General features: G+C 57.8%; 95 protein-coding genes and 8 tRNA genes (2 of these 103 cut by a window edge). 21 read left to right on the top strand and 82 right to left on the bottom strand.

Features of this window, described 5'->3' with window-relative positions:
• From C1Y41_RS11665 to C1Y41_RS11585, 17 genes are all read right to left on the bottom strand, one after another.
• Nucleotides 1-47: transfer RNA gene (locus C1Y41_RS11665), tRNA-Arg, on the bottom strand; it reaches 30 nt to the left of the window's first position.
• Between the two features lie 56 nt (nt 48-103).
• Nucleotides 104-180 (bottom strand) — tRNA-Arg (locus tag C1Y41_RS11660).
• A 56-nt stretch (nt 181-236) separates the two neighbouring features.
• Nucleotides 237-313, bottom strand: a tRNA-Arg gene (locus C1Y41_RS11655).
• A gap of 96 nt (nt 314-409) precedes the next feature.
• Nucleotides 410-486: transfer RNA gene (locus C1Y41_RS11650), tRNA-Arg, on the bottom strand.
• 8 nt (nt 487-494) lie between these two features.
• Nucleotides 495-587, bottom strand: a tRNA-Ser gene (locus C1Y41_RS11645).
• Nucleotides 588-879: 292 nt separating this feature from the next.
• Nucleotides 880-1,065 carry a carbon storage regulator CsrA gene (csrA, locus tag C1Y41_RS11640; RefSeq protein WP_039379826.1) on the bottom strand — a complete coding sequence of 62 codons (186 nt, stop codon included), beginning with the start codon at nt 1,063-1,065 and terminating at the stop codon, nt 880-882.
• Nucleotides 1,066-1,311: 246 nt separating this feature from the next.
• Complete coding sequence (alaS, locus tag C1Y41_RS11635; protein ID WP_104085503.1) at nt 1,312-3,939, bottom strand: alanine--tRNA ligase; 2,628 nt, start codon at nt 3,937-3,939, stop codon at nt 1,312-1,314.
• A gap of 135 nt (nt 3,940-4,074) precedes the next feature.
• On the bottom strand, nt 4,075-4,590 hold the full coding sequence (locus tag C1Y41_RS11630) for a regulatory protein RecX (protein ID WP_223811772.1): 516 nt from the start codon (nt 4,588-4,590) through the stop codon (nt 4,075-4,077).
• A 111-nt stretch (nt 4,591-4,701) separates the two neighbouring features.
• Entirely contained in the window at nt 4,702-5,772 is a 1,071-nt protein-coding gene (gene recA / locus C1Y41_RS11625) for a recombinase RecA (RefSeq protein WP_039379830.1), read from the bottom strand.
• Between the two features lie 93 nt (nt 5,773-5,865).
• Entirely contained in the window at nt 5,866-6,357 is a 492-nt protein-coding gene (gene pncC / locus C1Y41_RS11620) for a nicotinamide-nucleotide amidase (protein WP_039379832.1), read from the bottom strand.
• Between the two features lie 352 nt (nt 6,358-6,709).
• The gene (locus C1Y41_RS11615) at nt 6,710-7,045 is read right to left on the bottom strand and encodes a zinc ribbon domain-containing protein YjdM (protein WP_039379834.1); all 336 of its coding nucleotides are present in this window, start codon (nt 7,043-7,045) and stop codon (nt 6,710-6,712) included.
• 84 nt (nt 7,046-7,129) lie between these two features.
• Nucleotides 7,130-8,212 (bottom strand): lytic murein transglycosylase B, encoded by a 1,083-nt coding sequence (mltB, locus tag C1Y41_RS11610; RefSeq protein ID WP_039379836.1) that lies wholly within the window; start codon nt 8,210-8,212, stop codon nt 7,130-7,132.
• Between the two features lie 128 nt (nt 8,213-8,340).
• The gene (locus C1Y41_RS11605) at nt 8,341-9,426 is read right to left on the bottom strand and encodes an alcohol dehydrogenase catalytic domain-containing protein (protein ID WP_039379838.1); all 1,086 of its coding nucleotides are present in this window, start codon (nt 9,424-9,426) and stop codon (nt 8,341-8,343) included.
• 66 nt (nt 9,427-9,492) lie between these two features.
• The gene (locus tag C1Y41_RS11600; protein ID WP_039385622.1) at nt 9,493-10,461 is read right to left on the bottom strand and encodes an ABC transporter permease; all 969 of its coding nucleotides are present in this window, start codon (nt 10,459-10,461) and stop codon (nt 9,493-9,495) included.
• A 17-nt stretch (nt 10,462-10,478) separates the two neighbouring features.
• Nucleotides 10,479-11,963: a sugar ABC transporter ATP-binding protein gene (locus C1Y41_RS11595; protein ID WP_104085502.1), complete on the bottom strand. Its 1,485-nt coding sequence runs from the start codon at nt 11,961-11,963 to the stop codon at nt 10,479-10,481.
• 21 nt (nt 11,964-11,984) lie between these two features.
• A complete protein-coding gene (locus C1Y41_RS11590; RefSeq protein WP_369826801.1) occupies nt 11,985-12,851 on the bottom strand; it encodes an ABC transporter substrate-binding protein in 867 nt (288 codons plus the stop codon).
• A gap of 357 nt (nt 12,852-13,208) precedes the next feature.
• Nucleotides 13,209-14,198: a LacI family DNA-binding transcriptional regulator gene (locus tag C1Y41_RS11585; protein ID WP_039385624.1), complete on the bottom strand. Its 990-nt coding sequence runs from the start codon at nt 14,196-14,198 to the stop codon at nt 13,209-13,211.
• A gap of 331 nt (nt 14,199-14,529) precedes the next feature.
• Here C1Y41_RS11585 and mutS point away from each other — a divergent pair, with 331 nt between their 5' ends.
• Entirely contained in the window at nt 14,530-17,085 is a 2,556-nt protein-coding gene (mutS, locus tag C1Y41_RS11580; RefSeq protein ID WP_104085501.1) for a DNA mismatch repair protein MutS, read from the top strand.
• A 57-nt stretch (nt 17,086-17,142) separates the two neighbouring features.
• Here the strand turns inward: mutS and rpoS are convergent, their stop codons facing one another.
• The 16 genes from rpoS to cysJ form a co-directional block, all read right to left on the bottom strand.
• Nucleotides 17,143-18,135 carry an RNA polymerase sigma factor RpoS gene (gene rpoS / locus C1Y41_RS11575; protein ID WP_039330767.1) on the bottom strand — a complete coding sequence of 331 codons (993 nt, stop codon included), beginning with the start codon at nt 18,133-18,135 and terminating at the stop codon, nt 17,143-17,145.
• A 51-nt stretch (nt 18,136-18,186) separates the two neighbouring features.
• Nucleotides 18,187-19,326, bottom strand: coding sequence for a murein hydrolase activator NlpD (gene nlpD / locus C1Y41_RS11570; RefSeq protein WP_039379844.1), 1,140 nt, complete (start codon nt 19,324-19,326; stop codon nt 18,187-18,189).
• Nucleotides 19,327-19,492: 166 nt separating this feature from the next.
• A complete protein-coding gene (locus C1Y41_RS11565; RefSeq protein ID WP_104085500.1) occupies nt 19,493-20,119 on the bottom strand; it encodes a protein-L-isoaspartate(D-aspartate) O-methyltransferase in 627 nt (208 codons plus the stop codon).
• The gene (gene surE / locus C1Y41_RS11560; protein WP_039385625.1) at nt 20,116-20,874 is read right to left on the bottom strand and encodes a 5'/3'-nucleotidase SurE; all 759 of its coding nucleotides are present in this window, start codon (nt 20,872-20,874) and stop codon (nt 20,116-20,118) included. Before surE ends, C1Y41_RS11565 begins: the two co-directional genes overlap by 4 nt.
• A gap of 222 nt (nt 20,875-21,096) precedes the next feature.
• Nucleotides 21,097-22,140, bottom strand: coding sequence for a tRNA pseudouridine(13) synthase TruD (truD, locus tag C1Y41_RS11555; RefSeq protein ID WP_071668537.1), 1,044 nt, complete (start codon nt 22,138-22,140; stop codon nt 21,097-21,099).
• Nucleotides 22,137-22,616: a 2-C-methyl-D-erythritol 2,4-cyclodiphosphate synthase gene (gene ispF, locus C1Y41_RS11550; RefSeq protein ID WP_039379851.1), complete on the bottom strand. Its 480-nt coding sequence runs from the start codon at nt 22,614-22,616 to the stop codon at nt 22,137-22,139. Before ispF ends, truD begins: the two co-directional genes overlap by 4 nt.
• Nucleotides 22,616-23,332 (bottom strand): 2-C-methyl-D-erythritol 4-phosphate cytidylyltransferase, encoded by a 717-nt coding sequence (gene ispD, locus C1Y41_RS11545; RefSeq protein ID WP_104085514.1) that lies wholly within the window; start codon nt 23,330-23,332, stop codon nt 22,616-22,618. The genes ispF and ispD overlap by 1 nt, the downstream gene beginning before the upstream one ends.
• Nucleotides 23,333-23,336: 4 nt before the next feature.
• Nucleotides 23,337-23,654, bottom strand: coding sequence for a cell division protein FtsB (ftsB, locus tag C1Y41_RS11540; protein WP_039379853.1), 318 nt, complete (start codon nt 23,652-23,654; stop codon nt 23,337-23,339).
• A gap of 169 nt (nt 23,655-23,823) precedes the next feature.
• A complete protein-coding gene (locus C1Y41_RS11535) occupies nt 23,824-24,144 on the bottom strand; it encodes a DUF3561 family protein (RefSeq protein WP_039379856.1) in 321 nt (106 codons plus the stop codon).
• Between the two features lie 58 nt (nt 24,145-24,202).
• Nucleotides 24,203-24,808: an adenylyl-sulfate kinase gene (cysC, locus tag C1Y41_RS11530; RefSeq protein ID WP_104085499.1), complete on the bottom strand. Its 606-nt coding sequence runs from the start codon at nt 24,806-24,808 to the stop codon at nt 24,203-24,205.
• Nucleotides 24,808-26,235, bottom strand: a complete 1,428-nt coding sequence (gene cysN / locus C1Y41_RS11525) for a sulfate adenylyltransferase subunit CysN (protein ID WP_104085498.1) — start codon at nt 26,233-26,235, stop codon at nt 24,808-24,810. The genes cysC and cysN overlap by 1 nt, the downstream gene beginning before the upstream one ends.
• 10 nt (nt 26,236-26,245) lie before the next feature.
• Nucleotides 26,246-27,154 (bottom strand): sulfate adenylyltransferase subunit CysD, encoded by a 909-nt coding sequence (gene cysD / locus C1Y41_RS11520; protein WP_039379862.1) that lies wholly within the window; start codon nt 27,152-27,154, stop codon nt 26,246-26,248.
• A 9-nt stretch (nt 27,155-27,163) separates the two neighbouring features.
• A complete protein-coding gene (cysG, locus tag C1Y41_RS11515) occupies nt 27,164-28,579 on the bottom strand; it encodes a siroheme synthase CysG (RefSeq protein ID WP_071668539.1) in 1,416 nt (471 codons plus the stop codon).
• Nucleotides 28,580-28,847: 268 nt separating this feature from the next.
• Nucleotides 28,848-29,582, bottom strand: coding sequence for a phosphoadenylyl-sulfate reductase (locus tag C1Y41_RS11510; protein ID WP_039379866.1), 735 nt, complete (start codon nt 29,580-29,582; stop codon nt 28,848-28,850).
• A complete protein-coding gene (cysI, locus tag C1Y41_RS11505) occupies nt 29,579-31,303 on the bottom strand; it encodes an assimilatory sulfite reductase (NADPH) hemoprotein subunit (RefSeq protein ID WP_039379868.1) in 1,725 nt (574 codons plus the stop codon). Before cysI ends, C1Y41_RS11510 begins: the two co-directional genes overlap by 4 nt.
• Nucleotides 31,303-33,108: an NADPH-dependent assimilatory sulfite reductase flavoprotein subunit gene (gene cysJ, locus C1Y41_RS11500; RefSeq protein WP_104085497.1), complete on the bottom strand. Its 1,806-nt coding sequence runs from the start codon at nt 33,106-33,108 to the stop codon at nt 31,303-31,305. The genes cysI and cysJ overlap by 1 nt, the downstream gene beginning before the upstream one ends.
• Nucleotides 33,109-33,401: 293 nt before the next feature.
• Between cysJ and queD the strand changes: the two genes are divergently transcribed.
• Nucleotides 33,402-33,764 carry a 6-carboxytetrahydropterin synthase QueD gene (gene queD, locus C1Y41_RS11495; RefSeq protein ID WP_104085513.1) on the top strand — a complete coding sequence of 121 codons (363 nt, stop codon included), beginning with the start codon at nt 33,402-33,404 and terminating at the stop codon, nt 33,762-33,764.
• A 249-nt stretch (nt 33,765-34,013) separates the two neighbouring features.
• The gene (locus tag C1Y41_RS11490; RefSeq protein WP_039379874.1) at nt 34,014-34,613 is read left to right on the top strand and encodes an inorganic diphosphatase; all 600 of its coding nucleotides are present in this window, start codon (nt 34,014-34,016) and stop codon (nt 34,611-34,613) included.
• 216 nt (nt 34,614-34,829) lie between these two features.
• Here C1Y41_RS11490 and queE read toward each other — a convergent pair whose 3' ends face one another.
• From queE to rlmD, 6 genes are all read right to left on the bottom strand, one after another.
• Nucleotides 34,830-35,501 carry a 7-carboxy-7-deazaguanine synthase QueE gene (gene queE / locus C1Y41_RS11485; protein ID WP_039379876.1) on the bottom strand — a complete coding sequence of 224 codons (672 nt, stop codon included), beginning with the start codon at nt 35,499-35,501 and terminating at the stop codon, nt 34,830-34,832.
• Nucleotides 35,502-35,649: 148 nt separating this feature from the next.
• Nucleotides 35,650-36,948 carry a phosphopyruvate hydratase gene (eno, locus tag C1Y41_RS11480; RefSeq protein WP_065648317.1) on the bottom strand — a complete coding sequence of 433 codons (1,299 nt, stop codon included), beginning with the start codon at nt 36,946-36,948 and terminating at the stop codon, nt 35,650-35,652.
• 76 nt (nt 36,949-37,024) lie between these two features.
• Nucleotides 37,025-38,662: a glutamine hydrolyzing CTP synthase gene (pyrG, locus tag C1Y41_RS11475; RefSeq protein ID WP_071668542.1), complete on the bottom strand. Its 1,638-nt coding sequence runs from the start codon at nt 38,660-38,662 to the stop codon at nt 37,025-37,027.
• Between the two features lie 251 nt (nt 38,663-38,913).
• Nucleotides 38,914-39,705: a nucleoside triphosphate pyrophosphohydrolase gene (gene mazG, locus C1Y41_RS11470; protein WP_104085496.1), complete on the bottom strand. Its 792-nt coding sequence runs from the start codon at nt 39,703-39,705 to the stop codon at nt 38,914-38,916.
• An 81-nt stretch (nt 39,706-39,786) separates the two neighbouring features.
• On the bottom strand, nt 39,787-42,021 hold the full coding sequence (gene relA, locus C1Y41_RS11465) for a GTP diphosphokinase (protein ID WP_039379884.1): 2,235 nt from the start codon (nt 42,019-42,021) through the stop codon (nt 39,787-39,789).
• Nucleotides 42,022-42,053: 32 nt separating this feature from the next.
• The gene (gene rlmD, locus C1Y41_RS11460) at nt 42,054-43,370 is read right to left on the bottom strand and encodes a 23S rRNA (uracil(1939)-C(5))-methyltransferase RlmD (RefSeq protein WP_039379887.1); all 1,317 of its coding nucleotides are present in this window, start codon (nt 43,368-43,370) and stop codon (nt 42,054-42,056) included.
• An 82-nt stretch (nt 43,371-43,452) separates the two neighbouring features.
• On the opposite strand from rlmD, the gene barA reads away from it, so the two are divergent.
• Complete coding sequence (gene barA, locus C1Y41_RS11455) at nt 43,453-46,182, top strand: two-component sensor histidine kinase BarA (protein ID WP_039379889.1); 2,730 nt, start codon at nt 43,453-43,455, stop codon at nt 46,180-46,182.
• A 78-nt stretch (nt 46,183-46,260) separates the two neighbouring features.
• Here the strand turns inward: barA and C1Y41_RS11450 are convergent, their stop codons facing one another.
• The 6 genes from C1Y41_RS11450 to C1Y41_RS11425 all read right to left on the bottom strand — a co-directional run bounded on the left by C1Y41_RS11450 (nt 46,261) and on the right by C1Y41_RS11425 (nt 53,254).
• A complete protein-coding gene (locus C1Y41_RS11450; RefSeq protein WP_104085495.1) occupies nt 46,261-47,400 on the bottom strand; it encodes a glycerate kinase in 1,140 nt (379 codons plus the stop codon).
• 90 nt (nt 47,401-47,490) lie between these two features.
• Nucleotides 47,491-48,375, bottom strand: coding sequence for a 2-hydroxy-3-oxopropionate reductase (gene garR, locus C1Y41_RS11445; protein ID WP_071668545.1), 885 nt, complete (start codon nt 48,373-48,375; stop codon nt 47,491-47,493).
• Nucleotides 48,376-48,393: 18 nt separating this feature from the next.
• Nucleotides 48,394-49,161: a 2-dehydro-3-deoxyglucarate aldolase gene (gene garL, locus C1Y41_RS11440; RefSeq protein WP_039379896.1), complete on the bottom strand. Its 768-nt coding sequence runs from the start codon at nt 49,159-49,161 to the stop codon at nt 48,394-48,396.
• 52 nt (nt 49,162-49,213) lie between these two features.
• Complete coding sequence (gene gudD / locus C1Y41_RS11435) at nt 49,214-50,545, bottom strand: glucarate dehydratase (protein WP_039379898.1); 1,332 nt, start codon at nt 50,543-50,545, stop codon at nt 49,214-49,216.
• Between the two features lie 10 nt (nt 50,546-50,555).
• Nucleotides 50,556-51,902 (bottom strand): enolase C-terminal domain-like protein, encoded by a 1,347-nt coding sequence (locus tag C1Y41_RS11430; RefSeq protein ID WP_104085494.1) that lies wholly within the window; start codon nt 51,900-51,902, stop codon nt 50,556-50,558.
• Nucleotides 51,899-53,254, bottom strand: coding sequence for an MFS transporter (locus tag C1Y41_RS11425; protein ID WP_104085493.1), 1,356 nt, complete (start codon nt 53,252-53,254; stop codon nt 51,899-51,901). Before C1Y41_RS11425 ends, C1Y41_RS11430 begins: the two co-directional genes overlap by 4 nt.
• Before the next feature lie 508 nt (nt 53,255-53,762).
• Here C1Y41_RS11425 and garD point away from each other — a divergent pair.
• Nucleotides 53,763-55,322: a galactarate dehydratase gene (gene garD / locus C1Y41_RS11420; RefSeq protein WP_039379905.1), complete on the top strand. Its 1,560-nt coding sequence runs from the start codon at nt 53,763-53,765 to the stop codon at nt 55,320-55,322.
• Between the two features lie 51 nt (nt 55,323-55,373).
• On the opposite strand, the gene C1Y41_RS11415 is transcribed toward garD, so the two are convergent.
• The 4 genes from C1Y41_RS11415 to syd all read right to left on the bottom strand — a co-directional run bounded on the left by C1Y41_RS11415 (nt 55,374) and on the right by syd (nt 58,074).
• Nucleotides 55,374-55,820: a flavodoxin gene (locus C1Y41_RS11415; RefSeq protein WP_071668546.1), complete on the bottom strand. Its 447-nt coding sequence runs from the start codon at nt 55,818-55,820 to the stop codon at nt 55,374-55,376.
• Nucleotides 55,821-55,832: 12 nt separating this feature from the next.
• Nucleotides 55,833-56,612 carry a tRNA pseudouridine(65) synthase TruC gene (gene truC, locus C1Y41_RS11410; RefSeq protein ID WP_039379909.1) on the bottom strand — a complete coding sequence of 260 codons (780 nt, stop codon included), beginning with the start codon at nt 56,610-56,612 and terminating at the stop codon, nt 55,833-55,835.
• The gene (locus tag C1Y41_RS11405) at nt 56,612-56,938 is read right to left on the bottom strand and encodes a YqcC family protein (protein WP_104085492.1); all 327 of its coding nucleotides are present in this window, start codon (nt 56,936-56,938) and stop codon (nt 56,612-56,614) included. The genes truC and C1Y41_RS11405 overlap by 1 nt, the downstream gene beginning before the upstream one ends.
• A gap of 578 nt (nt 56,939-57,516) precedes the next feature.
• Nucleotides 57,517-58,074, bottom strand: a complete 558-nt coding sequence (gene syd / locus C1Y41_RS11400) for a SecY-interacting protein (protein ID WP_104085491.1) — start codon at nt 58,072-58,074, stop codon at nt 57,517-57,519.
• A 61-nt stretch (nt 58,075-58,135) separates the two neighbouring features.
• Between syd and queF the strand changes: the two genes are divergently transcribed.
• The 3 genes from queF (at nt 58,136) to xni (ending at nt 61,330) form a co-directional block, all read left to right on the top strand.
• Entirely contained in the window at nt 58,136-58,981 is an 846-nt protein-coding gene (queF, locus tag C1Y41_RS11395) for an NADPH-dependent 7-cyano-7-deazaguanine reductase QueF (RefSeq protein WP_039379915.1), read from the top strand.
• Between the two features lie 186 nt (nt 58,982-59,167).
• The gene (gene ppnN / locus C1Y41_RS11390) at nt 59,168-60,529 is read left to right on the top strand and encodes a nucleotide 5'-monophosphate nucleosidase PpnN (RefSeq protein WP_039379917.1); all 1,362 of its coding nucleotides are present in this window, start codon (nt 59,168-59,170) and stop codon (nt 60,527-60,529) included.
• Nucleotides 60,530-60,571: 42 nt separating this feature from the next.
• Nucleotides 60,572-61,330 carry a flap endonuclease Xni gene (gene xni, locus C1Y41_RS11385; RefSeq protein ID WP_104085490.1) on the top strand — a complete coding sequence of 253 codons (759 nt, stop codon included), beginning with the start codon at nt 60,572-60,574 and terminating at the stop codon, nt 61,328-61,330.
• Between the two features lie 100 nt (nt 61,331-61,430).
• On the opposite strand, the gene rlmM is transcribed toward xni, so the two are convergent.
• From rlmM to C1Y41_RS11365, 4 genes are all read right to left on the bottom strand, one after another.
• The gene (gene rlmM / locus C1Y41_RS11380) at nt 61,431-62,531 is read right to left on the bottom strand and encodes a 23S rRNA (cytidine(2498)-2'-O)-methyltransferase RlmM (RefSeq protein WP_039379921.1); all 1,101 of its coding nucleotides are present in this window, start codon (nt 62,529-62,531) and stop codon (nt 61,431-61,433) included.
• Complete coding sequence (locus C1Y41_RS11375) at nt 62,524-62,919, bottom strand: DUF423 domain-containing protein (protein ID WP_039379923.1); 396 nt, start codon at nt 62,917-62,919, stop codon at nt 62,524-62,526. Before C1Y41_RS11375 ends, rlmM begins: the two co-directional genes overlap by 8 nt.
• Nucleotides 62,920-62,969: 50 nt before the next feature.
• Nucleotides 62,970-63,887 (bottom strand): transcriptional regulator GcvA, encoded by a 918-nt coding sequence (locus C1Y41_RS11370; protein ID WP_039379926.1) that lies wholly within the window; start codon nt 63,885-63,887, stop codon nt 62,970-62,972.
• A 335-nt stretch (nt 63,888-64,222) separates the two neighbouring features.
• Nucleotides 64,223-64,447, bottom strand: coding sequence for a YgdI/YgdR family lipoprotein (locus C1Y41_RS11365; RefSeq protein WP_039379928.1), 225 nt, complete (start codon nt 64,445-64,447; stop codon nt 64,223-64,225).
• Between the two features lie 206 nt (nt 64,448-64,653).
• Between C1Y41_RS11365 and csdA the strand changes: the two genes are divergently transcribed.
• Both csdA and csdE read left to right on the top strand, forming a co-directional pair.
• Nucleotides 64,654-65,859: a cysteine desulfurase CsdA gene (gene csdA / locus C1Y41_RS11360; RefSeq protein ID WP_104085489.1), complete on the top strand. Its 1,206-nt coding sequence runs from the start codon at nt 64,654-64,656 to the stop codon at nt 65,857-65,859.
• Nucleotides 65,860-65,863: 4 nt separating this feature from the next.
• Nucleotides 65,864-66,307 (top strand): cysteine desulfurase sulfur acceptor subunit CsdE, encoded by a 444-nt coding sequence (gene csdE, locus C1Y41_RS11355; RefSeq protein WP_039379933.1) that lies wholly within the window; start codon nt 65,864-65,866, stop codon nt 66,305-66,307.
• Here the strand turns inward: csdE and tcdA are convergent.
• The gene (gene tcdA / locus C1Y41_RS11350) at nt 66,295-67,101 is read right to left on the bottom strand and encodes a tRNA cyclic N6-threonylcarbamoyladenosine(37) synthase TcdA (protein ID WP_039379935.1); all 807 of its coding nucleotides are present in this window, start codon (nt 67,099-67,101) and stop codon (nt 66,295-66,297) included. The genes csdE and tcdA overlap by 13 nt on opposite strands.
• Before the next feature lie 83 nt (nt 67,102-67,184).
• Complete coding sequence (gene mltA / locus C1Y41_RS11345) at nt 67,185-68,333, bottom strand: murein transglycosylase A (RefSeq protein ID WP_071668551.1); 1,149 nt, start codon at nt 68,331-68,333, stop codon at nt 67,185-67,187.
• A 205-nt stretch (nt 68,334-68,538) separates the two neighbouring features.
• Between mltA and C1Y41_RS11340 the strand changes: the two genes are divergently transcribed.
• The 3 genes from C1Y41_RS11340 to C1Y41_RS11330 all read left to right on the top strand — a co-directional run bounded on the left by C1Y41_RS11340 (nt 68,539) and on the right by C1Y41_RS11330 (nt 68,871).
• Nucleotides 68,539-68,615, top strand: a tRNA-Met gene (locus tag C1Y41_RS11340).
• Between the two features lie 51 nt (nt 68,616-68,666).
• Nucleotides 68,667-68,743 (top strand) — tRNA-Met (locus C1Y41_RS11335).
• A 51-nt stretch (nt 68,744-68,794) separates the two neighbouring features.
• Nucleotides 68,795-68,871, top strand: a tRNA-Met gene (locus tag C1Y41_RS11330).
• An 89-nt stretch (nt 68,872-68,960) separates the two neighbouring features.
• On the opposite strand, the gene amiC is transcribed toward C1Y41_RS11330, so the two are convergent.
• Nucleotides 68,961-70,196 (bottom strand): N-acetylmuramoyl-L-alanine amidase AmiC, encoded by a 1,236-nt coding sequence (amiC, locus tag C1Y41_RS11325; RefSeq protein WP_039379939.1) that lies wholly within the window; start codon nt 70,194-70,196, stop codon nt 68,961-68,963.
• 232 nt (nt 70,197-70,428) lie between these two features.
• Between amiC and argA the strand changes: the two genes are divergently transcribed.
• A complete protein-coding gene (gene argA / locus C1Y41_RS11320) occupies nt 70,429-71,757 on the top strand; it encodes an amino-acid N-acetyltransferase (protein WP_039379941.1) in 1,329 nt (442 codons plus the stop codon).
• A 99-nt stretch (nt 71,758-71,856) separates the two neighbouring features.
• Here argA and recD read toward each other — a convergent pair whose 3' ends face one another.
• From recD to rppH, 12 genes are all read right to left on the bottom strand, one after another.
• Nucleotides 71,857-73,704, bottom strand: a complete 1,848-nt coding sequence (gene recD, locus C1Y41_RS11315) for an exodeoxyribonuclease V subunit alpha (RefSeq protein WP_039379943.1) — start codon at nt 73,702-73,704, stop codon at nt 71,857-71,859.
• A complete protein-coding gene (recB, locus tag C1Y41_RS11310) occupies nt 73,701-77,243 on the bottom strand; it encodes an exodeoxyribonuclease V subunit beta (protein WP_104085488.1) in 3,543 nt (1,180 codons plus the stop codon). Before recB ends, recD begins: the two co-directional genes overlap by 4 nt.
• Nucleotides 77,240-80,134 (bottom strand): pitrilysin, encoded by a 2,895-nt coding sequence (gene ptrA / locus C1Y41_RS11305; RefSeq protein ID WP_104085487.1) that lies wholly within the window; start codon nt 80,132-80,134, stop codon nt 77,240-77,242. Before ptrA ends, recB begins: the two co-directional genes overlap by 4 nt.
• A 90-nt stretch (nt 80,135-80,224) precedes the next feature.
• Complete coding sequence (gene recC, locus C1Y41_RS11300) at nt 80,225-83,605, bottom strand: exodeoxyribonuclease V subunit gamma (RefSeq protein WP_104085486.1); 3,381 nt, start codon at nt 83,603-83,605, stop codon at nt 80,225-80,227.
• 36 nt (nt 83,606-83,641) lie between these two features.
• On the bottom strand, nt 83,642-83,938 hold the full coding sequence (locus tag C1Y41_RS11295) for a prepilin-type N-terminal cleavage/methylation domain-containing protein (RefSeq protein ID WP_104085485.1): 297 nt from the start codon (nt 83,936-83,938) through the stop codon (nt 83,642-83,644).
• A gap of 22 nt (nt 83,939-83,960) precedes the next feature.
• Nucleotides 83,961-84,389 carry a DUF2509 family protein gene (locus tag C1Y41_RS11290; RefSeq protein WP_104085484.1) on the bottom strand — a complete coding sequence of 143 codons (429 nt, stop codon included), beginning with the start codon at nt 84,387-84,389 and terminating at the stop codon, nt 83,961-83,963.
• Nucleotides 84,386-84,925, bottom strand: coding sequence for a prepilin peptidase-dependent protein (locus tag C1Y41_RS11285; RefSeq protein ID WP_039379955.1), 540 nt, complete (start codon nt 84,923-84,925; stop codon nt 84,386-84,388). Before C1Y41_RS11285 ends, C1Y41_RS11290 begins: the two co-directional genes overlap by 4 nt.
• A complete protein-coding gene (locus C1Y41_RS11280; protein WP_039379959.1) occupies nt 84,916-85,386 on the bottom strand; it encodes a prepilin-type N-terminal cleavage/methylation domain-containing protein in 471 nt (156 codons plus the stop codon). Before C1Y41_RS11280 ends, C1Y41_RS11285 begins: the two co-directional genes overlap by 10 nt.
• 190 nt (nt 85,387-85,576) lie before the next feature.
• Nucleotides 85,577-86,371 carry a thymidylate synthase gene (thyA, locus tag C1Y41_RS11275; RefSeq protein ID WP_039379962.1) on the bottom strand — a complete coding sequence of 265 codons (795 nt, stop codon included), beginning with the start codon at nt 86,369-86,371 and terminating at the stop codon, nt 85,577-85,579.
• The gene (gene lgt / locus C1Y41_RS11270; protein WP_039379964.1) at nt 86,368-87,249 is read right to left on the bottom strand and encodes a prolipoprotein diacylglyceryl transferase; all 882 of its coding nucleotides are present in this window, start codon (nt 87,247-87,249) and stop codon (nt 86,368-86,370) included. The genes thyA and lgt overlap by 4 nt, the downstream gene beginning before the upstream one ends.
• Before the next feature lie 112 nt (nt 87,250-87,361).
• Entirely contained in the window at nt 87,362-89,608 is a 2,247-nt protein-coding gene (gene ptsP / locus C1Y41_RS11265) for a phosphoenolpyruvate--protein phosphotransferase (protein WP_104085483.1), read from the bottom strand.
• A gap of 12 nt (nt 89,609-89,620) precedes the next feature.
• A complete protein-coding gene (gene rppH, locus C1Y41_RS11260) occupies nt 89,621-90,151 on the bottom strand; it encodes an RNA pyrophosphohydrolase (protein ID WP_039379969.1) in 531 nt (176 codons plus the stop codon).
• Between the two features lie 685 nt (nt 90,152-90,836).
• On the opposite strand from rppH, the gene mutH reads away from it, so the two are divergent.
• The 3 genes from mutH (at nt 90,837) to C1Y41_RS11245 (ending at nt 93,152) form a co-directional block, all read left to right on the top strand.
• Nucleotides 90,837-91,523, top strand: coding sequence for a DNA mismatch repair endonuclease MutH (gene mutH, locus C1Y41_RS11255; RefSeq protein WP_039379971.1), 687 nt, complete (start codon nt 90,837-90,839; stop codon nt 91,521-91,523).
• 226 nt (nt 91,524-91,749) lie between these two features.
• Nucleotides 91,750-91,968, top strand: coding sequence for a YgdI/YgdR family lipoprotein (locus tag C1Y41_RS11250; RefSeq protein WP_039379973.1), 219 nt, complete (start codon nt 91,750-91,752; stop codon nt 91,966-91,968).
• A gap of 143 nt (nt 91,969-92,111) precedes the next feature.
• Nucleotides 92,112-93,152 (top strand): NADP(H)-dependent aldo-keto reductase, encoded by a 1,041-nt coding sequence (locus tag C1Y41_RS11245; RefSeq protein WP_039379975.1) that lies wholly within the window; start codon nt 92,112-92,114, stop codon nt 93,150-93,152.
• A 311-nt stretch (nt 93,153-93,463) separates the two neighbouring features.
• On the opposite strand, the gene lplT is transcribed toward C1Y41_RS11245, so the two are convergent.
• From lplT to C1Y41_RS11220, 4 genes are all read right to left on the bottom strand, one after another.
• Nucleotides 93,464-94,663, bottom strand: a complete 1,200-nt coding sequence (gene lplT / locus C1Y41_RS11235) for a lysophospholipid transporter LplT (RefSeq protein ID WP_104085481.1) — start codon at nt 94,661-94,663, stop codon at nt 93,464-93,466.
• A complete protein-coding gene (gene aas / locus C1Y41_RS11230; RefSeq protein WP_104085480.1) occupies nt 94,660-96,810 on the bottom strand; it encodes a bifunctional acyl-ACP--phospholipid O-acyltransferase/long-chain-fatty-acid--ACP ligase in 2,151 nt (716 codons plus the stop codon). The genes lplT and aas overlap by 4 nt, the downstream gene beginning before the upstream one ends.
• Nucleotides 96,811-97,156: 346 nt before the next feature.
• On the bottom strand, nt 97,157-98,887 hold the full coding sequence (locus C1Y41_RS11225; protein ID WP_071668559.1) for a penicillin-binding transpeptidase domain-containing protein: 1,731 nt from the start codon (nt 98,885-98,887) through the stop codon (nt 97,157-97,159).
• A gap of 274 nt (nt 98,888-99,161) precedes the next feature.
• Nucleotides 99,162-101,435 carry a molybdopterin guanine dinucleotide-containing S/N-oxide reductase gene (locus C1Y41_RS11220; protein ID WP_039379984.1) on the bottom strand — a complete coding sequence of 758 codons (2,274 nt, stop codon included), beginning with the start codon at nt 101,433-101,435 and terminating at the stop codon, nt 99,162-99,164.
• A gap of 194 nt (nt 101,436-101,629) precedes the next feature.
• Between C1Y41_RS11220 and galR the strand changes: the two genes are divergently transcribed.
• Nucleotides 101,630-102,631 carry an HTH-type transcriptional regulator GalR gene (galR, locus tag C1Y41_RS11215; protein ID WP_039379986.1) on the top strand — a complete coding sequence of 334 codons (1,002 nt, stop codon included), beginning with the start codon at nt 101,630-101,632 and terminating at the stop codon, nt 102,629-102,631.
• Between the two features lie 626 nt (nt 102,632-103,257).
• On the opposite strand, the gene C1Y41_RS11205 is transcribed toward galR, so the two are convergent.
• Nucleotides 103,258-103,710 carry a GNAT family N-acetyltransferase gene (locus C1Y41_RS11205; protein ID WP_175540455.1) on the bottom strand — a complete coding sequence of 151 codons (453 nt, stop codon included), beginning with the start codon at nt 103,708-103,710 and terminating at the stop codon, nt 103,258-103,260.
• Entirely contained in the window at nt 103,710-104,963 is a 1,254-nt protein-coding gene (gene lysA, locus C1Y41_RS11200; RefSeq protein WP_104085478.1) for a diaminopimelate decarboxylase, read from the bottom strand. Before lysA ends, C1Y41_RS11205 begins: the two co-directional genes overlap by 1 nt.
• A 109-nt stretch (nt 104,964-105,072) precedes the next feature.
• Between lysA and C1Y41_RS11195 the strand changes: the two genes are divergently transcribed.
• Nucleotides 105,073-106,014 carry a LysR family transcriptional regulator gene (locus C1Y41_RS11195; protein ID WP_094112156.1) on the top strand — a complete coding sequence of 314 codons (942 nt, stop codon included), beginning with the start codon at nt 105,073-105,075 and terminating at the stop codon, nt 106,012-106,014.
• Here C1Y41_RS11195 and C1Y41_RS11190 read toward each other — a convergent pair.
• A complete protein-coding gene (locus tag C1Y41_RS11190; RefSeq protein ID WP_071668563.1) occupies nt 105,990-107,153 on the bottom strand; it encodes an MFS transporter in 1,164 nt (387 codons plus the stop codon). The genes C1Y41_RS11195 and C1Y41_RS11190 overlap by 25 nt on opposite strands.
• Nucleotides 107,154-107,444: 291 nt before the next feature.
• Here C1Y41_RS11190 and C1Y41_RS11185 point away from each other — a divergent pair, with 291 nt between their 5' ends.
• Nucleotides 107,445-108,071 (top strand): hypothetical protein, encoded by a 627-nt coding sequence (locus tag C1Y41_RS11185; protein ID WP_104085477.1) that lies wholly within the window; start codon nt 107,445-107,447, stop codon nt 108,069-108,071.
• A 51-nt stretch (nt 108,072-108,122) separates the two neighbouring features.
• Here the strand turns inward: C1Y41_RS11185 and lysS are convergent, their stop codons facing one another.
• From lysS to xerD, 5 genes are all read right to left on the bottom strand, one after another.
• Nucleotides 108,123-109,643, bottom strand: a complete 1,521-nt coding sequence (gene lysS / locus C1Y41_RS11180) for a lysine--tRNA ligase (protein ID WP_104085476.1) — start codon at nt 109,641-109,643, stop codon at nt 108,123-108,125.
• A 9-nt stretch (nt 109,644-109,652) separates the two neighbouring features.
• Nucleotides 109,653-110,751 (bottom strand): peptide chain release factor 2 gene (gene prfB / locus C1Y41_RS11175; RefSeq protein WP_104085475.1). Its coding sequence is split into 2 segments (ribosomal slippage): nt 109,653-110,675 and nt 110,677-110,751, totalling 1,098 coding nucleotides; the frame shifts between segments, so codons are not numbered across the junction.
• 94 nt (nt 110,752-110,845) lie between these two features.
• Entirely contained in the window at nt 110,846-112,570 is a 1,725-nt protein-coding gene (gene recJ / locus C1Y41_RS11170) for a single-stranded-DNA-specific exonuclease RecJ (protein WP_104085474.1), read from the bottom strand.
• Between the two features lie 9 nt (nt 112,571-112,579).
• Nucleotides 112,580-113,293: a bifunctional protein-disulfide isomerase/oxidoreductase DsbC gene (dsbC, locus tag C1Y41_RS11165; protein WP_071668566.1), complete on the bottom strand. Its 714-nt coding sequence runs from the start codon at nt 113,291-113,293 to the stop codon at nt 112,580-112,582.
• Nucleotides 113,294-113,315: 22 nt separating this feature from the next.
• The gene (xerD, locus tag C1Y41_RS11160; protein WP_104085473.1) at nt 113,316-114,242 is read right to left on the bottom strand and encodes a site-specific tyrosine recombinase XerD; all 927 of its coding nucleotides are present in this window, start codon (nt 114,240-114,242) and stop codon (nt 113,316-113,318) included.
• A 68-nt stretch (nt 114,243-114,310) separates the two neighbouring features.
• Here xerD and fldB point away from each other — a divergent pair, with 68 nt between their 5' ends.
• Nucleotides 114,311-114,829 carry a flavodoxin FldB gene (gene fldB / locus C1Y41_RS11155; protein WP_071668567.1) on the top strand — a complete coding sequence of 173 codons (519 nt, stop codon included), beginning with the start codon at nt 114,311-114,313 and terminating at the stop codon, nt 114,827-114,829.
• Here the strand turns inward: fldB and C1Y41_RS11150 are convergent.
• Together C1Y41_RS11150 and sdhE are read right to left on the bottom strand one after the other, a co-directional pair.
• Nucleotides 114,826-115,242 (bottom strand): protein YgfX, encoded by a 417-nt coding sequence (locus C1Y41_RS11150; RefSeq protein ID WP_104085472.1) that lies wholly within the window; start codon nt 115,240-115,242, stop codon nt 114,826-114,828. The two genes, fldB and C1Y41_RS11150, sit on opposite strands and share 4 nt — an antisense overlap.
• On the bottom strand, nt 115,217-115,343 hold the 3' portion of the coding sequence (gene sdhE / locus C1Y41_RS11145) for an FAD assembly factor SdhE (protein ID WP_039380010.1). The gene runs 140 nt beyond the window's last position; the window shows 127 of its 267 coding nt (coding positions 141-267); its start codon lies beyond the right edge, outside the window; the stop codon is at nt 115,217-115,219. Before sdhE ends, C1Y41_RS11150 begins: the two co-directional genes overlap by 26 nt.

Raw genomic sequence — 115,343 nt, 5'->3', positions numbered from 1 at the left:
CCGCTCGGTTCGTAGCCGAGTACTCTATCCAGCTGAGCTATGGATGCACTGAAGCGTAGCCTGCAAAGAAGCGACGTTGATAACACTGAAAGGGGGTGAAGAATGGTGCATCCAGGAGGATTCGAACCTCCGACCGCTCGGTTCGTAGCCGAGTACTCTATCCAGCTGAGCTATGGATGCATTGAGGTATTTCTTACGATGGACTAACTGCAACAAGCCTGAAATGATACAAAGAATGGTGCATCCAGGAGGATTCGAACCTCCGACCGCTCGGTTCGTAGCCGAGTACTCTATCCAGCTGAGCTATGGATGCATTGAGGTAATTCTTGTATTACGCAGGGTGCTAACAACTCACCATGAAAGGAACTGCTCGTTCACTCTTTAACTTTATCCGCTACCATCTAAAAGATGGTGCATCCAGGAGGATTCGAACCTCCGACCGCTCGGTTCGTAGCCGAGTACTCTATCCAGCTGAGCTATGGATGCATCGGAAATGGCGGTGAGGCGGGGATTCGAACCCCGGATGCAGCTTTTGACCGCATACTCCCTTAGCAGGGGAGCGCCTTCAGCCTCTCGGCCACCTCACCTTACGCGTTCTTCCGAACCGTGCTTCTGAACTTGTTTCTGCTCATCGGCACTGCGTGGCGCACATATTACTTTCCCGGACTTATAAGTCAAACAATTTCTCCCGACTTTTTTCACTCACGCGTTCGATTGCACAAATGACGCACAATTCGGCTGATTTAACGGCGAAAAGGGTGATTTATCAACAGCAAAAGCCAGAGCAGTAATGAAAAAAGCGAGGAAGCTAAAACAGAAATAAACGGATGGAGGGAGCAGAAAGGTAGCGTCTCGCCCATGAGCGAGACGCTGAAAACGTTAGTAACCCGTGGTTTGTGTTTTTTCAGCCTGAATACGCTGATAAATCTCTTCACGATGTACCGATACTTCTTTTGGCGCATTAACGCCAATGCGGACCTGGTTACCTTTAACGCCCAGCACCGTTACAGTCACCTCATCGCCAATCATGAGGGTTTCACCAACTCGACGAGTTAGAATAAGCATTCTTTGCTCCTTGAAAGATTAAAAGAGTCGGGCCTGTTCGGGCTCCCGGCCATATCCATCATATACCGCTGAACAATACCTATGACAAATACACCATTGTGATTTGTCACACCAATACATTCTGCTGATAATCAGTTTAGCCGAAATACACTACATCGACCGGACTTTGTCATTACCTGGTGTCCATTGCACTAAAAAGCGCCGGAACAGACGTTCCTGGCGCTATACAACGCTTAATTTTAATTGTTACAGCCGGCTGCTTACCCACTCCTGTACGCCTGCCAGCGCGCCTGCCAGCGCCTGCGGATTGGTACCGCCCGCCTGCGCCATGTCAGGACGTCCACCGCCTTTTCCGCCCACCTGAACGGCCAGCGCGCTAATCAGCTCACCTGCTTTCACGCGGTCGGTCAGATCTTTAGTTACGCCTGCAATCAGCGAAACCTTACCTTCTGCTACCGTTGCCAGTACGATCACGGCAGACCCAAGCTGGTTTTTAAGGTCATCCATAATCGTACGCAGCATTTTCGGTTCAGTGTTACTCAGCTCACTTACCAGCAGTTTAGCGCCCCTGATTTCAATGGCGCTGCTGCTCAGCGATGCGCTCTCCTGGGCTGCCTGCTGATCGCGTAGCTGCTGCAGCTCTTTCTCCAGCGCGCGTACGTTATCCACCAGACCGCGCACCTTCTCACTGAGGTTGCTACTGTTGGCCTTCACCACCTGAGCAATGTCAGTCAGCTGATCGCTCTGTGCATGCAGCTGAGCAATTGCCGCTTCACCGGTCAGCGCTTCGATACGACGAATACCGGCAGCCGTGCCCGACTCAGACTGAATGCGGAACAAGCCGATATCACCCGTGCGCGCAGCGTGCGTACCGCCACACAGCTCCACTGAATATTCGCCCATGCTGACCACGCGCACCCGCTGATCGTACTTCTCGCCAAACAGCGCCATCGCCCCACGCGCTTTAGCCTCTTCCAGATCCATGATATCGGTCTGAATCAGCAGGTTGCGGCGGATCTGTGCATTGACGATATCTTCAACTTCACGGATCTGCTGCGGCTTCATCGCTTCAGAATGCGAGAAGTCAAAACGCAGATATTTATCGTTATTCAGCGAGCCTTTCTGCCCGACGTGATCGCCCAGCACTTCACGCAGTGCTTCATGCATCAGGTGCGTTGCTGAGTGATTCAGGCGAATACGTGCCCGACGCGCTTCGTTTACCTGCGCCTGCAGCGCATCACCGATACGCAGCTGACCATGAGTGAGCTTACCGATATGTCCCAGTGCTTTGCCATACTTTTGCGTATCCTGCACGCTAAATTCAGCATTCTGCCCTGTGAGTACGCCAGTGTCCCCCACCTGCCCGCCTGATTCACCGTAGAACGGCGTAGCCTTCAGGATCACGACGGCATCCTGTCCAGCGGTGATCTGTTCTACTGACTGACCATCAACAAACAGCGCTTCAATCGTGGCGTTCAGCGCCAGCTCTTCATAACCTTTAAATTCGGTTACGGCATCAACGCGAATAACGCTATTGTAGTCCGCGCCAAAGCCGCTGGCTTCGCGCGCGCGCTGGCGCTGCTGCTCCATAGCGGCTTCAAATCCCGCCTCATCAATCTTCAGATTGCGCTCGCGACAAACGTCAGCGGTCAAATCCGCCGGGAAGCCAAAGGTGTCATAAAGACGGAAGACGGTTTCACCATCCAGCGTGTCGCCGCTCACTTTTGCCAGCTCATCATCCAGCAGCGCCAGACCACGCTCCAGCGTTTTAGCAAACTGCTCCTCTTCCGCTTTCAGCGCATTTTCTACCAGTTTCTGCTGACGCTTCAGATCTTCACCCGCAGCGCCCATAACCTCAATCAGCGGTGCCACCAGCTTATAGAAGAATGCTTCTTTCGCGCCCAGCATGTTGCCGTGGCGGACCGCACGACGAATGATGCGACGCAGCACATAGCCACGGTTCTCATTCGATGGCATGACGCCATCGGCAATCAGGAAGGCGCAGGAGCGGATATGATCTGCGATAACGCGCAGCGATTTGTTATTGAGGTCGCTTGCGCCAGTGACCTGAGCAACAGATTTGATCAGCTGCGCAAAGAGATCGATCTCATAGTTGGAGTTCACATGCTGCAGGACTGCCGCGATACGCTCCAGCCCCATACCGGTATCCACCGACGGCTTAGGCAGCGGTTGCATGGTGCCGTCAGCCTGACGGTTGAACTGCATAAACACGATATTCCAGATCTCAATATAGCGATCGCCATCCTCTTCCGGGCTGCCCGGCGGGCCTCCCCAGATATGGTCGCCATGATCGTAGAAAATTTCAGTACAGGGACCGCACGGACCGGTGTCGCCCATCTGCCAGAAGTTATCAGATGCGTATGCGCTGCCCTTGTTGTCGCCAATACGAATAATGCGTTCGCGCGGCACACCGATCTGGTCAGCCCAGATATCAAAGGCTTCATCATCGGTTTCGTAAACGGTTACCCATAAACGCTCTTTTGGCAGGCTGAACCACTGCTCACCCGTCAGCAGTTCCCAGGCATAAGCAATCGCCTCCTGCTTGAAATAGTCGCCGAAACTGAAGTTGCCCAGCATTTCAAAGAAGGTGTGATGGCGTGCGGTATAACCCACATTTTCCAGATCGTTATGCTTGCCGCCTGCGCGCACGCAGCGCTGCGAGGTAGTCGCACGCGTGTAATCACGCTTGTCCTGGCCAAGGAAAACGTCTTTGAACTGCACCATGCCGGCGTTGGTAAACAGCAGCGTTGGATCGTTATTCGGTACGAGGGAGCTGCTGGCTACAACCTGATGTCCCTTGCTATGAAAAAAGTCGAGAAACGCTTGACGGATCTCAGCAGTGCTCTTGCTCATAAAATTCCTGGAATCACGCTAACGAACGTTCCCTTTCGCTGACAAACCCTGTCTATCCGGTCCGTCGCTGACTGAGGAACAAAAAGTGGGAATAAGATAAAATTTCTGCAATAGGAAGTAAAATCACATTGCCTTTCAGTCGTCACTATTTCTGAAAACCGCCTGAATATCTTCCATCATAAAGCCTTTTGTCATCAGAAAACGCTGTACTTTGCTTTTTTCTGCCCAGGTTTGCGGCAGCGGCTCGCCAAACTTACGTCTGGCAAGCTCTGCAGCACACGCTGTCCAGTCTACGTCACTTTCTGCCAGCGCCTGATTGATCTCGTCACGTCCGATGCCTTTTTGCTGCAGCTCCATCCTGACGCGCTGCGGACCATATCCTTTGCGCGCCCGGCTCTGGATAAAACGCTCAGTAAATCGATTATCGTTCAGCCAGCCATTTTCCTGACACCAGTCGAGCACTTTTTCCAGCAGCTCATCCGGAATCGGGATATTTTCCTGCTGCTGCAGATAGGCCGCACGCTGGCCGGAGAGCTGCAGTTTGCGCTTCAGCTCGCTGCGGCTGTGATCGCGCTGTGAAAGCAGGCGCATAGCGCGGTCAAGTAAACGGGAGAAGTCAGGCACCGGTGCCTGTGATGATGTTGATGACATACACATTAGCCTTACTGTTGGTAACGGACAGGGTAAAGCATGGGGGGCAGAGAGCGGAAGGCGTGCAGAGGAGTAAAAAAGAAAACGGGAGCATTGCTGCTCCCGCTGATATTAAAAGTCTTCGTTAGTTTCGCCTGCTTTTTCAAGCTCAGCGTCAGAAGGCTCTTTAGTATTTGCCTCTGCTGTCGCACCTGTCAGCAGCGCCTCACGCAGTTTGCTGTCAATCTCGTTCGCAATTGCCGGGTTCTCTTTCAGGAAGTTGGTCGCGTTTGCTTTACCCTGACCAATCTTATCGCCGTTGTAGCTGTACCACGCACCGGCTTTTTCCACCAGCTTGTGTTTCACGCCCAGGTCTACCAGCTCACCAAAGGTGTTGATCCCTTCGCCATACATGATCTGGAATTCTGCCTGCTTAAACGGTGCAGCGATTTTGTTCTTCACCACTTTCACGCGCGTTTCGCTACCTACCACTTCGTCGCCCTCTTTGATCGCACCGATACGGCGGATATCAAGACGAACGGAGGCGTAGAACTTCAGCGCGTTACCACCGGTGGTGGTTTCCGGGTTACCAAACATCACACCAATTTTCATACGGATCTGGTTGATGAAGATCAGCAGCGTATTGGACTGTTTCAGGTTACCTGCCAGCTTACGCATCGCCTGGCTCATCATTCGTGCCGCCAGACCCATGTGCGAGTCACCGATCTCACCTTCGATTTCCGCTTTAGGCGTCAGCGCCGCAACGGAGTCAACGATGATGACATCAACGGCACCTGAACGTGCCAGCGCGTCGCAGATTTCCAGCGCCTGCTCACCGGTATCCGGCTGTGAACAGAGCAGATTATCGATATCCACGCCCAGCTTTTTCGCATAGACCGGATCCAGCGCATGCTCAGCATCGATAAAGGCGCAGGTTTTACCTTTACGCTGTGCAGCCGCAATAACCTGCAGCGTCAGCGTGGTTTTACCAGAAGCTTCCGGTCCGTAGATCTCTACGATACGGCCCATCGGCAGACCACCCGCACCCAGTGCGATGTCCAGCGACAGGGAGCCGGTAGAAATAGTTTCTACATCCATCGAGCGGTCTTCACCCAGACGCATGATGGAGCCTTTACCAAATTGTTTTTCAATCTGGCCCAGTGCGGCAGCTAAAGCCTTCTGTTTGTTCTCGTCGATCGCCATTTACACTCCTAATCATGCCGGGTGAGCAAACACTGGCTGTGTCCGCTCGTTCTGTTGCCAATAATTATACTGTATAATCATACAGTATCAAGCCTAATTTATCAGAAATTGATCAAGCAGCGTCTGCAGCGCCCACGCCACCGACTGACGCCGCACCGCCTCGCGATCGCCTGCAAAAACACAGCGTTGCGCAAAGATACCTTCCGGTCCGGCAAGGGCAAACCAGACGGTGCCCACGGGTTTATCTGCGCTGCCGCCGCCCGGTCCTGCAATGCCGCTTACAGCGATCCCATAAGGTGCCTGCGCCGCCTGACACGCGCCTGCCACCATCTCACGTACCGTCTCTTCACTCACTGCGCCATAGCGCGCAAGCGTGCTCGCCTGCACGCCTGCCATCTGCTGCTTGGCACTATTACTATAGGTGACAAATCCGCGCTCAAACCAGGCAGAGCTGCCGCTGATATCTGTGAAAACTTTGGCAATCCAGCCGCCGGTACAGGATTCAGCCGTCGTCACGCTGGCGTGGCGCGCTATGAGCTTTTCGCCAATCTGACGGCTTAACTGCTGCAGCTGTTCATCATTCATCGCTTTCTCCTTTTGCGGCGCAACGTTAGCAGTAAATGGAGCGGCAGACGGCGCTTTTCAACCAGCAGCAGTGAAATTTGCGCCCCTGCTTCCGCTGCCTCCGGTCCGGTTTCATGCCATCCTGACCGGATGCGGGGAAGCGCACAGCAGCGTGCCGTTGCCGCGTGCCGGATCGGCCGGAGTCAGTACCGCTTAATCAAGCATAGTCGCGATCTGTGCCAGGCAGGCGCTGACGTTCAGCAGTGAGTGAGACCGGAGGTGTTCAGTACAGAGGGTGGCGCAGCAGGAACCGAAAGCGGGAGGCGTAAATACCTTCAGGGTAAAAAACAGGACGGCCTGCGCCGTCCGGCCATCAGCTCTTTTTCACAAACTCAGATTTGAGTTTCATCGGGCCAAAGCCCTCGATTTTGCAGTCAATATTGTGATCACCTTCAACCAGACGAATACTTTTGACCCTGGTACCAATTTTCAGCACCGAAGAGCTGCCCTTTACCTTTAAATCTTTGACCACGGTGACGCTGTCGCCATCTGCCAGCGTATTGCCATTGGCATCGCGTACCAGCAGCGTATCGCTCGCTTCTGCCGCGCTGGCAGACCAGATATGGCCGCACGACGGGCAGTTAAGGTTGTCGCCATCCTGCCAGGTATAATCAGCCTGACACAGCGGACAGGCGGGTAAATGCTCCATAAGTGCTCCTGATAATCTGCATGCGGTGAAATGGCACCGCAAAGAGGGTGCCATATTATATCCTCACACTTTATAAGGACAGCATTAAAGCAGATTGCCCTGCCGCGCTTTGGCGACCTCCTCTCCCAGCTGCCATACGGCCATCGCGTAATGGGTGCTGTGGTTATAACGCGTAATCACATAGAAGTTAGGCAGGCCGTACCAGTACTGATAGCTGGTGCCCAGATCGAGTCGCAGCAGGCTGGCTTCGCTGTTGCCATTCAGTGAGCCCTGCGGGGTCAGACCGCTCGCCGCCAGCGTGGCAATCGGATAACGCGTTTTGAAGCCATTCTCCAGCGCGGGTGCCTGTCCGCTCGCCGGTACGGCGACTGTCTCACCGCTGCGCCAGCCGTGCGCTTTGAAATAGTTTGCGACACTGCCAATCGCATCAACCGGATCCCAGAGATTGGTATGACCATCTCCGTTGAAATCCACCGCGTACTCTTTATAGGATGAGGGCATAAACTGGCCATAGCCCATTGCCCCGGCAAAGGATCCGCGCAGATCCAGCGGATCGTCCTGTTCGGTGCGCGCCATCAGCAGAAACGTTTCCAGCTCGCTGCTGAAGTAGGCGGCGCGGCGCGGATAGTTAAACGAGAGCGTCGCCAGCGCATCCAGCAGACGGGTTTTGCCCATCACCCGGCCCCAGCGCGTCTCAACGCCGATAATGCCGACGATAATTTCCGGCGGTACGCCATAAACCTGCTGCGCCCGCTGCAGAGCATCTTCATACTGATTCCAGAACGCTACGCCATTCTGTACGTTATCGGGCGTGATAAATTTTTTCCGGTAGCGCAGCCAGGCGCCGTTTGGCCCCGCTGGCGGCGTATAGCTCGGTGCCTGCTGATCCATCAGGCGCAGTACGTAATCAAGCCTCTTTGCCTGGCCGATAACCGCATGCAGCTGATCGCGATCAAAACCATGTTTCGCTACCATCCGATCGATAAATTGTTCTGCTGCCGGGTTGCCGGCAAAGTCACCAAACATCGGCTGAACCGCATGCGACGAATCCAGCAGGAAGCCGCCTTTAGGTGCCGGCACAACATCGCCTTGCTGATGAGGCGCAGGCTTGCTGCTGCAGGCAGCAAGCAGGAAAAACAACGGAATGAGGGCAACCTTAATACGCATTAGATATCCATAAGCGAGCAAAAAACCTGAACGCATATGGTAGTCGTTCAGCGCATTAACGGACAGAGTAATGTCGTAACTTTACGCGGTGTGTGCGCCCCTCAGGACGAGGTGGCGCACGTAACGGTTCAGGGTACCAGCAGCACTTTGATCGATTCGCGACCTGATGCCATCGCAAACCCCTGCTCCCACTCCGCCAGCGGAAAACTGTGCGTAACAATGCCTTCTGCGGTGAACCATTTTTTCTCAAAAAAGCTGATGACCGTTTCATAGCAGTGCGGGCCAAGATGTGAGCCGCGCACATCCAGCTCTTTGCGGTCGCCAATGATCGACCAGTCTACCGTTGCAGGCTTACCAAACACGCTGAACTCGACATAGCGGCCCATGCGCCGGATCATCTGCAGTCCCTGATTAACTGCCAGCGGGTTGCCGGTCGCCTCTATATAGATGTCGCAGCCGTAGCCGTCAGTGAGTTTGCGCACCTCCGCATCCACATCCTGCTCCAGCGGGTTGAAAACCAGATCGGCCCCCAGCTTTTTCGCCAGCGCCAGACGTTCCGGAATGGTATCCAGTACAATAAACAGCTTGGGGTTTTTGAGGCGGATAGCCTGAATCATGCCGGTGCCGAGCGGGCCAGCCCCAGCCAGAACCACCACATCATTGAATTCAATCGCCGCGCGGTTCACCGCGTGGACCGCACAGGCGAAGGGCTCAATCAGCGCGCACTCTTCGTGCGTCAGCGTATCAGGAATTTTATGCACCCGGCTGTTGGCTTTGAACAGCATATATTCGGTCATACCGCCATCAGAGTCCTGCGTCTGAAAGCCGTAGATGTCGTGCTTTTCGCACATCCAGTATTTGCCATCTTTGCAGAAGCGGCACTGATTACAGGGAATAATCTGTTCAGCGATGACGCGGTCGCCAGGCGACACGCCAAAATGCTCCAGCGCGCCCTCGCCATATCCGACGACCGTGCCATAAAACTCATGCCCCACCACTACTGGCGTTTTAACCCAGGCTTTTTCCGGATTGCCATCTCCCCAGTACATTGGCGCCCCGTGCCAGCAGTGGACGTCAGACGCGCAGATACCACATGCCCCCACTTTTACCAGCAGCTCGCGTGCTTTTGGCTCAGGCAGCGGTAAGGTTTCCAGGCGATAATCGCGCGGGCCATAGTTCACCAGGCTTTTGATCTGTTGCGGCAGAATATTCATAGCGTATCCTTTTCGATAAATGTTAACGTCAACATTGAATGACAGAGAGATAGCCCGCAGGCTATCTTAACGGTGTGCTTTACGCTTAACGGAACTCAGCCAGATCGCGCCCAGAATGATCCCGCCTTTAATCACAATCTGCACATAGGGTGAAACCCCCATCAGATTCAGGCCATTATTGAGAATGCCGAGCATCATCGCGCCCACCAGCGTCCCAAGAATGGCACCTTTACCGCCAGCTATTGCCGCCCCGCCCAGCACGACAGCAGCGATCGCATCCAGCTCAAATCCGTTACCGGCGTTGGGCTGTCCGCTCATCAGACGCGAACTGAGCACAATACCGGCCACCGCCGCCGTGAGTCCGCTGATGATATATACCCAGAGCTTGGTGCGTGAGACACGGATACCGCTCAGGCGCGCGGCCTCTTCATTGCCGCCCAGAGCGTAGACGTGACGACCAAACGGCTTCTGATGCAGCAGGATCCACGCCAGCAAATAGACCACCAGCATGATTAAAATGGGCACCTGAATACCCAGCAGGCTGGCACGGCCAAACATCATGAAGCTTTCCGGCAGGCCGGAGATGGGATATCCCCCGGTATACATCAGCGCCAGTCCCCGTGCGATCCCCATGCTGGCGAGCGTAACGATGATGGGCGGCATCCGCAGCCAGGCGATACAGCCGCCGTTCAGGGCGCCAAAGCCCATACCGATCAGCAATCCAGCCAGCACCGCCAGCGGCATCGGAATTCCCGCCACCATCAGACCGGCGGCCACTGTGCCGGAGAGCGCCATCACCGATCCCACCGACAGGTCGATCCCGCCAGTTAAGATGGCACAGGTCATTCCCACGGCAATAATGGCGTTGATAGAGACCTGACGCGCCACGTTGCTGAGGTTGTTCGCGGTCAGAAAGCTATCGTTGAGAAAAATCATCACAATAAACAGCAGCACAAAACCGACAAACGGCAGGAAGGCGGGATGGTGCAGACAGCGGTCAAGCCGGCCGCGCCTGCGCGACGTTTGTGACAGCATGGAATTAGAGAGAATACTCATGATGCGTTCCCCGTAGCGTGTAGCATGATGGTTTCAGCGTTGATTGCCGTATCGTGAAGCTCCTGCGCAATATGTCCGTTGCGAAACACCAGCACCCGGTGGCAGAGGCCAATAATCTCCGGCAGCTCAGAAGAGATGACGATGATGGCGATGCCCTTACGGGTCAGCTGCTGCATCAGCTGATAAATTTCCATTTTTGCGCCTACATCGATACCGCGTGTGGGTTCGTCAAAGATCAGCACTTTGCAGTCATTATTCAGCCAGCGCGCAATGACCACCTTTTGCTGATTGCCGCCGCTAAGCGTATTCACCTCCTGCTCCGCTGACGGCGTTTTCACGCCAACCCTGCGGATAAGATCGCTGACCACTTCACGCTCGCGCACATGGTGCAGAAATCCGCCGTGGGTGATCTGCCGGTTCAGCGTGATGTTATGCGCCACGCTAAACGGCAGTACCAGCCCTTCGGTTTTGCGGTTTTCCGGCAGCAGTCCGATCCCCTGCTCTAAGGCATCGGCGGGCGTACGCAGCCGCAGCGGCTCGCCATTCAGGCGTACCTCTTTTTGCCAGCACGCCTGTGCACCCAGCATCGCGCAGGCGGTTTCGGTGCGGCCCGATCCCACCAGCCCGGCAAAGCCGAGAATTTCTCCGGGCCAGAGCTGAAAAGCGTCTGCGGGCCCCTGGCGCTGGCGCTGCAGATTGACGTCCAGCAGCGGTAGCGTTGCCGCCGGCAGCGGCAGTTTATCGGGGAAATGCTGTTCCACCTGACGGCCCACCATCATTTTTACCAGCTGCTCGCTGCTGCAGTCGCTCACCGGGAGGGTGCCAACATAGCCTCCGTCGCGCAGTACCGTGATGGTGTCGCATACCGCAAAGATCTCCTCCAGATGATGCGAGATGAACAGCATGCCCACCCCCTGCTGTCGCAGGTCGCGCATCACCCGGAACAGATGCTCAGCTTCACCCGGCGTCAGCGTTGCCGTAGGTTCATCAAGGATCAGGATCCGCGCATCCAGCGCCAGCGCTTTGGCAATCTCAACAAACTGCTGCTGCGCCACGCTGAGGTGCGTTACCGCAATGTCCGGATCGAGTTCAACCCCCAGCCGCGCCAGCAGCGCCAGCGTACGACTGCGCATCGTCTGGCGATCCAGCCATCCCCAGCGGGTACGCTGTTCGCGATTCAGAAAAATATTCTCGACGGCATTAAGACCCGGTATCAGCGAGAACTCCTGAAAGACAATTCCCACGCCAGCTGTTATCGCCTGACGATAGCCAGCAAACTGCTGCGGCCGATCGTCGATAGCGATTTCGCCGCTGTCAGGCTGATAAATACCGCTCAGGATCTTCATCAGCGTGGATTTACCCGCCCCGTTTTCACCGAGCAGCGCATGGATTTCACCGGCGTGCAGCGTCAGGTTGATGTTGTTTAACGCGCGTACGCCCGGAAATGATTTACTGATTCCGCTGAGTTGCAGTAACGGCATGGCAGCGCCTCCCCGGAGTGATTACCAGCTAAAGCCGCTGGCGTTCTCTTTCGTGATCAGTTTTACGTCAAGCGGTACTGCAGCCGGCACCTGACTTCCCCAGTGCTTCGCCATCGCCACGCCCAGCCCCAGCCGTACCATGTCACGCGGGAACTGCGCAGAAGTTGCAATAAACGGCGATCCCGCTTTCTCAATCTCTTTCACCGCTTCCGGCTGACCATCGACGCTGACCAGTTTCACATCTGCGCCGTTCGCCTGAATCGCCGCCAGAGCCCCGAGCGCACCGGTATCGTTGACGCTAAAAATGCCGGCCAGATCCGGCGCTGCCTGCAGCATATTTTCGGTAACGCTTAGCGCAGTATCACGCTCCTGTTTGCCGTTCTGACGGTTAACGATTTTGATGCCGGGATATTTCTTCATTGCATCTTCAAACCCTTTAACGCGTTCGATGATCGGCACCACCGGAATACCATCAAGAATGGCGACCTTACCTTTACCGCCCAGCGCTTTCGCCAGAAACTCTCCGGCCTGCAGGCCGGCATCATAATTTTTGGAGCCAACAAAAGAGTCGATTGGGCCTTTAGCCTGAGCGTCAATCGCCACTACCACTACGCCCGCTTTTTTTGCCTCGTTTACCGCGTTTTCCACCCCGTTGGTGTCCGCCGGATTAATCAGCAGGATGTCGACTTTTTTCTGCAGCATATCTTCAATGTCGTTGATCTGCTTTGAGACATCGTGACGGGCATCTGCCTCAATCACCGTAGCCCCCATGCTGCCGGCTGCAGCCTTGAGCGCTTCCTGCATGGTGACAAAATAGGGGTTATTCATCTCCTGGAAGGACATGCCGATAGTCAGCGGCTTTGCTATCGCCAGTGCAGATGCCAGCATTAAAGGGGTCGTTACACAGAGCGCCAGCAGGGTGTTCAGTTTGCCTTTCATAATTTTCTCCGGGTCTTTTCAGTTAACTGCTTATCGTCGTTACGAAATAAAGCCGGTACAGGAACACTGCGCAACCACACCTGAAATGTTGACGTTAACATAAAGATAAAAACGTTCTGTATGCCAGGAATACGCTATCTGAGGATTGTTAAATTCATCGCCACAGACATGAGATCAAAATTTAAACACCTGAAATGACAACGTCAACATTCTCAGATGGACAAGTTTAAGATCCTTGCGGCATGTCACATCTTATTAACATCGCTTTCAGTGTTGTTACAGAAAAAACCCGGCAGGCGTCTGAAACTAAAGGTTTTTCAGGAAGCCATTAAGCATCACGCGGGTTTCGTAGGGACGGCCCTCAATAGCAGAGATGATATTTTCTGACACCACCCGCGCCCACTGGCCGGTATCATGAGCGACATAAGGAATAACCTGATTAAAATCTTCGGCGCAGGGTACTTCATCAACAGAGATAAAGCCGGTGTCGTGCATTCCCCACTTGTTGGCCAGATTAATAGCCGCCAGCGTAATCATGCCGTTTAATCCGACAATTGCATCGTAGCGTTCATGGGTGGTAGAGAACCATGACTGAATCATCGCCTTAGCATGTTCGTAGCGGTAGTCGGTATAAAGCGTGTGCAGAGTAACGCGCTCGTCAATCCCGCTTCGGATCCCGTCAATACGCTGCCGGGTAATGTGAGAGTGTTCGCTGCCGCCAATGACCAGCACATTGCGAAACGCTTTTTTCATTATCGCTTCTGCAACCAGCTCACCGGCACGGCTGTTGTTGATATAGACCGCCGGCAGCAACGTATCAAACTGACGATCCAGCTGGATAAGCTGGCTTGAGGAGTGGCGCACCACGTCGATATGGCTTTTATCGTAGCGGTCAGAATCCTCCACTACCGACAAAATAATCCCGGCCGCTTTATAGCTGACCAGCGTCTGCAGCGCGCGCGCCTCAATCTGCCGGTTGCCGTTCGTGGTAAAGAACATGACCGAATAGCCTTTGGCATCTGACAGGCGGCACACCTCTTTGATGATATGGGAATAAACAATATTAAAGGTATCGTCGGTAACCACGCCGATAATAGGGCTCTGGCTGGCTTTGATATTGCGGGCAAACGCGTTAGGCACATAGTTAAGCGTGCGTGCTGCGGCCAGGATCCGCTCGCGCGTTTCGGGTTTAACCTTATCAGGGGCAGTAAACACGCGTGAAACGGTAATATTGGTTACGCCGGCAATCTGCGCAATATCTTTAATGGTGGCCGCTTTGGTACTTTTTCGGGTCATAACATTCGCTATTGGCAGTGTCAGCAGGAGTAACGCGATGGTATCAGCTTTCGTGAAATGTTGACGATGACATTTTGCGCCCTCAGCGCAGAAACAGTACCGGCTCATTCTGCAATTCTGAAGCCTGCCCGAAGAAACAGCCCTGCGCGCCGGTTTTCCTGCTATACAGACTCCGTTATCATAATCAGCACGTACTCGTGAACACATTCAGGTTACTGCCCGCCCTTCAGTCAGCCTCTGGCAACCACGCTGAGCCCTAAGAGGGGCAGATAAAAGAGAATCAGAATCATGTATCGCGCTGCTTATGTTTAAACATGGACACCCTAATACTATGAGTACATTAGAGAATATCAGCGCTCACACGCCAATGATGCAGCAGTATCTGCGCCTGAAAGCCGATCACCCTGACATCCTGCTGTTCTACCGCATGGGCGATTTCTACGAGCTGTTCTTTGATGATGCAAAGCGCGCCTCGCAGCTGCTGGAGATCTCCCTGACCAAACGGGGTGCTTCAGCCGGTGAGCCCATTCCGATGGCCGGTGTGCCCTATCACGCCGTAGAGGGCTATCTGGCAAAGCTGGTTCAGCTGGGTGAGTCAGTGGCGATTTGCGAACAGATCGGCGATCCGGCGCTGAGCAAAGGCCCGGTTGAACGCAAGGTGGTACGGATTGTCACCCCTGGCACTATCAGCGATGAAGCGCTGCTGCAGGAGCGCCAGGATAACCTGCTGGCCGCTATCTTCCAGAGCCAGCGCGGCTTTGGCTACGCCACGCTGGATATCAGCTCCGGGCGTTTCCGCCTGAGCGAACCGGGCGACGCTGAAGCGATGGCAGCAGAACTCCAGCGCACGAATCCTGCGGAGCTGCTCTACCCTGAAGACCTGCAGGCGATGTCGCTCATTGACCAGCGCCGCGGGCTGCGGCGGCGTCCGCTGTGGGAATTTGAGATCGACACCGCGCGCCAGCAGCTGAATCTGCAGTTCGGCACGCGCGACCTGCGCGGATTTGGCGTGGAGCAGGCACATCTGGGGCTGCGCGCTGCGGGCTGTCTGCTGCAGTATGCCAAAGATACTCAGCGTACCACGCTGCCGCACATTCGTTCCCTGAGCATGGAGCGCCAGCAGGATAGCGTGATCATGGATGCGGCCACGCGCCGTAATCTTGAAATCACCCAGAATCTGGCCGGCGGGATCGATAACACGCTGGCAGCGGTCCTGGATAAAACCGTCACGCCGATGGGCAGCCGTATGCTGAAGCGCTGGCTGCATATGCCGCTGCGTGACCTTACGACAATTGTCCGGCGTCAGGATGCGATTGCAGAATTGCAGTCGCTGAGCGACGCGCTGCAGCCGGTCCTGCGTCAGGTAGGCGATCTGGAGCGCATACTGGCACGCCTGGCGCTGCGCACCGCGCGCCCGCGCGATCTGGCGCGCATGCGGCATGCGTTTCAGCAGCTGCCGGAAATCAATCAGCTGCTGGCCGGAGCAGAGGCGGAACGGCTGGTGAGCCTGCGCACGCAGACGGGCGAGTTTGCTGAGCTGCGTACGCTGCTGGAGCAGGCAATTATTGAATCACCGCCGGTGCTGGTGCGTGACGGCGGCGTCATCGCGCCTGGTTACAACGCTGAACTCGATGAGTGGCGGGCGCTGGCTGACGGTGCCAGTGACTACCTTGACCGGCTGGAGATCCGCGAGCGGGAAAAACTGGGGCTGGATACGCTGAAAGTCGGCTTTAACGCGGTACATGGTTACTACATTCAGGTCAGCCGCGGTCAGAGTCACCTGGTGCCCATCCACTATGTGCGCCGCCAGACGCTGAAAAACGCCGAGCGCTATATCATTCCTGAGCTGAAAGAGTATGAAGATAAAGTTCTGACCTCCAAAGGCAAGGCGCTGGCGCTGGAAAAAGGCCTCTATGAGGAGCTGTTCGATCGCCTGCTGCCGCATCTTGAAGCGCTGCAGCTGAGCGCGGCCGCGCTGGCCGAGCTGGATGTACTCGCCAGCCTGGCAGAGCGCGCCTGGACGCTGAACTACTGCCGGCCGGTGCTGCAGGAGAAAGCGGGTATCCGCATTACCGCAGGCCGGCATCCGGTGGTGGAACAGGTGCTGAAAGAGCCCTTTATTGCCAACCCGCTCTCGCTGTCGATGCAGCGGCGCATGCTGATCATCACCGGACCAAACATGGGCGGTAAAAGCACCTATATGCGTCAGACCGCGCTGATTGCGCTGATGGCGTGGATAGGCAGTTTCGTACCGGCTGAAGAGGTCGTGATTGGTCCTGTCGATCGCATCTTTACCCGCGTCGGTGCGGCAGACGACCTTGCCTCCGGCCGCTCAACTTTTATGGTTGAGATGACAGAAACCGCCAATATTCTGCACAATGCGACGGAAAATAGCCTGGTACTGATGGATGAGATAGGTCGCGGCACTTCAACCTATGATGGCCTGTCACTCGCCTGGGCTTGTGCCGAAAGCCTTGCCAGTCGCATCAAAGCGATGACGCTGTTTGCCACCCACTATTTCGAGCTGACCACGCTGCCGGAAAAACTGGAGGGTGTTGTGAATGTGCATCTGGATGCGGTTGAACATGGCGATACCATCGCTTTCATGCACAGCGTGCAGGAGGGTGCCGCCAGCAAGAGTTATGGCCTGGCGGTTGCGGCGCTGGCGGGCGTGCCAAAAGAGGTAATCAAGCGCGCGCGGCAGAAGCTGAAAGAGCTGGAGGCGCTTTCCGGCAGTCAGAACGCCTCGGCAGCCAGCGGTGCGCAGCTGCCTCTGCTGGTGGCAGAGACCTCGCCGGCGGTGGACGCGCTGGAAGCGCTGGATCCTGACAGCCTGACGCCAAAGCAGGCGCTGGAGTGGATCTACCGGCTGAAAAGCCTGGTCTGATCGCAGCAAAAAAAAACGGTGACCAGACAGGTCACCGTTTTTGCTGCTGATTATGGCTTATTCACGAAACAGTGCTTCGATATTAAGGCCCTGTGTCTGCAGGATTTCCCGCAGGCGACGCAGCCCTTCCACCTGAATCTGACGAACGCGCTCGCGGGTTAACCCGATTTCGCGACCCACATCTTCCAGGGTTGCCGCTTCATAGCCTAACAGGCCGAAACGACGCGCCAGCACTTCACGCTGCTTGGCATTGAGTTCAAACAACCACTTAACGATGCTCTGTTTCATGTCATCGTCCTGCGTGGTGTCTTCCGGGCCGTTGTCTTTCTCATCGGCCAGGATATCCAGCAGCGCTTTTTCGGAATCACCACCCAGCGGGGTGTCAACCGAGGTAATACGTTCATTGAGACGCAGCATACGGCTCACGTCATCAACCGGCTTGTCCAGCTGCTCGGCAATCTCTTCCGCACTCGGCTCGTGATCGAGCTTGTGTGAAAGTTCACGCGCGGTACGCAGGTAAACGTTCAGCTCTTTGACAATATGAATCGGCAGGCGAATTGTACGGGTTTGGTTCATGATAGCCCGTTCAATAGTCTGACGAATCCACCAGGTAGCGTACGTTGAGAAACGGAACCCGCGCTCCGGGTCAAATTTCTCTACGGCACGAATCAGGCCGAGGTTACCCTCTTCAATCAGGTCCAGCAGGGCCAGACCACGATTGCTGTAACGACGGGCAATCTTCACTACCAGGCGTAAGTTACTTTCGATCATGCGGCGGCGAGAAGGAATATCGCCTCGTAAAGCACGACGCGCAAAGAAGACTTCTTCTTCTGCCGTCAGCAACGGGGAATAACCGATCTCTCCGAGGTAGAGCTGCGTCGCATCCAATACTCGTTGCGTCGCACCCTGTGACAACAGCTCTTCTTCTGCTACTTCGCTATCACCAGGTTCGTTCTCAACAAGAGCTTTCTCATCGAAAACTTCAGCTCCGTTCTCCTCGAATTCCGCATCTTCATGTAACTCATTAACTTTCAGCGTATTCTGGTTCATAAGCGGCTCCTACCCGTGATCCAAGGGCAGAACACCAAAGGTTCTGCCGGATTATCGCTGCGGTAAATAACGCAACGGATTTACGGATTTCCCCTTGTAACGAATTTCAAAGTGCAATCTAACTGAACTGGTACCGGTGCTACCCATGGTAGCTATCTTTTGCCCCGCCTTAACTTCCTGTTGTTCCCGGACCAGCATTGTATCGTTGTGGGCGTAGGCACTCAGATAATCATCATTATGCTTAATGATGATCAAATTACCGTACCCGCGTAACGCGTTACCTGCGTACACCACCCTTCCCGATGCGGTAGCGACAACAGATTGTCCGCGAGACCCGGCGATATCGATACCTTTGTTTCCGCCTTCCGCAGCAGAGAAGTTATCGATGATCTTGCCATCAGTCGGCCAGCGCCAGCTCCCCACCGGGGTTGAGCTATTTGAGGTGCTGCTGACTGTAGGCGGTGCGGTAACCGGAGCTGTGGTCGTTGCCACATTAGTTGCTCCTTTCGACGGTAGCATTTTCCCACCTGTCGAACCTGAATCATCAGAATACGTAATAACAGGTTGCTGTGCAACAGCAGGGGATTTTATTTGCGTTTGCGCCGTTGTTCCGGTGGCTCCGCTCTGGCTGGCATCGGCTGCTGTAATCGCATTTCCACCGGTAATTGTCTGACCGTTACCGTTGCCTACCTGCAGGGTTTGCCCTGCGCTCAGGCCGTATGGCGCGGGAATATTGTTGCGCTGAGCCAGATCGCGGAAGTCATTGCCGGTGATCCAGGCAATATAAAACAGGGTATCGCCATGTTTGACGGTATAGGTTTCACCGCCGTAGCTGCCTTTCGGAATATTCCCGTAATTGCGGTTGTAAACAATGCGTCCGTTTTCAGTCGCTACATTATTACTGGCACTAATCATTCCACCCGCAGGAGCAGCAGAAGATGTATTACTGCTTAACATTCCGCCCTGTGGCATAGCGGGCACCGGCGAACTCTGCCCGGAAACCATACCACCCCCTTGTGGAGCGACCATACCGCCGCCCTGAGGGGTCAGCATACCGCCGCCATTATTACTGCCAACCTGACTGATAGGCGCCTGCGTATTATCGCCAGAGCTACAGCCAGCCAGCCAGAAACCTACCAGTGAGACTGCCGCCAGACGGCGTAATTGAAATGCGGTGCTTCCTGTGCTCATTGCTCCCCCGTGATGGCAATACTGGTCAGAACTCTCTCGCGGCCTGAACCGCATAAATCTCTACGCGAATAGGCTCAAACGCGCATCGGTATCGAAAAAGAGGATAGTAACAATATCACCTGCGCCATGCCACGCTGTGATTGTGAAGAAATACGTAAGATCGCCCTTACGCCAGGTCACCCTGCACCAGCGGAACAAAGCGTACCGGCTCGATAATCTCTTCCGTCAACTCGCCCTTGTGGCGGCGCAGACGCTTAAGCACCTGATGGTCCTCCCCCACCGGCAGCACCATTCTGCCACCCTCACCCAGCTGTGCTATCAGCGCAGTCGGAATTTCGGGGGGCGCTGCGGTAACAATGATGGCATCAAACGGCCCGCGCGCGGGCCAGCCGAGCCAGCCATCACCGTGCCGGGTAGAGATATTATGCAGGTCGAGCTGCTTCAGACGGCGTTTAGCCTGCCACTGCAACCCTTTGATGCGCTCAACGGAACAGACGTGATTGACCAGATGCGCCAGAATAGCGGTCTGATAGCCGGAGCCGGTGCCGATTTCCAGTACGCGGGAGTGCGGGTTCAGCTCCAGCAGCGCGGTCATACGCGCTACCATATAGGGCTGGGAAATGGTCTGTCCGTTGCCGATAGGGAGTGCCATGTTGTCCCACGCCTTGTGCTCAAACGCTTCATCTACAAAGCGCTCACGTGGTACATCCGCAATCGCCTGCAGCAGACGCTCATCTGTAATGCCCTGCGCCCGCAGCTGGGCTAACAGCGTGTCGATGCGCCGGTTTATCATGCCAGTGAGACCTCTGCCTGCAGCAGCCAGTCATGCAGCACGCTCTGCGCGGCGTGTGCGGTGAGATCGACATGCAGCGCCGTCAGCGAAACATAGCCGGCGTCTACGGCGGCAAAATCGGTGTCGGGGCCGGCATCAAGCTGTTTGCCTGGCGGGCCTATCCAGTAGAGCGGCTGGCCGCGCGGATCTTCAGTGCAAATCACCTGATCTGCCGGATGGCGGCTGCCGCAGCGCGTGACGCGAAAACCTTTAATCTGCGCCAGTGGCAAATCGGGCACATTAATATTGAGGATACGTCCGGTACGCAGCGGTGCCCGGGAGAGCGCACGCAGCAGCACGCAGGTTACGGCTGCCGCACTGTCATAGTGCGTATGACCATTCAGCGACACCGCCAGCGCCGGCAGGCCGAGATGGCGCCCCTCCATCGCAGCTGCAACGGTACCGGAATAGATCACATCATCGCCCAGATTGGGACCGGCATTGATGCCTGAGACCACAATGTCAGGACGCGGTTGCATCAGCTTATTCACGCCGAGAAAAACGCAGTCGGTGGGTGTCCCCATCTGTACAGCGATATCGCCGCTGGCATGCGTGAAGGTACGCAGCGGCGTTTCCAGCGTCAGTGAATTTGAGGCACCGCTGCGGTTGCGGTCGGGTGCCACCACCTGTACCTCAGCAAATTCCCGCAGCGCGTGCGCCAGCGTCTGAATGCCGGGCGCATGGATTCCATCGTCGTTACTCAGCAATATCCGCATCTGTTTCTGACCTTTGTTCATTCACCGGTCCCCGCCAGCCGGTGCCGGCTGTGCGAAAAATCGGGCGTAGTTACGCCAGCGGCCGGTGAGACAGGGATAGATGCATTCTAGCGATGAGGCGTGGGAAGTGGTAGACGTAAATCGTGACAGAGGCAGGGTTTGTCTCTGCAGTGGTCAGAACCCGGCCAGCGGCCGGGTGAATTAACGCGCCGGGCGTCAGCGCTACTCGTCGCCGAGCGGTGCCGCAGCGCCGTTGCTCAGCAGCTCGCGCACCAGGCTGGTGGCGAAGCTGCCGGCGGGCAGCCAGAACTGCAGGGCCAGCGTGGCGTCATCCTGCCACTGCCACTGCAGATTATCCGGCACCACCAGCATCGCGCGGCGGGCGGTATCAACCCGTTCACGCGTCAGCAGCGTCAGCAGTGCCGGCGACTGCGCCAGCTGCTGCTGCTCGAATGCGGCAACTTCTCCCTGCGTGCCCGCCTCACCGCGTCCCGCCAGCGGTGCCGTGATGCGCAGCTCATGCGCGGCCACGCGCTGCTGCAGCGCTGGCAGCTCATCGGCAGCGGCGACAAACCAGCTGCCGCGTCCGGCGAGCTGCAGCGCATCGCCTGCCTGCGCCAGCTGCAGTGAGCCGTCGCGCTGCAGACGCGCGCTGGTCACCTGATTAAACAGGTAGCTACGCGCGGCTGACAGCAGCAGGCCTTTCATATTCCGATCGCGCGGATGAAACTGCTCTTCTGCCCAGCGCTGCGCCTGCTGCAGGTTATTCCCGCCGCGGCCAAAGCGCTGCTCGCCAAAATAGTTGGGAACGCCCTGAGCCTGAATCTGCTGCAGGCGCGCGTCAACGTCGGCGCGATCAGACACGTCGCGGATCACCAGCCGAAAGGCATTTCCCGCCAGCGCGCCGGTACGCAGCTTACGCCTGTGCCGGATCACCTGCAGGATCTCAACCCCTTCAAGCTGAAAGCCGCTCATTACCGGCATTGCGTTACCCGGCAGGCGGAAACAGAGCGTCTGTTCAGTCACGGCGTGGCGATCTTTCATGCCGGCATAGCTCAGGTCGCGCGCCGGCACGCCCAGATATTTTGCCAGGGCTTCAGCAACAAAACGCGTGTTGCAGCCCGTTTTGCGGATGCGTACCAGCAGCTGCTCGCCGTCGCCGTCATAGGGATAACCGAGATCTTCGATCACCACAAAATCATCCGGACGCGCTTTAATTATGCCAGTGGCAGCAGGCACGCCGTGCAGATAGTGCAGCTCACTCATGCGTCAGCCTTTACCAGCAGAGCCACTGCCTCGCAGGCAATACCTTCACCGCGTCCGGTAAAGCCGAGCTTTTCGGTGGTGGTGGCCTTCACGTTAACCGCATCCATGTGGCAGCCCAGATCTTCGGCGATATTGACGCGCATCTGCGGCACGTGCGGCAGCATTTTAGGCGCCTGCGCGATAATCGTGACGTCAACGTTGCCAATGGCGTAGCCTTTCGCCTGAATACGACGCCACGCTTCGCGCAGCAAGCCGCGGCTGTCAGCTCCTTTAAACGCCGGATCCGTATCCGGAAAAAGCTTGCCAATATCGCCCATCGCCACCGCGCCCAGCAGGGCATCGGTCAGCGCATGCAGCGCAACGTCGCCGTCGGAGTGGGCAATAAAACCGTGCTCAAACGGGATACGCACCCCGCCAATCACCAGTGGACCTTCACCGCCAAAAGCGTGAACGTCGAAGCCGTGACCGATACGCATTATGCGTTCTCCTGTCGTTGAATCTGAGTAAGGTAAAAGGCCGCCAGCGCCAGATCTTCCGGCCGCGTGACCTTGATGTTGTCGCTGCGCCCGCTAATCAGCTGCGGATGATAGCCGCAATACTCCAGCGCTGACGCCTCATCCGTGATCGTAGCGCCTTCGCTGAGCGCCCGGCTCAGGCAGGCAGTCAGCAGCCTATGCGGGAAAAACTGTGGCGTCAGCGCGTGCCAGAGATCGTCACGCTCCACCGTATGTGCCACCGCCGTTTTGCCCGGCTCAGCGCGCTTCATGGTATCGCGTACCGGTGCTGCCAGAATGGCGCCGGTTCTGCTGTGCTCCCGCACGGCCAGCAGCCGTGCCAGGTCGTCAGCATGAAGGCACGGGCGCGCGGCGTCATGCACCAGCACCCATGCGCTCTCTCTGATGTGCTGTAACCCTGCCAGCACTGACTCGGCCCGGGTTGCGCCGCCGGTGACCCGCACCACGCGCGGATCGTGCGCCAGCGGCAGCGAATCGAACCAGCCGTCGTCAGCGCTGACGGCGACAATCACCTGCTGCACTGCGGCGTTAGCCAGCAGGCGCGCCACGCTGTGTTCCAGCAGCGTCATGGTACCAATAGTGAGATATTGCTTGGGAAACGCTGCCTGCATGCGACTGCCGACACCGGCAGCCGGCACGACGGCAATCACATCCGCAGCGTGAGAGTGGTGAGTCATGTTGTTATCGTTGCTGATTTTGCGCAGACTGCTGCGCATTTCGTTTGTTCTGGTCTGCCACCAGGCGATAGAAAGTCTCGCCGGGTTTAATCATGCCCAGCTCGCTGCGTGCGCGCTCCTCAATCGCCTCTGAACCGCCATTGAGATCGTCAATTTCGGCAAACAGCTGATCGTTTCGTGCTTTGAGTTTGGCGTTATTCGCCTGTTGTGACACCACGTCTTCGCTGACGCGTGTGTAATCATGGATACCGTTCTTGCCCAGCCACAGGGAATATTGCAACCATCCCAGTAGCGCGAGCAGCAGTAACGTCAGTTTTCCCATCCCCGCCCCCTGAAAAACGGCCCAATCATCCCATAACTTGAGCCCGGACTCCACTGCGGCAGCGAAAATGGCGCGTAAGCAGATTTATCCGGATTATTTATAGCAGGCGGTCACGAAAAACAGCAGGCAAACTTTTGTAACCAGCGGATGCGTTTGCACATCTCTGCGCTTACCAGCCGGACAGATAGGAGAACACCAGCCAGAAGAGGCAGATGACCAGCAGACCGGTCGCCAGGGCGCACCAGAAGAGGTGCCCACGCATCATCAGGCTCAGCACGATGCCGGCCAGCACCGATACCGGCAGCAGCGCAAGGAAAAAAGGCCAGGTATAGAGAAAAAAGAATAGCGTATTGGAGCCGTAGAGCAGAAAGGGAATGGCCAGCGCGCACCAGTAGGCAAAAAAGCCAATAACGCCGCCGGGTAATGAGGAGCGCGGCTCTTCGGGCAAGCTGTCGTCTTTGCGTGCGAGCATGGGAGTGACGTTCTGCATAGAGATCCTGTTGACGCTAAAATGCGGCAAACCCGGAGAAGGCGTTTGCCGCGTCGGTTCAGGATCTGATGATATCGCGGCGGCGCAGCAGGTCTAACAATTGGGCCGCGAGTTTTGTAACCAATTGTTCGCCATCCAGCGTGATATCAGCGGCTTCGGGCGCCTCATACGCGCTGTCAATACCGGTGAAATTACGCAGTTCACCGGCGCGCGCTTTTTTATATAATCCTTTCGGATCGCGCGCTTCACACACCGCCAGCGGTGTATCGACAAAGACCTCAATAAACTCACCTTCGCCCAGCAGATCGCGCACCATCTGCCGCTCAGCCCGGTGCGGCGAGATGAAGGCGGTGAGCACCACCAGTCCGGCATCGACCATCAGCCGGGCCACCTCACCCACGCGCCGGATATTCTCCCGGCGATCGTCATCGCTGAAGCCGAGATCGCGGCACAGACCGTGGCGCACGTTGTCACCGTCCAGCAGGTAAGTGCTGACGCCAAGCTGATGCAGCGCCTGCTCCAGCGTACCTGCCACGGTGGATTTACCCGAGCCGGAGAGCCCGGTAAACCACAGCACTACACCCTGATGACCATGCTGCTGCTCACGCGCCGCCCGGGTGACCGGATGGTCGTGCCACACCACGTTTTCATCATGCTGCGCCATTACGCACCGCCCAGCAGATCGCGCGCGTTCCAGTGCGGGAAGTGACGACGCACCAGCGCATTCAGCTCCAGCTCAAAGGCGCTAAAGTTACCCGCTGTAGCAGGTGCTGCGCTCTGCGGCTGGTTAATCATACCGGCGCCCACGGTGACGTTGCTCAGCCGGTCAATGAAGATCATGCCGCCAGTTACCGGGTTTTGCTGGTAAGGATCCAGCACCATCGGCTCATCAAAGGTGATTTCTACCAGTCCGATACCGTTCAGCGGCAGGCTGTCAACGGTGTGCGTTGCCAGGGTATTGATCTCCACCTGATGCAGGATTTTTTCCACCCGGCTGCGCGCTTTTTTGCCCGCAATTTTGATTTCATAGCTTTGACCCGGCTGCAGCGGCTGCTCCGCCATCCAGACCACGTCAACCGTAGCGGACTGTACCGCCTGCAGTTCAGCATCGGCAGCAACCAGCAGGTCGCCGCGGCTGATATCGATCTCATCGTTCAGCACCAGCGTAATCGCCTCACCCGCCGCAGCTTCCGGCAGATCACCATCAAAGGTCACGATACGTGCGATAGTCGACTCCACGCCAGAAGGCAGGACTTTTACCCGATCTCCCGGCCGTACGGTGCCTGACGCCAGCGTTCCGGCATAGCCGCGGAAATCGAGATTAGGACGGTTAACATACTGCACCGGGAAACGCATGGGCTGGTGATCGACAACGCGCTTCAGCTCAACCGTTTCCAGTACGTCCAGCAACGTCGGACCGCTGTACCACGGCATAGTCGTGCTCGGGGTAGCGACATTGTCCCCTTCCAGCGCGGACATCGGTACAAAACGAATATCCAGATCGCCCGGCAGCTGGGCCGCGAAGTCGAGGTAATCCTGTTTGATCTGCTCAAATGTCTCCTGGCGATACTCCACCAGATCCATTTTGTTGATCGCCACTACCAGATGTTTGATGCCCAGCAGCGTTGAGATAAAGCTGTGGCGCCGGGTCTGATCCAGCACGCCTTTGCGCGCGTCGATCAGCAGAATAGCCAGATCGCAGGTTGAGGCGCCGGTGGCCATATTGCGGGTGTACTGCTCGTGCCCCGGGGTATCCGCGATAATAAACTTGCGTTTTTCCGTCGAGAAGTAGCGATAGGCGACATCGATAGTGATGCCCTGCTCGCGCTCTGCCTGCAGGCCATCCACCAGCAGCGCCAGATCGAGTTTTTCACCCTGGGTACCATGACGTTTGCTGTCGTTATGCAGAGAGGAGAGCTGATCTTCATAAATCTGTCGCGTATCGTGCAGCAGGCGGCCAATCAGGGTGCTCTTGCCGTCATCTACGCTGCCGCAGGTCAGGAAACGCAGCAGGCTCTTATGTTGTTGCGCCGTCAGCCAGGCTTCTACGCCACCCTGCTCGGCAATCTGTTGTGCAATAACGGTATTCATCTGCGTCTCCTTAAAAATAACCCTGGCGTTTTTTCAGTTCCATTGATCCCGCCTGGTCGCGGTCAATCATGCGTCCCTGGCGTTCGCTGGTGGTGGAGACCAGCATCTCTTCGATAATCTCCGGCAGCGTCTGCGCTTCAGACTCTACGGCGCCGGTCAGCGGCCAGCAGCCCAGCGTACGGAAACGCACCATGCGCTCGGTGATCTCTTCACCTGGCTGCAGGTTGATACGATCGTCATCGATCATCATCAGCATGCCGTCGCGCTCCAGTACCGGGCGCGGCGCGGCCAGGTAGAGCGGTACGATTTCGATGTTTTCCAGGAAGATGTATTGCCAGATATCGAGTTCGGTCCAGTTAGAGAGCGGAAATACGCGAATGCTTTCGCCCTTGTTGATCTGGCCGTTGTAGTTATGCCACAGCTCAGGACGCTGATTTTTGGGATCCCAGCGATGAAAGCGATCGCGGAAAGAGTAGATGCGCTCTTTCGCGCGCGATTTCTCTTCATCACGGCGCGCGCCACCAAAGGCGGCATCAAAACCGTATTTGTTGAGCGCCTGCTTCAGCCCTTCCGTCTTCATAATATCGGTATGTTTGGCGCTGCCGTGAACAAACGGGTTGATCCCCATTGCCACGCCTTCCGGATTACGGTGCACCAGCAGCTCGGCACCCATGTTTTTCACCGTACGGTCGCGAAACTCATACATTTCGCGGAATTTCCAGCCGGTATCCACGTGCAGCAGAGGAAACGGCAGGGTTCCCGGGAAGAATGCTTTACGCGCCAGATGAAGCATTACCGAGGAGTCTTTGCCGATGGAGTACATCATCACCGGATTGCTGAACTCGGCCGCCACCTCGCGGATGATATGGATACTCTCTGCTTCCAGCTGACGCAGATGAGTAAGACGATTTTGGTCCATAGTTTTTCCTCAAGCCAAATTGACAACGGCGGACTCGCGAGCCCCCTGCTGTGCAGAATGTTGAAACCAGGCTAATTGCCCGTGCAAGTTCACCACTTCGCCAATCACTAACAGCGCAGGCGTCGGCGCGGCGGCTGCCAGCACCTCAAGTTGATTCAGGGTTCCGGTCAGCACCTGCTGATCCTGACGCGTGCCGCGGCCAATCACCGCCACGGGCGTCAGCGGATCGCGGCCGTGGTCAATCAGACCGGCGGCAATTTCCGCTGCTTTTACGGTGCCCATATAGATAGCCAGCGTCTGGCGCGCACGCGCGAGGGATGGCCAGTCGATGCCATCGCCGTCAGCGCGGCAGTGGCCGGTAATAAACATCACGCTCTGCGCATAATCGCGGTGCGTCAGCGGAATACCGGCATAGGCGGTCGCGCCTGCGGCGGCAGTAATACCCGGCACCACCTGGAACGGAATGCCTGCCGCTTTCGCCGCCTGCAGCTCTTCGCCGCCGCGGCCAAAGATAAAGGGATCGCCGCCTTTCAGACGCACGACGCGCTTGCCCTGCAGCGCCAGTGATACCAGCAGCTGGTTCGTCTCTTCCTGCGGCACCGAATGGGCGCCGGCGCGTTTTCCAACACAGATGCGGTCGGCATCGCGCCGCACCAGATCCAGCACCTCATCGCTGACCAGATGGTCATACAGCACCACATCAGCCAGCTGCATCACCTGCAGACCGCGCAGCGTCAGCAGACCGCTGTCGCCAGGACCCGCGCCGACCAGCGCAATTTCGCCCTGGTTATCGCTGATATGTTCCAGTTCGCGATCGAGCGTCTGGCGTGCGGCGCTGACGTTACCGGCCGCCATCTGGCTGGCAAACAGGCCATTAAAGGCGCGCTCCCAGAAGCGGCGGCGATCGGACATTTTGCGATAGCGCTGTTTGACTTTGTCGCGCCACTCTCCTGCCAGCGCGGCCATCTGACCCAGGTTTGCCGGCAGCAGCGCTTCGATTTTCTCCCGCAGCAGCCGCGCCAGTACCGGCGCGGTGCCGCTGGATGAGATCGCCACCACCAGCGGTGAGCGGTCAACAATAGAAGGGAAGATAAAGCTGCATTTAGGCTGGTCATCCACCACGTTAACCAGCTTGTGCCGCGCGTTGGCGGCGTCAAACACCTGTGAATTAAGTGCGTTATCGTCGGTGGCAGCAATAACCAGAAATACGCCGTCAAGCTGAGCCGGCTCAAAACTGCGGGCTATCCACTCTACGGCCTGTTCTGCCTCCAGCGCCTGCAGTTCATGCCCCAGCTCGCGGGCGGCCACCAGGATGCGCGCGCCAGCCCGGCGCAGCAGTTCAATTTTACGGGCAGCGATTTCACCACCGCCGACAACCAGCACCGGACGCTGTCTGAGATCGGCAAAGAGGGGCAGATAATCCACGATAACCTTGCTAGTTTTACAATAAGTTACCGCGACTATACGTCGCGCTATTCCGCCAGATGAAATTACGATTTCGCATGAGTAGTTACCAAATGGAATATAGCGCTGGCAAAGCTGATGCGTTTTTCTGCTTAAGAATTGATTTTATAACGCTTTTTCCAGGCAGCACGATTTCGGCTGTAACCAGCCGGGCATGACTTTAGGAATTAACAGAGGTGCGTGAGAGGGAAACAAAAAACAGGGCGAAAATTCGCCCTGTGGATGGTGGTTAGCCTTCGTGCAAACCGCACTCGCGCTTGAGGCCGAAGAAGCGCGTCTCTTCTTCTGCCATGCCCGGTTCCCATTTTCGCGTGGTATGGGTATCACCCACCGAAAGGTAGCCCTCATCCCACAGCGGGTGGTAGCTCAGGCCGTGCTGTTTCAGGTACTGATGCACCTGCCGGTTATCCCAGTCGATAATGGGCAGGATCTTAAAGACACCGCGCTGTACCGCCAGCACCGGCAGGCTGGCACGGCTGCCTGACTGATCGCGCCGCAGTCCGGCAAACCAGGTCTGTGCGCCCAGCGTGCTCAGCGCCCGGTTCATCGGTTCCACTTTATTGAGCTGGTTATACTGCTCAATGCCGTCCACGCCCTGCTCCCACAGTTTGCCGTAGCGCGCTTCCTGCCATGCGGGCGAGGTTTCCGCACGGAAAATCTGCAGGTTAAGGTTAAGCTTTGCCGTTAACTCATCGATAAAGCGATAGGTTTCTGGGAACAGGTAACCGGTGTCGGTGAGGATCACCGGAATATCCGGCCGCTGCTGCGTCACCATATGCAGCAGCACCGCCGCCTGGATCCCAAAACTGGATGAGAGCACAAAGGCCCCCGGCAGCTGTTCCAGCGCCCAGCTGACGCGCGCTTCAGCAGAGAGTTTCTCCAGCTGCACGTTGCTTTCAGCCAGCGCCATAATACGGTCAACTTTGCTGCCGCTGTTGAGTACGGCGAGATCGGGCAGGGTCATACAGCCTCCGCGTCCCAGAAGTCACGAGCCGGATCCGTCACCGCTTTAACGATACCGGTGCGAATCGTGAAGTCACCAAAACCTTCACCGGCCTCGCGCTCGTTTGCCCAGCGCGCCACCAGTTCATCAATCGTGGCCAGAATTTCGCTCTCAGTGATATTTTCGCGGTACATACGCGGAATGCGCGTACCCACGCGGTTCCCGCCGAGATGCAGGTTGTAGCGACCCGGCGCTTTGCCAACCAGCCCCAGCTCCGCCAGCAGCGCACGACCGCAGCCGTTCGGGCAGCCGGTTACGCGCAGAACGATATGCTCTTCGCCCACGCCGTGACGATGCATGATCTCTTCGACTTTGGTAACAAATGATGGCAGGAAACGCTCCGCTTCTGCCATCGCCAGCGGACAGGTCGGAAACGCTACGCAGGCCATCGAGTTTTCACGCTGCGGCGTTACGCTTTCCATCAGGCCGTGCTCGCGGGCGATCGCTTCAATCTGCGCTTTCTGCGCCTCCGGCACGCCAGCCACAATCAGGTTCTGGTTGGCGGTGAGGCGGAAATCACCCTGGTGTACTCTGGCGATTTCAGCGATGCCGCTTTTCAGCGGACGGCCCGGGTAATCAAGCAGGCGACCATTTTCGATAAACAGCGTCAGGTGCCACTTGTTGTCGATGCCTTTAACCCAGCCGATACGATCGCCGCGGGTGGTGAATTCATACGGACGCGCCGGCGCGAAAGTCAGACCGGCACGCTTTTCCACTTCCGCTTTAAACGTCTCAACGCCCACGCGCTCAAGGGTATATTTAGTTTTAGCGTTTTTGCGATCGGTGCGATTACCCCAGTCGCGCTGCGTGGTCACTACCGCGGCGGCCACATCGAGGATCTTCTCCACCGGCAGGAAACCGAACTCACTGGCGGTACGGGCGTAGGTCGCTTTATTGCCATGCTCAATAGAGAGGCCTCCCCCTACCAGCACATTGAAACCTATCAGCTTGCCGTGCTCAGCAATCGCAATGAAGTTGAGATCGTTAGCATGCAGATCGACATCATTGTGCGGCGGCACCACCACGGTGGTTTTAAACTTACGCGGCAGATAGGTTTCGCCAAGAATCGGCTCTTTATCTGTGGTCGCAACTTTTTCCTTATCCCACCAGATCTCCGCATAAGCGCGGGTCTGCGGCAGCAGGTGCTCAGAGAGCTTTTTCGCCCACTCATAAGCTTCCTGATGCAGCTCAGACTCAACCGGATTTGAGGTGCAGAGTACGTTGCGGTTAACGTCATTGGCGGTCGCCAGCGCATCGAGTCCCACTTCATGCAGCATCTGATGCGTGGGTTTCACGTTCTTTTTCAGAATACCGTGAAACTGAAACGTCTGCCGGTTCGTCAGGCGGATGCTGCCATAGAGCGTTTTTTCAGCCGCAAACTTATCAATCGCCAGCCACTGCGTCGGGGTAATGATGCCGCCCGGCAGACGGCAGCGCAGCATCATGGCGTGACGCGGCTCCAGCTTCTGCTCAGCTCGCTCGGCGCGAATATCGCGATCGTCCTGCTGATACATGCCGTGAAAGCGGATCAGCAGGAAGTTATCGCCGGTGAACCCACCGGTCAGGCCATCGTCGAGATCGTCTAAGATGGTGCCACGCAGATAGTTGCTCTCTTTTTTCAGACGCTCGGCGTCAGAAAGTTTACCTTCAACCACCAGCGGTCCAGGGTGTTTTTCGCTCATTAGTAAACGTCTCGCTGATAACGGCGCTCAATGCGCAGCTCACTCAAAAATTCATCAGCCGTTTCACGATCCATGCCGCCGTGTTCGACCACCACATCCAGTAATGCCTGCTCCACATCTTTCGCCATGCGATTCGCATCGCCACAAACGTAAAGGTGAGCGCCCTCTTCGATCCAGCGCCAGACCTCTGCGCCTTTCGCCCGGATTTTATCCTGTACATAGACTTTCTCAGCCTGATCGCGTGACCAGGCGAGATCGATATTCGTCAGCAGCCCCTGCTTAACGTACTTCTGCCACTCTACCTGATAGAGAAAATCTTCGGTGAAGTGCGGGTTGCCGAAAAACAGCCAGTTTTTACCCCCGGCGCCGTCATTGTCACGCTGCTGCATAAAGGCGCGGAACGGCGCAATGCCGGTGCCCGGACCAATCATAATTACCGGTGCATCCGGATTGGCCGGCAGGCGGAAGTTGTCATTGTGTTCGATAAAGACGCGAATGGCGCCCTCTTCTTCCACACGGTCGGCAAGCCAGGTGGAAGCACCGCCGCCGCGCTGACGGCCATCGATTTCATACCGCACCGCACCCACCGTAATATGCACCTCGCTTTCGCTCTCCGCCTGGGAGGAGGCGATAGAGTAAAGGCGCGGCGTCAGCGGGCGCAGTAAGCCCGTCAGCTGCTCTGTATTCAGTTCGGTGGGCGCCTGGCGCACCATATCCACAATCGGGAAGCTCTGGGCATAGCTCTGCAGCTTCTGCTTATCTTCCGTCAGCGCCAGCAGCGCCTCATTGCGCGACAGCGCAGCGTAGCGCTCCACTATCTGCGGCGTGTTGACCGTGAGTTCAAACTGCGTCTGCAGCGCTTCAGCCAGCGGCAGCGTTTTGCCCTGCACCGTTACCTGCTCATCGCCTTTCAGCCACACCAGCTGCAGCAGCTCCTGCACCAGCTCTGCATCATTCTCATACCAGACGCCCAGCGCGTCACCCGGCTGGTAACGCAGGCCGGAATCACCGAGATCGATCTCAATATGGCGCACATCTTTATCAGAGAGGCGGCCGGTGATTTTCTGATTCAGCGCAAAGCTGGCGGTCAGCGGCAGCTCTTTCGTATAAGGACTGCTATCAACCAGGTTGACGCTGCCGGCGCTGCTGGCCGCAATCTGCGCCGCAGGGGCGACCGGCACGCGCGCCTTCAGCAGATCGGTCAGCTGCAGGCGCCAGGCGCTGGCCAGCTCGCTATATTCAACGTCCGCATCGACACGATCCAGCAGGCGCTCTGCGCCCAGCTCGGCCAGACGGCTATCGAAATCTTTGCCCGCCTGGCTGAAAAATTCGTAAGAGGTGTCGCCAAGACCAAACACGGCAAACGCCGCGCCATCCATTTTCGGTGCCTTCTTCGACAGCAGGAATTTATGCAGCGCCACCGCCTCTTCCGGTGGTTCGCCTTCGCCCTGGGTCGAGGTGACGATAACCAGCAGCTTTTCCTGGCCGATCTGCTTGAACTTATAGTCGCCGGCATTAACCAGATTCACGTTCAGTTTCGCTGCCAGCAGATCATCACGCAGCTGTTCTGCCAGGCGACGCGCGTTGCCGGTTTGCGAGGCTGAAATCAGCGTGACGCCCGGGGTTTCCGCTGGCGGAGCTGCAGGTGTCGCCACCGCGCCAGGGGTCTGGTTGACCATGCCCCAGAAGTAGCCCGAAAGCCAGGCAAGCTGAGTCGTATTAAATTCCGTGGTCGCCGCCTGTAAGCGCGCAAGTTGCTCCGGAGAGAGCGGCAGCATGGAGCCTGGGGGTGCCTGAGTCGTCATCGCGTTAAAAATTCCAGTGTCAGAAGTCCGGACCGAGAAGCGGTGGAAGAGGAGGTAGGTTACCGAGCTGTATATTAACGATTAAATAAGGGTTCGACATAATAAATAACCAAAACGACTAAGCGGTTTTTCGGGTATCGCTAACCGCCAAAAGTGGTAAATTATCCCTTTGTAAAATATGGTTTTTATCTTCAGACGCGGTACAGGATCGCGTTAAATGCGCTTTTACACCCCCACGGGTGCGAAAAATCTGCTTTTGAGGTAGACTTCAGCGGTTTTTTCGTTTGAGAGTGATTATGTCTACCACGCTGTTTAAAGAGTTCCAGTTTGAAGCGGCTCACCGCTTACCTCACGTGCCTGAAGGGCACAAATGCGGTCGTCTGCACGGCCACTCCTTTCTGGTGCGACTGGAAATAACCGGTGAAGTGGATGCGTATACCGGCTGGGTTATGGATTTTGCTGAACTGAAAGCGATTTTCAGTCCGCTTTATGAGCGGCTGGATCATCACTACCTGAACGATATTCCGGGTCTGGAGAATCCCACCAGTGAAGTGCTGGCGAAGTGGATCTGGGATGAGCTTAAGCCGGTGCTGCCGGTGCTGAGCGCGGTCATGATCAAAGAGACCTGTACGGCAGGCTGCGTTTACCGCGGCTGACCAGAGCGGCCTCTTCCACGCTGCAGGTGCGCTGGCTGCCCTTCTCCACCCCCGGTTGCTTACTCATGTAAGCGCCTGAGGATGAACGCGGTTGCCGCCTTCCTGCAACGTGGAACCACAGGTGCCGGTCTCTGAACCGCTGTGATACCTGTATTAATCTTCGAACAGCCGATTACTGCTGATTCATCTCTTTGTAACGATTCCCCTCTACGTTGTTGTCTCCTCTGTTAAAGATCAAGAGAATCAACAATGAACCTTGTGAAACACCTTTCTCTGCTTGCTGTTTTTATCTCTGCCTCTGCTGCCGTTCAGGCGCAAAACGTACTTGATTTTCCCCAGCCGGAGAGTATGCCGGCGGAGTTTTATGCGGTGACAGAAATTCCGGCAGGCGGGACGATCAAATATGAAACCGATGCTAAAACCGGGTTTATCGTGGCTGACCGTTTTCAGTCTATGCCGGTCGCCTATCCCGCCAACTACGGTTCGCTGACTCAGTCACTGAGTGGCGATAACGATCCGCTGGATGTGATTTTTTACGCCCGGGCGCCGTTACAGCCCGGCACCCTGATTAAGCTGCGCGCGATTGGCGTGCTAAAGATGATTGATGGCGGTGAGGTGGATGACAAGATTGTCGCCGTGCCCGCCAGCAAAATTGATCCAACCTATGATGATATTAAAGAGATAAGCGATCTGCCGCGAATCGAGCAGCAGCGGCTGGAAGCCTTTTTCCGGGTGTATAAACAGTTACCGGATGGCCGTAAGAAGGTCGAGCTCAACGGTTTTGAAGATGCCGCTAAGGCCAGAGCAGAGATTAAGCAGGCATTCGACGCATATAAAGCGAAGCAGTAGCTGACCCGGGCGCGCCCCTACCGGTATGTGCGTAGTGGACGCATTAATGCGTCCCTGGCCGATGTGCGATTTCTATCCGGGCGCGCCCCTACCGGTATGTGCGTAGGGGACGCATTAATGCGTCCCTGGCCGATGTGCGATTTCTATCCGGGCGCCATAAATGGCGCCCCTGTGGATATGTGCGTAGGGGACGCATTAATGCGCCCCTGCTGTGAATCAGGCGATATTCAGATACTTGTGCGTCTGCATAGAGAGCCGCCAGTTACGGGCGATGCAGGTTTCAATACAGAGCCGGGTTGCGGCATCGCCGCGGCTGATCGGCTGCAGCGCCACAATACGCGGTTTATCGTCATGCAGCTCCGCCAGCAGCTCATCGAGCGCCTCAACGTCACGCTCGCGCGCCACCGGATGCTTGATCTCATCCGCGCGCGTCAGCGCCTGCAGCAGCACATCGTAGCCTCCGCGCATATTCACCTTAGGTGAGACTGTAACCCAGGTTGCCGCAGAGCAGTGCACCTCATGAGTGCCGCTGGTCTCGATCTGACACTGGAACCCGTGCGCTTCCAGACCCTCTGTTAGCGGACGCAGGTCAAAAATTGCCGGTTCGCCGCCGGTGATCACTACGTGGCGCGCGCTCCAGCCCTGCCGGGCGATGGTCTCAATCAGCGTGGCGGCGTCTGCACTTCCCCAGGCATCGCTCTCCACGGTTTTTACCAGAATATCACCCAGTGAGGTCTCCCGATCCGCGCGCTTCTCCCAGGTATGTTTGGTATCACACCAGCTGCATCCCACCGGACATCCCTGTAAGCGGATAAAGATGGCCGGCACGCCGGTATAAAACCCTTCGCCCTGCAGCGTCTGGAACATTTCGTTAATCGGGTAGAACATTTTTCACTCACGTCTCTCATTCGGGGCGCAGATTATGGCAGATTTTTACTGCGGCTTCACAGCCGCTTTGTGCCCTGAAAAACAAAAAGCCCCGCACTGGGCGGGGCTTCAGGCAAACCGTGCTGCACAGAGCAGCACCGGCGGGCGATTACGCCTGGCCTTTCACTTCTTTCAGACCGTTGAACGGCGCTTTCTCACCCAGCGCTTCTTCGATACGGATCAGCTGGTTGTATTTAGCTACGCGGTCAGAACGGCTCATAGAACCGGTTTTGATCTGGCCAGCTGCAGTACCTACCGCCAGGTCAGCGATAGTTGCATCTTCTGTCTCGCCTGAACGGTGAGAAATAACGGCCGTGTAGCCCGCATCTTTCGCCATCTTGATTGCAGCCAGCGTTTCGGTCAGAGAGCCGATCTGGTTGAATTTGATCAGGATAGAGTTCGCGATGCCTTTATCAATACCTTCCTTCAGGATTTTGGTATTGGTGACAAACAGATCGTCGCCCACCAGCTGGATTTTGTCGCCCAGCACTTTGGTCTGGTAAGCAAAGCCGTTCCAGTCAGACTCATCCAGACCATCTTCAATAGAGACGATTGGGTACTGTTTGGTCAGATCTTCCAGGAAGTGAGTGAACTCTTCGGAAGAGAACGCTTTGTTGCCTTCGCCAGCCAGAACATATTTGCCATCTTTATAGAATTCAGATGCGGCACAGTCCATCGCCAGGGTGATATCTTTACCCAGCTCATAGCCCGCTGCTTTTACCGCTTCAGCGATAACTGCCAGCGCTTCAGCGTTAGAGCCGAGGTTTGGCGCATAGCCACCTTCATCACCGACTGCAGTGCTCATGCCTTTGGCTTTCAGAACTTTAGCCAGGTTGTGGAATACTTCAGAACCCATACGGATGGCTTCTTTGATATTTTTCGCGCCCACAGGCTGGATCATGAACTCCTGGATATCTACGTTGTTATCCGCGTGCTCACCGCCGTTGATGATGTTCATCATTGGCAGCGGCATAGAGTATTTGCCTGGGGTGCCGTTCAGCTCAGCAATGTGTGCGTAGAGCGGCAGGCCTTTTGATGCTGCAGCAGCTTTCGCTGCGGCCAGAGAAACAGCCAGAATGGCGTTTGCACCGAAGTTGGATTTGTTATCAGTACCGTCCAGCTCGATCATGATCTTATCGATGTTCGCCTGGTCTTTGGCATCTTTGCCTTTTACCGCGTCAGCGATTGGGCCGTTAACCGCAGCAACCGCTTTGGTTACGCCTTTGCCCAGGAAGCGAGACTTATCACCGTCGCGCAGCTCCAGTGCTTCACGTGAACCGGTAGAAGCGCCTGATGGAGCCGCCGCCAGACCAACGAAACCGCCTTCCAGATGCACTTCTGCTTCTACAGTCGGGTTGCCACGGGAGTCGATGATTTCGCGACCAATGACTTTAACGATTTTGGACATTCGATTTTCCTCAGTACAAGTTAGTCAATCCTAAGACAAACAACGCGCGAAAAGTTCGCGCGTTGTTCGTAAACTCTTACTTCGCTAAACGCTTCTGGTGCTCCTGCGCGGCTTTCACAAAGCCGGCAAACAGCGGATGACCATCACGCGGTGTCGATGTGAACTCCGGATGGAACTGGCAGGCCACAAACCACGGATGGTTCGGGATTTCAATAATCTCAACCAGTTGATCGTCGCCGGAACGGCCCGCAATATGCAGACCCGCCGCTTCAATCGGCTTCAGCAGCAGATTGTTGACTTCATAACGGTGACGGTGGCGCTCGGTAATCACATCAGAACCGTAGAGCTGGCGCACTTTACTTTCCGGCGTCAGCTGACACTGCTGGCTACCCAGACGCATGGTGCCGCCCAGATCGCTCTGCTCAGTACGCTGCTCAACGTTGCCATGCTCATCACGCCATTCAGTGATCAGCGCGACAACCGGGTATTTACAGTCTGGCACAAATTCGGTGGAGTTGGCGCCTTCCATCCCGGCCACATTGCGCGCGAACTCCATCAGCGCAATCTGCATGCCGAGGCAGATGCCAAGGTACGGGATGTTATTTTCACGCGCGTACTGCGCCGTCATCAGCTTGCCTTCCACGCCGCGGTAGCCGAAACCGCCGGGGATAAGAATTGCATCGAGATCTTTGAGGATCTCCACGCCGCGCGTCTCGACATCCTGCGAATCGATCAGCTTGATGTTGACGGTTACGCGGTTTTTCAGACCACCGTGCTTAAGGGCTTCAATCACTGACTTGTAGGCGTCCGGCAGCTCAACATACTTGCCGACCATACCGATAGTCACTTCCCCGCCCGGATTCGCTTCTTCATAGATAACCTGCTCCCACTCGGCAAGGTTAGCTTCCGGCGCGTTCAGACTGAAACGCTTACAGATATAGTCATCCAGACCCTGCGACTTCAGCAGGCCCGGGATTTTGTAGATGGAATCGACATCTTTCAGCGAGATAACCGCTTTTTCCGGCACGTTGCAGAACAGCGCGATTTTCGCCCGCTCGTTAGCAGGTACCGCGCGATCGGAGCGGCAGATCAGCACATCTGGCTGAATACCAATCGACAGCAGCTCTTTAACCGAGTGCTGAGTAGGCTTGGTTTTCACTTCACCCGCTGCCGCCATATATGGCACCAGCGTCAGATGCATATACATGGTGTGTTCACGGCCCACGTCTACCGCCATCTGGCGAATCGCTTCCAGGAACGGCAGGGATTCAATATCGCCTACGGTGCCACCAATCTCAACCAGCACGACATCATGACCTTCGCCACCTTCGATGATGCGCTCTTTGATGGCATTGGTAATGTGGGGGATCACCTGGATCGTGGCGCCCAGATAGTCGCCGCGACGCTCTTTGCGCAGCACTTCTGAGTAGATACGACCGGTCGTAAAGTTGTTACGACGCGACATCTTGGTACGAATGAAGCGCTCGTAGTGACCTAAATCCAGATCGGTTTCGGCCCCGTCATCGGTGACAAAAACTTCACCATGCTGCGTCGGGCTCATGGTACCCGGATCAACGTTGATATACGGATCGAGTTTCATGATGGTCACATTCAGACCACGTGCTTCGAGGATAGCTGCGAGGGAGGCTGCGGCAATGCCTTTGCCCAGAGAGGAAACGACCCCGCCGGTCACAAAAATATAATTCGTTGTCATGCTGAACCTGAGAGTTTAGGTTTAAAGACGATGGAATAACCAGGACGGGAAAGCAGTATACCCGAAGTCGTCCCCAGCCACAATTGATGAATCACACCATCCTCCCGCGCCGTGCAGCGGCTAACATAGCGGATAGCCAGCCAGAAAATGTTGACGCATGTCACAAAGTTGCTGGATGGCTGAATCGAGTAAGCGCAAGCGGCTGAATTATGCACACTGCTGGAATAAACAGCAGTATGACGCTGAACAGGTTAGTGATTGTTCTCACTCAGTTTTACCTGCTGCCACGCCGCTTCCATCTGCTCCAGCGTCGCCGCAGGCATACTCAATCCCTGCGCGGTAATAATATGCTCTACGTGGCGAAAGCGGCGTTCAAATTTGTCGTTGGCTTTCTGCAGCGCAATTTCCGCTTTGCTGCCGAGGTGGCGTGACAGATTTACCGTCGCAAACAGCAGATCGCCAATCTCCTCCTCCAGCTTGTCGCTGTCGACAGTGGCCTGCTGCGCTTCATGCATGACTTCGTCAATCTCCTCATGCACCTTATCCAGCACCGGTCCGAGGCTGTCCCAGTCAAAGCCCACGCTGCTGCAGCGCTTCTGGATTTTATGCGCCCGCATCAGCGCCGGCAGCGCGCGCGGAATATCATCCAGCGCCGAGTGCTGCGCTTTCGCCGCGCGTTCATCCTGTTTGATCGCTTCCCAGTTCTGCAACACCTCTGCGGCGCTCTCAGCCTCGGCGCTGCCAAAGATATGCGGATGACGGCGTTCAAGCTTGTCGCTGATTGCGTTGCAGATATCGTCGAAGTTAAAACGCCCCTCTTCCTCTGCCATGCGGGCATAAAACACAATCTGAAACAGCAGATCGCCCAGCTCATCGCGCAGATCGGTAAAGTCTTCCCGCTGAATAGCGTCAAGCACTTCGTATGTCTCTTCCAGCGTATAAGGAGCAATCGTGGCAAAGGTCTGCTGGCGATCCCACGGGCAGCCGCGCGCCGGATCGCGCAGGGTTTGCATCAGGCTAAGCAGACGGTTCAGGGCAGTCATGAAAAATCCTCAAACAACGGTATAAAAAGGGCCGCCGTAAAAGGCGACCCTGAAGAGCAGCGGGCCAGTGCCGGCTGCGCGTTAATTCAAACGACGCGCGTCGATAATATCTGGCACCTGATTAAGCCGCGCCAGCACGCGCCCCAGCACCTGCTGGTTGTAGATCTCAATATCCATATCAATGGTCGCCAGCTGTTTTCTGGTATCGCTGCGGCTGGAGACGCCCAGTACATTGACCTTTTCATTCGCCAGTATGGTCGTGATATCACGCAGCAGGCCGCTGCGGTCGTTGGCGGTAACGCGCACCACCAGCGAATAGCCGCTGGAGTAGCTCTCCCCCCAGACGGCATCAACGATACGCTCTGGCGCATGAGAGATCAGTTCACTGAGCTGATCGCAGTCGGCGCGGTGAATCGAGATGCCGCGACCCTGAGTAATAAAGCCGGTGATATCGTCGCCGGGAATAGGCTGGCAGCAGCGGGCAATGTGATGCATCAGGTTTCCCACCCCCTCCACCACCACGCGACCGCTCTCTTTACGGGCGTTTGAGGCGTGATGCGACTTCTGCGTCAGCTGACGCAGCGCTTCACGATCTTCCTCTTCAGCGCTCGGTTTATTGAGCTTTGCCTGCAGGAAGTTGATCATCTGATTGAGACGAATATCGCCGCCGCCAATCATTGCGAGCAGCTCATCCTGCGAGCCAACGTTGTAGCGCGGCAGCAAAATCTTCTCCGCCTCGCGCATGCTGATATCGAGCTGGCTCAGCTCGTTATCGAGGATCTGGCGGCCCGCCACGATATTTTTATCACGATCCTGCTTACGGAACCAGGCGTGTACCTTGGAGCGCCCGCGGCTGGTCGTGATGTAGCCCAGATTCGGGTTGAGCCAGTCGCGGCTTGGATTGGGCTGCTTCTGGGTGATGATCTCGATCTGATCGCCCATCTGCAGCTGATAGGTAAAAGGCACAATGCGGCCGCTGATCTTCGCCCCGATACAGCGATGGCCAATATCGCTGTGAATGTGATAGGCAAAGTCGAGCGGCGTGGAGCCGGCGGGCAGATCCACCACATCGCCTTTTGGCGTAAAGACGTAAACGCGATCGTCGAAGACCTGACTGCGAACCTCCTCCAGCATTTCACCGGAATCCGCCATCTCTTCCTGCCAGGTAATCAGCTTGCGCAGCCAGGCGATACGCTCTTCGTGTCCGGCAGCCCCGCGCGAGTTGCTGACGCCCGGGCCCTCTTTATATTTCCAGTGCGCCGCCACGCCAAGTTCGGCATCTTCATGCATCTGACGGGTACGGATCTGAATCTCAACGGTTTTGCCCTGCGGCCCCAGCACCACGGTATGAATGGACTGATAGCCATTGGGCTTAGGGTTTGCGACATAATCGTCAAATTCGCTCGGCAGATGCCGGTAGAGGGTGTGCACCGTACCGAGTGCGCCATAACAGTCCTGCAAACGCTCTGCCACGATGCGTACCGCGCGCACGTCGAACAGTTCATCAAACGCCAGCGACTTTTTCTGCATCTTGCGCCAGATGCTGTAGATATGTTTCGGCCGCCCGTAGACTTCTGCCCGCACGCCCTCTTTCTGCATCTCCTGACGCAGATTGGTCACAAAGTTATCGATATATTGTTCACGATCGATGCGCCGCTCATGCAGCAGCTTCGCGATGCGTTTATATTCATCCGGATGCAGATAGCGGAAGCAGTAATCTTCGAGCTCCCACTTCAGCTGGCCGATACCGAGCCGGTTAGCCAGCGGCGCATAGATGTTCGTGCTCTCTTTTGCCGCCAGCACGCGTTCATCTTCTGGCGCATCTTTCATCTCACGCAGATGCGCAATCCGCTCGGCCAGCTTGATGACCACGCAGCGGAAATCTTCCACCATCGCGAGCAGCATACGGCGGACATTGTCCACCTGGGCCGAAGCCATAGAGTCATTATGAATCGCTTTCAGCTGGCGAATGGCATCCATGTCGCGTACGCCGTGCACCAGGGAGACAATCCCTTTGCCAAACGCCTGCTCCAGCTTCTCCTCACTGACCACCTCTGCGTTGGCCAGCGGAAACAGCAGCGCTGCGCACAGGCTATCGCAATCCATACTGAGCATAGTGAGGATTTCCACCATCTCAATACCGCGCCACAGCAGCAGAGTCTGATCGGGGTGCTCGCGCGTTTCGGCTTCACAGTAGCGCCAGGTCTCTGCCAGTCGCTCACAGGATTGGGGATTGCTAATCGTCAGGCTGGCAATCCACTGATCGAGGGCAAACTCCCCTGCCGTATTTAAATGCGCACTTCTGACCGCAACCATATCCTCTCCTGCCACAGCGACATAACTGTCGCTTATGTTTTGCTGAACAACACCATGGATTCGAGATGACTGGTATGTGGGAACATATCCAGCATCGCGACCCTTTCCAGATGGTAGCCCGCGGACAGCAGTACCTGACTGTCGCGCGCAAGTGTCACCGGGTTACAGGAAACATAGACCACGCGTTCTGGCGCAAGTTTAACAATATGCGACATCACGCCCGCCGCCCCGGCTCGCGCCGGATCCAGTAACACCTTATTAAATCCCTGCGCCGCCCACGGCTGACGCGAAACATCCTCTTCCAGATTATGCTGGAAAAAGCGTACATTACTTAGATTGTTAAGCGCGGCATTATACTCTGCCTGCTTAACTAATGCTGCAACCCCCTCCACACCTACAACATTTTGTACAGATTTCCCTGCCGGCAGGGTGAAATTCCCCATGCCGCAGAAAAGATCCAGCAGGCTGTCATCGGGTTGCAGATCGAGCCACGCCAGCGCTGTTGCCACCATCTGCTGATTAACGCGATCGTTAACCTGAATAAAGTCCTGTGGACTAAAGGTTAGCGTTAAATCCTGCGAGCGGTAGTAAGGCATGCTGCTGTTAATCGCCTGCAGCTCATCGCTGCCGTCAGCCAGATACAGCATCAGCGAGTGCTGATGCGAAAAGCGTTCCAGGTCTGCGCGATCGCGCGCAGAAAGCGCGTCGAGATGACGCAGCACCATCAGCGGGCCGTTGTCTGCCAGCACCAGCTCTGCATGCCCCAGCCGCCTTACCCCCTGCAGCGCGCTCAGGCAGTGGTGCAGCGGCTGCAGCAACGCTTCAAGTTCGGGCACCAAAACAGGGCACTGCTGCAGGGGCACCAGCGCATGACTGGCCGCCTGGCGAAATCCCATCACCAGCCGCTGCTGCTTCGGCTGCCACTGCAGTCCGAGCCGGGCGCGCCGGCGATAGCCCCAGCTATTGCCGCGGATAATCTCCTCAACGGCCACCGGAGAAGCGGCGTCGCGGCTCAGCAGACGGCTCAGCGCGTGCGCCTTGCTGCTCTCCTGCAGTGCAACGGCAGCGTGCTGCTGCTGGCAGCCACCGCAGACGCCAAAATGGCGGCAGCGCGGTATTTCCCGCTGCGGACTGGGCTGTGCGATCTTTATCGCTTTACCGCGGGCAAACTGCCGTTTATCTTCCAGCAGCGTAACCTCTGCCTGTTCGCCCGGCAGCGCACCGCTGATAAACAGGGTTTTCCCCTGATAGCGTGCCACGCCCTGGCCGAACGGATCGAGCTCATCGACCGTGACGGCGATCCGCTGCTTTGTCGTCGGCCGCTGTTTTGCGGCGTAAAATTGCGCCATAGTAATCGTATTCTCTTTTAATCAGGTTGTGCCGCCCGCCACGACGCGTGCACAGGAACACGGCAATCGCCAGGGCATCGTGATGACCAAATACAGCCTGCGGGCGCGGATGATGATTTTAATACTGGCGCCAACGCTGCTGATTGGTCTGCTGCTCAGCACCTTTTTTGTCGTCCACCGCTATAACGAACTGCAGCGCCAGGTTTTTGACGCCGGCGCAAATATTATCGAACCTCTGGCGGTATCCAGTGAGTATGGGATGAGCTGGCACGATCGCGCTGCGATCCACGAGCTGGTCAGCCTGCTGCACCGGCGCCATTCCGATATTGTCCGTGCCATTACGGTTTTCGACAACCAGAATCGCGTTTACGCCACATCCAACAGTAAGCAGAACCTGGCGCTGCTGCAAAAAGAGGATATGACGCAGCTGCGCGAGGGCGTAACGCATGAACGCCAGGGTAACCTGCTGGTGCTGCGCACGCCGATTATATCTGAACGCTACTCCGCTGATGAGCAGCCGGATGAACAGACCAAACCCGACGGTAATCCCCTGGGCTATGTCGCCATTGAGCTGGATCTGCAGTCGGTACGGCTGGCGCAGTATAAAGAGGTATTTGTCGCAACGCTGCTGCTGCTGTTCTGCCTCTGCCTCGCCATGCTGTTCGCCTATCGTCTGATGCGCGATGTGACCGGCCCGATACGCAATATGGTAGCCACCGTGGATCGCATCCGGCGCGGCCAGCTCGACAGTCGGGTGGAAGGCTATATGCTGGGCGAGCTCAGCATGCTTAAAAACGGTATCAACGCGATGGCGATGTCGCTGACCGCCTACCATGAAGAGATGCAGCAAAATATTGACCAGGCCACCTGGGATCTGCGCGAAACGCTGGAGCAGCTGGAGATTCAGAACGTCGAGCTGGATCTGGCGAAGAAACGCGCTCAGGAGGCGGCCCGCATTAAATCTGAGTTTCTGGCAAACATGTCTCACGAGCTGCGTACGCCGCTCAACGGCGTGATCGGCTTCAGCCGCCAGATGCTGAAAACCAGCCTGAGCACCAGCCAGCGCGACTATATGAGTACGATTGAGCGCTCCGCCAATAATCTGCTGAGCATCATCAACGATGTGCTGGATTTCTCGCGTCTGGAATCGGGCAAACTGGTGCTGGAATCTATTCCTTTTCCGCTGCGCGCCACGCTGGATGAGACGCTGGTGCTGCTGGCGCCCTCCGCGCATGAAAAAGGACTGGAGATCACCGTCTGCCTGCAAAACAGCGTACCTGACAACGTTATCGGCGATCCGCTGCGGCTGCAGCAGATCCTGATCAATCTGATTGGTAACGCCATCAAGTTTACCGAGCAGGGGCATATCGACCTGCGCGTTGAGCTGCAGCATCTCAGCGCCACGCAGGCGGAACTGGAGATTCAGGTGCATGACACCGGTATCGGCATTCCGGAAATGCAGCAGCCGCAGCTGTTTCAGGCGTTTCGCCAGGCGGATGCCAGTATTACCCGCCGGCACGGCGGCACGGGTCTTGGGCTGGTGATCACCCAGAAGCTGGTACAGGAGATGGGCGGCGAAATCGCTTTTCACAGCCAGCCCGATCGGGGGTCGGTTTTCCGGGTGCGCGTCCGGCTCAATCTTAACCCGAATGCCCCTACCATTCCGCGCGTGCTGGATGACCTGCACGCCACAACGCTGGCCTATGTCGAGCCCCATCCGGCGGTAGCGCGCGTCGTGCAGGAGATGCTGAGTATCACCCCGCTCAGGGTAGAATATTATCCCAGCCTGGCTGCGCTGCCGGAACGCCACTATCCCCTGCTGCTGCTGGGAATGCCGGTCGCTAAGCCGCACCCGGCAACGCTGACCGATACGGAGATCCAGCAGCTGTGCGATCGCGCGGATGCCGTACTGCTGGCGCTGCCGAGCGAGATGATGCTGTTTGCCGACGATCTGCGTGCGCGGGGCATTGCCGGCTGTATCGCAAAACCGGTTTCGCTGACGCGCTTTATCCCGCTGCTGCTGGATATCGGCAGCCGTCAGCACCGCCTGATCTCCCCGCTGCCGCGCCAGCCGCTGACCGTGATGGCGGTGGATGACAACCCGGCTAACCTCCGGCTTATCGGCGCGCTGCTGGAGGAGCAGGTTGAAAATATCATTCTGTGTGACAACGCAGAGCAGGCCATACACGCCGCACAGCAGCAGCGGCTGGATGTGATCCTGATGGATATACAGATGCCCGATATCGACGGTATTCAGGCCAGCGAGATTATCCGGCGCCTGCCGCTGCACGCCAGCACGCCAATCGTTGCGGTAACGGCGCACGCCCTGGATGGCGAGCGCGAGCAGCTGATTGCCGCCGGCATGAATGACTATCTGGCAAAACCGATTGATGAAACCCGTCTGGCTCAGCTGCTGCAGCGCTATCTGCCGGTTGCGCCCGCCTCTCAGCCGCCCGCGGTGGGGGTTGCCGTCTCGCTTGACTGGTCACTGGCGCTGCGTCAGGCGGCCGGCAAACCGGCCCTGGCGCGCGATCTGCTACAGATGCTGCTCGATTTCCTGCCTGAGGTGGAGGCGCGCGTGGCGCACTGTATGGCTGAAGGTGACGTAAACGGGCTGCGTGAAATTATTCACAAGCTGCACGGCAGCGCCAGTTACAGCGGTGTCCCGCGCCTGAAACAGCTCTGCCAGCAGCTGGAAGGCAGCCTGCACCAGGCGAGTGATATTGCCGCGCTGGAGCCGGAACTGCTGGAGCTGAGTGATGAGATGGCCAACGTTGCGCGCGAGGCGCGTAAGCGGCTGGCGCTGGCGTAAAATGGCGTGTCAGAACGATCTTTATGGCGACGCCCATACCGGCCTTAGCCGCCGGGCCGCCGCGCATCGCGGTCCGGCCTACAGCCCTTTGCCTATCCTGATGGCTGCCGCAACGTTACGCGCCGTCAGGCGCACATTCTGTTCCGCACTGGCCAGCGCCTCTTCCAGAGAACAGATACTGAACAGTACGCTGTAGACCGCATCAAGGCCGTGAGCGTGTACAACCCCCACGTCAGAGGTCAGGCTACCGGCAATACCAATCACCGGCTTATTAAACTGTTTGGCAACCCGCGCCACGCCGATTGGCACCTTGCCATTCACAGACTGACTGTCGATGCGCCCTTCCCCCGTGATCACCAGATCGGCATCTTTGACCTGCTCCGCCAGCCCGAGCGCCTCCGTCACAATCTCAATGCCGCTGCGCAGCTCAGCCTGACAGAATGCGTGCAGCGCCGCACCCATACCGCCCGCCGCGCCGCCGCCCGCAATATGCAGCACGTCGATATCCAGATCGCGCTGAATAAGCGAAGCGTAGTGGGCCAGCGCCCGATCCAGCTGCGCGATTTGTGCCGGAGTGGCGCCCTTCTGCGGGCCAAACACCGCCGAAGCGCCTTTTTCCCCGGTCAGCGGATTGGTGACATCGCAGGCGACCTCAAAGCGGCACGCTTTAATACGCGCATCCACTCCGCTGATATCGATCTGCGCCAGCTGCGCCAGCGCCGCGCCGCCAGGCGCCAGATCGCAGCCAGCGCTGTCCAGCAGCCGGGCGCCCAGCGCCTGTATCATTCCGGCACCGCCATCGTTGGTGGCACTGCCGCCTATGCCAATGATGATGTGCTCTACGCCGCGATCGAGCGCGTTTTTGATCAGCTCACCGGTGCCCCACGACGTGGTGATCAGCGCATTGCGCTGCGCCACCGGCACAAGTTCCAGGCCGCTGGCGGCAGCCATCTCAATAAACGCGGTGCGCTCATCCCCCGACAGGCCATAAAACGCCGCCACGGGCTCGCCCAGCGGGCCGGTTGCGGTTAGCCGGACAAGCGTACCGCTGGTGGCGGCCACCATGGCCTCAACGGTGCCCTCACCGCCGTCGGCAACCGGGATTTTGACATACTCGGCGGCCGGGAAAACCTCGCGGAAACCCGCTTCAATTGCGGCAGCCACATTCAGGGCAGACAGACTCTCTTTATATGAATCGGGTGCGATGACAATTTTCATAGGCAATCCAGGCGCGATGGGTAACGTAACGGTATGCTGCTTTGCTCACGCAGCCTGTTCTCCGGCCTCCGCAGACGCCGGAGAGCGGCTTTACCGGGCGATCTCAACCTGCGCTAACTTCTCATAATAGCAAGCCAGCGCGCTGTGGTCGGCGGAGCCCTGACCGCTGGTTTTCAGCGCCTGCATCATCTCCATCACCGCGGCCGTCAGCGGCAGATGCGCGCCAATGCCGTGTGACGTATCCAGCGCATTGGCTAAATCCTTGATATGCAGGTCGATACGGAAACCGGGTTTGAAGTTGCGATCCAGCACCATGGGTGCTTTGGCATCAAGCACGGTGCTGCCCGCCAGGCCGCCGCGGATCGCCTGATAAACCAGCTCCGGATTCACGCCCGCCTTGGTTGCCAGCGAAAGCGCTTCAGACATCGCTGCAATGTTCAGCGCCACAATCACCTGATTTGCCAGCTTGGTCACGTTACCGGCGCCGATATCACCGGTATGCACCACCGAGCCTGCCATCGCTTTCATAATCTCAAAGCATTGGTCGAAGATCGCTTTATCGCCACCCACCATCACCGACAGTGTGCCCTCGATCGCTTTTGGCTCACCGCCGCTGACCGGCGCATCAAGCATACGGATCCCTTTTTCTGCCAGCGCGTCGTGGATCTCACGACTGGCCAGCGGGGCAATAGAACTCATATCAATTACAATCAGGCCAGGTTTTGCACCTTCAATGATGCCGCCCGCGCCCAGGCAGACTTCCTGCACCTGCGGCGAGTTAGGTACCATGGTGATCACCACATCCACCTGTTCTGCTACCTCTTTGGGCGTTTTTGCTATCGTCGCGCCCAGTTCGGCCAGTTCTGCCTCATTGCCTGCGTTGTGATCGCGCACCACCAGCGTGTAACCCGCTTTGACCAGGTTTTTACTCATCGGTTTGCCCATAATACCGAGGCCGATAAATCCAATTTTCATTGCCTTCCCCTTTCTGCGTTACAGTTTAAATTTGTTGCACAGCGCCTGCGTGGCGTTGCGGAAAACCCCGAGATCGCTGCCGACGGCAACAAAGGTGGCGCCCCATTCCAGATAGCGCCGCGCGTCCGCTTCTACCGGTGCCAGAATGCCGCACGGCTTGCCTGCGGCTTTGGCGCGTTCAAACAGGTACTGAATAACTTTCAGCACCTCAGGATGCGCAGGCTGGCCCAGGTAGCCCAGCGCGGCTGAGAGATCGCCCGGACCGACAAAAATCCCGTCCACGCCGTCAACGGCGGCGATCGCATCGATGTTATCTACCGCCTGCTGCGTTTCGATCTGCACCATCAGCGTGATGTTGTCGTTAATCGTGGCGTTATAGTCCGGCAGCGTGCCGTACATATTGCTGCGGTGCGAAACTGACACGCCGCGGATGCCCGCTGGCGGGTAGCGGGTTGAGGCAACGGCGCGGCGCGCCTCCTCTTCCGTCTCCACAAAGGGGATCAGGAAGTTATAGAAGCCGATATCGAGCAGGCGTTTAATGATCACCGGCTCATTGCACGGCGGACGCACGACCGCAGCGCTGCTGCTGCCTTTCAGCGCCATCAGCTGCGGTACAAACGTGGTGATGTCGTTGGGCGCATGTTCGCCGTCCAGCACCAGCCAGTCGAAGCCTGCCAGCCCCAGCACTTCAGTAGTCAGCGGACTGGCAAGGGCGCACCAGCTGCCTATCAGGGTCTCTCCTGCCAGCAGGCGGCGGCGAAATGTATTTGGCCAGGCATTACTCATTCTGTTTACTCCTGTATATGACGGCAGGCCCCCTTTCAGAGAGCCTGAAGCGTTAGCGCACCAGGCAGGGACGCTTATTATCAAAAGTCCAGTCCGGTACCAGGAACTGCATCGCCTGAGCGTCGTCACGCGCGCCCAGCCCATGTTTCTGATACAGCGCGTTTGCCTGCATCACCTGGTCCATATCCAGCTCCACGCCAAGCCCCGGCTTCTGCGGTACCTGCACCATGCCGCCTTTAATGACAAACGGCTCTTTGGTCAGGCGCTGATTACCCTCCTGCCAGATCCAGTGGGTGTCGATAGCGGTAATCGCGCCCGGCGCGGCGGCGGCAACGTGGGTAAACATCGCCAGCGAAATATCAAAATGGTTATTGGAGTGCGAACCCCAGGTGAGGCCAAAGTCGTGGCACATCTGCGCCACGCGCACGGAACCCTGCATGGTCCAGAAGTGCGGATCGGCCAGCGGAATATCCACCGACTGCAGCGATAGCGTGTGGCCCATCTGCCGCCAGTCGGTGGCGATCATATTGGTTGCGGTCGGCAGCCCGGTGGCGCGGCGGAACTCCGCCATTACCTCGCGGCCGGAGTAGCCCTGCTCCGCGCCACAGGGATCTTCTGCATAGGCGAGCACGCCCTTCAGCTGTTTGCCCAGCAGGATGGCCTCATTCAGCGACCAGGCGCCGTTGGGATCGAGCGTGATGCGCGCCTCCGGAAAGCGTCTGGCGAGTGCGGTAACCGCCTCAGCCTCTTCGCCGCCGCGCAGCACGCCGCCTTTGAGTTTGAAATCGTTGAAGCCATATTTCTCATACGCGGCCTCTGCCAGTCGCACGACCGCATCTGGCGTAAGCGCCTCTTCATGGCGCAGGCGATACCAGTCGCACGGATCGCGCTCCTGGCTCTGATAGGCGAGCGAGGTCTTGCGGCGATCGCCAATATAGAAGAGGTAGCCAAGCATCTCCACGCGGTCGCGCTGCTGGCCATCGCCCAGCAGCGACGCGACGTTTACGCCCAGATGCTGCCCGAGTAAATCGAGCAGCGCCGCTTCGATACCGGTTACCACATGGATAGTCGTGCGCAGGTCAAACGTCTGGCTGCCGCGCCCGCCAGCATCGCGGTCAGCAAAGGTGCTCCGCACCAGGTTGAGAATATTTTTATATTCGCCGACGGTTTTTTCGATCACCAGCGCGGCGGCATCCTCCAGCGTCTGACGGATCTTTTCTCCGCCCGGTATCTCGCCCACGCCGGTATGCCCGGCGTTATCTTTAATGATCACAATATTGCGGGTAAAAAATGGCGCGTGCGCCCCGCTCAGGTTGAGCAGCATGCTGTCGTGTCCGGCAACCGGAATAACCTGCATAGCGACGATTTTAGGGGTCTGACTCATTTCCTGCTCCTTATGTAGGACGGCGCCCAAATGCCGGACGCTTGCGATCAAATGACCAGCCGGGTACCAGATACTGCATCGCGGTGGCGTCGTTGCGCGCGCCGGCCGGCAGTGACTTATAGAGTTCGTGCGCCTGCTGCAGGCGGTCCCGATCCAGCTCAATACCCAGCCCCGGTTTATCCGGCACGGCAATTTTGCCGTTGCGGATCTGCAGCGGCTCGCGCGTCAGGCGCTGATCGCCCTCCTGCCAGATCCAGTGCGTGTCAATCGCGGTTGGCTTGCCCGGGGCGGCAGCGCCCACGTGGGTGAACATCGCCAGCGAAATATCGAAATGGTTATTGGAGTGGCAGCCCCATGTGAGTCCCCATTCGTCGCAGAGCTGCGCCACGCGCACTGCGCCGCTCAGGGTCCAGAAGTGAGGATCGGCCAGCGGAATATCGACCGCGTTGAGCATCACGGCGTGGTTCATTTCACGCCAGTTGGTTGCGATCATATTGGTGGCAACCGGCAGCCCGGTGGCGCGGCGAAACTCCGCCATCACTTCACGGCCGGAGTAACCCTGTTCCGCGCCGCAGGGATCTTCTGCATAGCTCAGCACATCCTGCAGGCCTTTACAGAGTCCGATCGCCTCATCCAGATGCCAGGCGCCATTAGGGTCGACGGTAACGCGCGCCTCCGGGAAGCGCTGCTTCAGCGCCACCGCCGAGGCGATCTCCTCTTCACCCGGCAGCACGCCGCCTTTGAGTTTGAAATCTTTGAAACCATATTTATCCTGCGCCGCCTCTGCCAGACGCACCACCGCCTCCGGCGTCAGCGCCTCCTCATGCCGCAGCCGGTACCAGTCGTGGCTGGCGGCATCACCGCTGCGATACGGCAGATCGGTTTTATGACGATCGCCGATATAAAACAGATAGCCGAGCACGGTGACCTCATCGCGCTGCTGGCCCGGTCCGAGCAGCTCTGCCACCGGTACGCCCAGATGCTGCCCCAGCAGATCCAGCAGCGCCGCCTCCAGCGCGGCTACTGCGTTTACGCGCAGTTCGAAGGTCCAGGCGCCATTGCCAAAAGTGTCAAAATCCGCTGACTGATTGCCCTTATGCACCTGCTGCACCAGCCGGTTCATACGCGCAATCTGCTGCCCTTTGACCTGGGGTACTGCCGCCAGCAGCGTCTGATAAATTGTATCGCCGCCCGGCGCCTCGCCCAGTCCGGTATGGCCGGCGCTGTCGGTCAGCACCACAATATTGCGCGTGAAGCAGGCGTTATGCGCGCCGCCAATGTTAAGCAGCATACTGTCGTAACCGGCAACCGGGATCACCTGCATGTCAGTGATGACAGGCGTACTTTGCGTACTCATTTCGGCTCCTTATACGGTTTCAGCTCAACGCGTTTAATGTCACCGGTAATAAACAGAAAACTAAAGGCGGCGATAAAAGCGTGGATCCCGACATATACCAGCGCGCCCTCAAACGATCCGCTGGTGGCGATGATGTAACCAATCGCGATAGGCGTAACGATACCGGAGAAGTTGCCGAACATATTGAACAGACCACCGCTCAGGCCACTGATCTCTTTCGGTGCCGTGTCGGCCATCACCGCCCAGCCCAGCGCACCAATGCCTTTTCCGAAGAACGCCAGCGCCATGAACAGCACCACAACCCATTCGGTTTCGGTGTAGTTACACATCACCATGCTGATGGAGAGCAGCATGCCGATAACGATTGGCGTTTTACGGGCAATATTGAGTGAGCCGGTTTTGCGCATCAAATAGTCGGAGATCACGCCGCCCAGCACGCCGCCGAGGAAGCCGCAAATCGCCGGAACGGAGGCGATAAAGCCCGCTTTCAGAATCGACATGCCGCGTGCCTGTACCAGATAGACCGGAAACCAGGTAATAAAGAAGTAGGTCAGCGCGTTGACGCAATACTGGCCAAGATAGATGCCCCACATCATGCGGGTAGAGAGCAGCTGTTTGATCTGATCCCACTTTTCACCGCGGCTGACTTTGCGATCGGCTTTTTTTGCATCCATATTGATCAGCGCGCCGCCCTGCTCCATGTACTCCAGCTCCGCCTTATTCACGCCGGGGTGGTTGTTGGGATCGTGCATCACTTTGAGCCAGATAAAGCTCAGGATGATGCCCAGCCCGCCCATAAACCAGAACACGTGCGCCCAGCCAACTTCAGAGACCAGCCAGCCCATGATGGGCGCGAAGATCACCGTGGCGAAGTATTGTGCAGAGTTAAAGATGGCGACCGCCGTTCCGCGCTCCTGTGCCGGGAACCAGGCCGCGACAATACGGCTGTTACCAGGGAAGGAAGGCGCTTCAGCCAGACCGACCAAAAAGCGCAGCAGGAACAGTGAAATCACAATGCCAAAGCCGCTGAAGAGATCAACAAAGCCCTGCAGCAGAGTAAACAGCGACCAGAGGAAAATACTCCAGAAGTAGACACGCTTGGATCCAAAGCGATCCAGCAGCCATCCACCCGGGATCTGTCCGATCACATAGGCCCATGAGAAGGCGGAAAAGATATAGCCCAGCCCGACAGAGTCGAGACCGATATCTTTGGACATCGCCGATCCGGCAATGGAAATGGTGGCGCGGTCGCCGTAGTTGAATGAGGTGACGATAAATAACATCACCACGATCCAGTAGCGGGCATTGGTACGTTTCTGCACCGCCTCTGCCGTCTGGCTGTAACTATTCATGATGCACTCCTGAAATATAGCGAACGCTACATTCACTCTGACTGCATACACATCGCGTTGGGTATCAGAATGATGTCGGGTTAAACACGGCGATTGTTGTTATGGCGAACGTTGATGCGTCGTGACAGGTAACCAAACCTCTAAGAACGGAAATCAGTATAAAAACAGCCCGCGGCTGAAACACTGGAAGAAAGCCCGACAATTCAGTCAAAACAAAAAAGAATTTGTGGCATATGCACATCCTGCTGCGTGATGGCTCACGAAACGCCGATCGCAGCGCCATAATTGTACAAAAAACAGACAGTCAAAGAGCGCTTTGTGAGCACCTTCACTTGCTTTTGGTTAAAACCACCAAAGTGCGGAGAGAAAGGGGCTAAAAGCCGGACAGTTGCACAATGCGCTGGCGGGCGCGTGCTGCTTATACTGGAGCTGGCTGACTTTGATGACGTGACCAGAACCACTATTTATCGCACTGCTATGCACAGTGCGGCTACCCGGAAGGTGAGCAATGAACCGACCCGTTACAGAAAAACCACTCTATATAAAAGTTCATGAAGCGGATAACGTTGCGATTGTCGTCAACGACCAGGGCCTGCCCGCGGGTACACGCTTTGCCGACGGGCTGCAGCTGACGGAGCATGTGCCCCAGGGACACAAAGTTGCGCTGGAGGATATCGCTCAGGATGCACCGATTCTGCGCTATGGCGAAGTGATCGGCACGGCGCTGCGCTCTATTGCGCGCGGCAGCTGGATAGATGAGTCGCTGGTAGCCCTGCCCGAGGCGCCGCCGCTCAGCAGCCTGCCGCTGGCAACCAACGTACCGCCTGAACTGCCGCCGCTGGAAGGCTATACCTTTGATGGTTATCGCAATGCAGACGGCAGCGTGGGAACCCGCAACCTGCTTGGCATTACCACCAGCGTCCACTGTGTGGCGGGCGTCGTAGACTATGTTGTGCAGCTTATTGAACGCGATCTGCTGCCGCGCTATCCCAACGTGGATGGCGTGGTCGCGCTGAATCATCTGTATGGCTGCGGCGTGGCGATCAACGCCCCGGCTGCCGTCGTGCCGATCCGCACCATTCATAATCTTGCGCTGAATCCCAATTTTGGTGGCGAGGTAATGATTGTCAGCCTCGGCTGTGAAAAGCTCCAGCCGGAGCGGCTGCTGACCGGTACGCCTGATGTACAGGCGATCTCGCTGGATGATAACGATATTGTGCGTCTGCAGGATGAGCGTCACGTCGGCTTTGGCGCCATGGTGGATGAGATCCTGCAGGTCGCTGAACGTCATCTGAAAAAGCTTAATCTGCGCCGCCGGGAACCCTGCCCGGCGTCTGAACTGGTAGTAGGCACCCAGTGCGGCGGCAGTGACGCCTTTTCCGGCGTAACGGCTAACCCGGCGGTGGGCTTCGCCTCCGATCTGCTGGTGCGCTGCGGCGCCACAGTCATGTTTTCTGAAGTGACGGAGGTGCGCGACGCTATTCATCTGCTGACGCCGCGCGTGGTTAATGAAGCGGTGGGTAAACGGCTGCTGGAAGAGATGGCGTGGTATGACGACTATCTGCATCAGGGACAGACCGATCGCAGCGCTAACCCCTCACCCGGCAATAAAAAAGGCGGACTGGCAAACGTGGTGGAGAAAGCGCTGGGATCGATTGCAAAATCGGGGCGCAGCCCGATTGCTGAAGTGCTGTCGCCGGGACAGCGCCCTACGCAGCGCGGACTGATTTACGCCGCTACCCCTGCCAGTGACTTTGTCTGCGGTACGCAGCAGATGGCTTCCGGCATTACGCTGCAGGTGTTTACCACCGGGCGCGGCACGCCCTATGGCCTCGCGGCTATTCCGGTGATTAAGATGGCGACGCGCAGCGCGCTGGCCCGGCGCTGGCATGATCTGATGGATATCAACGCCGGCACTATCGCCACCGGTGAAGAGAGTATTGAGCAGGTAGGCTGGCGTCTGTTTGAGCTGATTCTGGAGATCGCCAGCGGTCGTCAGCAGACCTGGTCCGATCGCTGGGGGATCCGCAACCAGCTGGCGGTATTTAATCCGGCACCGGTAACCTGATACCGGGCTGCACCGTTAATACCGGGCCGCCATACAGGGCGGCCCGGGTCACTACAGCTGCTTACCCCAGCTCTCCACCCACGGCGTCGTCACGCTTTCAGGCTCCGGATGCTCAACGGCATCCACCATCAGCACATCACCAATACGCTGCGCCTGCTGCGCCTGGAGCGTGGCATCAAAAGTTTTTCCTGCGCCGCAGAAGTGCTGATAGCTGCTGTCACCCAGCGCAATCACACCATAGCGCAGCGCTGGCTGATAGCCGAGCTCATCATGGATTTGCGCATGGAGACGGGCAATATTATCCGGCAGATCGCCCTGCCCGGTGGTTGAGGTTACAATCAGCACGACGTCGCTGCTGTACGCCTGCCACTCCGCCAGCGTCGGATCCTCAAAGACCTCTACTTCATGTCCCTGCGCCTGCAGCACCGGCTGCGCCTCTTCGGCCACCAGCAGTGCATTGCCGTAAACCGTGCCTGTAAAAATGCCAATTTTTGCCATCTTGCTGCTCCTTTACGCTGTTGGCTTATCCTGAACTGCCTCAGCGTCAAACTCAACCCTGGGAACGTCCGGTAACCGATCCTGCCAGCCGAACTGCTGCAGCATCTGCTGCCATATCGGATCCAGTCCGGCGCGGATCACCAGCGGCTCTCCGGTAAAGGGATGCGTCAGCGAGAGTGCGCTGGCGTGCAGCATTAAACGATCGAGCCCGAAATGCGCCGCTGCGCCACGATTCTGGCGCAGATCGCCGTGGGCGCTGTCGCCAATAATCGGGTGGCGCAGGTGTGCCATATGGCGGCGCAGCTGATGCTTACGCCCGGTGCGCGGCGACATCTCCACCAGGGTGTAGCGGGCGCTGCTGTATTTACCGATTGCCACCGGCATTTCTGTCTGCGCCAGCGCCTGATAATCCGTGACCGCAGGCTGCGGTGCACGCGGTTCAGCAGAAAATTTATCCGCAATTTTATCCAGCTCTTCCAGCAGCGGATAGTCGAGCGTAGCCGCGCCATCCAGCCAGCCGCGCAGTACGGCGTGATAGGTTTTTTGTATCTGATGCTGCTCAAACTGCTGCGCCAGTAAACGGCCCGCCTCGCTCGATAAGCCCATCAGCAGTACGCCAGAGGTCGGGCGATCGAGCCGGTGCGCGGTAAAGACGTGCTGACCAATCTGATCGCGCACCGTCTGCATCACCACCACTTTCTCTTTGCGATCGAGCCAGCTGCGGTGCACCAGCCAGCCGGCAGGCTTGTTTACTGCTACCAGCCACTCATCCTGATAGATAATCTCCAGCATCAGCGTGCTGGCTCCGCAAACAGCGCGTCAAGCTCACGCAGCGCGATTAGCAGAGCGGTATAGCCGGGAGTGACCGGAGTCAGAGCAACTTCGTAATAGGGCGCGACGGCGAAACCGGCAGGCATTGGCGCGTCGGAGGCGATCAGGGCTGACATACGCGGGATCAATACCCACTGCAGCCACTCCAGCGGAGCCATAGTATCAAGGCAGAAAGGCTGGTCGCTGTTAAACGCGGCCGCGTCAGGAGCGCTCTGCTGCCAGTAATCGTGTTCGCGCATGACTGCTTCGACCTGCTGCAGTCGCTGCGTAATAGTGTGCGTCGACATAGGTTGCCTCCATGAAATAATGGGCGGCAAGCATATCACTCGTCACCGGTGGCGTAAAAAGCGCATAAAAAAAAGGAGCACTGTTAATAACAGTGCTCCCGGTTCGTTGTGCAGCATTCCCGCCACCGCAGTGCTCCCTGCTCATCCGTGACAACTCTTCCTGCGCTTTCCATTGCCTGTCTTCATGACAGCATCCTTAGCATCCTGGCTCGCCCTGCTCCGCACGGCTCACATTCTCCATCCTGGAGGTGTCCCTTACTCATTCCTGAGTGTCCTGCTCCGTCCTGAAGCCTTCCCTGTGACGTAAACTCCGTTACGTTCCCGCCTCCTGGCTGACATTCTCCTGAACGTCGCTCTGTCCATAGCGTCCTGCTAACGGTGGGTATTCTCTCAAAAATCGCCACAATAACAAGTAAGCATGAGTCATTAATCGATCAAGTATTGTCTCAATTTTCAGACTGATACCATAACTCTATGATTCACAATATCTTTACATTTAGCTTTTCTGAAAGGTTCACTCACAAAATGTCGATCTCGCACAGATTTTGTAAGAGATCTCTTACATAGCGCTTCGGTTATCACTCCATCGGACCGATAACAGGTTGTATATCATCGAGAAATGTCCGGACAGAAGGTGAAAGAATTTCACGTTTGTTACGTCCAGGCTCCTCCAGAATGACTTCACCGGTAAGATTACACACCGCCACCATCTCCTGCTCTGAATCAGTAGTAGCAATAAACAGCGTCGGACTCTGTTTCAGACGCCGTTTCATAATCAGATGACCAATCAGATTCTCCTGCAGCCGGATAAAGTCCTCTTCGCTCCATACCTGCAGCAGCGTTAACCTGCGCTGCTGCAGGCGGGCATGCATATCGCCGGCAAACTGGGTAGTGTAAAACGCAGTGATATCAGGCTGGAGCTGAATATCCAGCGCCCGCTCCACCGCATCCAGCCCTGACGATGGCGAAAAAGGCTGCGGCTGCCAGAGAACGCGGTCATCAACGGTATTGATGATACAGGGCGAAGGGATCCCTGCCAGATCGCTACTGGCAGGATAGTGTCCCTGTTGCTGCTGCCAGAGATCGATATAACGGGTGGTAAACGCACACAGTGCGCTGGCGGTGGGCTGCATCATTCATCTTCTCGCTGGTGATCGGTTACACTTAGCCACTTTGATTCACCTTGTGGTAACCATTATGTCTTCTGAACACCCAAACCCGGCCTTAAGCGGCCTGACCCTGGGCAAATCTGTCGCCTATGTAGATGAGTACGATAACACGCTGCTGCAATCTGTGCCGCGCAGTCTGAACCGGGAACCGCTCAATCTTTTTCCGGATAATCTGCCGTTTCACGGCGCAGATATCTGGACCCTGTATGAGCTTTCATGGCTAAACAGCAAAGGTGTCCCGCAGGTCGCGATTGGCGAAGTGGTGCTGGATGCTGACAGCGTAAATCTGATTGAGTCGAAAAGCTTTAAGCTCTACCTGAACAGCTTTAATCAGACCCGTTTCGCAGACTGGGGCGACGTGCGTCAGACGCTGGAACGCGATCTGCGCGCCTGCGCCAGCGGCAACGTCAGCGTGGCGCTGTTTCGCCTGAGCGAGCTGGAAAGCCAGCCTATCGGACAGTTCAGCGGCAGCGTTATCGATGAACAGGATATCAGCATCAGCGATTACGGTTTTGATGCCGGACACCTTGCGCACGCCGCGGGCAATGAAATCGTAGATGAGACGCTGGTAAGCCACCTGCTGAAGTCCAACTGTCTGATCACCAATCAGCCCGACTGGGGATCGGTGATGATTCGTTATAAAGGCCCGCGTATCGACCGCGAGGCGCTGCTGCGCTATCTGATCTCTTTCCGCCAGCACAATGAGTTTCATGAGCAGTGCGTGGAGCGCATTTTCAACGACGTGCAGCGTTTCTGCCAGCCAGAGGCGTTAACCGTTTATGCGCGCTACACCCGCCGCGGCGGTCTGGATATCAACCCGTGGCGCAGCAATGTTCCCTTCACGCCCGGCTTTTCGCGTCTGGCACGCCAGTAACAGATTGCGAGGCACCTCGCAGGCCGTAGCAGGGATGCGCGGTTCCTCTTGAGCAATCACAACCGGGAGCGTTAATCTGTCTGCGGCGTTAAGCGTAAAGCGTATGCGACCAGGGATTTTCGTCACTGCGCTCAGCAGGTTAAGCGCAGTGTCATCAGTCACGCTATGGCGTGTAAAGGAGTTCTTTTGATTACACATATCAGCCCGCTTGGCTCAATGGATCTGCTCTCACAGCTGGAAGTCGACATGCTGAAGCAGACCGCCAGCAGCGATCTCTACCAGCTTTTTCGTAACTGTTCCCTTGCAGTGCTTAACTCCGGCAGCCAGACAGACAGCAGTCATGAGCTGCTCTCGCGTTTTGAAAATTTCGCTATTAACGTCCTGCGCCGCGAGCGCGGCGTTAAGCTGGAGCTGATCAATCCGCCGGAAGAGGCCTTTGTAGATGGGCGTATCATCCGCTCACTGCAGGCCAACCTGTTTGCCGTGCTGCGCGATATTCTGTTTGTTAACGGCCAGCTTGCTCTGCCAGAGCGCCTCGCGGGTCAGGCTGACGACTCTGCGCATATCACCAATCAGGTTTTCTCGATACTGCGTAACGCGCGCGCGCTGCACGTCGGGGAGTATCCTAATACCGTGGTTTGCTGGGGCGGACACTCTATCAACGCGGTGGAGTACCAGTATTGCCGTAATGTTGGCACCCAGATGGGGCTGCGCGAGCTGAATATCTGCACCGGCTGTGGCCCTGGCGTAATGGAAGCGCCAATGAAAGGCGCGGCGGTAGGTCATGCGCAGCAGCGCTATCATGACAGCCGCTTTATCGGCCTGACTGAGCCTTCCATTATCGCCGCTGAACCGCCTAACCCGCTGGTTAACGAACTCATCATTATGCCCGATATCGAAAAACGCCTTGAGGCCTTTGTCCGCATCGCGCATGGCATCGTGATCTTCCCGGGTGGCGTCGGCACCGCCGAAGAGTTCCTTTATCTGCTTGGTATTCTGATGAATCCGCAAAACAGCGAGCAGGTGCTGCCGCTGATCCTCACCGGCCCTAAAGAGAGCGCTGACTATTTCCGCGTGCTCGATGATTTCATCGTCAATACGCTGGGCGAGCAGGCGCGCAAACACTATACAATCATTATTGATGATGCCGCTGAAGTGGCGCGCCAGATGAAAAAAGCGATGCCGCAGGTAAAAGAGCATCGTCGCGAAACCGGTGACGCTTACAGCTTTAACTGGTCTATCCGTATTGCGCCGGATCTGCAGGTGCCTTTCCTGCCGACCCACGAAAACATGGCAAATCTCAACCTGTTTCCGAATCAGCCGGCGGAAAAACTGGCGGCTGATTTGCGCCGCGCCTTCTCCGGGATCGTGGCCGGAAACGTAAAAGAAATCGGTATCCGGGAGATCCGTGAACGCGGCCCCTATCAGCTGCGCGGCGACGCCGATCTGATGCATCGGATGGATGAGCTGCTGCAGGGCTTTGTGGCGCAGCAGCGTATGAAACTACCGGGCAGTGCCTATATCCCCTGCTACGAAATCATCAAATAACCCTTCAGGAAGGCAGCCTGCGGGCTGCCGCTTATCGCTTTTATGGCACTACATTTATTAATTATTGATGCGCTGAATCTCATCCGGCGCCTGCATGCCGTTCAGGGCTCTCCCTGCCGTGACGCCTGTGTTGCGGCGCTGCATCAGCTGCTTGGTCATACACGCCCGACCCACGCGGTGGCGGTATTTGATAGTCCGGAGCGCCAGCCCGGCTGGCGTCATGCGCTGCTGCCGGATTACAAAGCGGGGCGACCGCCAATGCCAGAGGATCTGCAACAGGAGCTGCCGCTGCTGCAGGAGGCTTTTCGCACCGCAGGCGTCAGCTGCTGGATCGCCAAAGATGATGAAGCAGACGATCTGGCCGCTACTCTGGCAGTGAAAATGGCGGATGCCGGGCATCAGGCCACCATCGTTTCCACCGATAAGGGATATTGTCAGCTGCTGGCGCCCGCTATCCGCATTCGCGACTATTTTCAGAAGCGCTGGCTTGATGTGCCGTTTATCGCACAGGAATTTGGCGTTGCCCCGGAACAGCTGCCGGATTACTGGGGTTTATGCGGCATCAGCAGCAGTAAAATTCCGGGCGTCTCCGGTATCGGCCCGAAAAGCGCACGCGAGCTGCTGGCGCAGTTTGGTTCACTGGAGGCGATTTATCAGCAGTGGGATCAGGTACCGGCAAAGTGGCAGAGTAAATTACACGCCCAGCATGAAACAGCCACGATCTGCCGCCAGGTTGCCACGCTGAAACGCGATTTAGTGCTGCAGGGCAACCTTAATACGCTGCGCTATCAGGCAGGATAAATCGCGGTACGCCAGGGACGCATAAATACGTCAGGGACGCATAAATGCGTCCCCTACAATCATCGTAGGGGCGTCATTAATGGCGCCCGTTGCTGACAGATCAGCGTTCGTCGCGGCGACCGCCTGCAGCAGCCCAGATACGCCGGACGTGTACCGTTACCTCTTCACGATCGTGATACAGCTGACGCGCCTGAATCTGGGCGTTGATACCCTGCGCTTTTAACGCTTCATCCATCATCGCCAGATTCTGCGTGACCTCTTCATAGCGCTTTTTCATCGGCAGCTTGAGGTTGAAAATCGCTTCACGACACCAGCCGTTTACCAGCCACTCAGTCATTAACGTGGCCACGCGCACCGGTTTTTCTACCATATCGCATACCAGCCAGCTGATATTGCTGCGCGGCGGGCGAAATTTAAAACCATCCTCACGACAGTGGGTAACCTGTCCGGTATCCATCAGGCTCGGTGCCATCGGGCCGTTATCAACCGCGTAGACCCACATGCTGCGCTTCACCAGCTGATAGGTCCAGCCGCCCGGGCAGGCGCCCAGATCGACCGCATACATGCCGCTTCCCAGGCGTTCGTCCCACTCATCGGCCGGCACAAACACATGAAACGCCTCTTCCAGTTTGAGCGTTGAGCGGCTGGGAGCGTCAGAAGGAAACTTCAGTCGCGGGATCCCCATATAGAATGGCGAATTATTTTCCGGCAGCGAATAACCTACATAGCAGGTGCCCGGAGCGATAAAAAACACGTGCACCACCGGCCGCTTAGGACTCTCATAATTGAGCAGGATATTGCTGGCACGCAGGCTGGCGCGCAGCGGCACCGTCAGCTTGCGGCAAAATTTAGTCAGCTCTTTGGCTTCGTTGGTATCCGGAACCTCGACCCGCAGCTCTCCCCCTTTCTCCACCACTCCGGTCAGCATGCCGGTAATGGGAGTAATGCGATCTTCGGGAGGTAAATCGCGCAGCAGCTCGCCGACAACCAGCATCTGCCGGGCAAAAATCAGTTCAGCAAACGGCAGCGAGCGCAGCAGCTTCTCTGCATCTTCTGGCTGATAGCACTCAAACAGCACGTAGCCCGCTTCTTCTTTTACCCGCGGAAAGCCGTAAATTTCCCGCTCTGCTGCTTTAGCGCTGATTTCAGCCGCGCACTCTTTTTCAAATCCGGGACGACAATAGAGTAATACTTTATTCATGGCGTTCTGCCTTTGTTTTCAGACGCAGCGCGCCAATCAACATCAAAAACCAGCCGATCAGGAAGCAAAATCCTCCCGCCGGCGTAACAAACACCCAGAACTGCAGGTGCGACAGCGCCAGGCAATAGAGACTGCCGCTGAAAAGAACGGTACCCAGCGCCATCGCTGCGCTGCTCCAGTAAAACCAGATATTAGCGCGTCGCAGCATCGCGGCACCCAGTCCCATTACCGCCAGCGTGTGGTAAGCCTGATACTCCAGGCCGGTATGGATCCACGCCATTTCAGATGGCCCCAGCGATTTACTTAATACGTGCGCGCCAAACGCACCAAACGCCACCAGCACGAAGCCGCTGATGGCTGCAAATATAAACATGGCACGACTGGACATCGATCTATCCTCATGGTCCCGCCGCACATCACTGTGCAGCGAACGGTAACTTAGTGATCGTAGCGAAAACGGAATTTTTCCTGTTCGGTAGCGGCTTTTTCCAGAATCCACTGACGAAAGGCGGCTATTTTACCCAGTTCTGCCTGACTGTCATGACAAACCAGATAAAAAGCGTTTTTACTTACCAGCACATCATTGAACGGGCAGACCAGGCGCCCTGCTTCGATCTCACTCTCTGCCATCACGTTGTTCGCCAGCGCCACACCCTGCCCGTGGATCGCTGCCTGCAATACCATGGCACTGTGGCTGAAAATAGGCCCCTGTTGCACATTGATATGCTGCAGTCCCAGCTGGCGGGTGTAGGCCTGCCAGTCACGACGCGACGCATCATGCAGCAGCGTAAAGTGCGCCAGATCGGCGGGCGATTTCAGCGGATTATCGCCGGAGAGCAGCAGCGGTGAGCAGACCGGCAGCAGATATTCAGCGTAGAGCTTATCCACCCGCAGGCCTGGCCAGTTGCCCCGGCCATAGAAGATAGCGACGTCAACATCGTCTGCCAGCTTCTCCTCTTCACGGTCTACCGCCTGAATACGCACGTCGATTCCCGGATAAGCCATATTAAAGCTGGAGAGACGCGGAACCAGCCACTGAATCGCAAAGCTCGGCAGCAGGCTGACCGTGAGCGCCCCTTTAGCGCTGCGCGCCTGCAGCTTGCGGGTCGCATCGTTAAGCGCTGAAAAAATCTCTTTGATATCGAGATAGTAACTCTGCCCCTCTTCCGTCAGCAGCAGCGAGCGGTTGCGGCGGCGGAACAGCTTGAGCCCGAGAAAATCCTCAAGCGACTTGATCTGATGGCTCACCGCCGCCTGGGTCACAAACAGCTCTTCAGCGGCTTTGGTAAAGCTCAGATAGCGGGCAGCCGCGTCAAAAACACGTAAAGCATTGAGCGGCGGAAGGCGTTTAGACATGGTTTTCCACAGATGGATTCATAGTGTAAAACTGCAACTTATACAACGTCGTCAGCTATTAGATTTTTTAATCCGAGACATTATAATTTGTCCGTTGAGGAAGCTCCAGCAAATACCTATAGTTGCCGCACTTCCAGAGCCGGAACGAAAAGTTTTCTGAAAACGTGCGAGAGATCGCAGACTTTTGGAGAGCTTTTGGCTTGTGGTCGTGATGTTGTGTTTGCATTTTTTGATCTGAATCTTGCAGATCAAACTTTTAATTCCTGAGATTTACCCTGTCTGTCCAAAGTGATTTTATGTAGCACCGCAAATTGCGGTGCTTTTTTTTCGTAATTTTACTGCCCCATCTCAACCATCTCTTTCACATCAGAGCGGTTAATCTGCTGCTCATTGCCATTGGCATCTTTATAGCTGATCATACCGGTATCATCATCAACTTTTGGCTTGCCGTCAGCGACAATCGTGCGGCCATCGTTCGTGTGCATAACATAGTTGCTGGAACAGGCCGCCAGGGTAAATGCCATGGTGCAGACAGCCAGCACTGCGGTAAGTTTGTTCATCTTCTATCTCCTTGCAGATTGATTGCATTAAACCGCCCGCAGCCACGACATTGCGCCATCAGCCTGAAAGCACGGCTGAAAATGGCGAACGGGTTATGCGGGTTTCGGTTCAAACCTTGCCATAATGAGCATAACGCGCTTTTACAGCTTTGCCAGCCTGCAGCCTGCTGTTACGGCTGGCCCTAAATCACCGGAGTGGGCCCGATATGACCATCTTCTCTCCTGGCGCTTTTCGTCAGCAGTTTCCTGCGCTAAACGATGCCGGCGTCTATCTTGACAGCGCCGCCACGGCGCTCAAGCCGCAGGCGGTCATTGATGCCACCGCACAGTTCTATTCGCTCAGTGCCGGCACCGTGCACCGCAGTCAGTTTGCTGCGGCGCGTGCGCTGACGGCACAGTATGAACAGGCGCGCGGCGTGGTCGCACAGTGGCTGAATGCCGCTGACGATCGGCAGATTGTCTGGACGCGCGGCACCACTGAGGCGATCAATCTGGTGGCGTACAGCTGGCTGGCACCGCGCCTGCAGCCGGGTGATGAAATCATCGTCAGCGAGGCGGAGCATCACGCTAACCTGGTGCCGTGGCTGATGGTGGCTCAGGCAAGCGGCGCCACGGTAGTGAAATGGCCGCTGGGAGCCGATCGCCGACCCGACATTGCCCTGCTGCCGGAGCTGATCAACACGCGCACCCGCCTGCTGGCCGTGAGCCAGATGTCAAACGTCACCGGCGGCTGTCCGGATCTGGCGCAGGCTATCGCGCTGGCGCATGAGGCGGGTGCAAAGGTCATGGTGGATGGCGCGCAGGGCGTGGTGCACTGCCCGCCTGACGTGCAGGCGCTGGATATCGACTTCTATGCGTTTTCCGGCCACAAACTTTATGGTCCGATGGGCATTGGCGTGCTGTATGGCAAAGCAGAGTTGCTGGAGTCGATGCAGCCGTGGCAGGGCGGCGGCAAAATGCTGACGCAGGTTGACTTCAGCGGATTTACGCCGCAGCCGGTACCGTGGCGCTTTGAGGCCGGAACGCCCAACGTGGCAGGTGTGGTGGGCCTCAGCGCGGCGCTGAACTGGCTGTCGCACCATCATCAGGAAAAAGCGGAGATGTGGAGTCAGCAGCTCGCCTGCCTGGCCGAAGAGCAGCTAAGCGCGCTGCCCGGCTTTCGCAGCTTCCGCTGCGGCTCTTCCAGCCTGCTTGCCTTTGATATTGCGGGGATCCATCACAGCGATATCGTCACGCTGCTGGCTGAACAGGGCATTGCGCTGCGTGCCGGGCAGCACTGCGCGCAGCCGCTGATGGCAGCTCTGGGCGTCAGCGGTACGCTGCGCGTCTCGTTCGCGCCTTATAATAACCTGCAGGATGTGGATGCGCTGGTGCGCGCCATGCACTGCGCCGTGAACCTTTTAGGTGAATAATCTCATGACAACCCTGCTCGCTCCCCACCCCTTTGGCCATACGATCACCGCCCAGGGGCTGACCGATACGTTTGCCCGCTTTCAGCAGTGGGAGGATCGCTACCGGCAGCTGATTCAGCTCAGCCGTCAGCTGCCGGCGCTGCCGGAAGAACTGAAGTGTGCGGAGATCGAGCTGAGCGGCTGCGAAAACCGCGTCTGGCTCAGCAGCCAGCAGCTGCCTGACGGCACGCTGCATTTTTATGGCGACAGTGAGGGGCGGATTGTGCGTGGCCTGCTGGCCGTGCTGCTGACCGCCACCGAAGGAAAAACCCCGGCACAGCTGCTGGCGCAGGATCCGCTGGCGCTGTTTGATACGCTGGGACTGCGCGCGCAGCTGAGCGCGTCACGCAGCAGCGGCCTGCAGGCGCTGGCAGAGGCGGTAATGCGCGCGGCGCGTCAGGCAGCCTGACGCGCCCTGCGCGCCTGAAACTTCTTCAGCGCGTGCGATACGGCGATAAATCCAAACGTGGCGGTCACCATGGTTGCCGCCCCGAAGCCTGCAGCGCAATCCATCCGCTTCGGGCCTTCTGCCGTGCTGCGCGAGGCGCATACGCTGCCGTCGGGCTGCGGATAGACCAGCGCTTCAGTGGAAAACACGCAGTCGATGCCCAGTTTGCCCTTACTGTTTTTTACCACGCCAAAATCACTTTTCAGGCGCTCGCGCAGTTTAGCCGCCAGCGGATCCTGGATGGTTTTCGCCAAATCGCTGACCTGAATCTGCGTGGGATCGATCTGTCCGCCTGCCCCGCCGGTGGTAATAAGCGGGACTTTATTACGCCGGCACCAGGCAATCAGCGCCGCTTTCGGCCGCACGCTGTCGATGGCATCAATCACATAGTCAAACCCGGCAGAGAGCAATTCGGCGGTGTTTTGCGGCGTGATAAAGTCGTCAATGCAGGTGACAATGCACTCCGGATTGATGGCGCGGATACGGGCGGCCATGACTTCCGTTTTTGCCTGACCGACATTGCCCTGCTGCGCATGGATCTGCCGGTTGGTATTGGTAATACAGACATCATCCATATCGATCAGCGTAATGTGTCCGATGCCGGTACGCGCCAGCGCTTCAGCGGCCCAGGAGCCTACGCCGCCAATACCAATTACGCAGAAATGCGCCTCTGCAAACTGCTGCAGCGCCTCCTGTCCATAAAGACGCGCCGTTCCGCCAAAGCGCTGTCGCCAGGCGTCGCTTACCACTTTCATATCTGACCTTTACTCCGGAATGCGGTGCGCCGCGTGGCGCACCCGATAATGTACTCTCCTGCAGAGAGCTGGCTGTCAGTGTATCAATTTGCACCGGTCAGCAGTGAACCGTTATTGCCGTTTTGCGCAGTGCTGAACAGCGGCTGTCCGGCACCGGGAGCCGTCTTCAGTACCCAGACGCGGCCGTAGTGGTTATAGAAGCCAGCCAGATGTGCGGCGTCCGGGCCTACGCCCTGATAGATATCAAAGTGCTGGCCTTTGATTGCGCCACCGACGTCCAGCGCCACCATCAGACGCATTTCATACTTACCGTTGAACTTACCTTTTGCATTCAGCTGCGGTACTTCCGCCAGCAGTGCCGTGCCCGCCGGGATCAGAGAGCGGTCAGAGGCAACCGACGCTTTGGCAATCAGCGGAACTGCGCTGGCACCCCGCACCGGCACGTACTCTTCAGGTTTAAAGAAGACAAAGGACTGGTTGGTCTCCAGCACATCACGCACTTCCTGCGGTGAATGCTCCTCAGCCCACTGCCGGATGGCCTGCATCGACATATCTTCGCGTTTGACTTCACCGCGATCGATCAGCTCTTTACCGATGCTGTGATAAGCCCAGCCATTTTTACCGCCGTAGCCAAAGAAGCGCAGCGGACGTCCGTCCCCAAAATCGACGTAGCCGCTGCCCTGCACATCCATCATAAAGTTGTCGATCAGCGAGTTGCTCCAGGCGATAACGTAGCGCTCATCGAGCGCGCCGCTATAAATACCGGCGCGGCTCGGCAGCTTCGCCCCGCGCGGGCGCGGCGGCATGCGGTAAATAGGATATTGAAACTCGCCCTGCCGGGTGTAACGCGCTTCCACTACCGGCGTGTAGTAACCGGTAAACTGCACGTTGCCATAATTGTCGGTGCCTTCCATCTGAAACGCATTCAGGCCGAACTGACGCAGCTGACGCGTATCTGCACCCGAAAGCAGCCAGTTCTGGATAGCGCTGTAGGTGTCATTATTACGGCTGAACAGACGCGAGGAAGCGGACTGAATCTGCTGCACCTGCAGGCCGAAATCCTGCCCGTTAACCGGACGCCCTTTGGCATTAGGCTCATTAACCAGCCCGAGCGGTTGCTCCAGCTTGCCATCAATATATTGCTGACCGCGATCGGTCGGCTTTGAGCTACAACCCGCTAATAGCGCCAGAAATGCGCCAGTGAGTGCATACTTTACCCGGTGTCCGTTCATGACTCTCTCTTGTTGTCGGTTGTTCGCCCGGCGACGATAGCAAAGCCCTGGTCATAATGAAATCTGCCACCCGCCATCGCCTTCACATCTGTACGTTTTTTCATCCGGATGCGACATTATTCAGCAACTGCTTATGGATTTCACCCGTTAAGCGCAAAAAGGGGTTGCATCGTCACGCGCCAGGTGTATAGTGCGCATCCACGGACGCGGGGTGGAGCAGCCTGGTAGCTCGTCGGGCTCATAACCCGAAGGTCGTCGGTTCAAATCCGGCCCCCGCAACCAATTCTTCTTAATGAAGAGACAATATGAAGTGTCGCTCAGGCGACAGACGGACGCGGGGTGGAGCAGCCTGGTAGCTCGTCGGGCTCATAACCCGAAGGTCGTCGGTTCAAATCCGGCCTCCGCAACCAATTGTCTTAAGAAGAATACAATGTGAAACGTCGCTCAGTGCGACAGACGGACGCGGGGTGGAGCAGCCTGGTAGCTCGTCGGGCTCATAACCCGAAGGTCGTCGGTTCGAATCCGGCCCCCGCAACCAATTCTTCTGATGAAGAAACATAAAACACCTTAACGGGTGTTTTTTTGTTTCTGCCGCCGGAAAAAAGCGGCATTGCTGCCGCCCTGCCCTTACCGCCGTGCCAGCACGCCGCCTTTATCAAAATAGGCTTTGATACCGTGAAAAATCGCTTCGGCCACCTGATGCTGATAGCGTGCGGTTCGCAGCTTGCGCTCCTCCTCCACGTTACTGATAAACGCCGTCTCAACCAGAATTGACGGGATATCGGGCGCTTTCAGCACGGCAAAACCCGCCTGATCAACCGTACGCTTATGCAGATGATTGATGTGCCCCATGCGCGCCAGTACCTCTTTGCCAAATTTCAGGCTGTCACTGATGGTCTGACGCTGCACCATATCGAACATCGTGTGGTCGAGATAGCGATCGCCGCTCATGCTGACGCCGCCAATCAGATCGGCTTCGTTCTGCGTCTGTGCCAGGAAACGGGCTGCGGCAGAGGTCGCGCCGCGCGTGGAGAGCGCGAATACCGAAGAGCCACGCGCTGCCCGGCTGGTAAACGCATCGGCATGAATCGAAACAAACAGATCGGCACGCTGCTTGCGCGCTTTTGCCACCCGCACGCGCAGTGGAATAAACACATCTTCGTTACGCGTCATGTAGGCTTTCATATTGTGCTCTTTATCGATCAATGCCCGCAGGTAGCGACCAATCTTCAGCACAATATCCTTTTCACGCGTTTTGTATTTGCCGTGCGCACCGGGATCTTCGCCGCCGTGTCCGGGATCGATCATGATAATGATCGGACGATCGCGCCCCGCCTTACCCGGCAACGGTGCCTGCGCAGGCTGATCGCGCTCCAGATCGCCTTTGTTGTAATCGTTGAGCAGCGCCAGCAGCGGATCGTCGGCGTGCGATGCCTGACTGGGATACAGATCCACCACCAGCCGGTTTTTGATACCGGCCACGGGCGCCAGGGTAAAGGTTTTTGGTGCGACGTTACGCTTCAGCTCCAGCACAATCCGCACCGTGTGCGGATCAAACTGCCCGACCCGGGCCGTTTTGATAAAGGGATCGTCTGTGCGCACCAGCTTATTGATGCCTTTCAGCGCCGGATTGATATGCAGATTTTTGATATCAATGACCAGGCGTTCAGGGTTGCTCAACGCAAACTGCTTGTAGTGCAGCGGGATATTCGACTCCAGCGTGACGCGGGAGTAGGTTGATGAAGGCCAGATGCGTACCGCAACAATGTGCTGACTCGCTGCCAGCCCGGTACGCGTTACGCTAAGTAGCCATAGCGCACCGGCACCTTGTAATAACCGTCTTCGGGAAAAAGCCTGGGACATGCCACTCCAACTACTGTGTTATGGATAAATCTGCGTCAGCCGACGCTCAGAAAGCGAAAACTTTATCCAATCTGGCAACGCTTGTCTCGTCGGAAAAGCCAGATAATGCAGGCTGTTATCAACGGATGCATCTGAAAAATCGTAAAGTAACGTCAGGCGCAACGCTTGCAATACGGCGAAAAACAGAATAAAAATACACTAATTACGAATAACCATTCACAGAGGGTGCACCGTGAAGGAACGCAGTACCGAGCTGGTTCAGGGTTTTCGCCATACCGTTCCCTATATTAATGCCCATCGCAACAAGACGTTTGTCATCATGCTGGGCGGCGAAGCCATTGAGCATGAAAACTTCTCCAGTATCGTTAACGATATTGGCCTGCTGCATAGCCTGGGCATCCGTCTGGTGGTGGTCTATGGCGCACGTCCGCAGATTGATGCCAGCATGGCGCAGCAGCAGCTGGAGCCTCTCTATCACAAACACACCCGCGTGACCGATGCGCAATCGCTGGAGCTGGTAAAGCAGGCGGCGGGCCGTCTGCAGCTTGATATTACGGCGCGTTTGTCGATGAGCCTTAACAACACGCCGCTGCAGGGCGCGCATATTAATGTCGTCAGCGGTAACTTTATCATTGCCCAGCCGCTGGGCGTGGATGATGGCGTTGACTACTGTCACAGCGGACGCATTCGCCGTATTGATGAAGAGGCGATTCACCGCCAGCTGGATAATAACGCGATTGTACTGCTCGGCCCGGTCGCCGTCTCTGTAACCGGCGAAAGCTTTAATCTCACCTCAGAAGAGGTTGCCACGCAGCTCGCCATCAAGCTCAAGGCAGAGAAGATGATTGGCTTCTGCTCCGAGCAGGGCGTGACCGATCGCGCTGGCACAATTATTTCAGAGCTGTTTCCCGGTGATGCGCAGGCGCGCATTGATGAGATGGAGAGCGACGGCGATTTTCTGTCCGGTACGGTGCGCTTTCTGCGCGGCGCGGTGAAAGCGTGTCGCAGCGGCGTGCGCCGCAGCCATCTGATCAGCTATCAGGAGGATGGCGCACTGCTGCAGGAGCTCTTCTCACGCGACGGTATCGGTACACAGATTGTTATGGAATCTGCCGAGCAGATCCGGCGCGCCAACATCAACGATATTGGCGGCATCCTGGAACTGATCCGTCCGCTGGAGCAGCAGGGTATTCTGGTACGGCGCTCGCGTGAACAGCTGGAGATGGAGATCGATAAGTTTACCATCATCCAGCGCGATAATATGACCATCGCCTGTGCCGCGCTCTACCCGTTCCCGGATGAGCAGATTGGCGAAATGGCGTGTGTGGCAGTACATCCCGACTATCGCAGCTCATCGCGCGGCGAGCTGCTGCTGGATCGCGTGGCGCTACAGGCGCGGCAGATGGGGTTAAAAAAGCTGTTTGTGCTCACCACCCGCAGCATTCACTGGTTTCAGGAGCGGGGCTTTACACCAGTAGATATTGAGTCGCTGCCAGAGAGCAAGCAGCAGATGTATAACTATCAGCGTCGTTCAAAGGTGCTGATGGCAGATTTAAAATAAGCCACGTATTCCAGGGCCGCATAAATGCGGCCCCTGCGTGATCCTGTAGGGGCGCCATTTATGGCGCCCTGCCCTGGCCACATTATCCTGTACGAAGCTTTACGCGTCAGACGTCGCGCCAAGCCGTGACAGCAGGCCGCTGCGGCGCTGCGTGCGCAGCTGGACTGCGCGACGGAAAATGTTTTCATCACTGTAGAGCGTCAGCTGCCTGCGGGCACGCGTAATCGCGGTATAAATTAACTCCCGCGTCAGCACCGGTAAAAACTGGGCCGGCATCACCAGCGCGGTGTGCTCAAACTCCGAACCCTGCGACTTGTGCACCGTCATGGCCCAGGCGGTATCGTGTGCCGGCAGTCGGCTCGGCTGGACCGCTTTGATGGTCCCGTCCGGCAGCGGGAAGAAGACCTTCAGCACGCCCTCCTCGTCTGTCAGCGTGATACCGATATCGCCGTTAAACAGGCCCAGCGCGCTGTCATTGCGCGTGACCATTACCGGCCGTCCCGGATACCAGCGGCTGCCGCCTGCGGGGCGACGGATCAGCTGCAGCTGTATCAGCTTCTGCTCAATACGCTGATTGAGTCCTTCCACGCCAAACGGCCCTTCGCGCAGCGCGCACAGCAGCTGATAGCGGCCGAAAGAGGCGAGGATATCAGCCGGCGCGGCATCCTCAGCTACCTGCTGCAGAAAGTCCCGATAACCAGCACCAATCTCATTCAGCATTCGCTGATACGCTTCACCGCTGTTTAGCGGCGCACGCGCAATATCACTGAAATTGCTCTGAAAGGCGCGCTCCACCGCCTGCGCATCACCGGCGTTAACGGCTGCTGCCAGCTGGCCGATGCCGGAGCTGGCATCAAAACGGTAGCTTTTACGCAGCAGGCAGATCGCATCGCGCACCGCGGGTGCTGCGGTTTCATTACTGCCGCCGATCTCACAGCCGGTCATCAGCGTCAGCTGCGTGGCGCGCACCGGACTGTAGCCCGCCTCCGCACAGCGACAGATATCGCCCAGTACCGCTCCCGCCTCTACGGAGGCAAGCTGGTCGCGGTCGCCGAGAAAAATTACCCGCGCCTGCGATGGCAGCGCGGCAATCAGGCTGGCCATCATGCCGAGATCCACCATGGAAGCTTCATCCACCACCAGCACATCGAGATGCAGCGGATTACCGGCATGGTAACGCAAACGCTGCGTTTCAGGCTGTGCGCCCAGCAGGCGATGCAGCGTAGTGGCCTCCTCCGGAAAGCGCTGGCGCTCCTGCTCGCTGACCGCCAGCTGCTGCAGCGCTTTTCCCAGTGACTCCGTCAGGCGCGCCGCCGCTTTGCCGGTTGGGGCCGCCAGCTGAATGCGCAGCGCGCCGTCGCTCAGGCGGATCAGCGCCGCCAGCAGTTTTGCCACGGTGGTGGTTTTGCCGGTGCCCGGCCCGCCGGAAATCACCGCGGTCTTCTGCGTTAATGCGACAGCAGCGGCAATCTTCTGCCAGTCATCCGGCGCGGTGCCAAACAGCGCATCCAGCACGCTGCGTACCTGCTCCGGGGCAAACGGCTGCGGCGCAGCCTGAGGATGGAAAAAGCGCGCCACGTCACCTTCATGATGCCATAAGCGATGCAGATAGAGCCGGTCGTCGCTCAGTACAACAGGGGCCGCGCGATCGCGGGAGCTGAGCGCATCCCAGCCCGCCAGCAGGCTGTGCCAGTCGTGCGGATCGCCTGCTGCCTGCCAGATCGCCTGCGCCAGTTCGGGATGACGGCCGCGAAACAGCTGCTCGCGGTTAAGCTGGGCCAGCGGCAGGCAGACATGCCCTTCTCCGGCTTCAGCGCTGAGACAGGCAGCAGCCAGTAAGCGGGCGGGTTCATCGCTGGTGGCTATCAGCTGAGCAAACTGCACGTCCAGCGGGCGCAGCAGCCGCAGCTCTGTTGCCTGCTTTAATAGCGTAGTGATATCGCTCATGCATCCTCTCCCTGCCCGCGAAACAGGCTATCAAGTTGTGTGACAAATTCAGCGGCAGGACGGGTGAAAAAGACGCCATTATCAGGCGAACTGCCATCCATACCGCGCAAAAACAGATAAAACACGCCGCCCATATGCTGCTCATAGTCGTAATCGGGCAGCCGGTGCTGCAGAAACCGGTGCAGCGCCAGCGTATAGAGCTGATACTGCAAATCGTAGCGATGGTCAATCATCGCCTGTGCCATGGCATCCGGGGTATAGGCTTCATGACTCTCCCCCAGCCAGTTGGATTTATAATCCAGCAGGTAATATTTTCCGTCCCGGCGAAACACCAGGTCGATAAAGCCTTTGAGCATGCCCTGCACCTGACTGAAGTTAAGTGCGGGCGCCTGCGCAGAGAGCGGGTCATGCTGGCGCATCAGCCGGTCCAGCGCGGGAGCGGTAAGCAGAGCGCTGATAGGCAGATAAAACTCCATCTCAATCAGGCGGTCGCGTGCGGCCACGTCAGCCAGCCGGATCTGCTGCGCATTAAGCGGCGTAGTCACAACCCGCTCAATCCAGCTGCTCAGCACCGGCTGCCAGTGCAGCGGGTAGCCGTTCTGCTGCAGATGCTGCTCCAGCAGCTCCGTCCCTGGCGGCTGGGTAAAGTCGATCGACTCAAACAGCTCATGCAGAAACGTACCCGGTGCGGCACCGCGCGGAAAATGATGTGGCGTCAGCACAATCTCTTCGGTCGCCGCCTGCTGCTCTTCACCCGCCGCTTCCAGGTCGAAGTGGGGCACCACCTCCAGCAGGCGATGCGCGCTGTGCTGCTGCAGACCTGAATAGCTGGTCACGCGCCACGATTCAGCCAGCTGGCGCGATATCGCGCGTGCATGCAGATCGTCGCGTACGCCAGCCTGCACCTGCCAGCGTGCGGCTTCAGCACGATCGGCCATCACCACCTCGCACCCTTCGCCGTTCAGCGCTTCCAGCAGCGTGCCGAGCTGCTCTGCCGTCGCCGCTTCGCCGCGCTGCAGCAGATAGCCCAGCGCACTTTTATGCAGGTCGCTCTCGCCCTCTTTTTTGCGCGCGCCGCGAAACAGCGGCGCCACGCCGATGCTGCAGTGATACACAGAGCGCGTCAGCGCAACATAAAGCAGGCGAAGATCTTCTGCCAGTCGCTCCTGTTCCGCCAGCGCCAGGCTCTGCTCATCGCCCTGCAAATCCAGCACCGCGCTGAAATTATCGCGGTCGTGGTAAAGCGCAATATCTGCTTCACGGAACCCGGCTGCAAACGGCAGCCAGACCAGCGGATACTGCAGCCCTTTCGATTTATGGATGGTGACGATCTGCACCAGATGGCGGTCGCTCTCCAGTCGCAGCTGCTGGCTGGTCGACTGACTGTCGGGCCGCGCTATCTGCTGTGCCAGATAACGTACCAGCGCATGCGGGCTGTCAAGCTGCGATGCCGCTTCCTGCAGCAGCTCCCCCAGATGCAGCAGATCGGTCAGGCGGCGCTCGCCATTTTCCGACGCCAGCATATTTTCGGCCAGCTGGCGCTCCAGCATAATCTCCCGCAGCATTGGCAACACACCGCGCTGATGCCAGAGGCGCTGCCAGCGCGCAAAGGTATCTACCAGCGTGTCCCAGCCGCGCGCATCGCGATCGAGCGCATCCAGCTGAGCCGCATCCAGCGCAAATAGCGAAGTCGCCAGCGCCGTACGCAGCATCCGCTCCTGTTCCGGAGCCAGAATAGCGCGCAGCAGCCAGAGCAGCTCGCGCGCTTCCGGTGTCGTGTAAACGCTGTCGCGGTTAGAGAGATAGACTGAGGGGATCGCGAGCTGCGCCAGCGCTTCGCGGATCTGATTCGCTTCGTTGCGGCTGCGCACCAGCACCGTGATATCCGATGCCTGTACGGGCCGCAGCGCCGGCCCTTTTCCCAGCATCGCCTCGCCCTGCTGCCCCGCCTGCAGCCAGCGGCTGATATCCATTGCGCACTGCTTTGCCATTTGCTGCTGATATTCGCTGACGCTGGCACCGCTGCCGGGCTGCAGCCAGAAGCGCAGCGCGGGCTGTTCTCTGCCCTCTGCCTTTAGCGACAGCGCCTGGTTAGGCGGCGCAAACTGCACCGGCAAAAACGGAATTTCAGCAAACAGAAAGGGAGCCGGCAAGCGTGAGAAAAGCTGGTTTACGCTCTCTACCATCGCGGGTGACGAGCGCCAGTTAGTGTCCAGCGTATAGTGCGCCGCAATTTCATTACGCGCCCGGATATAGGTAAAAATATCCGCCCCGCGGAAAGCGTAGATCGCCTGTTTGGGATCGCCTATCAGCAGTAGCGCATGTTCAGGCTGATGCATATAGAGCGTACGGAAAATCCGGTACTGCTGCGGATCGGTATCCTGAAATTCATCGATCAGCGCCACCGGGTAGCGCTGCCGGATCAGCTGCGCCAGCTGCGCGCCGCCCGCCTGCTGCAGCGCATCATCAAGCCGGCTCAGCAGATCGTCAAAGCCCAGCAGCGCCTGCAGCCGCTTCTGTTTATGCACCGCCTCACGCACTTCGGTCAGCGCCCGAGCAATGACCACATCACGCAGCGACAGCGGTTCAGCCAGAAACGCGTCAATTGCGCTGAACAGCGCGTGCCGCGGGGCGTCGCCTTTTTTGGTTTTCTCATCCAGTATCCGCTGCCCGAAGCGTGCCAGCTCGGGCGGAACCTGGTAATCACTGCTGTCGTTATGGGCCCACTGGCTCACTTTACTGACCCAGGCGGGCAGATGTTTGCTGCTGTAGCTGCGCTTATCCACGCCCGACTGCTCAACCAGCGTCTGCACGTCATCACCCAGCGTTCGCCACTGCGCTTTGATCTCCGCGATGCGCGCCATATTACGTGCATGCCGCGACGCAAGCGTCTCCTGGTCATCCGGCGGCAGCCGCAGCGAGGGCGACTCTCCCTGCAGCCACGGGCGCAGGGTAGCCAGCAGCTGTTCCGGCCCCAGCCATTCAGTGACAATCACGCGCGCGATATCCAGCGTCAGCGGATAGCAGTGACGCCGCCAGAAATCAGCCGTTGCCTGACGCAGGAGCGGATGCTCATCTTCAATCAGCTGCTGTTCAAACAGCATGCCGGACTCAAACGCGTTAAGATTGAGCATACGCTGGCAGAAGCCGTGGATGGTGAAAATAGCGGCTTCATCCATCTGTCTTTCCGCCGCCAGCAGCAGCGAGGCGGCCTCTTCCCGCTGCGGGATCGCCTGCAGCAGTGCGGTCAGCATCGCATCGCTGCTGACGCCGCGAATACAGGCGAGCCGCAGCGCGTGGATATTCGCGCGGATACGACCGCGCAGCTCTGCCGTCGCCGCTTCGGTGAACGTCACCACCAGAATCTCTTCTACCGAGAGCGGGCGACTATAAGCGTTCTCTTCGCCCAGCCCCAGCAGCAGACGCAGATAAAGCAGGCCGATGGTAAAGGTTTTACCCGTACCGGCAGAGGCCTCAATCAGGCGCTCGCCGCGCAGCGGCAGCGTCAGCGGATTGAGGGATTCAGCACGCTGACTCATGGCGTATCACTCTTAACCGGCAGCGACTGCTGCAGCTGCGCCAGCGCCGCCCAGGTGGTAAAGCCAGGTAGCGCTGCGTAATCTGCCTGCGGTGCGCTCTCCTGCGTACCGCTGATCTGGGAAATCATCGCCATTCCCTGCTGCCGGATCGCCTGCCGGAAGAAAGTGGCCAGCTGCGCCGGCGTCAGCTGCTGCACCTGCGCAATCACTTTCTCTCGCGTATCGAACGCATAGTTCTGACGGCTGAAGTCACGACTGTAGCGATTGGCTTCCTCCTCCAGCGTCTGAGGACGCTGTTTCAGCTCATTGATCATCGCCTGCTGGTACTGCGCAAAGGTCTCGGGCTTCATGCTGCGCAGCCGCTGTTCTGCCTGCGGATAGAATGCCTGGAAGCGCTGCAGCAGGAACGCGGGCTGCCGGCTGTTGCTCTGCAGCAGAAAACCGATGCCCCACTGGCGGCCTATCGGCATCTGATAGGTAAAGACGGCATAGCCCAGCTGCTCTTCCGTGCGCAGCTGGTTATAAAACCACGGCTGGATAATCTGACTCAGCAGCGTACTGGCGGCCATGCTCTGATATTCATCATACCCGACAGGCACATAGAGCGCCGCCAGCGCGGAATCGCTGCTGCTTCCCGCCTGCTGCAGGTTCGCCTTGATCGGTTTATCCACCACAACATAGTCACTGCGCCACGGTGCCTCTCCGCTGCTCTGCAGCTGCGCTTTCAGGGCCACGCCAAGCGCTTCCGTCTCTTTTGCTGAGAGATTACCCACCGCCAGCATCTCTGGTGTCGACTGATGCAGCAGCGCGTCACGCCAGGCGATCACCTCCTGCAGCGTGATCTCCGGCAGCAACCGGCGGCGTTCGTCGCGCTGGGTATAGGGCAGCTGCGACAGCATCTGCATCGGCTGGATCGCCTGTTCAAACGCTTTGCCTTTTTCAGCCGCATCCAGACGGTCGCGATACCAGGATTTAGCCTGAGCGAGCTGCGCTTCATCCGGACGGAAGCTGCTGTAACCGGCGACCAGCTCCTGCAGCAGCTGCGGCAAACGCTGGGTAAATCCGCTGGCGTTAAACACCAGGCCATCATCTTCTCCCACGGAGAAACTGATGCCACCCACCGACGCCTGCGAGTTGAGCTCATCCAGCGCCTGGCTGGAGAGATAATCATTCAGACCAAACAGCACCTGCTGACGCGCGTCGCCGATCGTTGCCTTATTGCGTAGCGCCAGGGTAATCGCCGCTTTTGGCTCGTCAGGATAGAACCGGCTCGGCATCCATAAAATACGCATTGCCGCGTCATTACTGAGCACAATCGGATGCGTGTAGTTTTTCCCGTCGCGTGCAATCAGTGAAAAGTCAGTGGGAATATAGGGATTGAGCGCGGGCAAAGAGAGCGTGATATGCGCTGCACGCTGCTGCCAGTCGCTGTACTGCGCGGCGCTGATTTTATCAACCTGATACGGCGCATTAACAAAGTAGGCCTGCTGATTGTGCGGCTCCTGCGGGCTGATATACCAGATGCGGGCATTTTGCGGCGTCATCTCACCAAGGCGTGCCGCTAACGCTGCAGGATCGAAGCGATCGGCAAGGTAAGGCGCATCCAGCGTGTGCGCGACCGGCACACGCAGCATGGTGTCGGCCAGCCACTGAATGTAGTCCATATCACGGGTAATTGACGGATAGCGGTAATCAAGCGCCAGCACATGCGATACCTCGTCAAAATAGCGCTTATCAATGCCGTTGCGGCGCAGCATATCGAGGTAGCTGAAAATGGCGGCCACGACTTCATCGCGTTGCGTCAGCCCTTTATCCGTCAGCGACACAGAAATAGCAAAGACGCCGCTGCTGCGCTCGGTGACCGGATCGGCCCCTGCGGTCACGCCATCGGCCAGTCCCTGCTTCTGCAGCCAGTCATTCAGCGTATTGGCGCTGCGGTTACCCAGCAGATAGCCAATCAGCGTATCGGTTTTGCTGCGGAAATCGGCGCTGTTGTTCGCGATCCGAAACTCAATCTTCAGCTGTTTACGCGGCTGAGCCGGCACGTAGTGAATAATGATGCCTTTCTGCGCCCCGGTGACCACCGGTACATCTATCTCCGGCACGCTAGCCGGATGTGCCGCGACGCGCCCAAAGGTGGCGGCGGCCATCTGCGCCATCTCAGAGAGCGGTTTATTACTGTAAATCACTGCTTTCATCAGGCTGGCAGAATAGTGGGTACGATAGAAGTCGCGCAGCGCCTGCTGCAGTTTGCTGCCCGGTTTATCACTCAGCGTCTCCAGGTTGCCTCCGGAGAAACGCGAACCCGGATGCTGCGGATTCAGCGTCTCAGCACTGACCTGCGCCATGCGCAGCCCGTCCCGCGAGCGCGCCATCGTCAGCTCTGCGTTGACGGCGTGACGTTCGCGATCGGCGTTAACCGGATCGAGCAGCGGCTCTGCAATCGCATCCGCCAGGCGATCTGCCGCAGGCTGCAGCGCATCGTTCTCCACTTCCAGATAGAATGCGGTGCGGTAAGAGGCGGTGCTGGCGTTGTGACTGCCGCCGTGCATTTTGAGAAATTCCGCAAGATTATCGGGCTGGGGGTAACGTTTTGAGCCCATCAGCACCATATGCTCCAGATAGTGCGCCAGCCCGGGCTGCTGGTCGGGATCGTCCAGCGAGCCAATCGGCAGCGTCAGCGCCGCCAGCGACTTCGGGGCCTCAGCGTCTGAAACCAGCAGCACCGTCATACCGTTGTTCAGGGTAATCGCCTGATAGCTGCGCGGATCGCGATCGCTTTTGCGGATAATGTCATTAACCGGCTGCCAGCCCTGTCCGGTATCGGCAAAAACATTCAGCGCCAGCGCGCCTGACAGCAGCGCGCCGATACAGCGTGCGTAAATCCGCATGTAAACCCCTTAATCTTACTCTGCCCTGCGGCTGGTTTTCCGCGCAGGTTTATCAACATATTATTCTGGCGTAAGCGCGACGCTTAGCAGCTATTTATCATCCTGATGGGCGAGACGTACCGGCAGATACCACTGCCGTGCTGCAGCGATAATCGCCTGCAGCATCTCCTCATTCAGCGTGCGATTCAGGCGCTGGAGATAAGGATCGCTGCCCTCCCCCTGCACCTGATAGCCGCCCTGCCACGCCTGCAGCAGCTTATTCAGCGCCTTTTTCTGCGTGGCGTCATCTTCCAGCAGCTGGCCGCTTTTGCGATCGAAGCTCGCCTCCAGCCAGGCGCCGCCGCTTTTGTTTAACAGCAGCAGCGGCTGCGCCAGCCCCTGCTCGCAGGCGGCGGCATACTCTGCCAGCAGCGACTGCGCCCGGTCGGCGGCTACGGCATGAAAGCGCCAGCAACTCTGTTTACGGCCATACATCCGGCTTACGCCGCTGCCGCCCAGCGCACAGTAGACCAGATGCTCCAGCCACAGCTGCAGTCCGTCATTCATGTTCAGCACGCCAGGCCGCCAGCGCAGCAGGCCATCAGCCTGCACCTGCGTCAGCCAGCCGGTCAGCCGCACGGTACCGAGCTGCAGATTTACCTCCTGACTCTCTGCCGGCAGGCGCTCTCCGGCGACTTCCGCCGCAACCTCCTGCATCTCTTCGGTCTGGCTCTGCCAGAAAAGTTCACCAAAGGCGCCATAAGGCAGGTTACCTGCTGCGCGATGATGCGCATAGAGCTGCTGCGGATCCTCGCCGTTCACCAGCGCATTGAGCAGCTGCGCGTTTAACTGATAGCGCTCAAGGCTATCAGGTGCAAAGGGCTCGCTATCGGGCAACTCACTCTCTTCTGTCCAGAATGAGACGCCAAGACGCTGCTGAAACCAGGCGCGAACCGGATGACGCCAGAAGCGCAGCAGCTGTTCCAGCGTCACAATCTCCTGCGTTTTCACCGCCAGCGGCTGCACGAAGTCGGGCTGTGCCACGCCGCGGCCGGTAGCCGCCGGCAGCCATTCGGCAGCAAAGCTCTGCCGGTGAGTGTCAGGCGCAAAATTCTCTGCGGCAAATGGCATGCGGCTGTGCAACGTTTGTAAGTGCTCACGTACATGCTGTTCACTGATGTCCGGCTCGCACTGCTCATCGCCCGGCAGGCAGAAACTCTGCCCCAGATAATCAAGCAGTTCCGTGACCAGCACTGAGGGATAGCGCTCGGTGTTATCCTGAATCGCCCGGCCGATATAGCTGATATAGAGCTGCTGCTGGGCTGAAATCAGGGCCTCAAGGAACAGATAGCGATCGTCATCGCGCCGGCTGCGGTCGCCTTTGCGCGTCTGCTGCTGCATCAGGTCAAACCCTACCGGTGCCAGCGTGCGCGGGTAGACGCCATCATTCATACCCAGCAGGCAGACGATTTTGAAGGGAATTGAGCGCATCGGCATCAGCGTACAGAAGTTTACCGGACCTGCCAGAAAACGCTGGCTGATGCGCTGCTGATCGAGGCGTGAGCGCAGCTCATCGCGCAGCAGCGTCACCGGCACCGGCTGCTGATAAGCAGATCCCATACCCTGTTCAATGATCTCTTTCCACTGCGTCTCTACCAGCAGCAGCGCCGCCTCGCTTTCGGCATCCCCGCTGAAAAAGCTGTCAATCAGCTCACGGCACAGCGGCAGCCACTCCGCCAGCGTGCGCTCACCGGCCAGCCGGCTGCGCCAGGTATCAAGCCGCATCAGCAGCTCGGCCAGATGTCCCGCCAGCTCTGCGATCAGACCGCTTGACTCATCGTAAGGCAGGATCCCCTGCCAGTCACCGTTGCGGCTCTCAAGCGCATAGCCCAGCAGCATACGCTGCAGGCCAAAACGCCAGGTGTGCTGGCCGGTAACCGGCAGCGACAGCGCTTCAATGCTGGCATCGTCCAGCCCCCAGCGAATACCGGACTCCATGACCCAGCGGCGCAGCAGACGCAACCCGCTCTCATCCACGGAAAAACGCTGCGCCAGCGCCGGCACCTCCAGCAGCGCAAGGATCTCCTCTGAGGCGAAGCGACTCTCCGGCAGCGTCAGCAGGCTCAGCAGCGCCAGAATGGCCGGATGAGCCTGACTGGCACGACGGTCAGAAATGGCAAATGGCAGATAGCGATCCGGCGGTGCGCTGGCAAATGCCGCCTGAATAAAGGGCGCATAGCTATCGATGTCTGCCACCATAACGATGATATCGCGCGGCTTAAGCTCAGGATCGGCCTCCATCATCGCCAGCAGGTGATCCTGCAGCACCTCCACTTCACGCTGTGCGCTGTGACAGATCTGCAGCGTGATGGAGCGATCGGCCGGATCGAGAGGGCGCTTCTCTACGCTGTTCATCAGCTCTCCGGCACTCAGACCAATCACCGCGCGATCGTCAAGATTCAGCAGGTCAGCCTGCAGGTTGTGCAGCAGCGTGTCATCAGGCAGATCGACAAATGCATCGATATCGTTGGCGGCTGACTCCATCTGGCTGAGCAGAAACAGGTTATCGCGTCCCAGCTTTCCCCAGGAGGCGAGCAGCGGGTTTGTCAGCTGCTGTTCACCGCTGCTGTTAAACAGCGTGGAGGCGGCTTCAGGTTCGCGAAACAGCGGCAGCGTCTCCTCTGAATGCAGACGGCGGCGCTGACGGCTCTGCAGCTTTGCCAGAAATGCGTAATCCTGAATATCCCCCCAGTAGTGGCGGCAGGGATTAGTAAACAGCAGATGAATATCGATATGGCGGCCCAGCGCTTCAAGCGCCTGCAGGTAGACTGGCGGCAGCGCGGAGATACCGCAGATAAATACGCGCGGCGGCAGGCCAGGCGGCGTGCTTTCAGCCCGTTCCAGCGTTTCAATAAAGCGGGCGTACAGATTGGCACGGTGCCACATCGGCTGACCGAGGCTTTCCGTAAAGCTGACCAGATCGCGCCAGAGCGCCGCCTGCCACTGCTGAGCGTCACCCAGTCCCTCAATCAGTGCACCATGCTCCCAGCTGTTGAGCCAGTCAGCACGATAGACCAGATACTGGTCAAAGAGGTCGGCGACGCGGGTGCTGAGCTGGTAGAGCTTACGCTTGTCGTCGTCATCCTGCAGATAGAGCCGCAGCGACTGAAACGTCTCCTGCTCCAGCAGCACCGGCAGGCGCTGCATCAGCTTCCAGCTCATGTTGGCTTTAGTAAAGGCGCTCTCTTCCGGGATCCCCGGCAGCACCTTCACAAACATGCTCCAGATAAAGGTGGCAGGCAGTGGGAAATCGATATTTGCGGCAATGCCAAAGCTGTTTGCCAGCTCCATCTGCAGCCACTGCGCCATTCCCGGGCTCTGTACCAGCACCTGTTCAGCCGCAAAAGGATCGGCGAGAGGCTGGTTTTCAATCAGGATGCCTGCCAGATTTTTCAACAGATCGAGCTGATTGGAGTGGTAAACCCGGAACATAATTCTCCTTTAACAAAGCAGTACCCTACAGCCTGGTCACTCTACCCTTAAACGGCGGAGATGCCTATTAATCTGGTCATCTTCGTGACATTTCAGCCGTGCCAGCACGGCCGTGCGCTGATGCGGGCCGGTCACGGTCACCCGCTCCAGCGTGCAGCTACCTGGCAGAATCTGCTGCTGGCGCTGCGTGCGCCAGCCCGCTGTGTCATGACCCAGCAACGCCTGCTGCGCAACCTGCCACGCCTGTCGCTGCTGCCACTGCTGGCTGAACCCCAGCGTCAGCGCACGCTGATAGTGCAGCAGCGTCGAGATGCTCAGCGCCAGCAGCAGCATGCCCACCAGCGCCTCGGCGAGGCTAAATCCCCGCTGTAACTGCCTCTCCCGGACACGCCTCCGGCGCGGCCAGCGGGCAGAAGTCAATCCAGCCGTGCGGCAAGGCCAGCACGCGCGCTCCACGAAGTTCAACCCAGCGGTAGAGCCAGAGTGCGCTGCCTGCCTGGCGCGCGGATAACAAGCCATGCCCTTCCTCCCTGCGCAGCAGACAGCTCTGCCACTGCGCGGTTGTCCACTGCTGACACTGCCAGCCTTCAGCCGGCGACCACTGCTGCTGCACTCCCCAGCGCAGCGCCGCCTGCGCCTGGCTGTGATGCTGAAAGTAGTGCTGCGTATCGGCAACCAGCACCATGCTGCGGCTCAGCTGCTGGCGGGTCGCATGCAGCGTTACGCCTCCCAGCAGCAGCAGCATCATGACCATGCCGAGCGTACTGTTGCCCCGCTGGTTCACAGATTGATGCCTTCGATAACGCGTACCAGCGTGACCTGCTGCTGACCTGCACGTGCCGCCAGCTCCAGCCGCAGGTAGCGCTGCTGGCGGCTGACCTGAAAACGTTCCAGCAGCATAAATGCGGGATCGGTGATGCGCTCCCAGCCGCTACCGTGACACGCCTCAACGCCGCGCTGCATCTCCAGCTGCCCGCTACGCAGACGATAGCCGTAGTAATCACTGTCGCTATGCCCCGCTCCCTCCCAGCGACCGTTGCTGTTCTCATCCCAGCGCAGCAGCACACAGCTGCCGCTGTTTGCCAGCGTCAGTGGCGCACCGCTGCAGGTTCCCCGGCAGTAGCCCGCCCGGCGCAGCGCTTTTTCCAGCATGCCGGCTATCTGCTCCAGCTCCTGCTGCAGCTGTACCCGCTGCTGCAGCCGCAGATTCTGTTCCAGCAGCAGCGGCAGAAAGCGCCCCAGGCTGAGCATCAGCATGGCGCTTATCGCCAGCGCAATCAGCGTTTCCAGCAGGCTGAACCCGGCCTGAGCTACCCGCACGTCGCTGCTTCCGGCTGGCAGAGACGAACACGCGCGCGGGCAGAGATGATTGCGCGCCAGCGCCCGGCAGCGCTCGTTATTTCCACGCTACCGGCGCGCGCTACGTCTCTGCGCCCGTAAAAACCGGGTTCGCCCGTCAGTGCGCTGAGGTGTATGCCTGCATACGGTGGCGTGAACCACCAGCGCGAGGGCGTCGTGCAGCCTGCAGGCGGTACGGGGCCGGTACCGAGACAGCCACCCTGACCCGGCTGCAGCCAGAGCTTTAGCTCGCGATTATGCCAGCCCGCATGCGCACGCAGCTGCAGCAAAAACGCCTGCAGCTGCAGCACACTTTCGCGTAGCTGCTGCTGCTGCTGCCACCGCTGCCACCCCTGTATCGCCCCGCCGCCCAGTACGCCTGCGATGAGCATGACGATCAGCAGTTCCGGCAGGGTAAATCCGTGATGATTATCTCTGTTCATGACGTCACTCTGCCGTCAGCGCAGCAGCGCTACAAGCGTGACAATTGTGCGGTCAGGAGGGGCTCACAGACGTGCTTCAGCCGCTACAGAGAGAACCATTTTTTTGTGCGGCAGCGTCAGAAAAACGTGGCCTGACAGGCAAAAAAAAAGCCCTGCACAGCGGCAGGGCTCAGGGGCGTTCGGGAGCAGATCAGACTGCCACAGGGGCCTTGATGGCAGGATGGGGATCGTAGCCTTCTACCTCAAAATCCTCGAACTGATAGTCGAAAATTGAGGCTGGCTTACGCTTAATCACCAGCTTCGGCAGCGGACGTGGTTCGCGCGTCAGCTGCAGGCAAGCCTGCTCCAGATGGTTGCTGTAAAGGTGGGTATCGCCACCGGTCCAGACAAAATCACCCACTTCCAGATCGCACTGCTGCGCGACCATATGCACCAGCAGCGCATAGCTGGCGATATTAAACGGCAGGCCGAGGAAGATATCGCACGAACGCTGATAGAGCTGGCAGGAGAGTTTGCCGTTCGCGACGTAGAACTGGAAAAAGGCGTGGCACGGAGCCAGCGCCATCTGATCCAGCTCGCCCACGTTCCAGGCTGAGACAATAATGCGGCGTGAGTCCGGATCGCGTTTCAGCTGCTCAATGACTCTGCTTATCTGATCGATCTCTGCGCCAGAGGCGCTGCCCCAGCTGCGCCACTGCTTGCCGTAGACCGGACCTAAATCTCCGTTTTCATCCGCCCACTCATCCCAGATGGTGACCTTGTTCTCTTTCAGATACTGAATGTTGGTTTCCCCTTTCAGGAACCACAGCAGCTCGTGAATGATAGAGCGCAGGTGCACTTTTTTGGTGGTGACCAGCGGGAAGCCTTCCTGCAGATTGAAACGCATCTGGTGGCCAAAAATGGAAAGCGTGCCGGTACCGGTACGGTCGGCCTTTTCTGCGCCTTCATTCAGCACATGCTGCATCAGTTCCAGATACTGTTTCATTTTACCTCTCGGGTTTGTTGCTGCGGACGACGACGATACGCCCAGACCATCATGATAATGCCCGCCAGAATCATCGGCACAGAGAGGATCTGCCCCATGCTGATACCGCCTTCAAACAGCCCCAGCTGCGCATCCGGCTGACGGAAAAACTCGACAATAATGCGAAACGCGCCGTAACCAATCAGGAACAGTCCGGAGACACTGCCCATTGGACGCGGTTTGCGAATAAACAGGTTGAGAATAAGAAACAGCACCACGCCTTCCAGACACAGCTCATAGAGCTGGGAGGCGTGACGGGGCAGTACGCCATAGGTATTCAGCAGCTGCTGATACTGCGGGTTATTCACCGCCAGCGCGAGATCTTCACTGCGCGATCCCGGAAAGAGCATCGCGAATTTAAAATCGGGCGCCACGCGGCCCCACAGTTCGCCATTGATAAAGTTACCGAGGCGACCCGCGCCAAGACCAAACGGGATCAGCGGCGCAATGAAGTCAGACACCTGGAAGAAGGTACGTTTCGTGCGACGGGCAAAAATCAGCATGACCACAATCACGCCGATAAGGCCACCGTGGAAGGACATGCCGCCATCCCAGACCTTGAACAGGTAGAGCGGGTTTTCCAGAAACAGCGGCAGATTGTAAAACAGCACATAGCCGATACGACCACCGAGAAAGACGCCGAGGAATCCGGCATAAAGCAGGTTTTCCACTTCGTCTTTCGTCCAGCCGCTACCGGGCTTGTTGGCGCGGCGCACCGCAAGCCACATGGCAAAAACAAAGCCCACCAGATACATCAGGCCGTACCAGTGAAGCGAAATCGGTCCGATTGAGAAGATCACCGGATCGAATTGGGGAAATGAAATGTAGCCGTTATTCATTATTCACCATCGATTTTTCTGCCCAACGCGGGCGTGGCTAAAGGGCCAGACAATAAAAGGCTGCGCATCATAGCACAGCCGCTTTTCACAGTTTCCGCAGAAATGTAAACCGTTAACGACCGCCGCGAATCAGTCCACCCAGACCGCGACGCTCCATAAATGCCGCAACCAGATGACGCACTTCCGAAGCGGTATGCGCTGCAATGCCCTGCTGGCTTAGCTTCTGTACTTCCTCCCGATCCAGATGTCGCAACAGGTACTTCACCCGCGGAATATTTTTGCCGTTCATGCTGAGATGATGATAGCCAAGCCCGACCAGCAGCGCGACACACATGGGATCGCCCGCCATTTCACCACACAGGCAGAGCTCAAGTTTGGCTTCCCGGGCTTCACGCGCAATGGTATGCAGCGCGCGCAGCATGGCGGGATGCAGCGGATCGTAGAGGTTTGCGACCCGGGTGTTATTGCGATCCACCGCCAGCAGATACTGCGTCAGATCGTTGGTGCCGACCGAGATAAAATCAACGCGGCTGGCCAGATGCGGGATCATAAACAGCATTGAGGGCACTTCGATCATAACGCCGATACGCGGCCGGGGAATGGGATAGCCCAGTACCTCCTCCACTTCACGTCCGGCGCGCTCGATCAGCCGGCGCGCGTCATCGATCTCATCAATATGGCTGATCATCGGCAGCAGAATATTGAGGTTTCCGGAGGCGACGTTAGCGCGCAGCATGGCCCGCACCTGGACCAGGAAGATCTCCGGCTGATCGAGCGTCAGGCGAATACCGCGCCAGCCAAGACACGGATTCTCTTCGCTGATTGGCATATAGGGCAGCTGTTTGTCCGCGCCGACGTCCAGCGTGCGCAGCGTGACCGGCTTATCGTAAAACAGCTGCAGCATGCCCTGGTACTGCGCCACCTGCTCCTCTTCTGACGGGAAGCCGCTTTGCAGCATAAACGGGATCTCAGTACGATAAAGGCCGATGCCATCGACCCAGCTGTCCAGCGCCTGCTCATGCTCCGGGCTAAGACCGGCATTAAGCATGACCTGCACCCGCTCCCCGCTTTTCAACTCACCGGGCTGATCCACCACGCCTTCCGCCATTTTGCTCAGCGCGTTCTCTTCGCTGATCAAACGCTGATACTCCTGTACCAGCACCGGCTCAGGATCGATCAGGACTTCCCCGCGATAGCCATCAACGATCAGCTGCCGCTTGTTGAGTTGCACCGGCAGGATATCGGCACCCATCACGGTCGGGATCCCCATCGCCCGCGTCAGGATCGCCGCATGCGAGTTAGCGGCGCCGTCGCGCACGACCACGCCTGCCAGCCGCTCATGCGGCAGCTCGGCCAGCGTCGTGGCCGTCAGCTCATCGGCCACCAGCACAAAGCGCTCCGGCCAGGCGTTGGTTCCCACCAGCGTATCATCAAGATGAAACAGCAGCCGCTGCCCCAGCACCCGTAGATCGCCAGCCCGTTCGCGCAGATAGTGATCCTGCAGGCTGGCAAACTGCGCCGCAAACTTTTCGATCACGGTTTTCACCGCCCACTCAGCCACCGATCCGCGCTCGATCTCCGCAAACAGATCTTTTTTCAGCCGCGCATCGGTCAGCAGATGCGAGTAGAGATCGAAGATTGCCGCGCTCTCTTTCTGCACGCCGGCCGCAAAGCGTTTACTGAAACGGCGGAATTCATTGCCCGCTTCCCCCATCGCCACCACCAGCCGCTCGCGCTCGCGCTGGGGATCAAGGGTTGATGCGGCAGAAACCTGATCCAGCAGCGGCTGTGTTTCATCCACCCAGCCGATCGCCACCGCCACGCCCGGAGAGGCGGCAATCGCTTTAACACGGGTTTGCCGGAACTGGCCAAATAGCTGGCCGAGCTGTGACTGTGAGAGCAGCCCCGCCATTTGCGTGGCGAGCGTCACCAGAAATGACTCTTCACTCTCATCAAACTGACGGTGTTCGCGCTGCTGCACCACCAGCACGCCCAGTAGCTGGCGACGACTGATAATAGGTACACCCAGGAAAGAGCGATAACGCTCTTCTTTAACGGCAGGAATATATTTAAAGCTGGGGTGACTCTGCGCATCGGCCAGGTTAATGGGTTCAGCAAGCCGGCCAACCAGGCCGACAATGCCTTCATCAAACGCCAGTGCGATCGTACGGCCGCGCGGTTTTTTCAGACCGCGGGTCGCCATCAGGTAGTAGCAGTGTCGATCGTGATCGGCGAGGTAAACCGAGCAGACCTCGGTCTCCATCGCCAGGCAGATTTCGTTAACCAGAATGTCGAGTGCTTCATTCAGACGCGGTGCACCCGCCACTTTTTCTACTATTTCGCGCAACTGAGTGAGCATAAGGGGCGTGGCCTATCCTCTTTTACGACGGTGGGCAACAGGGTTATTGCGCTGCCCCACACTCTCCTGCATCGACATTACCACGCCAGCAAACTCTTTCATGACGCGCCGGTAAACATCGCGCTTGAAGGAGACCACCTGACGTACCGGATACCAGAAGCTCACCCAGCGCCAGCCATCAAACTCGGGTGTGCTGCTGTGTTGCACATTGATATCCGCGTCATTACACATCAACTGCAGAAGAAACCACTTCTGTTTCTGGCCGATACAGACCGGCTTTGTATCCCAACGCACCAAACGTTTAGGCAACTTGTAACGTAACCAGTTACGGGTTGAAGCAAGTATTCGAACATCTTTGCGGTGTAAACCCACTTCTTCGAACAGTTCGCGATACATCGCCTGCTCTGCGGTTTCACCCGGATTGATGCCTCCCTGAGGAAACTGCCAGGAGTGCTGTCCAAAGCGCCTGGCCCATAACACTTGCCCCTGCCTGTTGCAGATTACGATACCAACATTCGGGCGGTAGCCATCATCATCGATCACTGGACTACCTCAAAGCTTAATTTGAATGGTCTGATTGTTTCACACTCCTTACAGGCGGTAAACCACTGGATAAGCCGGACCTCCGCAGAATAAAAAAGAGTTAACCCACAGAGATGACTTAACTTATAAACAGTTACCCTGCCTGTTGTGCGATCTTATGCACTTTTTCTGTGGATAGCTTTGTGCAGAACGCGGTAATTAACTGCAGACAGTTTAACGCCAGCGCAAAACAGAGGATTCTTATCCTGATAAATATATTATTATAATTAATAGCTTAATTAAAAAAATGGTGTCAGCCCGAAAGGCTTTTTTTAGCGCGGGTCAGACAAAGAGAGACGTGTGATTAAAAAACAACCGTCGTTGTTTTTATCCACAAGGAATGCCCTAAACCTGGTCAGATGATGCAAAAAAATCGCGCATTGCGGTTCAGCAGGCCCTGTAAATAGAAACAGGAATCGGCTCAGGACGGGCTTATCCCATTTATCTGTGGATAACTTACACTGATATCCTGTTTATTGTGGCGGACAAATCGGGATAAACTGTCTCTCTGAACCGTACCTGCTGCTGCAGTCATTCAAAAAAGCAGTGTGAATCATGCTATTATGACGCCCGTTCAGAAAGAGGCGATGTGGACAACCTGCCCGCCCGCAAACTGATTATTTTTTAACCAACTCAGATATTGATCATGACATTTCACGATCCTTTGCCCGGTTCCCCGATAAGTGAAGAAGAGTTGCTGCAGCGTGCGCATCAGCTGGCCGGAGAGCGGCTGGAAACCCTGGCAGCCCGGCTTAACCTGCCGGTACCTGATAATCTTAAACGCGATAAAGGCTGGGTCGGCATGCTGCTGGAGCTGCACCTGGGTGCCAGCGCCGGCAGTAAAGCGGAGCAGGATTTTGCGCATTTGGGTATCGAGCTTAAAACCATTCCGGTTGATGCTCAGGGCAGGCCACTGGAGACCACCTTTGTCTGTGTGGCGCCGCTGACGGGTAACAGCGGCGTGACCTGGGCGTCAAGCCATGTGCGCCATAAGCTGGCGCGGGTATTGTGGATCCCGGTTGAGGGCGAGCGCACGATCCCACTGGCTGAGCGTCGGGTGGGTACGCCCCTGCTCTGGCAGCCAGACGCAGAAGAGGAGCAGCAGCTGCGCGCCGACTGGGAGGAGCTGATGGATATGATTGTGCTGGGGCAGGTCGAGCGTATTACCGCCCGCCACGGCGCCTGGCTGCAAATCCGTCCCAAAGCAGCCAACAACCGGGCGCTGACGGAAGCCGTAGGTGAGCATGGTGAACGCATTATGACGCTGCCGCGCGGCTTCTATCTTAAAAAGCACTTTACGGCTGCGCTGCTGGCGCGCCATTTTTTACTGTAATTCACTACACGCTCTCTTATACCGCACATTTTCCGACGTCTGGTTTTGCCAGCGTCCGCCAGCTAACGTTACACTCTTCAGGTGCTGAGCAACCAGCAGGAAACGTGCCTGCTTGTCAAGCTAATGCACGCTATCTCTCGCTTTTTTAAGAATCATGCGATTACTTCGTCAGGTAAAAGCATTTATTACTACACTTTTGCAGTTGGAGCAGCTCAGGGAGCGGATAATGAAAGGGTTAGCGGGTGTAGCGGGTTTACTGCTGGCAGCGTCAGTGCTGAGCGGTTGCAGTAGTGACTATGTGATGGCAACAAAAGATGGCCAGATGATTATGACCGAGGGCAAGCCCTCGATCGATAAAGAGACCGGCCTGGTTGAGTACACCGATCGGCAGGGTCACGTTATGCAGATCAACGGTGATGAAGTTTCCACCATCATTGAACGTTAAGTGCCAGATTACCCGGCCTGCACGGCGTTTTCCTCCGTGCAGGCGATTTCCCGGAGTTTCCCCTCTTCCTTCCTCTGTGTCAGACAGGCTATAGTCCGAAAGGACAGAACATTCCGTTTCATAATGAAAAAAGGAAGCCGGCAATGCATTATCACCGTATCCCCCATAGTACGCTGGAAGTCAGTCAACTGGGGCTAGGCACGATGACGTTTGGTGAGCAAAACAGCGAAGCCGACGCCCACGAACAACTCGATTACGCTGTGAGCCAGGGCATCAATCTGATCGATACCGCAGAGATGTACCCGGTTCCGCCGCGTCCTGAAACCCAGGGATTAACTGAACAATACATTGGCAGCTGGCTGAAAAAGCGCGGCAGCCGCGATAAAGTGATCCTCGCCAGCAAAGTCGCCGGGCCGGTTCGCGGCAGCGACGCGCTGATCCGCCCGCATCAGGCGCTCGATCGCAAAAACATTCGCGAGGCGCTGGATGCCAGCCTGAAGCGTCTGAATACCGACTACCTCGATCTTTATCAGCTGCACTGGCCGCAGCGCCAGACTAACTACTTTGGCAAGCTCGGCTACGAGTACAGCGAAAGTACCGCGACCGTGACCCTGCTGGAGACGCTGGAAGCGCTGACCGAACAGGTGCGCGCCGGTAAGATCCGCTACATTGGCGTTTCGAATGAGACCGCCTGGGGCGTAATGCGCTATCTGCAGCTGGCTGAAAAACATGAGCTGCCGCGGATTGTGACGATTCAGAACCCTTACAGTCTGCTGAACCGTAGCTTTGAGGTTGGGCTGGCCGAGATTAGTCAGCATGAAGGCGTGGAGCTGCTGGCTTACTCAAGCCTCGCATTTGGTACTCTGAGCGGCAAGTACCTGAATGGCGCGAAGCCCGCTGGCGCCCGCAACACGCTGTTCAGCCGCTTTACCCGTTACAGCAGTGAGCAGTCGCAACAGGCGATCGCCGCCTATGTCGACCTGGCAAAGCAGCATAATCTGGATCCATCGCAAATGGCCCTCGCCTATGTGCGCCAGCAGCCGTTCGTTGCCAGTACCCTGCTGGGCGCGACCACGCTGGAGCAGCTGAAAACGAATGTGGAGAGTTTTAATCTGACGCTGAACGCCGATGTGCTGGAAGCGCTGGAAACCATCCACCGGCAGTATACCTATCCCGCACCGTAATTTTTCAGGGTTATATGAATACGGCGGAGATTAACGCAAGGGCGTCATTAATGACGCCCTTTTTGATTGCGGTGAAATCGTATAAACGCAGGTGCATCGATACATACGCCAGGGTCGCATAAATGCGACCCCTACGGGAATGTTGAATCATGCGATGGGAATTCGCAGGGGCGTCATTAATGACGCCCTGTGAATGCACCAGGGTCGCATGAATACGACCCCTGCGGGAATTTTGAATCATGCGATGGGAATTCGTAGGGGCGTCATTAATGACGCCCTTTGAATGCACCAGGGTCGCATAAATGCGACCCCTACGGGGATACGGGACGCGATTTCCACCACAGCAGCGCGATTGCGGCGGCAAATGCTATGCCAAAGCCTGTGCCGGTGGCAATCGCCGGGGCACCGAGCTTAATCGCCAGGGTATAGAGACCCAGCATCAGCAGCATGGCGCTATTCTCGCCGAGGTTCTGCACGGCAATTGCATTACCTGAACCCACGCTCGCCTTACCGCGCTCCTGCAGCAGTGCGTTGAGCGGCACCACAAAAAAACCGCCCAGGGCGCCGATCGCCATCAGCAGGAGATAAGCGTTCAGCAGCGTGGTTTGCAGCGAAAACAGCACCACCATCACTCCTATCAGCACCCCTGCCGGCATACAGCGCCGCACCGTCTGCAGCGTCACCAGCTTAGCCGCCGCCGCCGCGCCCAGTACAATTCCTATCGCTACCATGGCGTTGAGGGTGGTGGGCGTTTTGTTATCGGTAATGCCTAAGGCCACCGGCACCCAGAGCACCAGCAGGAAACGCAGTGTGACCCCTGCTCCCCAGAACAGACTGGTACCCAGCAGGGAAAAACGCGTCTCGCCGTTATGCCACAGCTGGCGTGCTGCACCGCTGAAGCTGCGCAGCATCCTGAGCGCATGCCAGCTCTGACCGGGACGCGCCGCGCTGAGGCGGGGAATGAAGAGATTGGCGACGACCGCCAGCGCGTAGGTCAGCGCACAGGCGGCCAGCGCCATCAGCAGATGCCAGTCCGCCAGTATCCCGCCCGCTACCGAACCGAGCAGAATGGCCGCGATGGTCGATGCCTCCATCAGCCCGTTGGCTTTCACCAGACGTTCACCGCTGGTGATTTCCGTCAGAATGCCATACTTCGCCGGCGAGTAAGCGGCCGCGCCGATGCCCACCAGCGTATAGCCGAGAAACGGATTAAAGCCGAAACAGATGGTCAGCGCACCCAGCAGCTTCAGACTATTCGCCAGCATCATCACCCGTCCTTTGGCGAAGCTGTCGGCCATCTGCCCGACAAACGGCGCCAGCAGAATATAGGTGGCGACAAACAGCATCTGCAGGACCGGCTGGCTCCAGTCGGGGTAGAACTGATTTTTCAGCACTGCCAGCGTGGCAAACAGCAGCGCGTTATCACCAAAAGCGGAAAAAAACTGCGCCACGATCACGGCAATCATACCGCGCGACAGCAGCGGAGCGCGGGCCTCCCCATGCTGGCTCATGCTCTCTCCTCTTCCGCCAGCTGCTTCAGGCTGACGTAGTCTGGCTTACCGCTGCCGAGCATCGGCAGCTGTTTCATGACGCGGATATCGCGCGGCACCGCCAGCTCTGGCGCACCGGTTTCACGCGCCGCCTGCAGCAGCTGCTCGCGCGTCAGCTCGCTGTCGGTGGTAAACAGCACCAGCGCTTCGCCGCGATTACCGTCCGGACGCAGCGAGGCGGCATGCTGTTTTTCACCGGAGGCTTTCAGCGCAATTTGTTCAACGCTCTCCAGCGACACCATCTCACCGGCTATCTTGGCAAAGCGCTTCGCCCGGCCCTGAATCTGACAAAAACCGCCTTCATCGAAACTGACAATATCACCGGTATCATACCAGCCCGCCTCCATCACACCTTCGCCGTTGTCCGCCACGGGCGGTTCCAGCACGCCGGGCGCGTCAACACGCAGATAGCCATTCATGATATTCGGGCCGCGCAGCTGCAGCCGGCCACCCTGCTCAATGCCCGGCACTGAAATCAGACGGGAATCCATGCCGGGCAGCAGACGGCCAACGGTATGCGTGCGGGCAGCCATCGGCACGTTGATCGCCACAACCGGCGCGCACTCGGTGACGCCATAGCCCTCAAGAATACGAATACCGTATTTCTCCATATAGAGCTGGCGCGTGCCTTCCTGCAGCTTCTCCGCACCGGCTACCACGTAGCGCAAACGGGCAAAATCATAGGGGCTGGCGAAGCGTGCGTAGTTACCCAGAAACGTTGACGTACCGAACAGAACGGTGCAGTTGCGGTCATAAACCAGCTCCGGCACGATGCGATAGTGCAGCGGACTGGGATAGAGGAAAACCTGCGCCCCGGTGAGCAGCGGCGTGAAGAGGCCCACCGTCAGGCCGAAGGCGTGAAACAGCGGCAGCGCTGACATAAAGCGATCGCGCGGCGTAAAGTCGGCCACGGTGCGGATCTGCTCCACGTTAGCCAGCAGGCTCTTATGAGAATGCACCACCCCTTTAGGATGGCCTTCCGAACCAGAGGTAAACAGCACCATCGCCGCCTCTTCCGGATGCTGCGCCAGCTGTGCCCGGCGCGGCAGCAGCAGATGGCCAAGGATCCATAGCTTATCCTGCAGCGTTACCGTCTCTTTAAGATCTTCGAGGTAAATCCATTCGACTTCAGTCAGCCCCTGCGGCAGATGCCACAGGTTGCCTTTTTCCAGAAACTGGCGTGAGGTAAACACGGTTTTTACCTGCGAGGCGGTCAGCGCGGCACGCATGCCGCTGACGCCAGCCGTATAGTTGAGCATGGCCGGGACGCGCCCGCGCATGGATGCACCGAGGATCGCTGCAGCAGTCACGGTAGCATTAGGCAGCAGCAGACCAATATATTCTCCCTGCCGGCTGTAGCGCTCAAGAATACGTCCCACCCCGAGCGCCTTTTTCAGCAGCCCGGTGTAGCTGTCCGGCTGAAAATTCACATCTTCAATACAGGCTTTGGTCAGTCCGTAGCGGGTACGCGCGCTGAGAAAAGCTTCGTAGAGCGTTTCGCGCGGGCGCACCGCCATGCGCGCTTCCATCATAATATGGTGCAGGTGTTCACCTGCCAGCACGCGCCGGTCGCGGGCGCGTTTCGCCTCCGGCATCGGAATATGGGTCGCTGGCAGCACGCTCAGCGTAATCCGGGGAAACAGGCGGCGCTTAAACACCCCGCCAAGACGGCCAAACGGCGTATACTCCGCTCCCTCAATGCGCATCGGCACCACCGTCGCGCCCGATTTCGCCGCCACAAAGCCGGCACCGCTGTAGATCTTCATCAGCGACCCGGTCACGGTGATACGACCTTCCGGAAAAATCACCACCGGGCGGCCGGTGTTAATCATGCGAACCAGATGTTTGATCGACATCGGCTTAGTGGGATCGAGCGGCACAAAGTCGATAATCGGTTTCAGCAGGCGCATATACCAGCGGGTGCTGATAGCAGAATAGACCGCAAATACCGGCCTGATCGGTAAAAACAGCGCCACCAGCACGCCATCCAGAAAGGACATATGATTAGGCGCGATCAGCACTTTCTCTTTATGCAGCGCCGTAAGATCGCCGCGCAGCTCCACGCGCCATAACAGGCGACAGAGAGTGCGCAAAAGGGTAAATAGCATGCCAGCTCCTTAGCAAGGTCAAAAATGGTAATTACCTTGCAGGATTTGCCGGGCGGCGACAAGTACAGAGCAGAATTAAAGCGGAGTCCCTGACAAACAGCGATGCGGGGCCGCAAAAAAAAGATAAAAAAAACCCACGCGTCTGCGTGGGTCGGTGCAACCGAACAGGGTTATACCTGCAGTGCAGGTATCGCTGCCGCAGCAGCCGATCTTCACACCAATCATACCTCTGGGATCGCTATCGTCGCGCAGCACCCTGCGAAATAACAGCGGCTAAACGCAACCGTATTCAGCGAAATGCAACCAGGTATGAACAGCGCATCCTGCTGGTTACATTTTGATTTAGCTAGGATTTATCTGACGGTGGCTTGCTGTAAAGCGCATCCGGCGCAATGTTCATGTGCTTCAGCACCGGTCCCATAATATTGCCGAAGATGGGCGCGGCCACCGAGCCGCCGAAGTGATCGCCCGCGGTCGGATGGTTGATCATCACTACCAGCGCCACCTCCGGATGGCTGGCTGGCGCGATCCCGGCGGTATAGTTCACGTAACCGCCATCATATTTGCCGCTGCTGCCCATCTTCTCTGCGGTACCGGTTTTGGTCGCCAGGCGATAACCTGGTACCGCAGCCTTGATACCGGTGCCGCCCGGCAGCACGTCACTCTCCAGCATATGCACCACGGTCTGTACAATCTGCGGATTGGCTACCTGTTTGCCCAGCACCGGTGGCGTGACTTTGGTTATCGACAGCGGACGATAAACGCCAAACGAGCCCAGCGTGGCATATTCGCGCGCAATCTGCAGCGGCGTCACGCGCAGGCCGTAACCAAAGGAGAAGGTTGCACGTTCAATGTCCGCCCAGCGCTCGCGATGCAGCGGAAAGTAGCCCACGCTCTCACCGGTTAATCCCAGTCCGGTAGGCTTGCCGAGACCAAATGCCTGATAGGTGTTGACCAGCGCTTCCGCCGGCATCGCCAGCGCAATATGCGATACGCCGATATCACTCGATTTTTGCAAAATGCCGGTCATGGTGAGACGCGGCCAGTGGCCGACGTCGCGGATAAGATGGCCATTGACGCTGTAGGGGGTGGTATCAATCACCGAGTCAGGCCTCACCAGATGGCGCTCCAGACCCTCCATCACTACCAGCGGTTTGACCGTTGAGCCGGGTTCAAAGCTGTCATTGATGGCGACGTTACGCATCTGCGCGGGTGTCGCCTTGTCGAAATTATTCGGGTTGAATGAGGGATACGATGCCATTGCCAGAATTTCACCGGTATCGATCTTCACCAGCACCGCGGCGCCGGAGTCCGCTTTGTTCAGCAGCACGCCGTCGCGCAGCCTGCTGTAGAGGGTAAACTGATCAAACTTGTCGATGCTGAGCTGCACCGTGGGCGGCTGCTTCGGCGGCTCATAATCGATCATCGAAATGATATTGCCCTCGCCATCTTGGCGATAGACCTCTTTGCCTGGCTCGCCCTGCAGCACCCGATCAAACCCTTTCTCCAGCCCGTTAAGCCCGTTGCTGTCAGCTCCCACAATGCCAATCAGCGGCGCAGCCGCTTCACTCATCGGATAAAACCGGCTGTCGTTATAGACCGAGCTGATCCCTTTCAGGTGCAGTTTGGCGATATCTTTGGCGATCCCCAGCTCAATCTTACGTCCCAGATAGAGAAACCGCTTTTTCGGGTTAGCCGTAATCTGCGCCTGCAGATCTTCCGGCCGCATGCTGAGCGCCGCCGCCAGATAGCCCCACTTTGCACTGCTGAAGTCGGGATTCGCCTCCAGCACCCGTTTAGGATCGGCAATGATGTCGCGCGACGGTACGCTCAGCGCCAGCGCCTGGCCGTCGCGATCCAGCAGCGTGCCGCGATTCGTGGGCAGCGTAACGGTGCGCAGCGAGCGCTGATCCGCTTCATGCTCCAGCATCGGATGGTTGATCAGCTGCAGATCGCCGACGCGGGCGAGCAGCAGTCCCATACAGGTCAGCACGCCCAGACAGATCAGACGAAAACGAAACGGGTTAAACGGGGCTTTAATCTGGTCTTTACCCAGAAATTTTTTAATCGGAGGCATAGCATTCCGCTGCGGTGAGAGTCGTTATCCAGACTGGTTATCGGCTGTTATAAAGAAAGGCCTGGTAAGTTGACAGGAAAACTGTGTTTCAGTTATTTGCAGAGATGACGGACAAAAAAAACCTGCGCATCTGCGCAGGTTGGTGTAATCAAGAAAACGTTTTGATGTTCACCCATCAATACCTCTGGGACCCTGACTGTAGCAAGCCAGCTGACAGCCCTGCACCTGCTTAAACGCAACAGTTGCCCGCAAAATGTAACCAGCGGTGAGATTGTTAGTGGTTTGTGCAACCGTGATGTTTTCTGACTTCGACCAGGCAGCTCATGGCGTTCGGTCCCTGCGTCAGGGAAGAGGTCCCGATATCCAGCGTCAGTACGTTCGGGTTGCCGGCGCGATCCCACGGCTGCCACGTGCCGCCAAAGCCGGGATCGAACCATGCACCGGTCGCGATAATCAGTACGCCCGGCGCGACGCCGTCGGTCAGGCGCACGCCGGCCAGCATACGGCCGCGCGCATTGCTTACCTCAACCACCTCCCCGTCGGCAATGCCGCGCTGCGCGGCATCCTGCGGATGCATCGACAGCGTCTCATGCCCGGCAGTTTTATTGGCCTGAACGGCAGGGGTTGCATCCAGCTGGCTGTGCAGCCGGTCGGCAGGCTGCACTGAGATCATATGCAGCGGATAGTCGCTGCTCAGCGGCGCACCCAGCCACTCCTGCGGCTCACACCAGGTGGGATGACCCGCGAAGTCATCCAGCTGATAGTCCGCAATGGTCTGGCAAAAGAGCTCAATTTTGCCGCTGGCGGTGGCGATGGGATGCGCCTGCGGATCGGCGCGAAACTCCTCCATAAAGATATAGGGTTTCCCGCCCTCGGGGATCTCCACAAACCCGCGCTCCCAGAACTCACTGAAGGCCGGGAAAGCGATACCGCGCCGCGCATGTGCCTGTGCGCACTGCTGATAAAGATGCTCAATCCACTGCATCTCGTTGCGCCCTTCCGTGAAGCGGTCGCGATAACCGAGGCGATCGGCGATGTCAGCAAAAATATCGAAGTCGTTGCGTGCCTGATGCTGTGGCCTGACTGCCTGGTGCATCGCCAGCACAAAGCGATCGCGCGACGATCCGCCAATATCGTTGCGCTCCAGCGTGGTTGTCACCGGCAGCACAATGTCCGCCATCTGCGCCGCAGGCGTCCAGACAATATCCTGCACAATCACCGTATCGGGTCGCTGCCAGCCGGCGACCAGCCGGTTAAGCTGCTGGTGATGATGAAACGGATTACCGCCCGCCCAGTGCACCAGATGGATATCAGGATAGTGCAGCGTCTCACCGCAGAAGTCGTAAGGTTCGCCTGGCTGCAGCAGCATGTCGCTGATGCGCGCTACCGGAATCGCCAGATTGGCCGGATTAGGCCCGGTGCTCATCATCGGCGCCGGTCCCTCCTGACGCGGATTGCCTACGCTGTTCATTGAGCCATGCCCGAATGAGAAGCCTGCGCCCGGCAGGCCCGGCTGACCCAGCATGCAGGAGAGCGCAATCATCATCCAGTAGGGCTGCTCACCGCGGTGGGCGCGCTGCACGGAGTAAGCGCTGGTCATAAAGCTGCGCCTGCCCGCCAGCTGCTGTGCCAGCTGTGCAATACGTGCGGCCGGAATAGCGGTAATGGCGCTCGCCCAGGCTGCGGTTTTTGCCACGCCGTCGCTTTCGCCCAGCAGGTAAGCGCGCAGCTGCGGCCAGCCGGTGCAGTGCGTGGCGAGGAAGGTGTCGTCAGTGGCGCCGTTGCGCAGGATCTCATAGCCCAGCGCCAGCATCAGCGCGACATCGGTATTGGGGCGAATCGGGATCCATTCGGCGTTTAGCCACGCCGGACAGTCATCGCGCTGCGGGCTGATGTTGATTACCGGAGTGCCCCTGGCGCGCAGCTGCTCCAGCGCCGGCTTCAGGCTGTGCTGCCCCGCTCCGCCGGACGCGACCTGCGCATTTTTCAACGCCAGGCCACCAAAGGCGACAAAAATCTCCGCATGCTCCACCACCTGCGGCCAGTCGGTTACGCGCCCGGTCAGCGGCATGTAAGTGCCAATCACATAGGGCAGGAAGAACTGGGCGGCGCCCCAGCTGTAGTTGCCCTGCTGATCGACCCCGCCGCCGCCCTGAAAATAGAAACGCCGCACCAGCGTCCGCGCATGGTTGACCCGTCCGGCCGAGGACCAGCCGTATGAGCCGGTAAAGATGCCGGCTGCCCCGTAGCGCTCGCGTACGCGGCGGTTCTCTTCTGCGACCAGATCGAGCGCGGTATCCCAGCTGACCGGCACAAAGTCTTCACGCCCGCGCAGGGTGCGATCGCTGTTCTCGCGCGATTTCAGCCACGAGCGGCGCACCATTGGCTGGCGGATACGCCTGTCGGAGTAAACCAGCTCGGGGATGGTGTGGATCATCGGTGAAGGATCGGTATCGGCAAAGAAAGGTTCGCAGCCTGTCAGGCGACCATCTTCCGTCACGGCGGTAAAAGCGCCCCAGTGCGCCAGGTGCGGCACGCGTGTTTTCATGAGAGTGTCCGGCAGATAAACAGAGAATGCGCGGCAGCATAGCATGAGGCTGCACTCCGCCAGAAGCCTGCCTGTGAGCGGCTGATTTTCCGCGCTTTTGCGACAACGCTGGCATTCTGATCGCTTGCGGCCCAGGGGCTTTTCCGTAACACTGATGCGATGTGTAAACGTTTTCCCTGGATGTCGATAATTGCATGGCTACCATAAAGGATGTTGCCCGTATGGCCGGGGTGTCGGTTGCGACCGTTTCCCGTGTTATCAATAACTCTCCCAAAGCCAGCGAAGGTTCACGCCTCGCGGTAACCCAGGCGATGGAGCAGCTGCAGTATCACCCTAACGCCAATGCGCGCGCGCTGGCACAGCAATCTACTGAAACGCTGGGGCTGGTGGTGGGTGATGTATCCGACCCTTTTTTTGGCGCGATGGTAAAAGCGGTGGATGAAGTGGCAGGCGAGACCGGCAACTTTCTGCTGATTGGTAACGGTTACCATAATGAACAAAAAGAGCGGCAGGCGATTGAGCAGCTGATGCGCCATCGCTGCGCGGCGCTGGTGGTGCATGCCAAGAAAATTCCGGCAGACGATCTGGAGATGCTGATGCGTCAGGTGCCGGGTATGGTGCTGCTGAACCGGCTGATCCCGGGCTTTGAGTCACGCTGTATTGCGCTTGACGATCGCTATGGCGCCTGGCTCGCCACCCGGCATCTTATTCAGCAGGGCCATACGCACATCGCTTTTATCTGCTCCACGCACACCATTTCTGATGCAGAGGATCGCCTGCAGGGCTATTACGATGCGCTGCGGGAACACGGCCTGCCCTGTAACGACCGCCTGGTGGCCTGGGGTGAGCCTGATGAAACAGGCGGTGAGCAGGCGATGACGGAGCTGCTGGGCCGCGGCAAGTCTCTGACGGCCGTCGCCTGCTATAACGACTCGATGGCTGCTGGCGCGCTGGCGGTGCTAAGTGATAACGGCATCCGCGTACCAGAGGAGATGTCGCTCATCGGGTTTGATGATGTGCTGGTGTCACGTTACGTGCGTCCGCGCCTTACTACCGTGCGCTATCCTATTGTCACTATGGCGCAGCAGGCGGCACAGCTGGCGCTGGCGCTGGCGCACGGCAGCGAGCTGCCTGAAGTCACTAATATGTTCAGTCCGACGCTGGTGCGGCGTCACTCAGTGGGTGGGCCTGGATAAGTGATGCGCCGGGAGCTTTGCGCTAAGCAGCGCGCGGCACCGGAGGGGTTCCGCCCGCCTGGCTTCTGGCAGTTTCAGCGGCATTCCCGCACGCGGACGGGCTAAGGGGCGGGTGGGCGCGACCCTTAGCAATCCGCGCCCGGCGCTGCGGATAGCGCCCCCCTCCCCGCCTGCAAGTTCTTCGTTTCTTTTTTTAAATTTGGTTTGGTGTGCGCTGAGGCTTCTCTACAGAACCTTCAGCCATAAGACACTTGTTGAAGAGAAAAAAAGCAGCAGCAGCGGGAAGCGCCATCCGGGTCCGCCGAGGGAGGGCACGGTTCCGGGATGAGCCGACAGGACGTCGGCGAAAGGCCGCGGTGAGCAGGAGCGAATGGCGGCCGGTCCCGGGGAAGCGGGCGTGAGCGAGGGAACCGCGCAGCGGCGGACGGGGCTGGCGCAGGGCCGGGGAGTGCAGAGGGCGCGGCCAGGCGTCCTCTGCCCGGTCGCCGTGCCGGAGCACAGGCTGCTGCCGCCGCTGACGGCGAACGGAACCAGCCTCGGGGCCCCGTAGCGAACGGAACCAGCCCCCGGGCCCCGCAGCGAACGGAACCGGCGCCCGCCCCCGTGGCGAACGGAACCGGCCTCCGTCACAGATCCTGCTTATACACCCTCACCCGCTCGGCGGGAAACTCCAGCGCTTCGCAGACATACTCCCAGCCGTGCCGCTCGTAGTAGCCGGAAAACGTTGACCAGAGCCAGATACGCGCGTGGCCGCGATCGCGGGCGAAATCGATCACGTGCTGCTGCAGCGCCTCGCTCACGCCCTGACCGCGTGAGGCGGGATCGACATAGAGCGCTGCCGCCCACGGCCAGAGATCCTGGCGGCTGATCAGATCGCAGCGCCAGAAACCGATAGTGCCCAGCGGAATATCGTGCGCGTCCAGTGCGACAAACGTCACCGGCAGATCGGCACCGTTCAGGCTGCTGCGCACGACACTGTGATAAAACTCACGCGTTGTGCCATCGCCAAACGCCTGCCACAGCCAGTCAGTTATCTGACTGGCGTGATGCGGCACGCTGCTGAGCGGCAAAATACGCATCAGTTCAGCTCCAGCGCCAGCAGCTCCTGAATCGTCTGCGCGCGGCGGATCTCACGCACGCTGCCGTTTTCAAATAGCACTTCCGGGATCAGCGGGCGGCTATTGTAGTTAGAGGACATGGACGCGCCGTAAGCACCAGTGTCGTGAAACACCAGATAGTCGCCAGGCTGCACCGCAGGCAGCGCGCGGGTCTCCACCTTGCCGCCCTCCTGCTGGGTAAACACATCGCCTGATTCACACAGCGGCCCGGCGACCACACTCTCCTGCGTGGCTGCACCCGGCGTACGGCCATCAGCGGGCAGTACCGAGATATGGTGATAGCTGCCATACATGGCCGGACGCATCAGATCGCTGAAGCCCGCATCGACCAGCACAAAGTGACGGCTGCCCATCGCTTTGACCGCCCGCACCTGCGACACCAGCACGCCTGATTCAGCGACCAGAAAGCGGCCCGGTTCAATTTCCAGCTTCACCGGATGCCCGAGGTGTGCGGCAATCCGATCGCGCGCGCGGCTCCAGAGGCCAAAATAGTGGTCGGTATCGATCGCTTCTTCATCAAAGCGGTAGGGAATAGAGAGCCCGCCCCCGGCTGAGATGGCGCTGAGATCCTGACCAAACGCAATCACCTGGTCGACCATGGCGTCACACACCTGCTGCAGATGCGCATAATCCACGCCGGAGCCGATATGCATGTGCAGCCCCACCAGCTGCAGACCGTGCTGCTGAATCGCAGCCAGCGCCAGCGGCAGATCGCCATACCAGATGCCGTGCTTGCTGTTTTCGCCGCCGGTATTGGTTTTCTGGCTGTGACCGTGACCAAAACCAGGATTGATACGCAGCCACACTTTATGGCCCGGCGAACGCGCGCCCAGCTGGTGCAGCATATCTACCGAACCGGCGTTTACCGGTACCTGCAGCTCAGCCACGCGCTGAAGCGTCGGCAGATCCAGCAGGTCCGCCGTAAACACAATGTCCTCACCGCCCGGTTCAAATCCCGCCGCCAGCGCGCGTTCAATTTCACCCAGCGAGACGGAATCGACTTTTACCCCGGCCTGACGCATCAGGCGCAGAATATGAATGTTTGAGCAGGCTTTCTGCGCAAAGCGCACCACATCAAACTGGCTGAGCTGCGCAATACGCTGCTGAATAATGGCGGCGTCATAGGCCCAGAACGGACCGCTGTAGCGCTGCGCCAGCGGCAGCAGATGGGTAGCGTTAAGCGCAGATTCGGTGGTGTCTAACGGACGTGGCATAACAATTCTCCTGTACTGTTGCCCTCATTTAGCCACACCACATCAATTCACAGAAATATCTGTTTTAGCGGCAGCTATGCAAATATGATATGCCTTTAATGGAGGAGCGATGGCGAACATCAACTGGCGGCATATTGAGATTTTCCATGCGGTGATGACCAGTGGCAATCTGACGCAGGCCGCCGCGCTGCTGCACACTTCGCAGCCCACCGTCAGCCGTGAGCTGGCGCGTCTGGAGCAGCAGCTGGGACTGACGCTGTTTGAGCGGGTGCGCGGTCGTCTGCAGCCCACGATGCAGGCGCTGAGTCTGTTTGAAGAGGTGCAGCGCTCCTGGTACGGACTGGACCGGATTCTCGATGCGGCGGAAGGATTACGGCAGTTCCGGCATGGCGAGCTGTCGGTGGCCTGCCTGCCGGTATTTTCCCAGTCGCTGCTGCCGCCTCTGCTGCAGCCCTTTATGCAGCGCTATCCGCAGGTGAATCTGAACATCATTCCGCAGGAGTCGCCGCTGCTGGAGGAGTGGCTGTCGGCGCAGCGCTACGATCTTGGCCTGACTGAGACACAGCATGCGCCATCCGGCACGGAACGCCTCTCGCTGCTGACCTGCGATGAAGTGTGCGTTTTGCCGCCGCAGCATCCGCTCTGTCAGCGTGATGTGCTGACACCTGCCGATTTCCATCAGCAGAATTTTGTCAGCCTGTCGCGGCATGACAGCTATCGTCAGCTGCTGGATGCGCTGTTTCTGGAACAGAAGGTTGAGCGACGGCTGGTGCTGGAGACGCACAGCGCCGCGTCGGTATGCGCGATGGTGCGCGCCGGGGTTGGCTTATCGATTGTAAATCCGCTCACCGCGTTGGATTACGCGGCGAGCGGCGTGGTGATGCGGCGTTTCAGTATCAGCGTGCCGTTTACCGTGAGCCTGATCCGCCCTCAGCACCGGCCCGCCTCTGCGCTGGTTGACCGCTTCTGCCACCACCTGCAGCAGCAGGTGGCAGCATTTCCGGGGCTTATCGCCGCGCAGCTTGATCAGACGCGGACCGTATCGCCCTGACCGTTAGCGTTGCGGAAGGTGATGACACACACCACCAGGCCGACAGCGGCGATGGCGGCAGCCGCAACCGGCACTGCCGTCAGGCCGTAGCCGCGCGCAATAACGGCGCCGCCTACCCAGGCACCCAGCGCGTTACCCACGTTAAAAGCAGCGATGTTGAGCGTGGAAACCAGGTTCGGTGCCTCTTTGCCGTGGCGCACCACGTTGATCTGCAGGCCGGGTACAGTGGCAAACGTCGCCATGGCCCACAGGAACAGCGTAATTTCAGCCAGCCAGAGCGCATGGCTGGTCCAGCTGAACAGCAGTGAGAACAGCGCAATCAGTGAGAAGCTGAGGATCAGGCTGAAAGAGACTTTCCAGTCCGCCAGCTTGCCGCCAATGATATTACCTGCCGTCAGGCCGGCGCCAATCAGGAACAGCGTCCAGCTCACGCCGCGGTCGCTGATGCCGGTGACCTGAAGCAGCAGCGGCGCAATATAGCTGAACAGCGCAAACATCGCCGCGGCAAAGCAGACCGTCATCAGCAGCGACAGCCAGAGTCGTCCGTTGGCCAGCGCACTAATCTCACTGGCCAGATGAACCGGCTTCTCTTCTTTATTTGCCGGCAGACTGACAATCAGGGCGATAAACGCCAGAATGCCGATAATCGCCACGCCCCAGAAGGTGGCACGCCAGCCAAACAGCTGACCAAACCAGGTGCCAAGCGGCACGCCAAGCACGTTTGCCAGCGTCAGCCCGGTAAACATCAGCGCCACCGCTGACGCCTGACGGCCGGGCGCCACCAGGCTTGCGGCCACTACCGATCCAATGCCAAAGAACGCGCCGTGGCAGAGTGCGGTGACCACACGCGCCAGCATCAGCAGGTTATAGCTATAGGCCAGCGCGCAGAGCACGTTACCGATAATAAAGATCACCATCAGCAGACTCAGCGTGCGCTTGCGCGGCAGGCTGGCGGTCAGCAGCGCCATAATCGGCGCGCCAATCGCCACGCCGAGCGCGTAACCGCTGATCAGCCAGCCGGCTGAAGGAATCGACACCTGCAGATCGCCTGCCACTTCCGGCAGCAACCCCATGATGACAAACTCCGTGGTGCCAATGGCGAACGCACTCAGCGCCAGCGCCAGTAATGCAACAGGCATAACACACTCTCCCAAGATAATTTTGCAGGCGGGCCGTACTGCGAACACAGCACGGTAAAACAGAACGCTTATTAATATTTGAACTGCGTCACGCTGCATTAAAACACAGCCCTGGCAGCGCAACCACCCTGTGCGCCGCAAGGCTATGTTGCCGGCGCGGCAATAATCAGCGCCGGTCCGGCTTGTGGCGCGGTGGCGGATAGTGATAGCGTTGCCCGGTTTTCAGCCGGCGGAAGCGGGTAACGGTCAGAACGCAGCGCGCAGGTGAGCGCCCCACAGGAGAAAAAAGAGATGCGCTGGATAATTGCGCTGGCGGCGTGCTGCCTCAGCGGCTGCTCGGTTGGACACTATGAATACAGTAAAGAAGCTGCGCGCCGGGTGGATATGACCGTTACCGGTATTCCCACCATTCTTGGGGTCGGCACGCTGGGCACGACTATCCCGCTCACCGCCGACTACAGCCTGACGGCGGCACACGTGGCGAAATACTCACTCTACCGGGTAAAAGCCTGGCACCCCGACTGCGATCTCGCCGTGGTTTACCATAAAAACCGGGCGGGCAACCTGCCGCCGGCGTTCCGTAACGGCCACATTGGCGATCGCGTAAATCTTTATGGCTATAGCTTTATCTCTGCCCTGCCGGTCGCCTCCAGCGGAGAGAACCTGGTGAATACCACGCTGGTAAACAGCTGGAACAAAGCAAACTGTGTGGTGGTGGCGGCCAGTGCTGGCGTAGTGAAAGGTATGTCAGGCGGCGCAGTCTATAACGCCAGTGATGACACGCTGGCTGGGGTGATCACAGGATACAGCCGGCGGATCGATGATAACCAAAGCGGAAAAACGCTGTATAGCGATGTGGCACTCTACATACCCTATGCGCGTTTTCAGACGTGGCTGGCAGAGGCGATCGCGCCGTGATAACTGCTGCCCGACTCTCCCCTGCGGGAGAGAGACGGGCAGCGCCTGCCGTTACTTCGCCGTCGGGCGCAGCGCCGGGAACAGGATCACATCGCGAATGGTGTGGCTGTTGGTAAACAGCATCACCATACGGTCGATACCGATACCGAGGCCAGCCGTTGGCGGCAGTCCGTGCTCCAGCGCGGTTACGTAATCTTCATCGTAGAACATCGCTTCATCATCGCCGGCATCTTTTGCATTCACCTGCTGCAGGAAACGCTCTGCCTGATCTTCAGCGTCGTTCAGCTCTGAGAAGCCGTTACCGATCTCGCGACCACCAATAAAGAACTCAAAGCGATCGGTGATTTCCGGGTTCTCATCATTACGGCGCGCCAGCGGTGAAACCTCTGCCGGGTATTCGGTGATGAAGGTTGGCTGAATCAGATGGGCTTCCGCCGTCTCTTCAAAGATCTCCGTTACCACGCGGCCCAGACCCCAGCTTTTTTCCACTTTGATATGCAGCGCACTGGCGATCGCTACCGCTTTATCAAAGTCTTCCAGGTCAGCCAGGTCCGTTTCCGGACGATATTTTTTGATCGCTTCACGCATCGTGAGCTTCTCAAAAGGCTTACCGAAGTCAAAGGTATGTTCGCCATAGGCCACTTCAGTGGTGCCCAGTACGTCCTGCGCCAGCGTGCGGAACAGGCTTTCGGTCAGCTCAATCAGATCTTTGTAATCTGCATACGCCATATAGAGTTCCATCATGGTGAACTCAGGATTATGGCGCGGCGAGATGCCTTCGTTACGGAAGTTACGGTTGATCTCAAACACGCGATCGAAGCCGCCTACAACCAGACGCTTCAGATAAAGCTCCGGCGCAATACGCAGATACATATCGATATCCAGCGCATTGTGATGGGTGATGAAAGGACGCGCAGAAGCGCCGCCCGGGATCACCTGCATCATTGGCGTTTCCACTTCCATAAAGTCGCGGTTTACCATGAACTGGCGAATACCCGCCATGATTTTCGAGCGTACCTGGAAGGTGTGGCGCGATTCATCGTTGGAGATGAGATCAAGATAGCGCTGACGATAGCGCGTCTCCTGGTCAGCCAGGCCGTGAAACTTGTCCGGCAGCGGACGCAGCGCTTTGGTCAGCAGGCGCAGTTCTGAGATATGGATTGAAAGCTCGCCGGTTTTGGTTTTGAACAGCTTACCGCGTGCACCCAGAATATCGCCCAGATCCCACTTCTTGAACTGCTCGTTATAGACGCCTTCCGGCAGATCGTCACGTGAAACGTAGATCTGGATCTGACCGCCAACATCCTGCAGCGTGGCAAACGACGCTTTACCCATGACGCGGCGCGTCATCATACGACCGGCAACGCTCACTTCCACGCCCAGCGCTTCCAGCTCTTCGTTGCTCTTGTCGTCATAGCTGGCGTGCAGCCGATCGGAGGTGGTGTCACGACGGAAATCGTTGGGAAACGCCACGCCCTTTTCACGCAGCGCGCTGAGTTTTTCGCGACGCGCTTTCAGTTCATTATTTAACTCAAGTGCGGCGTCAGCGTTCTGCGGTTGTTGTCCAGACATGTCGGTTCCTTATAGCCCTGCTTTTAAACTTGCTTCAATAAAACGATCCAGATCGCCATCCAGCACCGCCTGAGTATTGCGGGTCTCTACGCTGGTGCGCAGATCTTTGATGCGGGAGTCATCCAGCACGTAAGAACGAATCTGGCTGCCCCAGCCGATATCCGATTTGTTCTCTTCTGCGGCCTGCTTGTCAGCATTTTTCTTCTGCATCTCATATTCATAGAGCTTGGCGCGCAGCTGTTTGAAGGCCTGGTCTTTGTTCTTGTGCTGTGAACGGTCGTTCTGACACTGCACCACAATGTTGGTCGGCAGGTGGGTAATACGCACCGCAGACTCCGTTTTGTTAACGTGCTGACCGCCCGCACCCGATGCGCGGTAGACGTCAATGCGCAGATCGGCCGGGTTGATATCGATATCGATATTGTCATCCACTTCCGGATAGATAAACACCGAACTGAACGAGGTGTGACGACGGCCGCCGGAGTCAAAAGGACTCTTGCGCACCAGGCGATGGACGCCGGTTTCCGTACGCAGCCAGCCGTAGGCGTAGTCACCAATCACCTTGATGGTGGCGGATTTGGTGCCCGCAACTTCGCCTTCCGACTCTTCAATGATCTCGGTTTTAAACCCTTTGGCTTCTGCCCAGCGCAGATACATGCGCAGCAGCATGCTGGCCCAGTCCTGCGCTTCCGTACCGCCGGAGCCTGCCTGAATATCCATGTAGCAGTCGGCGCTGTCATACTCGCCTGAGAACATGCGGCGGAATTCCAGCTCACCCAGCTTTACTTCCAGCGCGTCGAGCTCAACCACGGCTTCGTTGAAGGTTTCTTCATCGTCCGCTTCAACCGCCAGCTCCAGCAGGCCCTGCACATCTTCCAGGCCCTGGTGCATCTGATCGAGGGTTTCAACGACGGCTTCGAGCGACGCGCGCTCTTTGCCGAGCGCCTGCGCGCGTTCAGGTTCATTCCAGACGTCCGGCTGCTCCAGCTCGGCGTTTACTTCTTCAAGACGTTCTTTCTTGGCATCGTAGTCAAAGATACCCCCTAAGAACGCCGCTGCGCTCGCTAAGGTCCTGGATACGATTTTTGACCGGATTAATTTCAAACATGGCTTTTCAGTCTTTTTTGGCGATACGGTGAGAAAAGATAAAGTAACGCATGAGTTTACCCGAAAGCGCGCGCGGTTTGTAGCGGCGCGCGCGGTCAGAGCGGCCAGATATGATCGATTATCAGCTGCACGGAACGGTTACCGCGATACTCGTTGATATCCAGCTTATAGGCCAGCTCAACCTGCCGCACGCTGGTATCCGGCCAGAGGCGGGTATCAACATTAAACGCGATACCGTCCAGCAGCGGTCCGCCGCCGAGCGGTTCCACCATCACTTTCAGGTGACGCTCGCCCACCAGCCGCTGCTGCAGCAGTTTAAATTTGCCGTCAAACACCGGTTCCGGGAACGCCTGTCCCCACGGCCCCGCCTCGCGCAGCATTTCAGCGGTATGCAGGCTGAACTCCTGCGCGTGCAGCTCACCGTCTGACCAGACCACGCCCTGCAGCGCTTCTCCATCCAGCCACTCATCAATCAGCGCAGCAAAGCGCTCGCGAAACGCATCATACTTATCCGTTTCCAGCGAGAGTCCTGCCGCCATCGCATGGCCGCCGAACTTGATAATCAGCCCCGGATAGAGCGTATCCAGCCGCTCCAGCGCGTCACGCAGGTGCAGTCCGGCGATTGAGCGACCCGATCCTTTTAGCGTGCCATCGCCCGCGGGCGCAAACGCAATGACCGGCCGGTGAAAACGCTCTTTCAGGCGCGATGCGAGGATCCCGACCACCCCCTGGTGCCATTCGGGGTGATAAAATGCCAGGCCCAGCGGCAGGTCGCTATGCTGACGCTCCAGCGCATCGCACAGCGCCAGCGCTTCGCTTTTCATGCCCTGTTCAATTTCTTTGCGCGTCTGGTTCAGCGCATCCAGCTCGCTGGCCAGCATGCGCGCCTGCGCAATATCCTCGGTCAGCAAGAGCGCCACGCCAACCGACATATCGTCAAGCCGCCCCGCCGCGTTAAGACGCGGGCCAACGGCAAAGCCGAGATCGCTGGCTGCCAACTGACGCGCATCGCGGTTTGCGATCTCCAGCAGCGCCCGAATACCGGCGCGGCATTTACCGGCGCGAATGCGGCTCAGCCCCTGCCACACCAGAATGCGATTGTTCGCATCCAGCGGCACCACGTCCGCTACGGTGCCGAGCGCGACCAGATCGAGCCACGCGGCCAGATTGGGTTCGCTGCGCTGGGGGGTAAACCAGCCCTGCTCGCGCAGATGCGCGCGCAGCGCCAGCATCAGGTAGAACGCCACGCCGACGCCTGCCAGCGCGCGCGACGGAAAAGCGCTGTCGCTGAGGTTAGGATTAACAATAGCGTCGGCGGCCGGCAGCGTTTCGCCCGGCAGATGGTGATCGGTGATCAGGACCGGGATGCCGTGCGCTGACGCCGTTTCGACGCCCGCGTGCGAGGAGATGCCGTTATCCACGGTGAGGATCATCTCCGCGCCGCGCGCACGCGCCTGCTCCACCACTTCCGGACTCAGGCCATAGCCATCGTCAAAGCGGTTAGGCACCAGGTAGTCCACGTTGCCGCCCATGCTGCGCAGCGCCAGCACGGTCAGTGCGGTGCTGGTCGCGCCGTCGGCGTCAAAATCGCCGACGACCATAATGCGCTGGCCGCCCGTAAGCATCCGGTGCAGCAGCGCAACCGCAGCCTCTATACCGCCGAGGCTCTGCCACGGCAGCAGATATTTTGCCCCGCGCTCCAGCTCTGCTGCGGTTTTAACGCCGCGATGCAGATAGAGACGGCGCAGCAGAGGCGGCAGGTCGTCAGACAGGCTGGCATCAGCCGGCAGCGTGCGCCGACGCAGTTCTGTAGTGTGCATCACTGTGAATTAACCGCCCCGCTTCTGACCATCAAGCACCTGTTTCAGCTCCTGTGGACCCTGATAGCCCGGGATCATCATACCGCTGTCGGTAAGAATGGCGGGCGTACCCTGAATGCCGAACAGAATGCCGAGTTTGTAGTGCTTATCGAGATTGAGGCTGCAGGTCGCTGGCGCATCCATCTGCGGCGTATCGCCTTTCATCGCCTGATCGAACGCTTTGTTGCGATCGGCACTGCACCAGATCGCCTTCATCGCTTTCTCAACCTGACCGTTCAGCCCTTCGCGCGGGAAGGCGAGATAGCGCACCGTGATACCCAGCGCGTTGTAGTCCGCCATCTGCTCATGCAGCTTACGGCAGTAGCCGCAGGTGATATCGGTAAACACCGTAATGACGTGCTGCTCTTTCGGCGCTTTATAGACAATCATTTCCGGCGCCAGCGCGGCGACTTTTTTGTCCAGCAGCTGGTTGGTGACATTAACCGGCTGTGCGCCGCTGACGTCATACAGCGGGCCCTGAATCATATGTTTGCCATCTTCAGTAATGTAAATCACGCCGCTTTCCGTCAGCACGGTTTTCATGCCCGGCAGCGGCGAGGGCTGGATCTCAGCCTGCTGCAGACCCACTTTTTTCAGCGTCTGCTGAATAGCGCTGTCATCAGCCTGTGCCAGAGCGGAAAAGGCGCTGACCAGCAGCGCCAGAACGGTAAACTGTTTTTTCATCATAAGTCCTTGTTGCCGCTGCTCAGGCGCGCGGATGGTGCTGTTGATGTAACTGACGCAGCCGCTCGGTGGCAACATGCGTATAAATCTGGGTGGTCGACAGGTCACTGTGGCCCAGTAGCATCTGTACGACGCGCAAATCAGCGCCGTGGTTCAGTAAATGTGTGGCAAATGCATGCCGCAGCACGTGCGGTGACAGTTTATCGCTGTCGATACCCGCCAGCGTCGCGTAGTGCTTGATGCGGTGCCAGAAGGTCTGACGCGTCATCTGCTGCGCGCGCTGGCTGGGAAACAGAACGTCCAGCGTCTGTCCGTTTAGCAGCCACGGCCGGCCATATTCCATATAGTGCTCTAACCAGTGGATCGCTTCTTCACCTAATGGCACCAGCCGCTCTTTATTACCTTTACCGATAACGCGCACTACTCCCTGCCGCAGGCTGACATCGCTGATGGTCAGCCCGACCAGCTCTGAGACGCGCAAACCTGTGGCATACAGCACCTCCAGCATCGCTTTATCGCGCAGCTCCAGCGGAATATCTGTGGCCGGCGCCTGCAGCAGCCGGTCTACCTGACTCTCGCTGAGATCTTTCGGCAGCCGCTGTGGCAGCTTAGGGGCGGAGAGCAGCGCGCTGGGATCGTCACTGCGCAGCTTTTCACGGTAGAGATACTGAAACAGCCGGCGCATGGCGCTCAGCGTGCGGGCTGAACTGGTGGCCTTATAGCCACCTTCAATACGCTCGGCAAGAAACTGCTGCAGATCCAGCGCCTGCAGCGTCAGCAGCGTCAGATTGTGATGCTGCAGCCATGCGGTGAGGGTTTGCAGATCCTGACGATAAGAGGCCAGCGTATTTTGCGCCAGATTACGCTCCAGCCAGAGCGCATCAAGAAACTGTTCAATCAGATCGCTATCCTGCACGTTATCCTCTCGCCAGTGTGAAATCGTGCTCATTATGCCTTAAAGCAGAGGGGTTCTGGTACAATTGCGCCAGAGTGAGTTTCATACAGAGCATTAACCGCATGAATATCGGACTTTTTTACGGTTCAAGTACCTGTTACACCGAGATGGCAGCGGAAAAAATCCGCGACTTTATTGGTGAAGAGCTGGTGACGCTGCACAACCTCAAAGATGATGACCCCTCGCTGATGGAGCAGTATGACCTGCTGATCCTCGGTATTCCAACCTGGGATTTTGGCGAGCTGCAGGAGGACTGGGAAGCGGTATGGCCGCAGCTGCCGGGACTTAACCTGCAGGGGAAAATTGTGGCGCTGTACGGTATGGGCGACCAGATTGAGTACAGCGAGTGGTTTCTTGATGCGCTGGGCATGCTGCACGAACTGCTGCTGCCGATGGGCGTACAGTTTGTCGGCTACTGGCCGCTGGAGGGGTATACCTTTACCAGCCGCAAGCCGCTGACCGCTGACGGCACACAGTTTGTAGGTCTGGCGCTGGATGATGTTAACCAGTTTGAGCAGAGCGACGAGCGTATTGAGCAGTGGTGCGAGCAGATTCTCACGGAAACAGCTGACCGGCTTTAACGCTGGTCTGCCGCGCCACTGAGCGCGTCCTGCGCGCGCAGCTGCCGCCAGCTGCGCATCGTCATGGCGTCCTGCATCAGCCAGAAACGCCAGCGCTGGCCCTGCGCATTCTGCAGGGTCAGCAGCACGCCCCACGGCTGCCATTGCGCCGTCCGGGCGGTATACCAGCGGGTTCCCTGCCAGCCCCAGCTTCCCTGAACATCCCGCGTCAGCTCGCCGCAGCGTTGCCGTAAGCGTCGCTCAGTGCGCCAGCTTTCCGCCAGCACCGCGACGGAAAGCAGCGCCTGCAGCGCATGCCACTCCGCAGGCCAGACGAACAGCAGCAGAGTCACGCAGCTGAAACCCGCCGCCAGATTTGCCAGCCGGGCGCTGCGTGAAGGACGCAGGCTACATTGCCACCGGACCACGTTCACGGTTGCGCTGCTGGATCAGTTTTACCATGCGCTTAAACTCGGGATCCGCGGGCTCGCCGTGGTCCATCATCCAGTTAAACAGATCCGGATCGTCACTCTTC

The organism is Pantoea sp. ICBG 1758, from assembly GCF_002928325.1.
GTDB classification, from domain to species: Bacteria; Pseudomonadota; Gammaproteobacteria; order Enterobacterales; family Enterobacteriaceae; genus Pantoea; species Pantoea eucrina.
The sequence above is the reverse complement of the archived record's forward strand: the minus strand, read 5'-3'. Positions and strand labels throughout refer to the sequence as shown.

Bases quoted from the DNA above. Each gene is read 5' to 3' on its own strand.
- csrA (WP_039379826.1), bottom strand. From the start codon at position 1,065: ATGCTTATTCTAACTCGTCGAGTTGGTGAAACCCTCATGATTGGCGAT.
- alaS (WP_104085503.1), bottom strand. From the start codon at position 3,939: ATGAGCAAGAGCACTGCTGAGATCCGTCAAGCGTTTCTCGACTTTTTT.
- C1Y41_RS11630 (WP_223811772.1), bottom strand. From the start codon at position 4,590: ATGTCATCAACATCATCACAGGCACCGGTGCCTGACTTCTCCCGTTTA.
- recA (WP_039379830.1), bottom strand. From the start codon at position 5,772: ATGGCGATCGACGAGAACAAACAGAAGGCTTTAGCTGCCGCACTGGGC.
- pncC (WP_039379832.1), bottom strand. From the start codon at position 6,357: ATGAATGATGAACAGCTGCAGCAGTTAAGCCGTCAGATTGGCGAAAAG.
- C1Y41_RS11615 (WP_039379834.1), bottom strand. From the start codon at position 7,045: ATGGAGCATTTACCCGCCTGTCCGCTGTGTCAGGCTGATTATACCTGG.
- mltB (WP_039379836.1), bottom strand. From the start codon at position 8,212: ATGCGTATTAAGGTTGCCCTCATTCCGTTGTTTTTCCTGCTTGCTGCC.
- C1Y41_RS11605 (WP_039379838.1), bottom strand. From the start codon at position 9,426: ATGAATATTCTGCCGCAACAGATCAAAAGCCTGGTGAACTATGGCCCG.
- C1Y41_RS11600 (WP_039385622.1), bottom strand. From the start codon at position 10,461: ATGCTGTCACAAACGTCGCGCAGGCGCGGCCGGCTTGACCGCTGTCTG.
- C1Y41_RS11595 (WP_104085502.1), bottom strand. From the start codon at position 11,963: ATGCCGTTACTGCAACTCAGCGGAATCAGTAAATCATTTCCGGGCGTA.
- C1Y41_RS11590 (WP_369826801.1), bottom strand. From the start codon at position 12,851: ATGCTGGCATCTGCACTGGCGATAGCAAAGCCGCTGACTATCGGCATG.
- C1Y41_RS11585 (WP_039385624.1), bottom strand. From the start codon at position 14,198: ATGACCCGAAAAAGTACCAAAGCGGCCACCATTAAAGATATTGCGCAG.
- mutS (WP_104085501.1), top strand. From the start codon at position 14,530: ATGAGTACATTAGAGAATATCAGCGCTCACACGCCAATGATGCAGCAG.
- rpoS (WP_039330767.1), bottom strand. From the start codon at position 18,135: ATGAACCAGAATACGCTGAAAGTTAATGAGTTACATGAAGATGCGGAA.
- nlpD (WP_039379844.1), bottom strand. From the start codon at position 19,326: ATGAGCACAGGAAGCACCGCATTTCAATTACGCCGTCTGGCGGCAGTC.
- C1Y41_RS11565 (WP_104085500.1), bottom strand. From the start codon at position 20,119: ATGATAAACCGGCGCATCGACACGCTGTTAGCCCAGCTGCGGGCGCAG.
- surE (WP_039385625.1), bottom strand. From the start codon at position 20,874: ATGCGGATATTGCTGAGTAACGACGATGGAATCCATGCGCCCGGCATT.
- truD (WP_071668537.1), bottom strand. From the start codon at position 22,140: ATGAGTGAGCTGCACTATCTGCACGGCGTGCCTGCTGCCACTGGCATA.
- ispF (WP_039379851.1), bottom strand. From the start codon at position 22,616: ATGCGTATCGGTCACGGCTTCGACGTTCACGCTTTTGGCGGTGAAGGT.
- ispD (WP_104085514.1), bottom strand. From the start codon at position 23,332: ATGACTCACCACTCTCACGCTGCGGATGTGATTGCCGTCGTGCCGGCT.
- ftsB (WP_039379853.1), bottom strand. From the start codon at position 23,654: ATGGGAAAACTGACGTTACTGCTGCTCGCGCTACTGGGATGGTTGCAA.
- C1Y41_RS11535 (WP_039379856.1), bottom strand. From the start codon at position 24,144: ATGCAGAACGTCACTCCCATGCTCGCACGCAAAGACGACAGCTTGCCC.
- cysC (WP_104085499.1), bottom strand. From the start codon at position 24,808: ATGGCGCAGCATGATGAAAACGTGGTGTGGCACGACCATCCGGTCACC.
- cysN (WP_104085498.1), bottom strand. From the start codon at position 26,235: ATGAATACCGTTATTGCACAACAGATTGCCGAGCAGGGTGGCGTAGAA.
- cysD (WP_039379862.1), bottom strand. From the start codon at position 27,154: ATGGACCAAAATCGTCTTACTCATCTGCGTCAGCTGGAAGCAGAGAGT.
- C1Y41_RS11510 (WP_039379866.1), bottom strand. From the start codon at position 29,582: ATGACCCTGCCCGATCTCGCCGTACTCAACAGCGGCAGCAAAGTTGAC.
- cysI (WP_039379868.1), bottom strand. From the start codon at position 31,303: ATGAGCGAAAAACACCCTGGACCGCTGGTGGTTGAAGGTAAACTTTCT.
- cysJ (WP_104085497.1), bottom strand. From the start codon at position 33,108: ATGACGACTCAGGCACCCCCAGGCTCCATGCTGCCGCTCTCTCCGGAG.
- C1Y41_RS11490 (WP_039379874.1), top strand. From the start codon at position 34,014: ATGAACCTTGTGAAACACCTTTCTCTGCTTGCTGTTTTTATCTCTGCC.
- queE (WP_039379876.1), bottom strand. From the start codon at position 35,501: ATGTTCTACCCGATTAACGAAATGTTCCAGACGCTGCAGGGCGAAGGG.
- eno (WP_065648317.1), bottom strand. From the start codon at position 36,948: ATGTCCAAAATCGTTAAAGTCATTGGTCGCGAAATCATCGACTCCCGT.
- pyrG (WP_071668542.1), bottom strand. From the start codon at position 38,662: ATGACAACGAATTATATTTTTGTGACCGGCGGGGTCGTTTCCTCTCTG.
- mazG (WP_104085496.1), bottom strand. From the start codon at position 39,705: ATGACTGCCCTGAACCGTCTGCTTAGCCTGATGCAAACCCTGCGCGAT.
- relA (WP_039379884.1), bottom strand. From the start codon at position 42,021: ATGGTTGCGGTCAGAAGTGCGCATTTAAATACGGCAGGGGAGTTTGCC.
- rlmD (WP_039379887.1), bottom strand. From the start codon at position 43,370: ATGGCGCAATTTTACGCCGCAAAACAGCGGCCGACGACAAAGCAGCGG.
- barA (WP_039379889.1), top strand. From the start codon at position 43,453: ATGACCAAATACAGCCTGCGGGCGCGGATGATGATTTTAATACTGGCG.
- C1Y41_RS11450 (WP_104085495.1), bottom strand. From the start codon at position 47,400: ATGAAAATTGTCATCGCACCCGATTCATATAAAGAGAGTCTGTCTGCC.
- garR (WP_071668545.1), bottom strand. From the start codon at position 48,375: ATGAAAATTGGATTTATCGGCCTCGGTATTATGGGCAAACCGATGAGT.
- garL (WP_039379896.1), bottom strand. From the start codon at position 49,161: ATGAGTAATGCCTGGCCAAATACATTTCGCCGCCGCCTGCTGGCAGGA.
- gudD (WP_039379898.1), bottom strand. From the start codon at position 50,545: ATGAGTCAGACCCCTAAAATCGTCGCTATGCAGGTTATTCCGGTTGCC.
- C1Y41_RS11430 (WP_104085494.1), bottom strand. From the start codon at position 51,902: ATGAGTACGCAAAGTACGCCTGTCATCACTGACATGCAGGTGATCCCG.
- C1Y41_RS11425 (WP_104085493.1), bottom strand. From the start codon at position 53,254: ATGAATAGTTACAGCCAGACGGCAGAGGCGGTGCAGAAACGTACCAAT.
- garD (WP_039379905.1), top strand. From the start codon at position 53,763: ATGAACCGACCCGTTACAGAAAAACCACTCTATATAAAAGTTCATGAA.
- C1Y41_RS11415 (WP_071668546.1), bottom strand. From the start codon at position 55,820: ATGGCAAAAATTGGCATTTTTACAGGCACGGTTTACGGCAATGCACTG.
- truC (WP_039379909.1), bottom strand. From the start codon at position 56,612: ATGCTGGAGATTATCTATCAGGATGAGTGGCTGGTAGCAGTAAACAAG.
- C1Y41_RS11405 (WP_104085492.1), bottom strand. From the start codon at position 56,938: ATGTCGACGCACACTATTACGCAGCGACTGCAGCAGGTCGAAGCAGTC.
- syd (WP_104085491.1), bottom strand. From the start codon at position 58,074: ATGATGCAGCCCACCGCCAGCGCACTGTGTGCGTTTACCACCCGTTAT.
- queF (WP_039379915.1), top strand. From the start codon at position 58,136: ATGTCTTCTGAACACCCAAACCCGGCCTTAAGCGGCCTGACCCTGGGC.
- xni (WP_104085490.1), top strand. From the start codon at position 60,572: ATGGCACTACATTTATTAATTATTGATGCGCTGAATCTCATCCGGCGC.
- rlmM (WP_039379921.1), bottom strand. From the start codon at position 62,531: ATGAATAAAGTATTACTCTATTGTCGTCCCGGATTTGAAAAAGAGTGC.
- C1Y41_RS11375 (WP_039379923.1), bottom strand. From the start codon at position 62,919: ATGTCCAGTCGTGCCATGTTTATATTTGCAGCCATCAGCGGCTTCGTG.
- C1Y41_RS11370 (WP_039379926.1), bottom strand. From the start codon at position 63,887: ATGTCTAAACGCCTTCCGCCGCTCAATGCTTTACGTGTTTTTGACGCG.
- C1Y41_RS11365 (WP_039379928.1), bottom strand. From the start codon at position 64,447: ATGAACAAACTTACCGCAGTGCTGGCTGTCTGCACCATGGCATTTACC.
- csdA (WP_104085489.1), top strand. From the start codon at position 64,654: ATGACCATCTTCTCTCCTGGCGCTTTTCGTCAGCAGTTTCCTGCGCTA.
- csdE (WP_039379933.1), top strand. From the start codon at position 65,864: ATGACAACCCTGCTCGCTCCCCACCCCTTTGGCCATACGATCACCGCC.
- tcdA (WP_039379935.1), bottom strand. From the start codon at position 67,101: ATGAAAGTGGTAAGCGACGCCTGGCGACAGCGCTTTGGCGGAACGGCG.
- mltA (WP_071668551.1), bottom strand. From the start codon at position 68,333: ATGAACGGACACCGGGTAAAGTATGCACTCACTGGCGCATTTCTGGCG.
- amiC (WP_039379939.1), bottom strand. From the start codon at position 70,196: ATGTCCCAGGCTTTTTCCCGAAGACGGTTATTACAAGGTGCCGGTGCG.
- recD (WP_039379943.1), bottom strand. From the start codon at position 73,704: ATGAGCGATATCACTACGCTATTAAAGCAGGCAACAGAGCTGCGGCTG.
- recB (WP_104085488.1), bottom strand. From the start codon at position 77,243: ATGAGTCAGCGTGCTGAATCCCTCAATCCGCTGACGCTGCCGCTGCGC.
- ptrA (WP_104085487.1), bottom strand. From the start codon at position 80,134: ATGCGGATTTACGCACGCTGTATCGGCGCGCTGCTGTCAGGCGCGCTG.
- recC (WP_104085486.1), bottom strand. From the start codon at position 83,605: ATGTTCCGGGTTTACCACTCCAATCAGCTCGATCTGTTGAAAAATCTG.
- C1Y41_RS11295 (WP_104085485.1), bottom strand. From the start codon at position 83,938: ATGCTGCTGCTGGCGCTGAGCATCTCGACGCTGCTGCACTATCAGCGT.
- C1Y41_RS11280 (WP_039379959.1), bottom strand. From the start codon at position 85,386: ATGAACAGAGATAATCATCACGGATTTACCCTGCCGGAACTGCTGATC.
- thyA (WP_039379962.1), bottom strand. From the start codon at position 86,371: ATGAAACAGTATCTGGAACTGATGCAGCATGTGCTGAATGAAGGCGCA.
- lgt (WP_039379964.1), bottom strand. From the start codon at position 87,249: ATGAATAACGGCTACATTTCATTTCCCCAATTCGATCCGGTGATCTTC.
- ptsP (WP_104085483.1), bottom strand. From the start codon at position 89,608: ATGCTCACTCAGTTGCGCGAAATAGTAGAAAAAGTGGCGGGTGCACCG.
- mutH (WP_039379971.1), top strand. From the start codon at position 90,837: ATGACATTTCACGATCCTTTGCCCGGTTCCCCGATAAGTGAAGAAGAG.
- C1Y41_RS11250 (WP_039379973.1), top strand. From the start codon at position 91,750: ATGAAAGGGTTAGCGGGTGTAGCGGGTTTACTGCTGGCAGCGTCAGTG.
- C1Y41_RS11245 (WP_039379975.1), top strand. From the start codon at position 92,112: ATGCATTATCACCGTATCCCCCATAGTACGCTGGAAGTCAGTCAACTG.
- lplT (WP_104085481.1), bottom strand. From the start codon at position 94,663: ATGAGCCAGCATGGGGAGGCCCGCGCTCCGCTGCTGTCGCGCGGTATG.
- aas (WP_104085480.1), bottom strand. From the start codon at position 96,810: ATGCTATTTACCCTTTTGCGCACTCTCTGTCGCCTGTTATGGCGCGTG.
- C1Y41_RS11225 (WP_071668559.1), bottom strand. From the start codon at position 98,887: ATGCCTCCGATTAAAAAATTTCTGGGTAAAGACCAGATTAAAGCCCCG.
- C1Y41_RS11220 (WP_039379984.1), bottom strand. From the start codon at position 101,435: ATGAAAACACGCGTGCCGCACCTGGCGCACTGGGGCGCTTTTACCGCC.
- galR (WP_039379986.1), top strand. From the start codon at position 101,630: ATGGCTACCATAAAGGATGTTGCCCGTATGGCCGGGGTGTCGGTTGCG.
- C1Y41_RS11205 (WP_175540455.1), bottom strand. From the start codon at position 103,710: ATGCGTATTTTGCCGCTCAGCAGCGTGCCGCATCACGCCAGTCAGATA.
- lysA (WP_104085478.1), bottom strand. From the start codon at position 104,963: ATGCCACGTCCGTTAGACACCACCGAATCTGCGCTTAACGCTACCCAT.
- C1Y41_RS11195 (WP_094112156.1), top strand. From the start codon at position 105,073: ATGGCGAACATCAACTGGCGGCATATTGAGATTTTCCATGCGGTGATG.
- C1Y41_RS11190 (WP_071668563.1), bottom strand. From the start codon at position 107,153: ATGCCTGTTGCATTACTGGCGCTGGCGCTGAGTGCGTTCGCCATTGGC.
- C1Y41_RS11185 (WP_104085477.1), top strand. From the start codon at position 107,445: ATGCGCTGGATAATTGCGCTGGCGGCGTGCTGCCTCAGCGGCTGCTCG.
- lysS (WP_104085476.1), bottom strand. From the start codon at position 109,643: ATGTCTGGACAACAACCGCAGAACGCTGACGCCGCACTTGAGTTAAAT.
- recJ (WP_104085474.1), bottom strand. From the start codon at position 112,570: ATGCACACTACAGAACTGCGTCGGCGCACGCTGCCGGCTGATGCCAGC.
- dsbC (WP_071668566.1), bottom strand. From the start codon at position 113,293: ATGAAAAAACAGTTTACCGTTCTGGCGCTGCTGGTCAGCGCCTTTTCC.
- xerD (WP_104085473.1), bottom strand. From the start codon at position 114,242: ATGAGCACGATTTCACACTGGCGAGAGGATAACGTGCAGGATAGCGAT.
- fldB (WP_071668567.1), top strand. From the start codon at position 114,311: ATGAATATCGGACTTTTTTACGGTTCAAGTACCTGTTACACCGAGATG.